This is a genomic window from Shewanella cutis, from assembly GCF_022410515.1.
GTDB lineage: Bacteria > Pseudomonadota > Gammaproteobacteria > Enterobacterales > Shewanellaceae > Shewanella > Shewanella cutis.
Map to the genome: position 1 here is coordinate 1 of NZ_JACSDI010000013.1, position 103,250 is coordinate 103,250.

74 protein-coding genes and 2 pseudogenes are annotated in these 103,250 nt (G+C 45.4%); 34 read left to right on the forward strand and 42 right to left on the reverse strand.

The features are described 5' to 3' along the window. Window positions 1–354: 354 nt before the first annotated feature. Window positions 355–918, reverse strand: a complete 564-nt coding sequence (gene gmhB / locus H9J30_RS15510) for a D-glycero-beta-D-manno-heptose 1,7-bisphosphate 7-phosphatase (RefSeq protein ID WP_240131808.1) — start codon at window positions 916–918, stop codon at window positions 355–357. A 532-nt stretch (window positions 919–1,450) separates the two neighbouring features. Between gmhB and H9J30_RS15515 the strand changes: the two genes are divergently transcribed. Then, window positions 1,451–2,122: a GntR family transcriptional regulator gene (locus H9J30_RS15515; RefSeq protein WP_240131809.1), complete on the forward strand. Its 672-nt coding sequence runs from the start codon at window positions 1,451–1,453 to the stop codon at window positions 2,120–2,122. 92 nt (window positions 2,123–2,214) lie between these two features. Then, the gene (locus H9J30_RS15520; RefSeq protein WP_240131810.1) at window positions 2,215–3,279 is read left to right on the forward strand and encodes a ketoacyl-ACP synthase III; all 1,065 of its coding nucleotides are present in this window, start codon (window positions 2,215–2,217) and stop codon (window positions 3,277–3,279) included. A 35-nt stretch (window positions 3,280–3,314) separates the two neighbouring features. On the opposite strand, the pseudogene H9J30_RS15525 reads toward H9J30_RS15520, so the two are convergent. The 10 genes and pseudogenes from H9J30_RS15525 to H9J30_RS15570 all read right to left on the reverse strand — a co-directional run bounded on the left by H9J30_RS15525 (window position 3,315) and on the right by H9J30_RS15570 (window position 14,151). Continuing rightward, window positions 3,315–3,910, reverse strand: a pseudogene (locus H9J30_RS15525) (lecithin retinol acyltransferase family protein). Between the two features lie 208 nt (window positions 3,911–4,118). After that, entirely contained in the window at window positions 4,119–4,796 is a 678-nt protein-coding gene (locus H9J30_RS15530) for an exonuclease domain-containing protein (protein WP_240131811.1), read from the reverse strand. Then, window positions 4,796–6,643 carry a DUF294 nucleotidyltransferase-like domain-containing protein gene (locus H9J30_RS15535; RefSeq protein ID WP_240131812.1) on the reverse strand — a complete coding sequence of 616 codons (1,848 nt, stop codon included), beginning with the start codon at window positions 6,641–6,643 and terminating at the stop codon, window positions 4,796–4,798. The genes H9J30_RS15530 and H9J30_RS15535 overlap by 1 nt, the downstream gene beginning before the upstream one ends. A 134-nt stretch (window positions 6,644–6,777) precedes the next feature. After that, on the reverse strand, window positions 6,778–8,514 hold the full coding sequence (locus H9J30_RS15540; protein WP_240131813.1) for a sodium:solute symporter family protein: 1,737 nt from the start codon (window positions 8,512–8,514) through the stop codon (window positions 6,778–6,780). A gap of 11 nt (window positions 8,515–8,525) precedes the next feature. Continuing rightward, a complete protein-coding gene (locus tag H9J30_RS15545) occupies window positions 8,526–8,792 on the reverse strand; it encodes a DUF4212 domain-containing protein (RefSeq protein ID WP_011622295.1) in 267 nt (88 codons plus the stop codon). Window positions 8,793–9,725: 933 nt separating this feature from the next. Beyond that, the gene (locus H9J30_RS15550) at window positions 9,726–10,349 is read right to left on the reverse strand and encodes a thiol:disulfide interchange protein DsbA/DsbL (protein WP_240131814.1); all 624 of its coding nucleotides are present in this window, start codon (window positions 10,347–10,349) and stop codon (window positions 9,726–9,728) included. Window positions 10,350–10,472: 123 nt separating this feature from the next. Further along, window positions 10,473–11,324, reverse strand: coding sequence for an SDR family oxidoreductase (locus H9J30_RS15555; protein ID WP_240131815.1), 852 nt, complete (start codon window positions 11,322–11,324; stop codon window positions 10,473–10,475). A 67-nt stretch (window positions 11,325–11,391) separates the two neighbouring features. Beyond that, the gene (locus H9J30_RS15560) at window positions 11,392–12,597 is read right to left on the reverse strand and encodes an HD-GYP domain-containing protein (protein WP_240131816.1); all 1,206 of its coding nucleotides are present in this window, start codon (window positions 12,595–12,597) and stop codon (window positions 11,392–11,394) included. Between the two features lie 214 nt (window positions 12,598–12,811). Beyond that, window positions 12,812–13,294, reverse strand: a complete 483-nt coding sequence (locus H9J30_RS15565; RefSeq protein WP_240131817.1) for a DUF2919 domain-containing protein — start codon at window positions 13,292–13,294, stop codon at window positions 12,812–12,814. Window positions 13,295–13,530: 236 nt separating this feature from the next. After that, window positions 13,531–14,151 (reverse strand): LysE/ArgO family amino acid transporter, encoded by a 621-nt coding sequence (locus H9J30_RS15570; protein WP_240131818.1) that lies wholly within the window; start codon window positions 14,149–14,151, stop codon window positions 13,531–13,533. A 111-nt stretch (window positions 14,152–14,262) separates the two neighbouring features. Between H9J30_RS15570 and H9J30_RS15575 the strand changes: the two genes are divergently transcribed. Further along, window positions 14,263–15,183 carry a LysR family transcriptional regulator ArgP gene (locus H9J30_RS15575; RefSeq protein ID WP_240131819.1) on the forward strand — a complete coding sequence of 307 codons (921 nt, stop codon included), beginning with the start codon at window positions 14,263–14,265 and terminating at the stop codon, window positions 15,181–15,183. A gap of 70 nt (window positions 15,184–15,253) precedes the next feature. Here H9J30_RS15575 and H9J30_RS15580 read toward each other — a convergent pair whose 3' ends face one another. Together H9J30_RS15580 and H9J30_RS15585 are read right to left on the reverse strand one after the other, a co-directional pair. After that, the gene (locus tag H9J30_RS15580) at window positions 15,254–16,339 is read right to left on the reverse strand and encodes an AI-2E family transporter (protein ID WP_240131820.1); all 1,086 of its coding nucleotides are present in this window, start codon (window positions 16,337–16,339) and stop codon (window positions 15,254–15,256) included. A gap of 199 nt (window positions 16,340–16,538) precedes the next feature. Continuing rightward, window positions 16,539–16,772, reverse strand: coding sequence for a sulfurtransferase TusA family protein (locus tag H9J30_RS15585; protein WP_240131821.1), 234 nt, complete (start codon window positions 16,770–16,772; stop codon window positions 16,539–16,541). A gap of 112 nt (window positions 16,773–16,884) precedes the next feature. Between H9J30_RS15585 and bepA the strand changes: the two genes are divergently transcribed. The 4 genes from bepA (at window position 16,885) to H9J30_RS15605 (ending at window position 21,529) form a co-directional block, all read left to right on the forward strand. After that, window positions 16,885–18,354 (forward strand): beta-barrel assembly-enhancing protease, encoded by a 1,470-nt coding sequence (gene bepA / locus H9J30_RS15590; RefSeq protein WP_240131822.1) that lies wholly within the window; start codon window positions 16,885–16,887, stop codon window positions 18,352–18,354. A gap of 132 nt (window positions 18,355–18,486) precedes the next feature. Continuing rightward, on the forward strand, window positions 18,487–18,837 hold the full coding sequence (gene arsC / locus H9J30_RS15595; protein ID WP_240131872.1) for an arsenate reductase (glutaredoxin): 351 nt from the start codon (window positions 18,487–18,489) through the stop codon (window positions 18,835–18,837). Between the two features lie 52 nt (window positions 18,838–18,889). Continuing rightward, window positions 18,890–19,270, forward strand: a complete 381-nt coding sequence (locus tag H9J30_RS15600) for a DUF2069 domain-containing protein (protein ID WP_240131823.1) — start codon at window positions 18,890–18,892, stop codon at window positions 19,268–19,270. A 309-nt stretch (window positions 19,271–19,579) separates the two neighbouring features. Next, complete coding sequence (locus H9J30_RS15605) at window positions 19,580–21,529, forward strand: hypothetical protein (protein WP_240131873.1); 1,950 nt, start codon at window positions 19,580–19,582, stop codon at window positions 21,527–21,529. Between the two features lie 116 nt (window positions 21,530–21,645). Here H9J30_RS15605 and hda read toward each other — a convergent pair whose 3' ends face one another. Further along, window positions 21,646–22,356, reverse strand: coding sequence for a DnaA inactivator Hda (gene hda / locus H9J30_RS15610; RefSeq protein ID WP_011072789.1), 711 nt, complete (start codon window positions 22,354–22,356; stop codon window positions 21,646–21,648). A gap of 75 nt (window positions 22,357–22,431) precedes the next feature. Continuing rightward, entirely contained in the window at window positions 22,432–23,514 is a 1,083-nt protein-coding gene (locus H9J30_RS15615; protein WP_240131824.1) for a DUF2066 domain-containing protein, read from the reverse strand. Window positions 23,515–23,729: 215 nt separating this feature from the next. On the opposite strand from H9J30_RS15615, the gene H9J30_RS15620 reads away from it, so the two are divergent. After that, window positions 23,730–24,968: a uracil-xanthine permease family protein gene (locus H9J30_RS15620; protein WP_240131825.1), complete on the forward strand. Its 1,239-nt coding sequence runs from the start codon at window positions 23,730–23,732 to the stop codon at window positions 24,966–24,968. A gap of 132 nt (window positions 24,969–25,100) precedes the next feature. Here H9J30_RS15620 and H9J30_RS15625 read toward each other — a convergent pair whose 3' ends face one another. Continuing rightward, entirely contained in the window at window positions 25,101–25,433 is a 333-nt protein-coding gene (locus H9J30_RS15625; RefSeq protein WP_007649079.1) for a Grx4 family monothiol glutaredoxin, read from the reverse strand. A 226-nt stretch (window positions 25,434–25,659) separates the two neighbouring features. Between H9J30_RS15625 and sodB the strand changes: the two genes are divergently transcribed. The 4 genes from sodB (at window position 25,660) to H9J30_RS15645 (ending at window position 31,299) form a co-directional block, all read left to right on the forward strand. Then, on the forward strand, window positions 25,660–26,244 hold the full coding sequence (sodB, locus tag H9J30_RS15630; protein ID WP_011622352.1) for a superoxide dismutase [Fe]: 585 nt from the start codon (window positions 25,660–25,662) through the stop codon (window positions 26,242–26,244). Between the two features lie 250 nt (window positions 26,245–26,494). Continuing rightward, on the forward strand, window positions 26,495–28,429 hold the full coding sequence (locus H9J30_RS15635; protein WP_240131826.1) for a PrkA family serine protein kinase: 1,935 nt from the start codon (window positions 26,495–26,497) through the stop codon (window positions 28,427–28,429). A gap of 65 nt (window positions 28,430–28,494) precedes the next feature. Further along, on the forward strand, window positions 28,495–29,763 hold the full coding sequence (locus tag H9J30_RS15640) for a YeaH/YhbH family protein (RefSeq protein ID WP_240131827.1): 1,269 nt from the start codon (window positions 28,495–28,497) through the stop codon (window positions 29,761–29,763). A gap of 9 nt (window positions 29,764–29,772) precedes the next feature. Beyond that, window positions 29,773–31,299, forward strand: coding sequence for a SpoVR family protein (locus H9J30_RS15645; RefSeq protein WP_240131828.1), 1,527 nt, complete (start codon window positions 29,773–29,775; stop codon window positions 31,297–31,299). 616 nt (window positions 31,300–31,915) lie between these two features. Here the strand turns inward: H9J30_RS15645 and fadR are convergent. Continuing rightward, the gene (gene fadR, locus H9J30_RS15650) at window positions 31,916–32,638 is read right to left on the reverse strand and encodes a fatty acid metabolism transcriptional regulator FadR (protein ID WP_240131829.1); all 723 of its coding nucleotides are present in this window, start codon (window positions 32,636–32,638) and stop codon (window positions 31,916–31,918) included. Window positions 32,639–32,941: 303 nt separating this feature from the next. Here fadR and nhaB point away from each other — a divergent pair, with 303 nt between their 5' ends. From nhaB to H9J30_RS15665, 3 genes are all read left to right on the forward strand, one after another. Continuing rightward, entirely contained in the window at window positions 32,942–34,543 is a 1,602-nt protein-coding gene (gene nhaB, locus H9J30_RS15655; protein ID WP_240131830.1) for a sodium/proton antiporter NhaB, read from the forward strand. Between the two features lie 97 nt (window positions 34,544–34,640). Next, on the forward strand, window positions 34,641–35,168 hold the full coding sequence (dsbB, locus tag H9J30_RS15660; protein ID WP_240131831.1) for a disulfide bond formation protein DsbB: 528 nt from the start codon (window positions 34,641–34,643) through the stop codon (window positions 35,166–35,168). A 615-nt stretch (window positions 35,169–35,783) separates the two neighbouring features. Beyond that, on the forward strand, window positions 35,784–38,393 hold the full coding sequence (locus H9J30_RS15665; RefSeq protein WP_240131832.1) for a cache domain-containing protein: 2,610 nt from the start codon (window positions 35,784–35,786) through the stop codon (window positions 38,391–38,393). Window positions 38,394–38,711: 318 nt separating this feature from the next. Here the strand turns inward: H9J30_RS15665 and H9J30_RS15670 are convergent, their stop codons facing one another. From H9J30_RS15670 to smc, 8 genes are all read right to left on the reverse strand, one after another. After that, window positions 38,712–39,101, reverse strand: coding sequence for a SpoIIAA family protein (locus H9J30_RS15670; protein ID WP_240131874.1), 390 nt, complete (start codon window positions 39,099–39,101; stop codon window positions 38,712–38,714). Window positions 39,102–39,584: 483 nt separating this feature from the next. After that, entirely contained in the window at window positions 39,585–39,941 is a 357-nt protein-coding gene (locus tag H9J30_RS15675; protein WP_240131833.1) for a DUF3802 family protein, read from the reverse strand. Between the two features lie 168 nt (window positions 39,942–40,109). Then, window positions 40,110–40,685 carry a YceI family protein gene (locus tag H9J30_RS15680; protein WP_240131834.1) on the reverse strand — a complete coding sequence of 192 codons (576 nt, stop codon included), beginning with the start codon at window positions 40,683–40,685 and terminating at the stop codon, window positions 40,110–40,112. 148 nt (window positions 40,686–40,833) lie between these two features. Then, window positions 40,834–41,289 carry a YaiI/YqxD family protein gene (locus H9J30_RS15685; protein ID WP_240131835.1) on the reverse strand — a complete coding sequence of 152 codons (456 nt, stop codon included), beginning with the start codon at window positions 41,287–41,289 and terminating at the stop codon, window positions 40,834–40,836. Window positions 41,290–41,315: 26 nt separating this feature from the next. Next, window positions 41,316–41,954, reverse strand: a complete 639-nt coding sequence (gene pdxH / locus H9J30_RS15690; protein ID WP_240131836.1) for a pyridoxamine 5'-phosphate oxidase — start codon at window positions 41,952–41,954, stop codon at window positions 41,316–41,318. Window positions 41,955–42,135: 181 nt separating this feature from the next. Beyond that, window positions 42,136–44,205: an NAD-dependent DNA ligase LigA gene (ligA, locus tag H9J30_RS15695; protein WP_240131875.1), complete on the reverse strand. Its 2,070-nt coding sequence runs from the start codon at window positions 44,203–44,205 to the stop codon at window positions 42,136–42,138. 97 nt (window positions 44,206–44,302) lie between these two features. Further along, the gene (gene zipA / locus H9J30_RS15700; RefSeq protein ID WP_240131837.1) at window positions 44,303–45,331 is read right to left on the reverse strand and encodes a cell division protein ZipA; all 1,029 of its coding nucleotides are present in this window, start codon (window positions 45,329–45,331) and stop codon (window positions 44,303–44,305) included. Window positions 45,332–45,357: 26 nt separating this feature from the next. Beyond that, window positions 45,358–48,795, reverse strand: coding sequence for a chromosome segregation protein SMC (smc, locus tag H9J30_RS15705; RefSeq protein ID WP_240131838.1), 3,438 nt, complete (start codon window positions 48,793–48,795; stop codon window positions 45,358–45,360). A 240-nt stretch (window positions 48,796–49,035) separates the two neighbouring features. Between smc and cysZ the strand changes: the two genes are divergently transcribed. Continuing rightward, window positions 49,036–49,815 (forward strand): sulfate transporter CysZ, encoded by a 780-nt coding sequence (gene cysZ / locus H9J30_RS15710; protein WP_240131839.1) that lies wholly within the window; start codon window positions 49,036–49,038, stop codon window positions 49,813–49,815. 129 nt (window positions 49,816–49,944) lie between these two features. Then, window positions 49,945–52,359 carry a DUF5916 domain-containing protein gene (locus H9J30_RS15715; RefSeq protein WP_240131876.1) on the forward strand — a complete coding sequence of 805 codons (2,415 nt, stop codon included), beginning with the start codon at window positions 49,945–49,947 and terminating at the stop codon, window positions 52,357–52,359. Window positions 52,360–52,525: 166 nt separating this feature from the next. Here the strand turns inward: H9J30_RS15715 and H9J30_RS15720 are convergent, their stop codons facing one another. Next, window positions 52,526–53,647 carry a beta-ketoacyl-ACP synthase III gene (locus tag H9J30_RS15720; RefSeq protein WP_240131840.1) on the reverse strand — a complete coding sequence of 374 codons (1,122 nt, stop codon included), beginning with the start codon at window positions 53,645–53,647 and terminating at the stop codon, window positions 52,526–52,528. After that, window positions 53,644–53,955: pseudogene (locus H9J30_RS15725) on the reverse strand (RDD family protein); the annotation flags it as partial. The pseudogene H9J30_RS15725 and the gene H9J30_RS15720, both read right to left, overlap by 4 nt. Window positions 53,956–54,499: 544 nt before the next feature. Between H9J30_RS15725 and cysK the strand changes: the two are divergent. The 4 genes from cysK to H9J30_RS15750 all read left to right on the forward strand — a co-directional run bounded on the left by cysK (window position 54,500) and on the right by H9J30_RS15750 (window position 61,205). Continuing rightward, window positions 54,500–55,468 (forward strand): cysteine synthase A, encoded by a 969-nt coding sequence (gene cysK, locus H9J30_RS15735; RefSeq protein ID WP_240131841.1) that lies wholly within the window; start codon window positions 54,500–54,502, stop codon window positions 55,466–55,468. A 221-nt stretch (window positions 55,469–55,689) separates the two neighbouring features. Continuing rightward, a complete protein-coding gene (locus tag H9J30_RS15740) occupies window positions 55,690–56,763 on the forward strand; it encodes a methyltransferase (protein WP_240131842.1) in 1,074 nt (357 codons plus the stop codon). A 122-nt stretch (window positions 56,764–56,885) separates the two neighbouring features. Next, window positions 56,886–57,884 carry a TDT family transporter gene (locus H9J30_RS15745; RefSeq protein ID WP_240131843.1) on the forward strand — a complete coding sequence of 333 codons (999 nt, stop codon included), beginning with the start codon at window positions 56,886–56,888 and terminating at the stop codon, window positions 57,882–57,884. A gap of 666 nt (window positions 57,885–58,550) precedes the next feature. Continuing rightward, window positions 58,551–61,205 carry a TonB-dependent receptor plug domain-containing protein gene (locus H9J30_RS15750; RefSeq protein WP_240131844.1) on the forward strand — a complete coding sequence of 885 codons (2,655 nt, stop codon included), beginning with the start codon at window positions 58,551–58,553 and terminating at the stop codon, window positions 61,203–61,205. 94 nt (window positions 61,206–61,299) lie between these two features. Here the strand turns inward: H9J30_RS15750 and yfcC are convergent, their stop codons facing one another. Both yfcC and focA read right to left on the reverse strand, forming a co-directional pair. Beyond that, a complete protein-coding gene (gene yfcC / locus H9J30_RS15755) occupies window positions 61,300–62,871 on the reverse strand; it encodes a putative basic amino acid antiporter YfcC (RefSeq protein ID WP_240131845.1) in 1,572 nt (523 codons plus the stop codon). Window positions 62,872–63,057: 186 nt separating this feature from the next. Continuing rightward, complete coding sequence (focA, locus tag H9J30_RS15760; protein WP_240131846.1) at window positions 63,058–64,032, reverse strand: formate transporter FocA; 975 nt, start codon at window positions 64,030–64,032, stop codon at window positions 63,058–63,060. A 1,042-nt stretch (window positions 64,033–65,074) separates the two neighbouring features. On the opposite strand from focA, the gene pflB reads away from it, so the two are divergent. Beyond that, on the forward strand, window positions 65,075–67,357 hold the full coding sequence (gene pflB / locus H9J30_RS15765) for a formate C-acetyltransferase (RefSeq protein WP_240131847.1): 2,283 nt from the start codon (window positions 65,075–65,077) through the stop codon (window positions 67,355–67,357). Between the two features lie 63 nt (window positions 67,358–67,420). Next, on the forward strand, window positions 67,421–68,161 hold the full coding sequence (pflA, locus tag H9J30_RS15770) for a pyruvate formate lyase 1-activating protein (protein WP_240131848.1): 741 nt from the start codon (window positions 67,421–67,423) through the stop codon (window positions 68,159–68,161). Between the two features lie 16 nt (window positions 68,162–68,177). Here pflA and yfbV read toward each other — a convergent pair whose 3' ends face one another. Next, window positions 68,178–68,621 carry a terminus macrodomain insulation protein YfbV gene (yfbV, locus tag H9J30_RS15775; protein WP_240131849.1) on the reverse strand — a complete coding sequence of 148 codons (444 nt, stop codon included), beginning with the start codon at window positions 68,619–68,621 and terminating at the stop codon, window positions 68,178–68,180. Window positions 68,622–68,761: 140 nt separating this feature from the next. Between yfbV and ackA the strand changes: the two genes are divergently transcribed. The 3 genes from ackA to H9J30_RS15790 all read left to right on the forward strand — a co-directional run bounded on the left by ackA (window position 68,762) and on the right by H9J30_RS15790 (window position 73,132). Then, a complete protein-coding gene (ackA, locus tag H9J30_RS15780; protein ID WP_240131850.1) occupies window positions 68,762–69,961 on the forward strand; it encodes an acetate kinase in 1,200 nt (399 codons plus the stop codon). 121 nt (window positions 69,962–70,082) lie between these two features. Further along, window positions 70,083–72,236 (forward strand): phosphate acetyltransferase, encoded by a 2,154-nt coding sequence (pta, locus tag H9J30_RS15785; protein ID WP_240131851.1) that lies wholly within the window; start codon window positions 70,083–70,085, stop codon window positions 72,234–72,236. A 461-nt stretch (window positions 72,237–72,697) separates the two neighbouring features. Beyond that, a complete protein-coding gene (locus tag H9J30_RS15790; protein WP_240131852.1) occupies window positions 72,698–73,132 on the forward strand; it encodes a hypothetical protein in 435 nt (144 codons plus the stop codon). Window positions 73,133–73,728: 596 nt separating this feature from the next. On the opposite strand, the gene H9J30_RS15795 is transcribed toward H9J30_RS15790, so the two are convergent. Both H9J30_RS15795 and H9J30_RS15800 read right to left on the reverse strand, forming a co-directional pair. Continuing rightward, the gene (locus H9J30_RS15795; protein ID WP_240131853.1) at window positions 73,729–74,640 is read right to left on the reverse strand and encodes a class I SAM-dependent methyltransferase; all 912 of its coding nucleotides are present in this window, start codon (window positions 74,638–74,640) and stop codon (window positions 73,729–73,731) included. A gap of 6 nt (window positions 74,641–74,646) precedes the next feature. Next, on the reverse strand, window positions 74,647–75,753 hold the full coding sequence (locus tag H9J30_RS15800; RefSeq protein WP_240131854.1) for an AI-2E family transporter: 1,107 nt from the start codon (window positions 75,751–75,753) through the stop codon (window positions 74,647–74,649). A gap of 98 nt (window positions 75,754–75,851) precedes the next feature. Between H9J30_RS15800 and folX the strand changes: the two genes are divergently transcribed. From folX to gltS, 3 genes are all read left to right on the forward strand, one after another. Next, window positions 75,852–76,220, forward strand: coding sequence for a dihydroneopterin triphosphate 2'-epimerase (gene folX / locus H9J30_RS15805; RefSeq protein ID WP_240131855.1), 369 nt, complete (start codon window positions 75,852–75,854; stop codon window positions 76,218–76,220). 81 nt (window positions 76,221–76,301) lie between these two features. Next, window positions 76,302–77,192 carry a TIGR01777 family oxidoreductase gene (locus H9J30_RS15810; RefSeq protein ID WP_240131856.1) on the forward strand — a complete coding sequence of 297 codons (891 nt, stop codon included), beginning with the start codon at window positions 76,302–76,304 and terminating at the stop codon, window positions 77,190–77,192. Window positions 77,193–77,738: 546 nt separating this feature from the next. Next, window positions 77,739–78,962 carry a sodium/glutamate symporter gene (gene gltS / locus H9J30_RS15815; RefSeq protein WP_240131857.1) on the forward strand — a complete coding sequence of 408 codons (1,224 nt, stop codon included), beginning with the start codon at window positions 77,739–77,741 and terminating at the stop codon, window positions 78,960–78,962. Between the two features lie 55 nt (window positions 78,963–79,017). On the opposite strand, the gene lepB is transcribed toward gltS, so the two are convergent. From lepB to H9J30_RS15830, 3 genes are all read right to left on the reverse strand, one after another. Continuing rightward, window positions 79,018–79,680, reverse strand: a complete 663-nt coding sequence (gene lepB, locus H9J30_RS15820) for a signal peptidase I (RefSeq protein ID WP_240131858.1) — start codon at window positions 79,678–79,680, stop codon at window positions 79,018–79,020. Window positions 79,681–79,935: 255 nt separating this feature from the next. Next, the gene (locus H9J30_RS15825) at window positions 79,936–82,455 is read right to left on the reverse strand and encodes an ABC transporter permease (RefSeq protein ID WP_240131859.1); all 2,520 of its coding nucleotides are present in this window, start codon (window positions 82,453–82,455) and stop codon (window positions 79,936–79,938) included. A 3-nt stretch (window positions 82,456–82,458) separates the two neighbouring features. Then, complete coding sequence (locus H9J30_RS15830) at window positions 82,459–83,208, reverse strand: ABC transporter ATP-binding protein (RefSeq protein ID WP_240131860.1); 750 nt, start codon at window positions 83,206–83,208, stop codon at window positions 82,459–82,461. A 52-nt stretch (window positions 83,209–83,260) separates the two neighbouring features. Between H9J30_RS15830 and H9J30_RS15835 the strand changes: the two genes are divergently transcribed. From H9J30_RS15835 to H9J30_RS15850, 4 genes are all read left to right on the forward strand, one after another. Next, the gene (locus H9J30_RS15835; RefSeq protein WP_240131861.1) at window positions 83,261–83,860 is read left to right on the forward strand and encodes an arylesterase; all 600 of its coding nucleotides are present in this window, start codon (window positions 83,261–83,263) and stop codon (window positions 83,858–83,860) included. 144 nt (window positions 83,861–84,004) lie between these two features. Continuing rightward, window positions 84,005–85,072, forward strand: a complete 1,068-nt coding sequence (locus tag H9J30_RS15840) for a DUF3083 family protein (RefSeq protein WP_240131862.1) — start codon at window positions 84,005–84,007, stop codon at window positions 85,070–85,072. 350 nt (window positions 85,073–85,422) lie between these two features. Then, complete coding sequence (locus H9J30_RS15845) at window positions 85,423–88,146, forward strand: SO2930 family diheme c-type cytochrome (protein ID WP_240131863.1); 2,724 nt, start codon at window positions 85,423–85,425, stop codon at window positions 88,144–88,146. Between the two features lie 117 nt (window positions 88,147–88,263). Next, a complete protein-coding gene (locus H9J30_RS15850; protein ID WP_240131864.1) occupies window positions 88,264–89,445 on the forward strand; it encodes an SO2930 family diheme c-type cytochrome in 1,182 nt (393 codons plus the stop codon). A gap of 252 nt (window positions 89,446–89,697) precedes the next feature. On the opposite strand, the gene H9J30_RS15855 is transcribed toward H9J30_RS15850, so the two are convergent. The 3 genes from H9J30_RS15855 to H9J30_RS15865 all read right to left on the reverse strand — a co-directional run bounded on the left by H9J30_RS15855 (window position 89,698) and on the right by H9J30_RS15865 (window position 94,527). Further along, entirely contained in the window at window positions 89,698–90,717 is a 1,020-nt protein-coding gene (locus tag H9J30_RS15855) for an AraC family transcriptional regulator (protein WP_240131865.1), read from the reverse strand. A 194-nt stretch (window positions 90,718–90,911) separates the two neighbouring features. Further along, on the reverse strand, window positions 90,912–91,928 hold the full coding sequence (gene sohB / locus H9J30_RS15860; protein ID WP_240131866.1) for a protease SohB: 1,017 nt from the start codon (window positions 91,926–91,928) through the stop codon (window positions 90,912–90,914). A gap of 112 nt (window positions 91,929–92,040) precedes the next feature. Beyond that, window positions 92,041–94,527 carry a VolA/Pla-1 family phospholipase gene (locus H9J30_RS15865; RefSeq protein WP_240131867.1) on the reverse strand — a complete coding sequence of 829 codons (2,487 nt, stop codon included), beginning with the start codon at window positions 94,525–94,527 and terminating at the stop codon, window positions 92,041–92,043. A 260-nt stretch (window positions 94,528–94,787) separates the two neighbouring features. Between H9J30_RS15865 and H9J30_RS15870 the strand changes: the two genes are divergently transcribed. After that, window positions 94,788–95,525 (forward strand): YciK family oxidoreductase, encoded by a 738-nt coding sequence (locus H9J30_RS15870; RefSeq protein ID WP_240131868.1) that lies wholly within the window; start codon window positions 94,788–94,790, stop codon window positions 95,523–95,525. A gap of 90 nt (window positions 95,526–95,615) precedes the next feature. Here the strand turns inward: H9J30_RS15870 and H9J30_RS15875 are convergent, their stop codons facing one another. From H9J30_RS15875 to H9J30_RS15890, 4 genes are all read right to left on the reverse strand, one after another. Then, complete coding sequence (locus H9J30_RS15875) at window positions 95,616–96,587, reverse strand: exo-alpha-sialidase (RefSeq protein WP_240131869.1); 972 nt, start codon at window positions 96,585–96,587, stop codon at window positions 95,616–95,618. 102 nt (window positions 96,588–96,689) lie between these two features. After that, complete coding sequence (gene rluB / locus H9J30_RS15880) at window positions 96,690–97,565, reverse strand: 23S rRNA pseudouridine(2605) synthase RluB (RefSeq protein WP_011072841.1); 876 nt, start codon at window positions 97,563–97,565, stop codon at window positions 96,690–96,692. Between the two features lie 216 nt (window positions 97,566–97,781). Continuing rightward, window positions 97,782–102,350 carry a TipJ family phage tail tip protein gene (gene gpJ, locus H9J30_RS15885; protein ID WP_240131870.1) on the reverse strand — a complete coding sequence of 1,523 codons (4,569 nt, stop codon included), beginning with the start codon at window positions 102,348–102,350 and terminating at the stop codon, window positions 97,782–97,784. Window positions 102,351–102,354: 4 nt separating this feature from the next. Next, entirely contained in the window at window positions 102,355–102,981 is a 627-nt protein-coding gene (locus tag H9J30_RS15890; protein WP_240131871.1) for a tail assembly protein, read from the reverse strand. Window positions 102,982–103,250: the final 269 nt, after the last annotated feature.

The window sequence follows — 103,250 nt, forward strand, 5'->3', positions numbered from 1 at the left end:
CCAAACGGCAGAGTAATTTCGATTAACTCAACACCTGTGAGTGTCCACACAGATTTGCTTGATAAATTGTTAAAGAGCGTGGTTATCAGCTATTTAGCTTTAACCGTTGACCACGTTGGGTCAGTGGATGCGCATTATAGGGATGTCAGATTTTACTGCAAGCCCTTTCCGTAAAATAATACCTAAAAACGAATCAAATGCGCATTTTTTAAACCGAACTCACCTTTTTAGTGTTGTTTCGCGGTATTTTTCACCTGTTTGACTATATCAAGAGCCAGAGGCTGGTACAAAGGAATTAATTAGGATTAAGTTCGCGCGCACAACCTTTGGCAATTCTTCATCCAATTAGACGAATTAACTGGCCTTATGGTTCTTTAAAAACGCAGGCACGTCGGCGATGCTGTCTAAAACAACGGATGCGTCACTCTCATCCGCAATTGCTTTGCCCGTGCGGACCAGAATACGCGTTGGTACACCCGCCGCTTTTGCGGCAAGCATATCGTCAGCTTTATCTCCGACCATCACAGATTGGGACAAATCGATTTTCAAAAATTTTGCCGCGTCGAGCAACATTCCCGGTTTTGGCTTACGACAGTCGCAATCAACTTTATATTCACCAATTCCTTTTTCATTATGGTGTGGGCAATAGTAGATACCATCGAGCTCGACACCTTTATCCGCAAAGTTCCAATCCATCCATTCGGTAAGGCTGTGGAATTGATCTTCGGTATACATGCCGCGGGCAATTCCCGATTGATTGGTAACCACCACCAACTTATATCCCTGTTGCTTCAATGCAAGGCATGCCTCAAATACACCTTCGATATATTCAAAGTCATCCACCTGATGTACATAACCATGATCTTTGTTGATCACACCATCACGGTCTAAAAAAACGGCTCGATTGACTGTACCCACAGTACTACTCCACTCACGAAAAACAGTGCTTAATGCGTAATTTTACTATTATTCCATCCATTTCGAGAAATTGCACCGCGAAGTTGGCGATACCACTTAGCAATTTGAGCTGGATTCATATTCTGGGGCGTGTTGACGTTTCGAGATTAAATGATGTTGACACTGGCAAGCTCCTACTTGCGACACAAGGAATGACCTATGGTTATTGGCTCAAATGACGAGCGGCTCTTATGAACAGACGTTATCGTCCTTTTATGTAGAATCACTATACCGCACGAACTTTGCCTTGTATCAACACCAACCAAATTGCTGCAATAATTTCCTAAATAGTAAACTGCCCTCGTTATTCATTGGATGTAATGGTTCGAATAAACAATCTATTAACGCGTATTTTAAGATGAATGAATCTACCGATAACGGTTTTTCCAATCTAATCGATGCGCTGTTCAATCGAGCTTTCCCTTTATTTGTGCTGTTTTTAACGGTAATCTTGCACGGATAACAATAATACACCCATAAACAGACGGTCATAATGAGTCGAACTACGCCTATAGTCCATAAAACCCGCACCCAATTAGTTGTAGAGGTGCTCAGAGAGAAAATTCTTTCGGGTGAGATAGCCGCAGGAGAACCACTCAGACAAAGCGCATTAGCCGAAGCCTTGAATGTTAGCCGCATTCCAGTAAGGGAGGCCTTGCTTCAACTTGAAGCTGAAGGGCTGGTAAAATTCGAACCTCACAAAGGGGCTACAGCAACTGAATTATCCGTTGCACAAGTCACCGAACTGTTTGAATTACGTGCAATGATCGAAACCGATCTACTCGCTAAAGCCATACCACAACTTCAAGCAGAAGATTTGATAAAAGCTGAACGCGTATTGGAACAATTGGAATCGGCCTTTAAACACGAAGATGCAGTTGCCAGTTGGAGCGAGCTAAATACACAGTTTCATACCTGTTTGTACCAAGCGGCTAATCGCCCACATACGCTCGAGGTTGTTCATGGCCTCAATACCAACTGCGATAGATATATTCGTTTGCAATTGCTGCTCGCAGGAGGGATCCCCGCAGCAGAACACGAGCACCGCGAACTGCTCAACTATTGTAAGCAAAGAGAAACTGAGAAAGCCACGGCGTTGCTGCGACATCATATTTTGCATGCCGCAACGACAATTCGGGATCTTGTCGCCAAACAGGTGGTGTAGATCACGGACTGTCATTCGTTATACCGATAAGCTTTGTTGTCGATTTGAGGCAGCACTTAAGGTTCTGCCTTTTTTATTTGAGAGAAAACACCATGCAGTACGCCACCATCACGGGCTGGGGAAAATGTGTTCCACCCGCCACTTTGACTAACGATGACCTTGCTACTTTTATTGAAACGTCCGATGAATGGATTAAATCACGCACAGGGATCAGTCAACGTCATATCAGCCATGTGAACACCTCGGAATTAGCCTCAGTTGCCGCCAAACGAGCTCTAGCAGCCGCTGGGATTGAAGGCAGCGAAATTGATATGATCATTTTAGCAAGTGCCAGCCCTGACACCTTAATTCCCAATATCGCCTCGACCGTTCAAGCCAATATTGGCGCAAACTGCGCAGCCTTTGATATCAACGCCGCATGTAGTGGCTTTCTCTATGGTTTAGGGCTGGCCAGCTCACAAATCAAAAGTGGTCAATGCAAGAAAGTATTAGTGGTGGGCGCCGAACGCTTATCATTTTATCTAGATTGGTCGCGCCGTGAAACTGCCGTATTGTTTGGTGACGGTGCTGGTGCCGTTGTGGTTGAAGCGACGGATATCCCTAGTGGCGTATTAGGCTATGAGCTTAATAACGACCCTGACGGTCGCGATATCCTAAAAGCGGGGTTTGGCACCGCAATGGATCGATTCTCCACCGACTCCTTAGACTTTTATATTCAATTTGATGGCCAAGAAATCTTTAAACGTGCCATTAATGGTATGAACAAGTTAAGCACGCAAGTGCTCGAAAAATGTGGTGTGGACAAAGATGAAGTCGATTTAGTGATCCCACACCAGGCGAATGAACGCATCATTGATACCCTCGTCAGCCGCATGAAAATTCCAAAAGAAAAAGCATTCGTGAATATTGCTAACTATGGCAATACATCGGCGGCAACCATCCCGATTGCGATTTGTGATGCACTCGAAAAAGGGCTAATTAAACCTAACCAAACCATTCTTTCTTGCGCCTTTGGTGCGGGATTAACCTCTGCTGCATTGCTATTGCAATGGGGTGAGCGTGTCACGCCAGTGCAAATCAGTGACGCCCAATTACCGCCTTGCGATCAAACTGGCATTGAGTTAGTCAAACGCGCCGTGGATTATTTCTGTAAGTAACTTTATGTATATGAAGGCCATCCTCGGATGGCCTTTTATTTATCTGTAAGCTCTGGCGCGAGACACATTTCATCCCAGTAAATCCCCTGCTTAAAATAAGCTGCGAGTTTTTGATTTAACTCATTAAAGCTTTTAATCGCTCTTCACCGCAAAGACATGACCACACAAACCGATGGCAATTATTATCAAACAGGTCATATTCACGGTACTGATAAATCGCCCGCTCGGCTCGATTAACAATCGTATTTGCGATAAGGGGTTGATGTAGATGATTACAGGCAATAAAAATTTGGCTGCCTGTACGGCCAGTTAAGAATCGCTTTACCGATACAGCTCGAACAAGCCCAGAGCCATGCAGCTCAACTAAACAATCATCGGCTAACCAAATTCCTGTATGCTCAATCACCCCAAACACATAGCAACAGACTATGCTCCCTGGTTGTGGCGTGACTTGCTTAAAGCCCTTTTGCCATTGACTCGGTGCGGCAACCATAGCTTGATTTGCGTTTACTTGGCGAGGAGCTCTGCCTAAAAGTCGGTTGCGTTCAAGCTGTTGCCGCTTTTCACGCTCGTCGGCCAACATCAATGCGCCCATCGCTGCGCCGCCAATCCACAGTAACGGTAATGGCATGATCTTCTCCTATTTACTTAACGCTCAACACTACGCTGGTAACACACTCAGGCAAAAATTAGCTAATCAGATGCGAAACTACGGTAAACCGTTAAGGTTATGCAACCGCAAATGCCTCGCTAGCAGTGAGTGTAGTCAATGGGTCATTAATCAAATATGAAAAGCACTCTCTTCGATAAAATACTTGTTGTGAAGTCACTCAATGTGCTTAGGTAAGTAAATCCCCGACGGAAATATCTGCGCCACCGCCCATGGCAGCAACTTGCGCTAATAATAGCTCAGCGCAGGCTAATGCATCGGTTAATGCACTATGGGCACCGTAAATCGGTAAGCCATAACGTTCACGACAAGCACCAAGCCGTAAACACCCATCTTTAAGTACTGAATGCTCGCGTAATAACCGTTGCTTCTCAAGCACTAAGGTATCTATGGCGGGGAGCAAAACCGCTTGATGGTAAATGGCCAATATATCTTGTTGTAAAAACCGACAATCGAGTGGGGAGTGATGTGCCACCAACACACGGCCTCTGGTTTGCTCCATAAACCATGCCATAGCCTCCTCAATACTGACAGCCTGGGTTAAATGGTTGTCGAGGATCCCATGAATGATGGCACTTTGACCAACACTGCCCCGAATTTGCACTAATTTTTGCTGAGCATGACTTAATGGAATAACGCCATTTTCAATAGGAACTAAGCCTATGCTTAAGATTTGATCCTTAAAAGGATCTAACCCAGTCATCTCCAAATCAATCGCTATCAAAGGAGCCTGACTGATAGGTTGATCAATCAGCGGAATCAAAGACTGGTAGTAATCTTTAAATAATTGATGCTGACAACGCAGCGTTCGCCATTGAAGCTTAGCGTGAATCAACCAAGCCGCCATTAAAAGCTCCGCATAAATTTCATTTTCATGCCCGATTGTGCATCATGGACAACCTTAAAGGCGTCCCTAAGTTGATGACGCACTAAAGAGGATAAATGGTCTGGCATTAGATAGTTAGTGATCTTAAGCCCCTGTGTATGCTGATAACCTTGATTTGATAACCGCATATGGGCAATAAATTCATGGGCATCGGCTAAATTAAGTGCATCCTTACGATTGAGAATATTGGCGTCCATTAGCGCACGAATACGTTTGGCCGTATTCACTTCCTTAATGCCTGCCGACAAGGCGTATACTCGGGCGATATCGTTAATCAAAGCATTACCTTTATGTTTTAAATCTATACCTTTAACCTCACTACCATCTCGTTCTAATACAAATTTTCTAAAAAAACCCAGTGGAGGCGATTCTATCAATGAGTTACCCGCCATACCCGCAAGGAAAATATCATTGTCTTTGGTTTGTGCTAGCACCTTATCCTGCAATGCATCAAATAACGATTGCGGACCATAAACTGAGCGCATATCGAAAAAAATACTGGCGTGCATCAATGCTTTCGGCTCAGGAGTGATGACCCATTTTTCAAATACTTTTTGCCATTGGTTGAGTGACATTCGCCACTTAGGATTCTGCGCCATGATATTGCCGGGACAAAACATATAACCACATTGGTCAAGGCCTGCACATACCGCATGGGTTAACGCATCAAAGTAGCCCTTTGCAAAATCATCCATTTCTTCGGCTACCAGCAAACCATTATCTTGATCCGAACACGCGGCTTGGTCTTGCCGCCCCTGCGAGCCAAAGGCTAACCAACAAAAGGCCATCGGTGCCTCACCGAGAATTTGCTGATTAAGTACGATTAATCTGCGGGTTAATGCATCAGTCACCGAGGTTAACACTCGGCCGATCTCCTCTGCCCTCGCATCGGCGCTGATTAAATTTTGCAGTAGTAATGGAATTTGTTTGCTGACACTAATGAGGCTAGCGAGATCACGTTGGCGCTCGATTTCACCAATGAGGAGCAATGGTTGTGAGCCTTGTCCACGCAAAATATCGGTACTGGTCACCATACCAATGGCTTTATCTTCATCAATAATGGGCAAGTGATGAATATTGTGCTCACTCATCAATAGCATGGCTTCGAAGATCAGTGCATTAGAAGAGATTGAAATCGGCGATGTTGTCATCGCTTGATGCACGGCTATTTTGCCATCTAGTCCGGAGGCAAGCACTCGATTGCGTAAATCCTTGTCGGTTAATATGCCAACAAGTTTATGATTATCAGTCACTAATAAAGAAGATACCCGCGAGTTGCGCATCAAGAGCGCCGCTTGCGTGACGGTGGCATGGGCATCGATCGTAATCGGCGAAGATGACATCAAGGTGCTGATACGGCTGGTTGTCGTAAGATCTTTCGCCTTAAAACGTGCTTCATGACGTAAACGCTTAGCAAAAGCACGGGTAAAAAACTTATCAAAATGCCGGCTTTCACTCCGCAGTTGGTCAAATAACGCCTGCGGAAAGTGATATACCAAACTGTCTTCAAGAATAGCGACTCGGTTAACGACTTTTTCCCCAGAGAGTAAAGTCGAAAAGCCAAAAAACTCCCCTTCTGCGACTCTATCGAGTAACACTCCCTCAGGATCACGCACCTCAAAGGCACCGCTACGCACCAAATACAATTTTGGGGCATCGGCATCAAATTGTACAAAACCTGAGGCTTTACTGTAGTAACCGATAATAACGGCCCTTGCACAACGTCGAATAAGCTCTTCAGAAAAAGTATCGAAGGGGGCTGTGGATGTTAAAAACTGCACAACAGGCTGTAATTCGCTGGCATTCATAACAACACCTTATTTTCAGGTGAATTTTTAACTCACTATAACGTGAGCGATTTATTGGCAATATTCGACTAAAGTCAGCCCTAAAAAATAAAAAGGACGCTGGCGCGTCCTTTTATCTCAATAGCATGTCTTTGTTAGTGGTCGCTGGCCTCACCCGCACCTTTCGGGAAACGGATAGACTCGACCATTTCTTGAACGTGTGCAGGTGTTGCAGCCGTCACTTTACTCACAATTGCAGCAACCACAAAGTTAACGACCATCCCAACCATACCAATGCCTTCAGGCGAAATACCGAGGAACCAGTTTGCAGGTACGTTTGCCGTCGGATCGATAAACTTGAAGTAGACGATATAACCTGAGGTGAAGAATAATCCAAGGATCATACCGGCAATAGCCCCTTCTTTATTCATGGTCTTAGAGAAGATACCCATGATAATCGCAGGGAACAGAGATGATGCAGCCAGACCGAAAGCAAATGCCACTACCGCTGCAACGAATCCTGGAGGGTTAACGCCAAAATAACCCGCAATCACGATACCAATACCCGCTGCAAGTCTGGCGTACATCAGCTCTTTCTTGTCAGAAATATTTGGCATCAGGTTCTTTTTCAGTAAGTCATGGGAGACAGATGTTGAGATAACCAACAACAGGCCCGCAGAAGTCGATAATGCCGCCGCTAGACCCCCCGCAGCCACTAAAGCGATAACCCAAGCTGGCAGATTTGCAATTTCTGGCGTAGCTAACACGATAATATCGTTGTCAATCTTCATTTCGTTTGTGCTAGCAGCATCTTCCATTTTGCCTGTGGAATAGTAAATTTTGCCGTCACCATTTTTGTCATCCCATTTGATCAGACCCGTTTTTTCCCAGTTTTTGATCCAATTAGGTGCAGTTTCATAGGCAACCCCTTTTTGATCTGAACCGTTGATGGTTTCAATCATATTCACACGGGAGAATGCCGCTAGTGCAGGTACAGTTGTATACATAATGGCGATAAATACCAGTGCCCAACCTGCTGATACACGAGCATCTTTCACTTTAGGTACAGTGAAAAAACGCACGATAACGTGAGGTAAGCCAGCAGTACCAACCATTAAAGCGCCAGTAATACAGAACACATCGAGCATGCTTTTAGAACCATCAGTGTATGGTGCAAAGCCTAAATCAACAGACAGGTTATTAAGTTTATCTAACAGATAAACGCCAGAGTTATTCCCCGCAGCATCGAGTAATTGAGCACCGAAACCGATTTGAGGAATGATATGGCCAGTCATCATCACAGAGAGGAAAATTGCAGGCACCATAAAGGCGAAGATCAGCACGCAGTATTGGGCAACCTGAGTGTAGGTAATGCCCTTCATACCACCGAGTACCGAATAAAAGAACACCACGGCCATACCGATGTACACGCCAGTATCGACCTCAACTTCGAGGAAGCGTGAAAACACCACGCCCACGCCACGCATTTGCCCCGCGATATAGGTAAAGCAGATGAAGATCGCACAGATAACCGCTACCGTTCGCGCCGCTTGGGAGTAATAACGCTCCCCCAAGAAGTCTGGCACGGTAAATTTACCAAATTTACGTAAATATGGCGCCATACACAGGGCCAACAACACATAGCCACCTGTCCAGCCCATCAGGTAAACACTGCCGTCATACCCCACGAAAGAGACAATACCCGCCAACGAAATAAAAGATGCCGCTGACATCCAGTCTGCGGCAGTAGCCATACCATTAACGACTGGGTGGACGCCACCACCAGCCACATAAAACTCTTTAGTTGAACCTGCGCGAGACCAGATCGCAATCCCAATGTAGAGGGCAAACGACAGCCCCACAATCAGATAAGTTAATCCTTGTACACCCATTTCTGTGCTCCTTAGTCTTCTTGTACGTTATATTTTTTATCTAAGGCGTTGGCTTTTGCCGCATAGACAAAAATAAGCGCAACAAAGACATACATAGATCCCTGTTGAGCAAACCAGAAACCTAATTTAAATCCCATAAAATGGATTTCATTAAGTACATCAACCAATAGAATGCCGCATCCAAACGAAACTGCGGCCCAAATAGCTAATAGGCCTAAAACAAGACGTAAATTCTCGTTCCAGTAACCTTTTGCTTTATCATTATTTTCAAACGCCATAGCGACTCCCCTGTGCTGTTTTATTATTAAGTCTTGCTAAATCTAGCAATCGCTGGGGTGACCACAATCAAGACCTTAGTCTAATTTGCGAACTTACTCACAACAAAAACTAACGTATACAAATAAAAATCAATAACTTAACATTGTATCTACATTGTAATAAAAAAGTGAATTTTTAAGCGGATTAGACCAATGTCGAAGAGCTACAGGCTAGAAACAGGCAAAATCTCATGGTAGATAGAGCAGAATTGAGAGCAGTAACTGGCTGTCGTACAAACTAAATATTGGATTGCGGCTGATTTAAGCCATTATAATGAGTTCAATCAGGACATTTTTAAGAGACATATTAAACCAAGCAATGACACTCTGGTTAGCGACCTCTGCTCGGTAATAAATTACAATCTTACAATATGTTATATCATCCAATGTGTTAACTACATTAGGGCGTGTTGACGTTTAGAGATTAAATTTTGTTCGTTCTGGCAAGCACGTGCTCGCGAAACGAGGAATGATGTGTCGTTATTCTACTCAAATGACGAGCGGCTCTTATTACAGAAAGTAAGAGCAAGGGCTTGCCAGACGAACCCTTCGGGCTGCATTTGGCTGGCTTTTCTGCCGCGTTATCGTTCGTTTATGTAGAATAACTACACCGTACGGACTTTGCCTTGCATAACGGTGAGCCAAATTGCGGCAAAAATAACCCTGAAACGTCAACACGCCCTAGCAACAGCCCCACTATTGACACATCAATGCGTCTAGAGATCAGCGCAAAGCGCAAGTTTCAGGGGCACTCGTTGTATTTTTGCGATGTAGGTTAGATTTATACATCCTAAACCTGAGTTGAAGTTTTGTAAAAAATAACCCAGCAATGCTGGGTTATGTAAGATTGGTGACGCTGGTTTTGCGCGAACATTTACCTCACAAATAACATCACTATTTTGCCGCCAAGTATTTCACCAGCTCGGCCAACTCCTCTGGCGTATGAACCTGAGAGGTCACTAAGTAACGGCCATTAACCAATAACGAAGGCACCCCTTTAATCCCCGCTAGCTCAGCTTGAGAATCGTAATTCATCATTGAAAATTTAGCGTCAACAGAATTCATCGCCACATCGACATCATCAGCTTTAGCACCTTGAGCCACAAAAAAGGCCTTCACCTGCTCAGGGCGAGTAAATTGTTCACCCTTTTCATGAATTTGTTTAAAAATTGCCTCATGAACTTGTTTGGTCATATTCAGCTTTTGCGCCACATAATAGGCCAGCTGGCTTAACTCCCACGCAGGACGCCCCACTCCGACAGGCGTGCGATCAAAGGCAACATTTTTACCTAGTAGTTTCACCGTTGAGGCAACAAAGGGCTCTTGCTTATAACAATGTGGGCAGTTATAGGAAAAAAACTCTCGTAAAATCGGTTTTTGTGCTTCACTGATCCCTGCAACGGTTACATAGTCTTTACCTTCCTCAAAACTTGCCGCTTGCAGCGTGAAACTGGCGCTCAACACCAATCCACAGGCCATAGCCACCCAAGGTCGAACAACATTAATTAGGCTTTTCATTTTTACTCTTCTTATTAGAACATTGAATATTAAATTATTTATAACAAATACAGACCATTAAGATAGCTTAAAATACGCTTGTAGATTCTTAATATTTATTAACGATAACGGCTAAAACACACTTTAACAGGCAGCCAGCATGGCAAAGGGTGAGCTAAACCGGTAGTGAAATCCAAGCTCTCTTACTATCGCATCCCCTAGAATGACTTTACTCGGTTGCGTTTGCGCATTAAATTGCGGCGCAGTTAATCCGAGTGACTCGGCAGCAGCGGTGTAAAAATCTCTTCTGTTTGGGTGCTCGCTCGCGCAGAGGTTATAGATAGGCGCAAGCTTCTCTCCTCTAACTTTAGCTTCGATAATTCCCCTCACAGCATCGACGCAGTCCTGTAAATGAACCAAGTTGACAGCAACATTTCCCCCCGCCACATCGGTTTTACCCGCAAAAAAACGTCCAGGATGCCGCTTTGGCCCCACGAGTCCTGCAAAGCGCACGATACAAGTATTCGATTGGTGAGCAAACAAAGCTTCAGCATCCAACAACACCTGTGCTGAAGGCGAATCTGCCAATGCGTCGGCTTCCGTCATGGATTTATCAAGGGAAGGATAAACGCCTGTCGAACTAATAAACACTATGCCTTGATATTGCCAACCTTGAGTTAACTCGATGAGTTGCTTCAATTCTTTGAGATAAGCGGTATTGCCATGCTTTAGGCGAGGAGGAATATTGACGACAAGAAAGTCAGTCTGAAATAACGCTTGCAAGAGCTGCGCATCTGGAACGATTTGGGCCTCAACACCGAGCTGCAGTTGGAATGCCCCTATACCCGATTGCGTTAATACAGGAAGATCCTCACACTGCCTTTTAGTACCTGTGACGCGATAACCTGCTTGAACAAGTTGTTTGGCAAGCGCAAAACCGAACCAACCACAGCCTACAACTGCAACACTCTTTTTATTTGCCTCAGTGCGTTCCATTCTCTTTGACCTATTTGCCACTAAAAAATATTTCGGCCAATAGCATACGGAACTCAGGCAAAGGGATTCAAGCTTGTAACGAACTAAAATAAAAACTAATCCCCTTATCGACCTGCAATGTACGCTTTGCGCCCTCAGTTAAATCTTCGACTCGCAGGGACTTTTGCACTGTCACGCCCTCGTCGTTCAAAAAGCGGAGTGACGCTTCGCTACCATCTTCTTTGCAGGCCCATACCTGTGGCTGGCTTACCTCTTTGGTCGTCATAATCACTTTAGCGACATTATCATCCGAGAGTTTGACTAAGGTTCCAGGGGGATAAATACCTAATATTTTGACTAAAACAGAAATTAACGATTCCGAATGTTTACTGGCTCTATTCTTAAATAAGTAGCCAAGGGCGACTTGGGGAGAAGAAGCTTGCTGACCACTCAGGTGTTGATCGTAATCATTTGCTAGACTGACAATTTGAGTCACGATGGGAATTTTATGACCGGTGAGTCCATCAGGAAACCCCGAGCCATCAACAAACTCATGGTGATGTAGCACGATATTCAGCACTTCTTTAGGGAAAAGTCCCGAGCGATTAAGCATGTCATAGCCAAAATTAGGGTGCATCTGTAGATAATTGGCCTCATGGGGAGTTAAGGCACCGCGTTTGCGACGGATCACGTCAGGCACTTTAAGTTTACCAATATCATGGAACAAACTGCCAAGGGCAATATCACGTAAATCTCGCGCGGGTAAATCAAGAGCGTGGCCAATCATCATGGCTAATACCGCCACAGAGACGCCATGCTGAGTCACACTCACATTCTTTTCGTCCATCCCTACTAGGGTTAAGAAAGGCTTTTGCACCTCTTGTAAATGACTAAGTAAATCTTCAACTAAAGCCGATGACAGACGATATGCCCCCTCAGGATCACTCACTACCTTGCCAAAAACATTGCGGCATTGATTAACACTCTCTAAAAATCGTTTTTGACTTAGTCGCATCGATTTGCGGGTATCGGCTTTGAGATCCCGCTCAGGTGGCACTTCATCAATCTCTTCAATTTCCTCCTCTTCATCTACCGCTTCGGCATCATCACTACTACCAGAAATAAGATAAACAAAGGGCACACCGAGTCCGCGGATCATCTCAATTTGTGCAGCACTATTGATATCCACTCGATTGAACAGAAAAGGGTGATTCGTCCATGACAAAGGCAACTTAACCCGCATACCGGGCTGAAGTTCAGAGAGTAATAGTTTTTTATGAGCTACTTTTGCCACGCAATACGACTCCTTTCATGCACGCAAAAAGCCAAACAATGACTTCCCTTTGCCGCACATTTAAGCTAAGTACATATAACTATAGATGATTCAATAAAATCAGTAAGCTGCCAGCGAAAAAATGCTTATCAAACTGAGGGATAGAACACACAAACGCACCCAACATCGTCGAATATCACATAAAAAAACCGAAATAACAAAGAGATAAATTCAGCTATTTTATCTCTGTTTTTGCTTCCTTTGGCCAATCTGCGAGGTAATAACGAAGTCTTTTTGACTTACACACATACAAACAAGACCAAAACAACACCAGCGCATCTAGAGCCAAACTCCAATGAAATAGAAATTGCCCATGGATTAAGCGTTGAGTCAGTAAACTCGCATCCAACAAAAGTAACAACCATAATCCCCATTTTAACCGCACAAACACAGGGCGAAGCCACTGAGGAGAACGACGTCTTTCTGCAAGTACCACAAAATAAAGTACAACAGCACCAAGACCTGCCGCGAGTGACAGCAAAAAGTCTGACTTTTCGGGATAAAAGATCCTCACTAATTCAGCTCTATCACTGGCCTGAGTCAGAGAGGCAATAAAAATACACCAGCCGCGGGCAAGGAATGCCAAAATCACATATAAAAAAATCGGCGGTTTAATATGGCCTTTATCATCAAGCCAAGTGATGTGACTGAAATTCAACGGCAATCCATTTAGTAAAAACCTAACCTTTATACCCTAGATGGTGTCTCATAGCGTAATTTCAATGGTAACGAGAAATTATTCCAGCCACAAAACCACCATGAGCCGCTTAAACAGACGCATTAATTGCTTGTCTTATCAAACTATCTAGGGCATGAACGGAAACAAACTCAGGTCGAATACTCCAACGTTTTCAACCTGATTTCAGTAAAAATCCCAAACTCCCCAAAGGCTGATTAAATTGCGACAAGGTATGGCCAGATAATGGCTGCTGCGATACTCCACATAGTCAACCAAATAAAGCGGTCTAAATAACGCCATGCCGCTGGACGACTAAAAATAGGTGCCAACAAACGTGCACCAAAACTTAGGCTGAAGAACCAAATAAAAGAAGCCAATACTGCACCGGCGCCAAACCAAGGACGGTGAGCATCTTCAAACTGAGTACTGATGCTCCCCAGCAGCACCACAGTATCTAAATAAAGGTGTGGATTGAGTAAGCTTATACCTAGGGTGGTCAAGATGGCTTTACGCAGAGAATCGGCATTTTGCGCGTGATCCATCTCCATCCCCTTAGTAACAAAAGAAGCCTTAAGCGCATTGGCACCGTACCAAATCAAAAAAGCCGCACCACCAAAACTTGCCACATGCTTAATGGTCGGAAAGGCTTCAATAATATGCCCAAGCCCTGCCACACCTGCGGTAATCATCAAGGCATCGATAATCGAACAAAGCAGCGCAATCGGCAAAGAGTAAGCTCGCTTAATCCCTTGCTTTAGCACGAAAGCATTTTGTGCCCCTACGGCAATAATCAAACTACCACCAATGCCCATACCTTGAATAAACGCCGTTTGCATAACTACCTCTCATATCTTAAGAAGGCGCTAGCATAGACAAAACAACAGAATTAATATAACTAATGTTTTTTATACATCATAAGTAAAATTAATAATCATAAGGATGGTATTATGCTGGAATACGCCAATCTCAAAGCGTTGGCCGTAGTGGTCTCAGAAGGGGGGTTTGAGCGCGCAGCTAAAGTACTACATATCACCCAATCGGCGGTGTCACAACGGGTACGGCAATTAGAGGAAAGAGTCGGACAATCCTTATTAATCCGCTCAACACCAGTGGTTGCCACGCCTACTGGCAAACGTTTATTGCGTCACTATTCGCAGGTGCAATTACTTGAAAGTGAGCTCAGGAGCGAATTAGATGCCGATGACCCAAACCATCCCACCACAGTAAGGATTGCTGTCAATGCCGACAGTTTAGCGACATGGTTTTTACCCGCCTTAGCCGATATGTTTAGCCGCCATGCTTGGCTACTGGAATTGATCGTCGATGATGAATCCTACACCCATCATCTGCTTAAAAATGGTGAAGCAGTGGGCTGCGTCACAACCACAGCGAATCCGATGGCAGGCTGTAGCAGTGAGTTTTTAGGGACAATGGAATATTTGTGCGTCGCTACCCCACAATTTGCGGCGCGCTATTTTGAATGGTCAGATGCCAGCAAGGATTCAGGCTCTCAACTCACGCAAGCTCAATTAACAAAAGCTCCCGCAGTGGTGTTTTCAACCAAAGATAAACTCCATGAAAAGTATCTGGCACAGTACTTTCAGATGACACCTGGCCAATGGTGGCAGCACACCATTCCTTCATCCGAGAGTTTTTTAGAGGCCATTAACCTAAGTCTGGGTTATGGCTTAGTCGGACACTTACAAGCAAAGCCCTTAATTGATCAAGGTGTGCTCATTGAGCTCACCCCTGAAAAACGCATGCGAGTTCCACTTTATTGGCAACATTGGAATATCAAAGCCAAACAAACTACCTTGGTTTATCGCGCACTTGCCGCCACCGCACAACATCATTTATTGCAGCAGTGAGTTTGTCGAAAAACAAAAACTGAGCGTCATGCTCAGTTTTTAATCGCTAATTATTCATGTTACAACAAAATTATTTTTGTGGGGGAGCAGAAGTACTAGGCTCAATCTCGGTTTTCGGCCAAGCATTGATTACGGCTTTAACTAGAGACGCTAATGGGATCGCAAAAAAGACCCCCAAAACTCCCCATAAACCACCAAAGACCAACACTGCAGCAATAATGATCACCGGATGCAAATCCACCGCATCGGAAAACAGGATAGGCACAAGCACGTTACCGTCCAAGGCCTGAATAATGCCGTAACCTAGCATTAAATAACCAAACTCAGAGCTAAAACCCCATTGGAAAAACGCCACCAGCATAATGGGCAAAGTCACTAACGTCGCGCCCACATAAGGAATTAACACCGACAGTCCCGTTAACACCCCTAACAAAGCCGAATATCTCAGTCCCATAAATGCAAACAAGATATAGCTCGCAACACCAACTATGACAATTTCGATCACCTTGCCACGAATATAGTTAAAGATTTGCTGGTGCATTTCAAACCACACTTTGCGCGCTAACTGTCGATTCGTGGGGAAAAAACGTTTACTGCCACTGATAAGTTGATCTTTATCCTTAAGAAAGAAGAATACTAATAAAGGCACTAAAATCGCGTATACCATCAGCACCAGTAACGACGCAGAGTATCCAATCAGTTGTTTCGCAATATCGAGCACATGTTGGGTGTCGAGCAGTTTTTTGAGTTCGGCGACCATTAAATTGAGCTGCTCGACACTGATAAACTGCGGATATTGGGTCGCTAATCCCTGCACAGTTTGCAATCCTTTATCGATCATACTCGGCAAATCTGTCATCAGGCTCACACCTTGACGCCACACACTGGGAATAAGCCCAAAGGTGAGCAGCACGACTATCCCTAAAAAAATAATTAGCACTAAGGAAGCCGCAGTTGTGCGGTTAATTCCTAATTTCAACATTTGCGCTACTGGCCATTCGAGTAAAAAAGCCAACACGAGGGCGACGAGCAGTGGCGCTAATAAGCCGCCGGCAAAATAAAGCACTAGCGCTAACCCCACCAAAATAGCCAATAAGGTCACGGCCTGAGGATCACTAAACCGCTCTTGATACCAACGAGAAAAAAAACTAAACATGAATTTATTCCAAAGGGATGGTTGGCTTTCCAAAACACAGGAAAGAAACTTATAAGTTAACCTTATCGCACCAGATTAACAGTGTATATGCTTTAAAATCAGCGAACTGCTTTCTATGACCACCATTGATTTTTATCGTTGCAGTCATTTATTGCTAACTTGTATTTTGAGCTATGCATTGAACCATGCTTACGCATAATTAGCGCTGTGATAAATCAACTTTTGTGATTAACAGGCCTAACTGGTGAGCATCATCTTGTAAGACCATGACCTGATGCCCCTGATTTTTGAAAAAAGCGGGAACATCTCGTCGAGAGCCAGGGTCTGAGAGTAAGATATGCAAGCTGTCACCCACAGATATGGACTTTAATGCAAGTTTGGCCTTAACCAAGGGGATTGGGCAGCGAAATGATGTTAAATCAATAAAAATCATAATGAACTTGCTATGAACAAACTTGGGCTATTATCCTAAGTTGCAACCCAAACTACAAGCTAAGCGCCCTCTGGGCCTTAATTGAAACAACTAAAATAAATAAAGGATCCACTTGCGTAACTTGACGTTTTTGACCCGATGTAAACCCCTTGCGGCGAGTGTACTTGCATTAATGTTACTCGGTGGAGCCGCAAAGAGTTTTGCCAACAACGACTTGCCCGATTTGGGCACCGCCGCCGTCAATACCTTCAGCCTAGAAAAAGAAATGATCTATGGTGATGCCTATATGCGCGTCATTCGATCATCGGCGCCGATGTTGAACGATCCCGTATTGAGTCAGTATCTTACTGAACTAGGAAATAAATTAGTTGCCCATGCAACAGGAGTAAAAACGCCCTTTTATTTCTTCTTGCTGCAAAATGATGAAATCAACGCCTTCGCCTTCTTCGGCGGCCACGTTGCCGTGCACACAGGGCTATTTCTTAATGCCGATAACGAAAGTGAACTGGCCTCCGTATTAGGCCATGAAATCACCCACGTGACCCAACGTCACTTAGCGCGCTCCCTCGAAGCACAGCAAAAAACCGGGCCAGCGACAGTAGCAGGTTTACTCGGCGCCATTTTATTAACCATCGCCGTTCCGCAGGCGGGTATGGCCGCACTGGCAACGACCCAAGCCATGGCGACACAATCGAAAATCAACTACACCCGCCTGCATGAAAAAGAAGCTGACCGTATCGGCATGCAGATCTTAGTCGATGCGGGCTTTGATCCTAATGCCTCCGCCGAATTCTTTGGCAAACTCGCTAGTCGCTACCGTTTTACTACCACGCCACCACAAATGCTGTTGACTCACCCCTTGCCGGAATCACGGATCTCCGAGGCGCGGGATCGCGCCCACCAGTATCCCCACCGTTATGTGCCGGATAATCTGAACTTCCAGCTCGCCAAAGCCCGTATTCAGGTGCGTTTTTCTAGCTTCAGTGACGATGCAGTGTTGAGCATGTTTGAAAAACAACTTAACAAGCAAACCTATGGCTTTAAAGAGGCTGCACTCTACGGCAAAGCTTTGGCACTATTTAGATTGAAGAAATTTGACGAATCCGAAAAGATTGTCGATGAACTATTAAAAATCGATGATAACAACTTGTTTTATATCGATACCAAGACAGATCTTCTCAATGAGCGCAAGGATTATGCCCAAGCGATTAAGTTACTTGAAGCCCAGCGAAACTTGAAACCCACGTCTCAGGTGATCAACGCTAACTTAGCCAATATTTATATTGAAGCGGGTGAACCCGCCAAAGCCATTCCGCTGCTCGAAGATATGATTTTCCTCGATAAGCAAAATCAATTGCCCTATCAGTTGCTTAACCTGGCCTATAAAAAATTGGGTAACCAAGGAATGGAATATTTCTCCAATGCTGAGTTGATGGCTTTAGGTGCCAACTACAAAGGCGCCATCGATCAACTGAACTTTGCCTATCGCGCCTCGGAGGGTAATCAGTTACAACTAGCGCGAATTGAAGCGCGGATCCGTCAATTTAAACAAGCGGATAAAGAAATGGATGCGCTGAAGTAAGGTTGGCTCACGCGGCTGCTAACCGATAATAATTGCGCCCGAAACACTCTGACGGGGCGCAATTTTTTCTGTTATCATCCGCGCCATTGTTTTAGCTGATTGAGCATGAGCACGATGACCCACACGAGCACTATGACCAAAGTCACCATTTACCATAACCCACGTTGTTCAAAAAGCCGTGAAACCTTAGCCCTACTCGAGCAACAAGGTTGTGATATTACAGTAGTGGAATACCTCAAAAATCCACCTAGCGCAGCTGAGATCCACGAGATATTAGCCAGACTGCAACTCAGTGCCCGTGAGCTCATGCGTACGAAAGAAGACGAATATCAAGCTTTAGGTCTTAGCGATCCTACGCTCAGTGAAGAGACGCTCATTGAAGCAATGGTCAACACGCCCAAATTAATTGAACGCCCAATCGTACTGGCAAATCAACAGGCTGCCATTGGTCGCCCACCAGAAAATGTACTGAACATTCTCTAATGTTGTTCAGGCAATTTCGCCATCATTCAAAGATGTTAAGATTAGGAATATCATGACCTCAAACACTCTATTGACCCTCAGCCGCTTAGGCTACCTTGCCCTTGTTCTGCTGCTGGGCGGCTGGTTTATTGGTCAAGGCATTAATGGGGAATATACTCTATTATTCAGTCTATTATGGGTAATACCTTTGTTGCTGCCCATAAGCGGTATTTTAAAAGGCAATCCTTACACCTACGCATGGGCCAGCTTTATTTTATGCTTGTACATGCTGCACGCACTCACCTTACTTTATGTCACGACCGATGCATTGGTGTTTGCCGTTATTGAAGTCCTGCTGATTGGCGTACTCTTGATTGCCTTTCCATTTTACGCCCGTATTCGTGGCCGTGAACTAGGACTTGGCCTGAAGAAAAAATCCGATAAACAAGACTGATATTCGCAATGCAATATATTAAAGCGCAGTTCAATGACACCGCGCTTTTTATTAACAGGCTGACCACTCATATTCACTAGCGCACAATTTTTTAGCCAACACACTGAATTATCTCCTATCCCCTGTAATCACTTGTGAATAACTCACAACATTTAACCTACCTTTGATCGCTTTTTGTAACCAAAAGAGCGTGCTATAGTCATTTTTTGCCAGTACATGACGGTGAATTTTGCCAGTACATGACGGTGAATTTTGCCAGTCAATCGACAAAAACAAACAATAACAGCGAGTTAATTGGAGTGTGACATGATGGAAATATGGGGTCCAATTCGTCGATTAGGTATCATCGCTGCAGCAGCAACACTGGGTGCCTGTGGCGGCGGAGGTGATAGCAACAGCGATGGCGGTATAGTTACGCCACCCACCACCAATGTGCCACGCTGCACGTCGGTCACACCATTAGTCACCACAGATGCTGGTGCAATACGATTCAAAACGGAATCTCAATACAGTGTGGGACAATCCAGTGCCATTATTGCCAGCCTAAGCAATCGCGATTCGCAGGATCTCACTTTCCGTTGGCAACAACTCGAAGGCCCCAGCATTGAACTCGTTAGCCAAAATAGTCCAGTATTAACCTTAGAGCCCCCAGCAGCAGGTAACTATCGTTTTCGCTTACAAATCACTGGAACCAATACCAATGTTACCGGTGATATCAGCATTAATGCAGATAGTAGCATCGGCGGATTGCTGAATATTCGTCAAGATCATCAAGCCGTTGAAGGCAACGATGTGAGCTTGCGAATTGGCCAGCAAGCTGGCCTCAGTGCCAGCAATATCAATTGGTGTATTGCCGAAGGCCCAGAGGTGACTTTAGATATTAGTGACCCGTTCAGGCCATTGTTTACAGCCCCTAGTGTTGCGCAAGATACCCTCATACGCTTAAGAGCTAGCGCCAGCATTAACGGCACCTCGATCACGGATGAAGCCTTTGTATTAACCACCGCGGCACCAGCAATAAGCTCCAGTTACTTTGATACGCCACTTGCGCGTACTCACGCTTATAATCCAGCCTCACCTTATGCCAGAGCCTTAACGAGCTGTGTGTATTCCAATCAGCTCAAAGAGTCTTGTACGATCAATCAATTGCCACTCATAGGCCAAGTTTCAGATAACCTTGATGTAGATACAATTCTCGATCGGGTGTTAGTGTCCCACGATTGGATGGGTGATAATTTTGCTGCGTTTTTACAACAAATGGATCCCAATAGTGACTTTGCTCGACTGCTACAATCGGTCACTGCAGTAGTGATTAGTTATGATGTGCGCCCATCTTTCTATTGGGTTGTTACAGGGGCAATTTATCTCGACCCCAATGATCTCTGGCTCACACCGATGCAGCGCGATACCATCAATGAAGCGCCGGATTATCGCAGCAGCTTTGGTAATGAACTCAATTTCATCATGCCGTGGCGCTATGTTAAAAATAACCAATATGCCTCCCAAGGATTCCCCATTACCACAAGGGCAAAACGGACTCTGGCCCAAATAAACCCAGACTTAGCCTCACTCTTGTACCACGAACTCGCCCACGCTAATGACTTCTTCCCAAGAAGCGTGCATGCATCGCTCACAGGCCCAAGACTATTGGATGACTATAGTCGCCGAAATGCCAATAAAAGTTTGATTTCAGACCAAGTGAGTCGAAGCTACCCATTGACTAGCACTGAAATGACGGGGCTTGCGGGGGTTAGCTTTTTGGGTGCGAAAGCCACTGCTACCCAAAAAGCCTATCAACCATCCGATGTCAGTACGTTTTTCTCCAGCGATATCGCCAACGACTTCTATTCCTATTCCAGCACCCGCGAAGATACGGCAATGCTATTTGAAGAAGCCATGATGAGTTATCGCTATCAAATCCTGCGGGATGTGGCAGTAACAAATGCACCCGAGGTAATTACCGCTGACACAATTATCGTAAACTGGGGGCAAAGAAGCCGCATTGGTGCGGATGATTTAGTAAACCGTGCAGCCTTAGTGATCGATGGCATGTTACCGGAGTTAGATGGTATTACCTTGCTGACAAGCTTGCCCGAACCGATTCAGATGACCCAAGGCCAAAGCTGGCGTCAAACCTTAGGCATGTCAGCCAATACTGCCATTGCGAAAGGACAACAAAGTACCGCGGGCAGCGGTGATAGCGTAACCGAGCCAGAGCTGCGTTTCAGCGGCGATCGTCACCGCCATCCGCAGCAATAGTCACTCGAATCTAAGCGATCTGACGGACAAGATTTCAGTATTTCAGATCGTTTTGAAGACAGAAAAAAGCCCGTCGAAATCATTCGACGGGCTTTTTTATGGATCCGCTAATGAGCTCAGAGGTGCAGCATTTCTTTTGCAAAAGGAATAGTGAGTTTACGCTGATGTACTAAAGATGCCTTATCAAGTTTATCTAATACATCAAACAAGGTACGTAAGTCCCTTGCCATACGATTGAGTAAAAAGCGCCCAACGTCTTCAGGTAATTGCAGCCCACGCATGGCAGCACGGCGTTGCAATGCCGCGAGTTTTTCATCATCTGCCATCGGCTGCAGTTGATAATTAAGTCCCCACTGCATTCTTGAGACTAAATCGGGTAACAAAAAGCCTGCATCCGCTGGTGCAGACCGACCGCTAACCACCAGCGCGCAGCGTTTATTTTCGGCAACGCGATTGTACAGATCAAAAATAGCTTCTTCCCAAACGGGATGGCCTGCGATGTCGTCCACATCATCAATACAGATCAAATCCAGTTGTTCCAAGCCTTCCAATAAAGCCGTTGAAATACTCGCATGGATCCCAAGTGGCAGATAAAAACTGCGACGGTCGAGTTCATTAGCATGGGCACAGGCGGCATGCATTAGGTGAGTTCGACCCGATTTAACCGGCCCCCAAACATAGATGGCCGCCTCACCATGCCCCTCGGCATTGGCGCGCAGTTTTTGAATAAGTTCATCATTACCCGCTGCCGGATAATAACTATTAAAGGTTTCATCATCTGGTAGATACACCGGTAATGAAAGTTGTAGCGGTGAGTTTAATGGCACTCGTACGTCTCAATATCAATAAATTATCAACCCCACGCGACTGAGCTACAATCACCCAGTCTCAACGAGGGAAGTTTAAGGTAAACGCCATTGATAGACAGTTTTACCTGCTGGACTCGCGCTGGCGGAAAACTCTCCAGGCGCCACCACCGAAATTCTCGGCTCTAAACTTAATAAGCGCTCAAAGTCAGTCTGTGAGCCAAATAGATCTAACGTAAAGGTCACTGTGTTGCCTTGGATACGTGACAACGTGGCATTCTTAACCGCACTCAGTTGTTTTAAATACTTTTCCACCTCGACAACTTGAGCCATTTTATCAATGTTAACAAAGGTTACACTGGCCCCAACCTGCTCACCAGAGTCTGCAATAGCATACTTAGTAAAATAGTAATCCCCTAAGGCGGCCATCATTGCTGTGATCGCCTGCGCACTATTTTCGGCACTGCCATTAAAAGTAAATAAAGGTGGCGTTAATGAATCTATCGTGGTTTTAGAATAGAGGTTTAAACGATAACGCACTCGGCTCCCTTCTGGATCAATGGCCATAAGGGCTAAGAAATCAGCTTGATAACGACCTGATACACTGGCAACGATATCTGCAAACATCCCTTTGACATCATTTGGATTAATCCCCATTAATTCATCAAGATCGAGGATAGGTAGTAGCACAGGGATCCCACGCTCATCGGAGAAAGTACTAAACGCCTTACGCTCGGCTAAGGTTGAAGAATCACTCAATAAAATGGTGTCTCCCTCACTCGGCATCGCCACCCAAAACAGGGTCAATGGACGTTGGGTGCCCCATACAGGGAGTTGGGCTTGACGCAGTAAAGACACAATCCGTCTATGCTCAAAATTTGCTTTCAGCAACAGCTGGCCATTTTGTTCAACATAACCAAATTGACTTAGCAAAGCTTCAGGGTTGGCCAATTGCGATTGGATCACGCTATTATCCAAAGAACGGGCTGTCCCCGTATTCTTTATGATCACTTTTTCTAATGCAGTTTTAAGTGCGCTATTACGCTCTAGAACCGCACGGGATGTGACTGGTACGTCAGCCTCATCTAATTTACTCACTTCAACAGCTTGCAGGCTATTAACGGTAAACAGGCAGTATAAAAACGCGACTAAGCTTGGCTTTAATAGAAATTTCAGCATCTTTGGGTAGTTGAAGTTACGTCAGATAGTGCAAATTGTACCATAGTTAGCGCCTTTAGCGAGCCTTAGCCTTATTCGGCACACGGATTGAGGCTCTCCAGTCTGGTCGGCTATAAAACAGTGATCGCCGCCTGCAAATACGCCATTTAATAAAGAACATATTGCAACAAACTGTTATCATCTCGCGGTTTACCCTAAATTCACGAGAATAATAAATGAGACGACTTGCTATTCCTCTGCAGGGCGCACAAATGCTGTTTGTGGCATTTGGTGCCCTCGTGCTGATGCCACTGTTAACAGGGCTCGATACTAGTGTTGCGTTGTTTACCGCAGGTATTGGTACCTTACTCTTTCAATTAATTACTAAACGCCAAGTGCCCATATTTCTGGCTTCCTCTTTTGCTTTTATCGCCCCCATTCTTTACGGAGTACAAACGTGGGGGATCCCATCGACCATGGGAGGCATTATGGCCGCAGGCGTAGTGTATGTTTGCCTAGGCGCGTTAGTGAAAGTTCGCGGTACCGATTTTATTCACAAACTACTGCCTCCTGTGGTGGTTGGTCCGGTGATCATTATCATTGGACTGGGCTTAGCGCCCGTCGCTGTGAATATGGCACTGGGTAAAAGTGGCGACGGCAGTTTAACCTTAGTCCCAACCAACACGGCATTAATCATTTCGCTTGTATCCCTGTGTACTACTATCGCCGTAGCCATTTTTGCCAAGGGGCTACTCAAGGTAATGCCCATTCTTGCGGGGATTATCGTTGGTTATGGCCTGAGTCTCGCCTTTGGAATTGTTGATTTTTCAGTGGTGACAGCGGCAAGTTGGATTGCTATTCCTAAATTTGTTGCGCCCGAATTTAACTGGCATGCCATTGCGTTTATGATCCCTGTAGCCATTGCTCCTGCGGTTGAACATATCGGTGACATCTTGGCTATTTCCAATGTCACAGGTAAGGATTTTATGAAAAAACCGGGCCTGCATCGCACGTTAACGGGTGACGGTGTAGCAACCATTGCGGCAGCGGCCTTTGGTGGACCACCAAATACGACTTATTCAGAAGTCACTGGTGCGGTCACGTTAACCCGTAACTTCGATCCAAGGATCATGACGTGGACCGCTATCACCGCCATTACGTTGGCCTTTGTGGGTAAATTAGGCGCATTGATGCAAACCATTCCAGTACCAGTGATGGGCGGTATTATGTGTTTATTATTTGGTTCGATCGCAGCTGTGGGGCTAAATACCTTAATCCGCAATCACGTGGATTTATCCGAGCCGCGTAATTTAAGCATTGTCGGTGTCACCTTAGTCTTTGGCATTGGCGGTATGGCCTTTGGTATTGGCTCCTTCAGCCTGACAGGTATCAGCCTTTGCGGTATTGTGGCCATTACCATGAATCTGCTATTACCTGCGAGCAAACACCACAAACAAGATGTGGCATCACACTAAGTTTTGACCTTGAATCGGCCATACAAAAACTGAACACCAAATTTTTACTCAGTAGGCATTTGGCAATAAAAAAGCCGCTAAGTTATTCACTTAGCGGCTTTTTGTTATTCTTTCATCAATCTCTTACAGTAATTACTCTGCAGTTTTATATTTTTCAGCAGTGGCTTTGATTAATGGCTGTAATTCACCTTTTTGGTACATATCAACCACGATATCACAACCGCCAATCAGCTCACCTTCAATCCACAGTTGGGGGAAGGTCGGCCAGTTTGCATACTTAGGTAATTCAGCACGAATATCTGGGTGCTGGAGAATATCCACAAATGCAAACTGCTCACCGCAGTTAATCATGATTTGGGCTACCTGAGATGAAAAACCACAGCTAGGTAATTTAGGAGAACCCTTCATGTATACAATGATTGGGTTTTCAGCGATCTGCTGTTTAATTTTCTCTACTGTTTCCATTTTAATTCCTAAGTATTATGACATTGACTCAATGCCGCTATTGTACGACAGCTAAGAGCAGAACAAAATCCCACAGTTTGTAAGGTTATGGCCTGCAATTATTTTTTCGATGACGCCTATCTAATCAATTAGCCAAACAATGATTCACATCACAAATTTTATCGGTACAATAGGGTCCAGTGAGCACGTTTAAAAAACGATAACCTAAGACCATGGAGAGATACTAATGGCTTTCGAATTACCCGCATTACCATATGCAAAGAACGCACTTGAACCACACATTTCTCAAGAAACCATTGAATACCACTACGGCAAGCATCACAACACCTACGTTGTTAAGCTAAACGGTTTAATCGAAGGAACCGATTTCGCAGGCAAATCTTTAGAAGAAATCATCAAAACTTCTACTGGTGGCGTATTTAACAACGCAGCTCAAGTTTGGAACCACACTTTCTACTGGAACTGCTTAGCACCAAATGCTGGCGGTGAACCAACAGGCCCTGTGGCTGATGCCATCAACGCGGCTTTCGGCTCATTTGATGCATTCAAAGCCCAATTTACCGATTCAGCGGTCAACAACTTCGGTAGCGCTTGGACTTGGTTAGTGAAAAAAGCTGACGGCACTGTTGCTATCGTTAACACTAGCAATGCTGCAACACCTCTGACTGACAGCACTGTGACGCCAATTCTGACAGTTGACGTGTGGGAACACGCTTACTACATCGATTACCGCAACGTACGTCCTGACTACTTAGCCCACTTCTGGCAATTAGTTAACTGGGACTTCGTGAACCAAAACTTCGCGGGTTAATCGCTGCTAAATCATTCTGAAAAAGAGCCCAAGAGGCTCTTTTTTATACCCTCAAAAATCATTCACCTTGCCCTCTTTGACGAACGCTGCCCAATAGCTACAAGTGCAACAATTGCAATTGCAATCATTTGTTATTGTTTTTATTTGATATTTTTTGACACCGCAGACAAGTTTGTGTCTAAGATTAGTGTAGGAAGCTGAGAAATCAGTTATCCCTTCCATGATATCACTGGCGTTTCAGGGGGTTTATATGGGCATTTTCGAGCATTACCAAAAGCGCTACGAACAAAAACTCGATGAAGAATACACTTTGCAGGAATTTCTGGATATCTGTAAAGAAGATCGCAGTGCTTATATGTCAGCATCCGAGCGATTACTGCTCGCCATCGGCGAAGCCGAAATTATCGATACGGCTAAAAATCCAACCCTAAGCCGTATCTTTTCGAATCGTCTCATCTCTCGCTATCCCGCATTTAAAGACTTTTTTGGTATGGAAGATGCGATTGAGCAAATCGTTGCCTACCTTAAACATTCAGCTCAAGGTTTAGAAGAATCGAAGCAAATTTTATACTTGCTCGGCCCAGTGGGTGGCGGTAAGTCATCACTGGCAGAAAAACTCAAATCATTGATGCAAAAAATACCGATTTATATTCTGAGCGCCAATGGGGTAAGGAGCCCTGTAAATGATCATCCCTTCTGTCTCTTCGATGTGGATGAAGATGGTCAACTATTGCGGGATGAGTTCAACATTCCCAGCCGTTATCTCAAAACCATCATGTCACCTTGGGCTGTAAAACGCCTACATGAGTTTGGTGGTGATATTTCCAAATTCCGCGTAGTCAAAGTTTATCCCTCTATTCTCGATCAATTGGCGATTGCCAAAACCGAACCAGGGGATGAGAACAACCAAGATATTTCCTCCTTAGTGGGTAAAGTCGATATTCGTCAACTGGAACATTACTCCCAAGATGATGCAGATGCCTATGCATACTCCGGCGCATTATGCCGTGCAAACCAAGGGATAATGGAGTTTGTGGAAATGTTTAAGGCCCCGATTAAGGTGCTGCACCCACTGCTCACAGCCACTCAAGAGGGTAACTATAACGGCACAGAAGGTTTATCTGCCCTGCCCTATAGCGGGATTATTTTGGCGCACTCAAACGAGTCAGAATGGTCAACCTTCAAAAACAACAAAAACAACGAAGCTTTCCTCGATAGGGTTTATATTGTCAAAGTACCATATTGCTTGCGGGTGTCGGAAGAATTGCAGATTTATAAAAAACTTATACAAAATTCCGAGCTATCTCAAGCCCCTTGTGCTCCGGGCACCATAGAAACCCTAGCACAATTTAGCGTACTATCTAGGATCAAAGCTCCTGAAAACTCTTCCATCTACTCTAAAATGCGGGTTTACGATGGTGAGAGCTTAAAAGATACCGATCCTAAAGCAAAATCCTACCAAGAGTACCGTGACTATGCCGGCGTCGATGAAGGGATGAACGGCCTTTCCACCCGTTTTGCCTTTAAGATCCTGTCACGGGTATTTAACTTTGATCACTCTGAAATTTCCGCCAACCCAGTGCATTTGTTCTATGTTCTAGAGCGTCAAATTGAGCAGGAACAATTCCCTGGCGATACCGCTGAACGTTACCTGGAGTTTTTAAAAGGCTATTTAATTCCAAAGTATGTTGAGTTTATCGGTAAAGAAATCCAAACCGCTTATTTAGAGTCCTACTCTGAATACGGTCAAAATATCTTTGACCGCTATGTCACCTATGCCGATTTTTGGATCCAGGATCAGGAATATCGCGACCCAGAAACAGGCCAATTGTTTGACCGCGCAGCACTTAATGCTGAGCTTGAAAAAATCGAGAAACCTGCGGGGATCAGTAATCCAAAAGATTTCCGTAATGAAATCGTTAACTTTGTCCTGCGCGCCCGAGCCAGCCATGAGGGTAACAACCCACTGTGGACCAGCTACGAAAAACTACGCACCGTGATAGAGAAGAAAATGTTCTCTAATACCGAGGATTTGCTTCCGGTCATTTCCTTTAACGCCAAAACCTCGAATGATGATCAACGTAAACACGATGATTTTGTCAATCGAATGATGGAGAAAGGCTACACCAAAAAACAAGTCAGACTCCTGTCTGAGTGGTATTTACGGGTGCGTAAATCCTCTTAACTTGCGCTTACTAAGAACGAGGCTTTGGTATTGCCAAAGCCTTCGCTGGGGTTTGGGAGGTGCGTATGGCGAACTTTATCGATAGACGGTTGAATGCGAAAGGAAAAAGCACAGTCAACCGCCAGCGCTTTATCAACCGATACAAGCAACAAATCAAAAAAGCCGTCAGCGATGCCGTCACGCGTCGCAGTGTAACGGATGTAGATAAAGGCGAAAAAATCAGTATCCCCACACGGGATATTAGTGAACCTATGTTCCATCAAGGCAAAGGAGGCGTGAGAGACAGAGTTCACCCTGGAAATGATCAGTTCACCCGCGGCGATAAAATCGATAGGCCTCAGGGAGGATCTGGCGGCGGTGCGGGTAAAGGTGATGCCTCCAATTCGGGTGAGGGTAATGATGACTTTGCGTTTGAAATCTCCAAAGATGAATACCTTGAATTGTTATTTGAGGATTTAGAGCTACCTAATCTGCAAAAAAATCGCCTCAACAAGCTCGTTGAGTATCAAATCTACCGCGCTGGATTCACCAATGATGGGGTGCCAGCCAATATCAACATTGTGCGATCCTTGCGCTCCTCATTGGCGCGCCGCATTGCCATGTCGGCGAGTAAAAAGAAATTACTCAAAGAGTTAGAGCAAGAACTGACTGAGCTTGAAAATATTCCAGGGACAAAAGCTGAGCTTATCTTGGATCTAAAAGCGCAAATTGAAGAGTTAAAGCGAAAAATAGCCAAGGTACCGTTTATCGATACCTTTGACTTACGCTTCAATAACTTTTCAAGGCGTGAAATACCTTCAAGCCAAGCGGTAATGTTCTGCTTAATGGACGTATCAGGCTCGATGGATCAAGCCACAAAAGATATGGCAAAACGTTTTTATATCCTGTTGTACTTGTTCCTCACCCGCACCTACAAAAACCTTGAAGTGGTGTATATCCGTCACCATACCCAAGCAAAGGAAGTGGATGAACATGAGTTCTTTTACTCCCAAGAAACAGGCGGCACTATCGTTTCGAGCGCATTGAAATTAATGCACGAAATTCAGCAGGCACGCTACCCTGCCGATGAGTGGAATATCTATGCAGCACAAGCCTCTGACGGCGATAACTGGGCCGATGACTCACCCACCTGCAGACAATTATTAGAGCAAAAAATCCTGCCGTTAGTGCGTTACTTTAGCTATATCGAAATCACCAACCGCGCCCATCAAACCCTGTGGCGTGAATACGAATCCCTACAACAACACTACGACAACATAGCAGTGCAACACATTCGTCAAGCCGAAGATATCTACCCTGTCTTTAGAGAATTATTCAAAAAACAGGCAGTTTAAGGGGGCTCTATGGGGATGAAAGAATCAAAAACACGCATAGCCTTAAGCGACGGTCCCGACTGGAGCTTTGAGCTGTTACAAAGTTATCTGAAAGAAATTGAACGGGTGGCGGCAATTTACAAACTGAACGCCTACCCCAATCAAATCGAAATTATCACCGCAGAACAGATGATGGATGCCTATGCCGGTATTGGGATGCCCATAGGTTACACCCATTGGTCCTTTGGCAAACGCTTTATTGAAACCGAGCAAGGCTACAAGCGTGGCCAGATGGGACTCGCTTACGAAATCGTGATCAACTCCAATCCCTGTATCGCTTATTTAATGGAAGAAAATACCATTACTATGCAGGCATTGGTCATGGCTCACGCCTGTTTTGGCCATAATAGCTTCTTTAAAAATAATTACTTATTTAAAACATGGACGGATGCGAGCTCGATTATTGACTACCTCGTTTTCGCCAAAAACTATATCAGTGATTGCGAGCAAAAATACGGTGTTGAACAAGTTGAAAGCGTGATTGACTCCTGCCATGCCTTAATGAACTATGGCGTTGACAGGTATAAACGACCTGCAGAAATCTCGTTTAGGGAAGAACAGGCAAGGCAAAAAGATCGCGAAGCCTATCTACAGAGTCAAGTGAACGACCTGTGGCGAACGATTCCTACCCATCAACAACAGCAACCCTCAACGACTAAACGGCGCTTTCCTGCTGAGCCGCAGGAAAACATTCTGTACTTTATCGAAAAAAATGCCCCACTACTCGAGCCCTGGCAGCGGGAAATTATTCGAATAGTACGTAAAATGGCGCAGTATTTTTATCCGCAAAAACAAACACAAGTGATGAATGAAGGCTGGGCTACCTTCTGGCATTACACTATTTTAAATCATTTATACGATGATGGCGTAGTCAGCGACCGCTTTATGATGGAGTTTTTGCAAAGTCATACGGGCGTCGTGGCGCAGCCTGAATATAACAGCCGATACTACAGTGGCATCAATCCCTATGCCCTCGGATTTGCGATGTTCACTGATATTAGACGTATTTGTGAAGCGCCTACCGATGAAGACCGAACTTGGTTTCCTGATATTGCAGGCAGTAACTGGTTAGACACCTTACACTTTGCGATGCAAAATTTTAAGGATGAGAGTTTTATTAGCCAATATCTGTCGCCGAGGGTGATCCGTCAATTTAAGCTGTTTGGCATCCATGATGATGAAAAGCGCAACTATTTATCCGTGTCTGCAATTCACGATGAACAGGGCTATCAAGATATTCGTAATCTATTATCGCAGCAGTACAACTTGTCTAATATTGAACCCAATATCCAAGTGCATAATGTAGAGATAAACGGTGACCGATCCTTAACCCTAAGGTACGTCCCCAACAAAGATATCCCTCTTGCTGGCAGCTACAATGAGGTGCTCAAGCATCTGCACCGTCTCTGGGGTTTTAGCGTCAGCCTAGAGCAAGTCAATGCAGATAACAGTGTCACGTTGTTAAGTAAATGCCCTGAGCAGCCTAAAGCTGACTGATAATAACCTGAGAGAGGGATAAACAGAGCCACTGAATAGGCATCTTTTCGGGCCACTCTGCGTTGCTCTGTCTAACCATAGCTCGCTATGGTTAGACAGAGCGCATTGATATGCGTAAAAATCTGCGCACTCAGTCAAATAACATATTTTCATTTAAAACAACAGTTTATGCGGTTTATTTGGTTTGTTAAATTGAGGTTTTCCGACACTCATCCCCCCGAGTTCAGGTTAAATAACAAGAGCGTATTGACGCTTAGAGATTAGATTTTGTTCGTTCAGGCAAGCTCGTGCTCGCGAAACGAGGAATGATGTGTCGTTATTCTACTCAAATGACGAGCGGCTCTTATGACAGAAAGTAAGCACAAGGGCTTGCAAGACAGACCCTTCGGGCAACATTTGGCTGACGTTTCTGCTGCGTTATCGTCCGTTTATGTAGAATAACAACGCAGCACGGACTTCTTGCATAAACACCAGCCAAATTGCTGCAAAAATAACCCTGAAACGTCAACACGCCCAAATTAAGCTACAAAAAAACCGTTTCATCAAGAAACGGCTTTAATATTTTATTCGCCTGATTTCAAAATTATCTCAGATAACGAATGCTAAAAGTTAACCACTAATGGGAGTCCTGCTGTGCAATTGAAGACGGCATATCGTCGCGCAATTGCAGCCACATTTTGCCACTATTGATACCGTAGGTACGCATCAATGCGGGTACATCGAGATAGTTTTTCGCTTTTGCTAGCAATTCTAACTCTTTATAAAAGTTGAGTGCTAACTGGCGCGCCTCTGAGCTACTAAAATAGTAGCGGCCGACTCGACTGTATAGTCCTTTAAAACCATTCAAAATCAATACATAAAGCGGATTACCAGATGAGAAAGCTAAGGTATGGTGTAAGAGATAGTCATACTCAGCAAAAGATTCGGCGGTATCCTCTAATTGGTGGATTTGCGCTAAAACTTCCATCGCGGTATCAGGGCTGTTACGCAGTGCGCCACGGAAATAAATCGCACTGACATTGGTACGCGCGGAGAGTAATTGATCCACGAGTACAGGGAATCCCTCTGGATTGAGATCGGCGATTGTCTCGAGAATATTGAGGCCAGACGTCTCCCAAAAATTATTCACCCGAGTTGGCTTGCCATGTTGAATTTTCAACCAACCATCACGGGCTAAGCGCTGTAACACCTCACGCAAGGTAGTCCGAGTCACGCCAATCAATTCAGAAAGCTCACGTTCAGCCGGTAAAATGGACCCTGGAGGAAACTTATTTTCCCAAATCGATCTTACAATATACTTCTCTGCAAAACTTGCAGGTCCTTTGGCATTGATAATCATCAGCCCACTTATCCAGTTGTTGTGCTTTTAGTCATAGTCACTGATCATACCAGAGCGGTAAAAAATGGAAACCATTGACTGAAATTCACCGTACCATCAGCGTACAATTGTCACAAAAATGTTCAATAAACCAACACAAATCAATAGCAATTGTACCAATTTTGCCGATTAGCTCCGCTTTTTGAAATCTGGGTTTCAGTAACTCGTTACATTAGCATTATCTTTAGGCTAGACTGAATTCTAAAGCACGTGTGACTAACAATAACCCGCGAAATTTTAAACATAATTAGAAGAGAGGATGCCATGCCGATGACAATGAGTCAGGCGTTTATTGGAAACTTCTTAGGGAATTCTCCTAAGTGGTACAAAATCGCAATACTGTCGTTTTTAATAATCAATCCAATACTCTTTTTCTATGTCAGCCCCTTTGTGGCTGGTTGGGTATTAGTGCTTGAGTTTATTTTTACTTTGGCAATGGCATTAAAATGTTATCCATTACAACCCGGCGGATTGTTAGCCATTGAAGCGGTTGCGATTGGTATGACTTCTGCCAGTCAGGTGCTACATGAAATTGAAGCCAACCTTGAAGTGTTATTATTGTTAGTATTTATGGTTGCAGGCATTTACTTCATGAAGCAACTGCTGCTATTCGCGTTCACTAAGATGATCACCAAAGTCCGTTCAAAAATCTTAGTGTCATTGTTATTTTGCTTAGCTTCTGCATTCTTATCCGCTTTTTTAGATGCCTTAACCGTTATTGCGGTGATTATTACTGTAGCCGTTGGTTTTTACTCTATTTATCACAAAGTGGCATCGGGTAAAGATTTCTCTGCGGATCATGACCATACCTCAGAGAATAAAAACGAGGAAGGTGAAGACCAACTCAATGAAGCAGAACTTGAATCCTTCCGTGGCTTCTTACGTAACTTACTAATGCACGCCGGTGTTGGTACTGCTTTAGGTGGCGTGTGTACCATGGTGGGTGAACCACAAAACTTAATTATTGCGGCACAAGCTAACTGGCAGTTTGGTGAGTTTGCGATTCGTATGTCACCAGTCACTGTGCCTGTCTTTATTGCGGGCATCTTAACCTGCTATATAGTGGAGAAATTCCGTATCTTTGGATATGGAGCTCAACTTCCTGATGCTGTTCATAAAATTCTGTGTGATTACGATGCGCATGAAGATGCTCGTCGCACCAATAAAGATAAAATGAAGCTTATTGTTCAAGCCTTTATTGGAGTTTGGTTAATTGCTGGTCTTGCTCTGCACTTAGCTTCTGTCGGCTTAATTGGTCTGTCAGTCATCATTTTAGCCACCGCATTTAACGGCATAACCGATGAACATGCACTGGGTAAAGCCTTCGAAGAAGCTTTGCCCTTTACGGCACTGTTAGCCGTTTTCTTTTCCGTTGTTGCTGTAATTATCGACCAACAATTGTTTGCTCCGGTGATCCAATGGGCACTAAACCATGAAGGTAATACCCAATTAGTGATTTTCTATATTGCTAACGGTTTACTCTCCATGGTCAGTGATAATGTGTTTGTAGGCACTGTCTACATTAACGAAGTGAAAGCGGCCTTGCTCAATGGTCAAATCACTCGCGATCAATTCGACCTGCTGGCCGTTGCAATTAACACAGGAACTAATTTACCTTCTGTTGCAACACCCAATGGTCAAGCCGCCTTTCTATTCTTATTGACATCGGCACTTGCACCATTGATCCGCTTGTCCTACGGCAGAATGGTATGGATGGCATTGCCCTACACTATCGTCCTGTCGGTTGTGGGTGTCATGGCAATTCAAATGGGATTCTTAGAACAAATGACACAGTATTTCTATGACTCCCATGCAATTTTGCACCACAGTGTTAAAGAAGCCTTAGCACCAGCGACTGGCCACTAAAACATAAATATCAGAGTTGACTGAACTTTATGAGTTCAGTACAGTCAAATAAACGCCCTATCTGCAAGGGCGTTTTTTGTTGATATGGAGTTCACTTTTGACAGCATTCACTCGCTTTGCCCATTCCCGTGCATCTTGGTTTTTTCTGACAGGCTCTGCGATTGCCCTTGAAGCAGCCGCATTGTATTTCCAATATGTGATGAAGCTAGATCCCTGCGTTATGTGTATTTACCAAAGACTCGCCGTCTTCGGTATTTTAGCTGCAGGGCTTGTCGGTATGACGGCACCTAAATACCGTATTATTCGCATCTTAGGAGTGCTTGGCTGGGCGATAAGTGCCACTTGGGGACTTAAACTGGCGTTAGCCTTAGTGGATATGCAAAACAATCCTTCGCCATTTTCAACTTGCCCGTTTTTACCTGAGTTTCCAGCATGGATGCCACTACATGAATGGTTCCCTGCCATCATGTTACCAACAGGTATGTGTACCGATGTGCCCTGGCAGTTTATGGGAGTAACGATGGCTGAATGGATGGTCGTAGCCTTTAGTGGTTACCTCGTGGTGTTATTACTCTTTATTGTTCCAATCCTGAGCGGTTCAAATAAACCATCACTTTATAAATAACCAAACCGAGGAATAGTAATGCTAATTTTGCAACACGTTGCAGCAACGAGGCATTGTATTCACTTGCAATAAACACGCTGTTGACGCCTAACGTTGCCTTGCTATCAATGTAAAGCGCAAGAGTGAGAGTAACGCTGTGAATTTTTTGCGGTGTAATACCCATTGCATTAAATATCTACTCATTCAGCGGGGCAACTCATTTGAGGCAAGGCGAAGGCTTAAAGGAAGAGTGATGCACTATAGAAAGCTTTAAACCCAGTAAAAGTGCACTGCTGTGTAGATAAATATCAGCTACCCTTCGGGAACCTCACAACATCCCACACCTGTGTTGTATTGACGTAAAACGGAGTCACCATTTCTGCGTAACGAGCCTTGGATTGAAATGCCTGTGAGGCTATGAACTGATTGGATTGGTATAAGTGTTTATTCATCGGTTAATCCGAGTTGAAGCTAAATACTCTCCAATAAGAAGACCTAACATGTACCTAATTTTTTATTCTCTCTGCCGATATTTTTTTGCGCAAATTATAACTTAACTTTGGTTTAAGCCTATGGCAAATAGGCAAAAAAACGTTAAACTGGTTCAATTATGGCGGCACTTGGAACCTGTATAACATGGATAAACGGCCTAACATTGAGGCACAAGCCCCGTTAACACAATGGCAAAAAAGCCTGCCGTTTAAAGTCACGTTGATCCAACTGCTCATCGCCAGCATCCTCATTTTCAGCACAGCTTGGGTCATTCTTAATATTCAGACACAACAAATCAATGAGCAACAGACTTTACTGAATCAAAATCACGGTCAAATTATTATTGCAAAACTGCAGGAAATGACCTCTCAAGTCGAAAATCAAGTCAATGCGATAAGCCAAATCGCCATGCTCTACCGCCACGAACCTGAACAGCTCAGCAAAAGTATTCCCGAATTACTCTCGATTGAAAGTCAAAAAGACATCATTTCAGGTGGTGGCATTTGGCCTGAGCCTGGGGCATTTAATCGGCAAAAATTCCGTGATAGTCTGTTTTGGTCACACAATATTCACGGTGAGTTAGTGGCTATCGACAGCTACAACGATGACAACTTCCCTAGTTACCACTCTGAGGAATGGTATCGACCAACTCGATTCTTTCCCGCAGGTAAAGTATTTTGGTCTAAATCCTATGTTGACATTACAACCCATGAACCAATGGTCACAGCATCTAGCGCCATGTGGATGGAACATCAATTCATTGGTGCAGCGACGACAGATATCAGCCTAGAAAAACTCAATCAGCTCCTGCGTAATGCTATGTTGAATGTGAGTGGCTATGTGATGGCACTCGATCATCAAAATCAAATCCTGGCTTTTCCAAATCGCGATAATACACTTCAATCTCACTCGGACACGACTCATAACCTAATAAGCTTTGATGCATTTGCTCAAACCGAGCAAGCATTAACCCCTATCGCCTCGGCGATACACTTAGCCGATCGCACCTTTATCGAACAAGCAATTGCAGAGCGCGTATTTACTCAAGAGCAAATGGATAATCTCACTCGTTTAAGCAAAGATAGCGAGCGGGATATGCTCTCAGCCATAGTAAACGATAATGCCAAAAATCATTTTTCGACCCCAAAGCGTATCGCGTCAGTATCACTAGCTATGGATCCTATTCTAAAGGGACCTTCGCTTGTCTCCGTCTTTCTTATGCCCCATACCTATTGGAAAATCTTAGTCGTCACACCAGTAGCACCTTTAGAGGATACTGCGAAAAAACTGATTGAAAAGGTGGGGCTTTCTTTAGTTCTCATTCAAATGTGTGGCCTCATATTACTGTTTATAATGCAACACAAGCTCATCATGGCGCCCATAATGGAAATGGTCAAAGCACTCAAACGTAATGACTCAGCCTCCATCGAACTCAACGCCAAAGAACGTCACGATGAAGTCGGATTACTGGCAAAAACGTTTTTATCACGAACTCAGCAGCTCGAAATCGCTATGTCGAGTTTGGATGCCAGCAATCTCGCACTGGAGCAACAGTTACTCAGCCAGCAGCACTTTCAACAGGAGTTAAATAGACATAAAGAACAATTAAGATCCTTATTAGACTATTCATCTACTATCATTTATATCAAAGACTTAAATGGTAGATACACCTTAGTAAACAACAAATATTGTGAGGTGCTTGGTATCGAGCGACGCAAAATTATTGGTGTAATGGATTTTGAACTCTTTCAACCTCCTCTCGCCGAGCTGTACCAACAGAACGATCAGAGGGCAAATAACAGTCACGATGCTCTGCATTTTGAAGAACCCATTCCCACTCCCCGTGGCGAAATTATCTACCATATGACTAAGTTTGATATCAGAGATGACGAGGATAACTCTATCGGTGTTGGCGCGATTGGATTTAATGTGGATCTGAAAAAACGCCAAGAGAAAGAACAAGAAAAACTTCTGCAATACCAATTGAATCAACTAAAAGATCAACAGCATAAAACCCAGTTAGCCCAGCAAGAAATCGCCCAATTAAGGGCGCAGTTAACGGATGCCAATGATGAAATTAACCTGCAAACTCAGCTAAACCGCAATAAGCAACAAAATCAAAAGCTGATGCAACACTTCTTGTCTGACGTAATGAACCAAATGATGCAAGAACAGGATCGCCTGCTTGCTCAAGTTTGCCAAAACAAAGATGCCGATCAGCATACCCACGTAGTGCAACTCATGAGTCAACAAGCGGCCAGACTAAGGCAAATATCGCAACTCTTTACTGTTCAGCAGAGTGAGATAAGACCGCTTCATTTAGCACAATTTTTTCAACATTTACTGAGCCTGTTGCAGCCACAATTTCTCAAAGCACAGGTCAAAGTAAGCCTTAGTTGCGATGAACAATTAGTGATCGATGGCGATGCTTGGCAATATCTCCAATTTTTCTATCGATTACTCAATAACACCCTTCAGCATGCATTTAAAGATCACCATCAACACCGAGAATTACTGCTACAACTCAAAAAACAAGGTCAAGAGCTACAGCTATTAGTAAAGGATAATGGTGTTGGACTATCGGCGTCAAAACTTGAACAATTAAGACATGAAATGCAGCAAAAACAATGTACAGGCACGCTATCAAGCTTAAACCTATGGATAAAGGATGAGTTAAAAGGCGAACTCAATGTAAAGAGCGAACTCAATCAAGGCACACGTATCGAATGCCATTGGCCGCTATCTAAGGCTTAGAGGACTGGATTTAGACTAAATTGTACTAGCGCAGTATCCGATTGCGACCAATTGACCGTTATTGGTCATTTGAATAGCGCGTCTTGGCGTTTAAGGGTTATTTTGCAGTAATTTGGCTTACCGTTTCTGCAAGGTAAGGTCCGTAATGTGCCGTTATTCTGCATAAACGGACGACAACACAGCATAAACCGTGCCCAAAGGATTCTTAAGATTTCGATTGATGGACTCTTGCCCTCTAAACATCCCTAGCACCGGTTCGAGTGTAAAACACACTTCCCCCACACATTAGGAATCAACAAAGTACAATATTCGTGCTTTTCACTGCCATTGCGCCTCTGCAACCTTGGCCTCATCTAACCATACCTTGGCCAGATGGCGCTCATTCTCGCCGAAAACTTTGACTGGACAAGGCAACATAAATGCTAATGTATTGACCATAGCACCGAGGATTTGTGTGTCTGCAATCATGACCACCCGTGAAAAATCACTAAAATGATACACACTAAGTAAAGCATCATCCCAAAGTGCTCCAACGGTAATGCCAATAAAATCAGCGCTAAACTCGTACCATAAGCGAATACTGGCATGATCTTGTAACTTTGCTTCAATGGCGGGAAACAATAAAGTTTCGATATCCTCATGGGTTACCTGACCAGACACAACAATAGTCAACAAATCATCGGCATAACTAGGACGGATAGTTAACATCATGCTTCTCCTTTATTACAACATCAGAAAATGCGGCTATAGAGTAAAGATACACTCTGTTAATGAATATGCTTGAAAAACATTAAATTATTTTACTCACCGTGAGATTTGCCTGACACAGAATGATAAACAGCCTCAAGCAGGAAGGTGATGTAAGTCAGGCATTCCCCGAAAAATGGTAAGCAATGAATTAAATCGAGAAGGAAGCACCTTCTAAGAAACTCCCAGACTTATCTGCGATGCAGAATGGTTATATTAAAAGTGTTTTTAAAAACAAAAACATATCATCAACAGTAAGATAAAAGGCTATGAGGCACTCAACGCTGAGAATAAGTAAAACGGCAGCCCCTTGAACATGATGTGTATATGGCCATAAATACACAAAGTGGAGACATTCTGATGATGTCTAAACCAATGGCAAAACAACTTATGCACGTATGGACGGTGTACTCAATTTACTCAAACACAGATTTCGCGGTCACATTAAGCATGGGCTTGAGATTTAGCGATTTCTTGATCGAATAAATTTTTGATTAATCCTGAAAACTCAAAGATGAACAGGGTTTGCTCTGGTGTTGCCCTATGATTGGCTACTGAAGCGAGGATTTCCTCGAGATCATACACAATCGCATCGACCTCGCGGATAATGGTATTACGCTCTGCAAAAGAAAGTGAGGGATTTTGGCCGCAAACCATAATAATTTGAGCGGATAATTGTTCCTCAAACAATTCCATTACAGTATCGTCGGACACATTTTGAATATCTGGCGTTTCGAACAAGCCAAGATGCTCAGTCAAATACTGGATCAAATGCATGTAACCGTCTTTATCTGTGACCATTTTTAACCCTTAAAACAACTAAATCGAGCGCCATCAAGGACACTGTCAAATCTAAAAATCCTCAACACCACCCATCAAGTGGTAAACATGAGTATTAAACGTCAGCCACCCGATAACCTATCTCAAATAGAGCAGCCGACGTATTGATCTAAACCAATCTTATCGTTGTTACTTTGTTAAGGTTAGTACAAACGACACCGGAACGGCTTGGCTAATACTAGATAAACCTGCAATATCACGCAACTTATCGACCCCCGCGACCAAGTCAAATTCATTGGCATTGACTATTATGGGCTGAAAACTACTAACCATCAGTTTATTATCAGATACTTTGGTCACAATTACCGAAAAAGTTTTTGTTTGCTGTTTTCCATGTAGGGCAATTTTGCCATCAATGTCAGCAAGCTTTGACTCACCAACAGCAAGTTCTTTGAGCATTTTGCTATCCACTTGGGAGCTCAATTTCAGTTCAGGATACAATGACACTTCAAACAACAGGTTTTGCATGCGCTCATCACGCACATCAATACCCGTAGCCACGCTCATTAAAGGAACGGTGAGTTCAAATTGACCATTGTCATTAAGCACACCTTTTAGTTGCTTAAAATGATGGACCTCGGCGATATCGCCCTTTTTAACCGAAACGAAACTAACCCTAGAGCCCTGCTCAGTGACTTGCCACTGGGCAAAGCTGCTAAAACTGATCAGTACTGATAATGCCGCGATTCCTATCAATTTATTCATTGTATCCATCCTCAATTTTGATTTTAAAGATCCGGCCATTAACCCAAACCATTGAGTTAACAGCTGTTCTTAGCATGGGAAACTGTGACAAAGATCACCTAGCCCTCGCTAAAGATACTCTTTTAATTGATCAGCGACCAGTGAACAATCATTTAACTCGCGCCAGCCATTTGTCTAAACTATTGGCAAAATTCTGTTTATCGGCAGCAGACAAAGCATCAGGCCCGCCTGTATGCACACCCGATGAACGTAAATCTTCCATAAAATCACGCATCGTGAGTTTTTGGCGAATATTGTCTGTCGTATAGAGTTCACCGCGAGGATTAAGGGCTAATGCCCCCTTCTCAATGACGAGGGCCGCAAGCGGAATATCAGCGGTGATCACTAAATGTGTGGCCTCAACATGGTCAACAATATATTGATCTGCCACATCAAAGCCTGAGCCGACACGCACTTGACTGATATAAGGCGATGGTGGCACTCGTAACATTTGGTTCGCCACCAACACTAACGGCAGTGATTTACGCTCAGCCGCGCGAAATAAAATCTCTTTAATCGGATTTGGGCAGGCATCGGCATCGACCCAAATTTTATAATTCGCCACTTCTTTTGTTCCTTACATCTCGCGCCTTAAGGTGCGAGACGATCAATCTGCCATGCTTGTGCTTCACGAGTATAGAGAAAACGATCATGCAAGCGGTGTTCTCCGCCCTGCCAGAATTCAATACTCGAAGGTTTAACCAAATACCCTCCCCAAAAGCTAGGTAGAGGCACGTCCCCTTTGGCAAACTTGGCTTTCATTTCAAAAAATTTACCTTCGAGCACTTGCCTGGCACTCAGTTTGCTCGATTGCTGCGATACCCAAGCCGCAATTTGGCTGTCCTTTGGCCGCGTCATAAAGTATTTCAGCACTTCGGCGGTAGAAAGCGGCTGCGCTTCACCCAGAATCGACACTTGGCGCTCTATGGGATGCCAAGGAAAATGCAAACTCACCTTATTATTGGCCGCAATCTGCAGTGCTTTGCGGCTACCTAAGTTAGTAAAAAACACAAAACCGCTATCATCGAAGCGTTTTAATAACACAATTCGTTGAAAAGGTTGGCCATGCTCATCCACTGTTGCCACACACATAGCAGTAGGATCGCTCAGCTGTGCATCTCTGGCTTGTGTCATCCACAATTCAAATAGCTGCATCGGGTTTTGGGGTAAATCGGCGCGTCTTAGGCCACCTTGGGTATATTCACGGCGAATATCACTGAGATCTGTCATAGGATTTCCTTTTGCAAGCGCACAATGATTGCTATCGGTGCAATCCGCTAATAAGCAAAGTTTACCATGCCTGACACAGAAAACCGCGTGCCAATCACAGAAAACCGGGTCTAATAAACTGAAGTACCAACAAAAACGCCTTGCTAAGCAAGGCGTTTAATCAGTGAGATTAAATGAACAGTTAACGATTAGCCGCAAGTAAAGCGAGTAGCTCGTCTTCGCCAATCACCTTCACGCCTAGCTCCTGCGCTTTTGCGAGCTTCGATCCCGCGGCTTCACCCGCCACCAAGCAGTCGGTGTTTTTCGACACACTGCCCGCGACTTTTGCGCCTAAGACTTGTAATTGCGCCTTAGCATCGTTACGGTTGAGTTGATTTAAGGTGCCCGTTAACACCCAAGTCTGTCCTTTTAACGGTTGCTTGTCGGCGCTTGGCGCTTCAATCGCAGGCCAGTTTACCCCCGCCGCAATTAAAGCATCGATTACCTCAAGGTTATGCGGCTGGGCAAAAAAATGTGCTACATGTTGGGCAACCACTTCGCCGATATCTTCAACCTCGATTAATTGTTCAATGGTGGCGATGCGCAGTGCATCGAGGCTATCAAAGTGAGCTGCAAGGTTCGCCGCAGTGGCCTCACCCACCTCACGAATGCCTAAAGCATACAAAAAGCGTGGCAAGGTAGTGGTTTTAGCCGCTTCAATCGCGAGCGCTAAATTGGTGGCGGACTTCATTCCCATACGGTCGAGCATGGTCATCATAGAGGCAGTGAGTTTAAACAGATCTGCGGGGCTTTGAACCAGCTCTTTATCAATGAGCTGCTCAACAATTTTGTCGCCCATGCCATCGATATCTAATGCCTTGCGGGAAGCAAAATGTTTAATCGCTTCTTTGCGCTGCGCCTCGCAGAATAAGCCGCCACTGCAACGGGCGACCGCCTCACCTTCTAAACGCTCGACCAAGCTGCCACACACAGGGCAATGTTGCGGAAAAGCAATTGCCTTAGCATCCTCTGGACGGCGCTCGGGCACTATGGCCACAATTTGCGGGATCACATCGCCGGCGCGGCGGATAATCACAGTATCACCCACCATCACACCTAAACGTTCGATTTCATCGGCATTGTGCAAGGTGGCATTAGACACAGTTACCCCCCCGACGAACACAGGTCTTAAGCGCGCCACAGGCGTGACTGCGCCGGTGCGGCCCACTTGAAAATCCACACCCTCGAGCAGGGTCATTTCCTCTTGGGCTGGGAATTTATAGGCAATGGCCCAACGGGGAGATTTGGCCACAAACCCTAAGGTTTGCTGCTGGGCAATATCGTTAACCTTCATCACCACGCCGTCGATTTCAAAGGGTAAATCGCTGCGGCGGGTCAATATATCTTGATAGTAGGCAAACACTTGGCTGAGTTCGTCGCAGACTTTAATCTCGCTGCTAACTGGCAGCCCCCAAGATTTAAGTTGCTGCAATTGCTCATAATGCGTCTTAGCTAGCTCATGGGAAGTCGGCTCCACCACACCTAATGCGTAGGCATAAAAAGACAGCGCCCGCGAGGCGGTAATTTTACTATCGAGCTGACGTAAACTGCCCGCCGCCGCATTACGCGGATTTACAAACTGTTTTTCATCCTTTAAGCGTGCACGCTCATTTAGCGCCTCAAACGCCACTTTGGGCATAAAGGCTTCGCCGCGCACTTCAACCAATTCGGGATAGTTGTCACCGCGCAGTTTAAGCGGAATCGACTTAATGGTTTTGACATTTTCGGTAATATCCTCACCCACCGTGCCATCACCACGGGTCGCGGCGCGCTCAAGCACACCGTTGCGATATAAAATACTCACCGCGAGACCGTCCAACTTAGGCTCACAGCAAAAGCTGACTTGACCCACTTTATCACTCACGCGCTTATGAAACGCAGTAAAGTCCGCTTCATCAAAGGCATTATCGAGACTTAACATAGGTTTAAGATGAGTGATTTGCTCAAACTTGGCCAGTGCCAGGCCGCCTACTCTTTGGGTTGGCGAATCGGCTAAGACAAACTGTGGATACTCGGCCTCGAGCTTTTTAAGCTGTTGCATTAATCTGTCGTATTCGGAATCAGTAATGCTTGGCGCATCATCCACATAGTAACGAATATTGTGCTCATTGAGAGATTGGCTGAGCGCCTGCATCAATGGCTGCGCGGTTTGTGGCGTAACAGCTTGAGAAAGCAGTTCAGATAGGCGTTTATCGAGTTGAATGTCTTGCATATTCATTATCCAGAATTCTTAAGCATCAAAAAATTGCAAAAAATGAGGCCGCATTTAGCGGCCCCATCTGTCTATCACCGCGGAGTCGCGGCTTGCATTAGGCGTTGGCGCGAATACGGTGTAAATAATCTTGCTTGGTAAATTCGCCCCAAGGTTGGCGCTGACCATCAAGCACTACCGCATCAATATCGTCCGCCAGTTGCCGCGCCGAGTTCAGCATAATAGAGAAATTCATTAAGGCATCGCCATAACAAGGTAGCGTCATAAAAAACACCACACCTTGAGTGCTGAATTGCTCCATATTGTCTGGGTCAAATACACCAGGTTTTACCATATTAGCAATCGAGAACAACACCTTACCATTACCAGCATTATCCACATGACGATGGAAAATATTCATATCGCCATATTTAAAGTTAAGTGTTAAGAAGCAAGGTAACAATTCGGCGCCATTAAGTTGCTGACCTTCTTTAGCCACTACGTGCAGCACTAATACATCGCGTGGCTCGCCTAAGCTCTCTTCAGTTTCCGGAGCTTCTTCAACCGCTTGAGGCTGCTGTTCTTGATACACTTCGTCATCAAACAAGGCCGTTTGTGTCGGCTTTTGTACTTGAGCACGTTGCTCTTCAGCCACCTTTTGCGCCACTATCGCCGCATGGGATTGACCGGCGTGTACTTGATTTAAGTGCGCTGCATTACTTTGCAATACCGGCTCTTGGCGAGACGCCTTCGTGCCTCGATGTGGCTCTTTCACACTCGGGGATTGCAAACTAAAGTCGGGCTGTACCATGCTGGGTTCTTGCTTAAACTGTGGCTTAGACTCAATTTGCGGTTCAACTTTAGCCTCTTGCTTTAAATAAGGATTAACCGCTGGAGCCTCAGGAGTTTGAGGTTCACTCGCCTTACGAACTCTTACGGCGCCAATCCCATCGGCGTCGAAACCATCAGCATCGACACGCTTAGGCGCGCCCTCGCCACGCTCTGCCTGCTTTTTGTAGAAATTGCCCATCGGACTATCTTTCAATGACTTAGGCTGTTGTCTTCTGATAGACCAAAATCCATGCACCAGCACAGCAACTATGGCTATGGCGCCTAAAACGAACAATACTAGTTGCAAATCTTCCATTGGTTACCCTGTCTTTCTTCTAGTTATCACGCGTCGGCCATCGCCACCGCTTGCTCTAAATCTACTGCGACTATACGGGATACACCCGGCTCATGCATAGTCACACCGATAAGTTGATCAGCCATCTCCATCGTAATTTTGTTATGGCTGATATAGATAAACTGTACACTCTGCGACATTTCCTTCAATAATCGACAGAAACGTTCTACGTTGGCATCGTCTAAGGGCGCATCCACTTCGTCTAACATACAGAAGGGAGCTGGATTCAACCTGAAAATCGCGAATACCAATGATAAAGCCGTTAGGGCTTTTTCACCACCGGAAAGAAGATGGATTGTACTGTTCTTCTTACCTGGGGGCTGGGCCATGATGGTCACGCCCGTTTCTAATAAATCGTCTTCCGTCAACGCTAAGTACGCCCGTCCACCACCGAACACCTTGGGGAATAAACGTCCCAAATCCTCGTTGACCGCATCAAATGTGGCTTTAAAGCGGGTGCGAGTCTCCTTATCGATTTTACGAATGGCTTCTTCGAGTGTTGCAAGTCCTTTATTGAGATCTTCATCTTGATGATCCAAATAGGATTTTCGCTCACTTTGCTGCTCAAATTCTTCGATCGCCGCGAGGTTTATTGCACCTAAGCGGATAATTTTTTGGCGGATCTGATCCAAATCACGCTGCCACTTATCTGGCTGACCGTCGTTAGGCAGAGAATCAATAATCTGAGCGAGCACAATTTGCTGCTCCGATAGGGCTGCCAACTGGCTATCAGCCTGCCCTTTTAATCCCTCACGACGTAACTTTAACGTGCTCAGGCTTTGAGTCAAGCCCTCAAGCTTACCAAGCTCTTGTTTTTGCTTTAATCCTATACTGTTTAACGTTTCAGTAAGTGAACATTGTTGTGACCTGAGGCTTTTAAGTGTCTGTTGCTGACTCTGCTGCTGATTAAGTAGCTGTGCCAATTGTTCACTCAGCTTTGCGGTTTGCTGATCGCCATGCAGCTGCGCGACACTGGCAAGCTGGGCAGACAGCGTTTCCCGAGACTGGACTAATTCATTGACACGGACCCGCTGTAATTCGATTTGCTCGGTGCTGACCGCCATGCGAGTCGTCACGGATTGCAAACTCGCATTGAGGGTTGATAAGCGGCGCTGGGTATCGCTAATTTGAGCCTTAAGCGCTTGATGGCGCGCTAAATCCCCTTGGGCATCTTGGCTTTGTTGCTGCTGTTTATCAATACTTTGTGCTAGGGCGTCAGCAAGTTCATCCTCTTGCTCCGAAAGCAGCATTAACTGCTCAGCAAGCTCTGCTAACTCAGCATGCGTTCGAGCGACAGTGTCTTCTAGCTGCGCCCGTTTAGCTTCGCGCTGTTTGGCCTGAGCCTCTGCGTTACTAAGCTGGGTAGATTTGGTGGCTTTATTGAGCTGTAACTGATGCAAGCGTTGCGTGCCTTGGTTTACGCTGTCACGCACCTGTATTAGTTGCTGCGAAAGCTCATCGAGCCTTGTCTGTTGTACATCTCGCGACTGCACACACTCGGCTATCGCCTCGCTTAACTGCGTTTGTTCTTTACTCAGTTGCACAAGGGAATGGCTATTGTCTTGTTTAGCAATCAAAAACCCTTTGCCGAATAGATAACCATCGGCAGTGACAATCCGCTCATCGGCCGCCAAGCTAGCAAGCTGCGCTTGGGCGCTGTCAAGATTATCAGCCCATTTTAGCCCATTAAGCCAAGGTGCAAGATTCACATCCGCTTGCAACTTGATGGGTGAGCCTTCGATATGATCATCAATCTTTTCTAAGCACCTTGCATCTGTATAAAACCCTAGCTCATTTGCACTAACGCCAACGGGTAATGTCATTAAGCCCTGCAGCGCCAGTTCGGCGGCGGCTTCCCAGCCATTTTCCACTTGAATGCTTTGCCACAGCTGCGGCTTATCACTTAACTCTTCTTGTTTTGCCAGCCATTGTTCAACCAGCTCAAAGCGTGCTCGCATTGAGGTTAACCGCTGTGATAGCTGCTCAAATTCGCCACGCGCAAGATCTAACGCTTGAGTATTTTCAACAAGCGCTAACTCAAGCTCTTGATTTACTTCAACTTGCTGAGTTATTACTTGTTCTAAGAGTTCAATTTCTTGACTAAGTGATGCGCTGTTATCCTCCAAAGCATGCTCAGTGAGCGAGGACAACTCTTGCTGCTGTTCTTCATGTAACTGGGTTTTATGGGCGCATAATTGTTGCTGATGAACAAGTTTGCTGCGGTGTAATTCGAGTTGCAGCTTATGTTGGGCAACGGCCGACGCTTGAGTTCTAGCCACTTCCGTCTGAGTTTCACTACGTGAAACACTCATTTCCCACTGGGCTTGCAGCTCATCCATCATCTCTTGCTGCAACGCATGCTGCGGCAAAAGCTGGGCTTGTTCCCCCTCAAGCGCATAAAAACTAGCCTGATATGTGTCTAATTTGGCTTTGTTTTGCGTTATCTGCTCGTTCAACTGTTCGAGCTGAGTATGTAGCTGGGCATCGCGCTGCTTTTGACTTTGTAATTGTTGCTCTAACTTGGCGATCTCTGTGCCCGTCAGATAATAGGCCTCCACCGCGTGCTGTTCTTGCTCGGCTAACTGCGAAAGTTTAACTTGCAGCTCAGTGCTTTCTAATTCGCTAGTTTGCGCTAGGGATTGCGCCGCCGCTTGTTGCAGCTCAAGTGAGTTAATCTGCTCCGACAAACTCGCCATCTGGCTCTGCAACTCTTGGTAACGCATCACCAGCAACTCGGCGTGGGTTTTGCGCTCCGCCTGTTTCAACTCACGATATTGTATTGCCGCTTTGGCCTGCTGGCTGAGTTTGTCTAATTGTTTACCTAATTCGCTGCGAATATCACCTAAACGCTCTAGGTTTTCGCGGGTGTGGCGAATACGATTTTCAGTTTCACGCCGACGCTCTTTATAGCGAGAAATTCCCGCCGCTTCTTCAATAAAGGTGCGTAAATCTTGGGGTTTTGATTCAATCAGTCGCGAGATGGTGCCCTGCTCGATAATGGCATAACTGCGCGGACCAAGCCCTGTGCCCATAAACAGATCGGTAATATCCTTACGGCGACATTTTTGCCCATTGAGGAAATACCAAGATTCACCATCGCGGCTCACCTGCCGCTTGACCGAGATCTCTTCATAACTGGCATATTGGCCGGCGAGACGGCCTTCTTTATTTTCAAACACCAGTTCAACGCCCGCCACCGACACAGGTTTGCGGGCGCTGGAACCGTTAAAAATCACGTCACTCATGGAGTCACCGCGCAGGTGTTTAGCCGAGCTTTCGCCCAGCACCCAACGCACGGCATCAATCACGTTTGACTTTCCACAGCCATTAGGGCCGATAATAGCGCTTAATGCCTGTAAAAACGGAATTTTGGTGGGGTCGACAAACGACTTAAAGCCGGCAAGTTTTATTTGTTTTAATCTCATAGTGCCAGTTAGCGCGTCTCAGTTTAAAAATCATCGGGAAGTTGACGGATATCAGTGCAGGCCTATATCGGCCCTATTGGTGTAACAGAATTGCTTGGCCAACTTTAGCAAAGCAGGCAGCATTTTGTAACGCTTTTTATTGAATTCATATGGCTTTTAGCTTGTCATCTTGCGATGAGTTGATCACAATCGCAGTTATCTGTCCCTCACGCTGTATCTCAACTTTTTTGGAATGACGATATGACACAGAAATTGTCCCAACCCTCACAGGGTAAAAGTGGTGTGAATTATTTTCTCGATGGCTTTGGTTTAATCAAACGTAAAGGCCTGCGCACCTTTGTTTTTATTCCCTTAATGATTAACCTGTTATTGTTTGCTGCGGTAATTTACGTGGCGGTAGGTCAGCTCGATGTGTTGTTTAATTGGATGAATGCTCAGTTACCGGAGTATTTAAGCTGGCTTAATTTCCTACTCTGGCCACTGGCGGTCACAACGATGCTGGTGATGTTAGCCTTTGTTTTTAGTTCGGTGATGAACTGGCTGGCCGCACCTTTTAATGGCCTACTGGCCGAAAAGGTCGAACAGCTATTAACAGGTAAGCCAATGAATACCGGCTCAGGCATGGATGTAGTTAAAGACCTCCCCCGTATTCTTGGCCGTGAATGGATCAAACTTAAATATTATCTGCCCCGAGCGTTGGTGTTTTTACTGCTGTTTTTAGTGCCGATGGTTGGGCAAACCTTAGCGCCTATTTTGTGGTTTTTATTTAGCGCTTGGATGATGGCGATTCAGTATTGTGACTATCCGTTTGATAATCATAAAGTCAGTTTTAAGGATATGCGCTTTGCCCTAAACCAAACCCGAGGCAGCAGTTTTAGCTTTGGCGCAACAGTGACCCTGTTTTCGATGATCCCTGTGGTTAACTTTATCGTGATGCCAGTGGCAATTTGTGGCGCCACCGCCATGTGGGTCGATAAGTACCGTGAAGCTTACCGTAATCCTCTCGTGTCTCCCGAATAGTCATCTTTTGCACTGGATGCAAGCCATCCAGTGCTACCTTGCCTTTGCGCTCGATTTAATACAATTCTTGTAACAATTACCCACTCTTGTTAACCAAAAATTTCTGGCACACTGCGAACCATTTTCGCAATTTTTTGGGCTTTGTCGTTGAAGACATTTCTTCCTTTATTGTTATCAAGCATGGTGTTTATCAGTGCGCCATGTATGGCAGGCTTTGCTAGCCAATTTCAGTTAACTATCCCAACCCTTGATAGCGCCGCGAATATCGATGGTGAGTTTGATGAGGCGGTTTGGCAGCACGCTGCGCTCACCGAGTTACGCTATGAGACACAACCAGGTGAAAACACTACAGCTCCCGTTTATACCCAAGCCAAGATCTTCGCAACCCAAACCAGCCTGTTTATCGCTTTTATCGCCAAAGATAGCCAGCCCAAGCAAATACGCGCCACACTGAAGGACAGAGATAATCTTTGGGGTGACGATTTGGTGGGAATTAAACTCGATACCTTTAATAACGCACGTTTAGCCTACCAGTTTTTTATCAACCCTCTGGGCGTGCAATTAGATTCAATTGAAAATGAACTCACAGGCGAAGAGAGCGAAGCGTGGGATGGTATTTGGAAAACCGCCGGTAAAATCACCGCCGAAGGCTATCAAGTGGAAGTCGAACTGCCGCTAAGGCTATTTAATTTTGATGATAAGCAGTCCATTCAAACCTGGGGGTTTGAACTGATCCGCTATTATCCACGCAATGAAAACCACCGCATCTCCACCCATAAAATTGACCGCAATGTCAGTTGCCAATTGTGTCAGTTAGGGGTGGCCTCTGGTTTAGCGTCCGCCAAGCAGGGGCAAGATCTGCAAATCACTCCCACTTTTGTCGCTAATCGCAATGAACAGAACACTGAAAACGGCTGGCAAGCAGAAACGGATTATGAACCTGGGCTGGATTTACGTTGGGGTATTAATGCCCGAACCTTACTTAATGCAACCATTAATCCTGATTTTTCTCAAGTGGAATCCGATGAGGGCCAGCTCGATATCAACACGACGTTCGCGTTGTTTTACGACGAAAAACGGCCATTTTTCCTCGATAATAAAGACTACTTCGATACTCAAGTGGATCTGCTACACACCCGCAATATTGTTTCCCCTGATTACGGACTCAAACTCACCAGCCAAACCGAGCAACATACCCTAGCACTGCTGGCAACCAATGACAGCCAAACCACATTTTTGATGCCGGGTAATTTAAGTTCTGAAGTGGCTTCATTGAATCAAGAAAGCCTCAATCTGGCAGCGCGTTACCGCTTCGACATGGATAAAACCTTCTCTTTGGGCACCCTTTTAACGGCCAAAGCCAGTGCCAACAATCAACTGACTGAGGTTGCCGCGCAAAATGATGATTATAATAGTGATTACTATAATTATGTCATGAGTTTAGATGCCAAATATCAACCCACAGAGCAAGATATCCTTACGGCTCAGGTCGCCCTCTCGCAAACCCTCTATCCCACAGCAATGTATCGACAGTTTTGTGGGAATGTGCAAGGGGAAATCACTGAAAACCGTCCCTGTGGCCAGACGCCATTACTCTGTGAACTTGGTCAATGCCAAGTCAATGAGCAAGTATTACGTAGCCAATCGGATGAGCATTTTAGCGGCAACTTATATCAACTCACCTATGAGCATAACACCCGCGATTGGTTCGCCTATAGTGAGTATCACGACATATCCCCTGATTTTCGTGCTGATTTAGGCTTTGTGGAGAAAATTGACTATCGCAGTTTTATGGCTGGCGGTGGCTTAATTTGGTATCCAGAGGTGTGGTTTAACAAGATAAAGTTTGGCGGAGACTGGGATATCACCCACAATCAGGCGGGAGAACAACTCGAGCAAGAATTTGAAATCTTTTGGGAAATGTATGGTGCGCAGCAGAGTGAGCTTTCATTTGGGGTCGAAACCCGTGAGCGAGTTGGCCCTCGCCATAATGCAGCACAACTCGCTGTGATAGGTAATAGCAATCAATATAAAGAAACCCAAGGCTGGCTTTACGGTGCCATCACACCGCTTTCGGCCCTCAGCCTAGAGCTTGAAATCCACTATGGCGATGAAATTGATTTTCTCAATGACAGATTAGGCACAAACACCTTAATCAATCCAATATTGAACTGGAAAATTGCCAACGGTCTGTCGGTGGAGATTTCTCACCAGTATCAACATATGGATGTGGAACAAGACACGCTATTTACCGCTAACCTCACGGATATGCGCCTCCACTGGCAGTTGAGCTTGCATAGCTTTATCCGCTTATCAAGCATTTACACCCAGATTGACCGCAATCTTGCGCAGTATCTGTACTCCACCCCCGATAGCCAAGAAGCGCACCTAGGCAATGAAATCCTTTACGGTTATAAACTCAATCCCCAGAGTGTGTTCTATTTAGGGTATTCCGACAGTTTAACCTCGGATGATGAGCTGACGCGCCTGACTCGGGATGAGAAGACCTATTTTATGAAGTTAAGCTATGCTTGGTTGCTCTAGGTGCTAGATTTTAGGCAGCAAACAATACCTGAAAGACTTTAGTACTTAAGCCCGCAACAAGAATTGCGGGCTTAAGATAGAGTTACTGATTAACACGTATCTGCAATCTAATAAACTAGAGCAAGGAAGCTCGACCGCACGACAAGCAATCGAGCTTTGATACGATTTAACGTTTTTTCAAAATCACACTACCGATGGAGTAACCGGCGCCAAAGGAGCTTAATAGGCCCAAATCGCCTGGGTTAAAGTCAGCGGAATATTTATGAAAGGCAATCACAGAGCCTGCGGATGCGGTGTTGGCATATTCATCGAGCACTACGGGCGCCTGTTCGGGCGTTACCTCATCCCCCAGCAGTTTTTTCACCACAAATAGGTTCATATTAATGTTGGCTTGATGCAACCATAACCGCTTAAAGGACTGCGGCGTCAAGGATTGCTCGGCGAAATGCTCATCCAAATGCTGATAAATCATCGGCAACAGCTCTTTAAATACTTTACGTCCCTGTTGATGGAACAACTTATCCGCCTGATGCGCCGAGCTCGGATCGCAGCGATTTAAAAAGCCAAAATTACTGCGGATATTATTCGAATAATCGGTAAAACAGCGGCTTGAGAGAATCGTAAAGCCCTTATTAGGCGCCACTAAACTTTGCTCTTCAAGTACCACTGCGGTAGCCACATCACCAAAGATAAAATGACTATCACGGTCACGATAATTTACCTGCGCTGAACAAATTTCGGGGTTAATGACCAGTACCCGTGAGGCAGAACCTGTAGCAATCGCATTCGCAGCAGCCACAATCGCAAAGGTCGCCGAAGAGCACGCCACTTGCATATCGTAACCGTAGCCACGGGTGCCCAACGCACGCTGGATTTCAATCGCCATCGCAGGGTAAGCGCGCTGAGTATAAGCACAGGCGACGATCACCAAATCGATTTGCTCAGCTTTAAGCTCGGCTTGTTTAAGTGCCATCAATGCCGCCTCAACCCCAATTTCGGCTTGCATAGATAACTCGTCACTACTGCGCTCTGGAATAAGCGGCATCATAACTTCAGGATCGAGAATGCCCTCTTTCACCATCACATATCTGTGCTTGATGCCTGAGGCCTTTTCAATAAATTCGCAGGAGGAATAGGACAAAGCCTCGACATGCCCCTGCTCGATCAATCCTGCGTTTTCAAGGTTAAACATATCCACATAGGCATTGAAGCTCTCCACCAAAGCTTCATTAGAAATACCATGGGGCGGCGTAAATAAACCGCTGCCAGAAATCACGACCTGTTTCATAGGTGCTCCAAACGGGTACTTGTTGTAAGGTGAGCAGACGTCGCATTATTCAGTGTCGACACCGCGGCAAATGCTTATTCTGCCTGCGCTTGTTGCTGCTCTAATTGTTGCTTTTTATGCATTTGCGCTAAGTCTATCACGACTGTGGAAGATATTTTATCTTGGATCCACTGCCGATTGGCATCCCAAAATATCTGCATAAAGCCAAGTAAGCCAGTCTTAAAGCCCGCTGCATAGCCGCCATAACGGCCAAAAACTGCCCAAAGGCTGATTTTAGCGCCATCGAGTTGGATAACGCGGATGCCTAGGGCGTATTGACATTTCAGGGTTATTTTTTGCAGCAATTTGGCTCACCGTTTATGCAAGGCAAAGTCCGTGCTGTGTAGTTATTCTACATAAACGGACATAACGCAGCAGAAACGTCAGCCAAATGCTGCCCGAAGGGGGCGTCTGGCAAGCCCTTGCGCTTACTTTCTGCCATAAAAGCCGCTCGTCATTTGAGTAGAATAACGACACATCATTCCTCGTTTCGCGAGCACGAGCTTGCCAGAACGAAATTTCATCTCTAAACGTCAACATACCCTAAGAGTTTTTTACCTAAGGTCTGACCATCAAATTTGGCAGTAAACACCGAAAAGTAAAATGCTACCCCAACCAAAACCTAAGCCCATATCGCCCATAAAGCCTTTAATCCATGCGGGCAAACTACAACCAACGCTGATACGAATTAGGTTTTGCGAATAACTACACACCCTTTAATAACTAAATTGAATAAAGAAGAACAAACAATCACTTCAAAAAGCGCCACAGACGATTATGATTCAGTAGTGCAAACATAGGAGCAAGCAATCCATGAGCAAAATTTTCGAAGACAATTCATATACTATTGGCAACACCCCGTTAGTGCGTTTAAACCGAGTAAGCCAAGGTAAAGTGCTGGCGAAAGTCGAATCACGCAATCCCAGTTTTAGTGTCAAATGCCGTATCGGTGCCAATTTGATTTGGGATGCTGAGAAAAAAGGCCTGCTCACCAAAGATCACGAGCTGATAGAGCCAACATCCGGTAACACGGGTATCGCTTTAGCCTATGTAGCAGCAGCTCGTGGTTACAAGCTGACCCTGACCATGCCAAATACCATGAGCTTAGAGCGTCGTAAGTTGCTTAAAGCCTTAGGTGCAAATCTGGTGCTGACCGAAGGCGCCAAAGGCATGAAAGGCGCGATTGATAAAGCGGAAGAGATCCGTCAATCCGCTCCTGAAAAATATATTTTGTTGCAGCAGTTTAATAACCCTGCCAACCCCGAGATCCACGAAAAAACCACAGGTCCAGAAATTTGGAACGACACTGATGGCGCTGTAGATGTGTTTGTTGCAGGTGTGGGTACTGGTGGTACTATCACGGGTGTAAGTCGCTACCTGAAAAAGGTCGCAGGCAAAGCCATTACCTCTGTGGCTGTTGAACCTGCTGATTCACCTGTGATTACCCAAACCTTGGCAGGATTACCTGTACAACCTGGCCCACATAAAATCCAAGGAATTGGTGCAGGTTTTATCCCAGGTAACCTCGATCTCGAACTTATCGATCGCGTTGAAACTGTCACCAACGACGAAGCGATTGAAATGGCGCGTCGCTTGATGCAGGAGGAAGGTATTTTAGTGGGGATTTCTTCAGGAGCTGCTGTGGTTGCCGCTAACCGTATCGCTGCCCTGCCGGAATTTGCAGATAAAACCATTGTCGTTGTACTGCCTTCTGCTGCAGAACGTTACTTATCTTCAGTATTGTTCCAAGGCCAATTTGGCGACGAAGAAAATATCCAGTAATCTAATAAGTTATCGATAAAAAATACCCAGCGCTGTCTGGGTATTTTTATGCCTGATCGTCAATGGCTGGCAATCCAACCTCTTCCCAACGGATAACTCATCAACCAAGATGCTGATTTATTAATTAACTTGGACACAGTTCATAGTTTTCTCGCGCAATACTAGCTTTAGCAATTCAGTTCGCTATAAATAGCCTCCTCCAAGATTAACGTCCGTCTTTTATGTCCTTCTACCAAAATCCGAAAGAGTTAAGCGCCTTTGACGCTAAGTTTGAGGCACAGAAAATTGCCTTTGGACCCGTGAGTTTTCAAGTCGCTCATTGTCTACTCAAATTTGAAGTATTAGCCACCATTGATAAGGCTGGTGACCAAGGGGTGACCTTAGCGCAGTTAGCCCAAACGAACATGTTGGATGAATACGCCCTTGGTGTGTTGCTGGATATGGGACTTAGCATGGGGCTTGTCTGGCTCAACGAAGATGCCTACGTCCTCGACAAGACAGGTTATTTTTTACTGCACGATGATATGGCGGCAATCAATCTCAATTTTATGCAGGACGTCTGTTATCAGGGACTATTTAAACTAGATAAGGCGTTGCTCGATGGTCGCCCCGCGGGGCTGAGTGTATTTGGCGACTGGCAAACTATTTATCCTGCACTCAAAGATCTGCCCCAAGATGCGAAGGAGAGTTGGTTTGCATTCGACCATTATTATTCTGATCATGCTTTCCCACAGATCTTGCCCTTAGTCTTTACCCATAGCCCCAAGCACTTAGTCGATATTGGTGGTAACACTGGTAAGTGGGCACTGAGCTGCTGCGAATTTGATCCAAAGGTTGAAGTCACGCTGATGGATTTCCCAGGGCAATTAGCCGTTGCTAAAGAAAATGCTGCAAAGCGGGGCTTTAGCGATAGAGTCCATACCTTTGCTACCGATCTACTCGATGAGTCGCGCCCCTTTGTCGAAGGTGCAGATACCTATTGGATGAGCCAGTTTCTTGACTGCTTCTCTAAGGCGCAAATTTTAAGCATTTTGCAACGTACAGCAAAAGCCATGACAGCAAATAGCCAATTGTTCATTGTTGAAACCTTCTGGGATAGACAACCTTCAGCCGCCTCTGCTTATTGCGTAAACGCCACGAGCTTATACTTTACCGCTATGGCCAATGGCAATAGCCGAATGTATCACTCTAAGGACTTAATGGCCTTGCTGCATCAAGCGGGTTTATACGTCGATGAGGACACAGACAACCTTGGGCTCGGGCATACGTTACTGCGTTGTAGACGCAAACCTTGATTAATATTTTTTGAATTTTCAAATAAATTTAATCAATTTTATTTACTTCAGCCTTAATCATACACTGAGATTATCAAATAGGCTCTCTATCAAACGAATATCAGTATTGAGAGGTAAGTAAAATGACTTCAAAACGTAAACGTTGGACCGCACAGGCCGCAAAATTACCAAGCCCCATGGGAGGGCTTGCCCTTGCTATCGCAAGCTTGGGTTGGACCTGGGAAAGTGTGATGCCTTCATTGAACGGCTGGGGTCAATTAACCGGTGCAATGATTGCCTCAGCCCTGCTACTGATGCTTACAGGTAAGTTTTTACTGCATCCCACAGTGCTCAAAAACGAACTTAGCCATCCCGTCGTCGGCAGCGTAATACCGACCTTTGCCATGGCATTAATGGTGGTATCTAACCTGCTTGGCCACTATTTCCCCCATGCAGGATTAGCTCTTTGGTTAGGTGCAATTGCAATTCATGCCGTATTTTTAGGCGCTTTTATCTACTACCGTGCTATCGACTTTAAACTCGAACATATGGTGCCTAGCTGGTTCGTGCCACCGATTGGCATTATAGTCGCAGCCGTTTCTTTCCCTAGTAATGGTGAGCCTTGGTTAGTTAACACGATTTTAGCCTTCGGCATGCTCGCCTATTTAGTCATGCTGCCACTGATGCTCTATCGCTTGATCTTCTGTCAGGCAATTCCTGATGCGGCTAAACCTACTATTGCAATCCTAGCGGCCCCCGCAAGTTTATCCCTTGCTGGCTATCTCACCGTATGTGAGCAACCATCCATAGCCTTAGTGGCGGTATTAGCAAGCATCGCGATTCTGATGACCAGCGTCATCTATCTCGCCTTTTTCAATCTACTTAAATTACCCTTTAGCCCAGGTTATGCGGCTTTTACCTTCCCAATGGTGATTGGCGCAACAGCGCTCTTTAAAACCGCCCACTGGCTTGAGCAATTTAGTCAAATGGCTGAACTAACTGAATGGGTAAGATTGTTGGCAGATTTTGAACTCGGTGTAGCCACTATCGTAGTTGCCTATGTAGCACTTCGTTATCTAACACACTATGTACCAAGCCCAGTTGAAAATATTGGAAGCACTACCAGTGTTCAGCTTAAATAATGAGTATAAAATTCTGTAAAACTCATTAAATTGCTTAATGTTAAAATTAAACAACACATCATCCAGAAGAAGGAGTGAATTTATATTCACTCCTTCTTTTATTCAAATTAAACACCAAAAAGCTTTCTGAGTAACTTTTAACCTTAACCTAGTAACATCAAGAAAAACTTATATTTCAATCGAGCTTGTTATGCATAAAAAATAGCCGATACGTTAATTTACGAAACAGCAAAAAAATCATTTTACATCAATCACCTGACTAAAACCCTTCTGCCATATACAGCATAAAAGGCTGTAAGATAAAACTGCTCAAATTAAATTTAGATATACTAAAATTTTGATTATATTTTTTTACAAACTGTTTCAATTTTACAAAATTAAAACATTTAAATAACTTTTAATTAAAGAGTGAGCTATTTTTATTGGCAATCTCGATTCAATACCACCTCAACCACCTCGTTAGTACATAAATAAAACCCACAACTAACAATCCATTAACAAATTAACATTACATCTCGCAACCATTATAATTTTTAACTGTTGCACTTGTTATTTTCTTGTGGTTATATCTGTCCACAATTAAATATGATCATTATTTCTTACAATGTTCTGTATTTAATTAGAATAACAACTAAACAAATAACAAGTGTGTTAAGGGAGAAAGATATGCGTACTAATTCAACATTAGCCAAAGCAGTTCGCTTTGCGTTAATTAGTGGTGCTGCAACAGCGGCTCTGTCTACAATGTCAGTTTTTGCTGCTGAAGAAGATAACGCTAAGGTTGAACGTATTGAAGTGACTGGTTCTCGTATTCAGAGAACGGATATGGAATCAGCACTACCAGTGACAGTATTGTCAGCGGAAGATATTGCTAAGACTGGTTTAAGCGATGTATCAGCAGTTTTAGCGCAAATGCCATTTAACACGGCGGGTAGTTTCATTAGTGACGCTGGTAGCTCTGCGAGTAACCATGCAAGTTCAGGTATGCGTGGCTTAGGTTCAAACCGCACCTTAACGCTCATTAACGGACGTCGAATTGCACCATCAGCAACTTTTGGTGGCGATGCAACCAACCTCAATTTAATTCCAATGGATGCTATTGAGCGTATCGAAATATTACGTGACGGAGCATCTGCAGTTTACGGTTCAGATGCTATCGGTGGTGTGATTAACATTATTCTCAAGAAAACCTTCGATGGTTTAGCATTTGACGCAAAATTTGGTAATCCAACTCAAGGTGGTAGAGACGAAAAATCAGCCTCTGTCACTTTTGGTAATACCAGCGATAAAAGCAGCAGCTTAGTGATCATCGAACACAAGCAATTTGATCCACTCGAAGGTGGTCAGCGTCCTCATTTAACGGCTAATTGGGACGAAAAATACGGTCGCAGTGCTTTATATGCACCTGAAGGCACATATCGTCCAGTTGCATCTCGCCCTGTAAAAAACGCAGATGGTACTTTCGGCACGCCAGTTTACACAGGATTACAGGTTCCAGGTAAAGATTGTCCTGCGGATCGCATCGTCACCAGCAAAGCAGGTTCGGCTTGTGGCTTTAATCAGTTTGATGGAACTGATTATTTACCCGATCAAACTAAAGACTCTGTCTTCTCAAATATGACTTATCGTATTACTGATGAATTAGAGTGGTTTGGTCAAGCGATTGTTATGCGTGATAAGTCCATCACGTCTTCTACCGCGCTATGGACACCTAACCTGTACATAGCCGCAAATAACCCATTAAACCCAACGTTTGGCACAGCTAATGCGTCAGAAGTTCAAGCTTACCATCGATTGAAAGGCGTAGCAGACCGTTCAACCGAATTCGACTCAAATGTAGTTGACGTTGTAACGGGTCTAAACCTTGAGTTAGATGCAGGCTCTCTGAGCTGGTATGTACAATACTCAGATCAAATCGTGAATATTGAAACTGACTCTTATGTATTCGAAGATAAGCTGCAAGAAGCGGTTGATAAAGGTTTGTATAACCCATTCGTTGAAGGTGGTAATGCGACCCAAGCCACTTTAGACACGTTCTTACACACAGCAACTCGTAAAGCAACCTCGAATACAACTGGGACAGGTTTGTCATGGGCAGCGCTTGCACCTATTTCCTTACCCGGTGGTGATTTAGGTTATGCTGTTGGTATGGAATACCAAAAAATTGAATACAAAGATACCCGTGATGCGCAACAAGCAGCAGGTAACGTATTAGGTACTTACGGTGGTGATTCTGCAGGCGATAGAAGCTACAAAGCCGCGTTTGTTGAAATAGAACTACCAGTATTAGACAATCTAAATGTGAAACTAGCAAGCCGTTACGACCAGTATAGCTTGCCAGATGTAGGACAGCTTTCTAACTCTGTTAACGTTCGCTACGAAGCCTTAGATAACCTTGTATTACGTGCATCTTATGGTCAAGGTTTTAGAGCACCTTCACTGGATGATTTATTGGGCAAACCTGCTACCAGTTATGACAGAATTATTGATACTACCCTGTGCCAAAGTCTGCCAGCTGATCAGCAAAAAGGTAACCCTGCTTGTGAAGATAACCAATATCTACGTAAGAGTTCAGGTAATAAAGACCTAGAACCAGAAAAATCAGCTCAATACGCTTTCGGCGCAGTGTGGAATATTACTGAGAATATCGATTTCGTTGTTGATTACTACAACATTGAAATCACTGATCAAGTAAGCTACATCGGTGCACAAACTATCGTTGACTTAGAAGCAATTGGTGGCTTAGGTGCCTATGACCCTAAATACATCTATGTTAAACGTAAAGCTGATGGCACTATCGATGAGATTGGTGCAGGCAACATCAACATGGATGGCGTACAAACATCAGGTCTTGACGTATCTTTCACATCAAACTTCGATTTAGGGGAAATTGGTACATTTAAGTTTGCAGTTGAAGGCACTTATGCTCTGGAATACACCGAGCAGGCAAGCCCAATTGCTAAACGTTATGATGTGTTAGGCACTAAAGGGTACCCGCCACTACGTTTCAACACTACATTTAGCTATGCAATTGATGACTTCTCGACATCTTTGATTGCTAAGTACATTGATTCTTACGATGGTGAAACACCTCAACAACAAGAAGTTGGCACTAATAGACAAGACTTCTCATCTTTCACTACGTGGGATCTAACACTGAACTACGACTTTGACAGTTATGGAAAAGTGACTGTAGGTGCTCGTAACCTGTTTGATGCAATGCCAGCTGTTAACTACAGCTTAGGTTACCCAGGATACGATACCGATACCCACAATATCTTGGGTCGCGTAGTATTCGCAGGATACAAAGTTAAATTCTAATTTCCATCAAAACTCAAAAAACGGCATCCTCGGATGCCGTTTTTTTATGTCCAATTAAATCTCAACAGTGTCATTCCCAGATTTTAGCTGCGCTCTAGTTAAACCCTAAATAATGTGCCCCTACCACTAAAACACTTGATACCAACATCAGCAGCAACATAAAACGCCAAACAAATTTCAACCAGTTGCCCCAGTCAACACGGCATACCCCGAGAGTTGCCATCAAAGAGGCTGAAGTAGGCACAATAATATTGGTCAGCCCGTCACCTAATTGAAAAGCGAGTACAGCCACTTGCCGTGACACACCAACGATGTCCGACAATGGTGCCATCAGCGGCATAGTCAGTGCTGCCTGCCCAGAACCTGAGGTCACAAAAAAATTAAACACTGATTGAAATAACAACATAAACCAGGCGGATAAGGCATCAGGCAAATGGCCAATTAGACCACCTGCACGATCAAGAATTGTATTCAATACACTTGGCTCTGTGGGCGAACCACCACCAAGTAAAAGTAAAATCCCCGAGGCACACCCTACTAACAGCGCGGGTTCCAACATAGTTTTAGCGCCTTCTTTAAAGCTAATGGCCACCTTGTTAAGGGTCAATCCATTGAGTTTAAATACGCAGCCAATTAAGCCCGCCACTATACCCATGGTAAAAAACTGACTGGCGATTTCAGGAATAAACCACGCATTGACTACTACCCCCCAAATTACCCACACCATAGTCAGCACTAGTAACACTAAAACCAGTAAATCGCCAAGATTAAAGCGACTTTCTAGTCTCGTATTGGCGTGATGCTCTCGAAAATAAGCATCGGACTGATAACTATGGGACAACCTGGGTTGCTGCTGAATACGATGGGCGTAACGCATGGTAAAGACTATCCCCAGCAAGGTGAATCCAAGCCACATAGGAAAGCGAAACTCACTACCAGAAAGTACTGGAATCCCTGCAATGCCCTGTGCTATCGCCACACTGAAGGGGTTCATCCAGGAACTGGCAAAACCAATTTGGGTCGCTACATAGGTCACCATCACAGTGGTAATGCCGTCATAACCCAAACGGATCATTAATGGGCAAATTATGATGGCAAAAGCAATTGCCTCTTCCCCCATACCAAACACCGCGCCGCCTAAGGAAAACAGCGTGAAGATCACCGGAATGAATAACTTTTCATTGCCGCGGGTTTTATCGATTAACTTTAAAATGCCGTTATCGATAGTCCCTGTGGCCATTACCACGCCAAAAGAGCCACCAATCACCAGCATAAACATGATCACGCCGATCGCACTGCCCCATTTAGAGCCTGAGCTTAAACCTTCAAATGCAAAGTTAAAAAAACCAACACCGCCCTCACCTTTGAATAGAGCAACAGGTTGTAGTTTCGGCTCACCCGATTCATCGAGTTGATAACTAAAGGAATTGGGATCAACTACAGTGCGCACTTTATCGACACCGTCAGCAAGATAATGAACTTCTTGTGTTTGAAACGAACCAATAGGAATAACGTAAGTCATTAATCCCGCAAGCAATGCCACAAAAAAGATGATCACTAAAGTATCAGGCATTTGAAATTGTGAAGAAGCAATGGGAGGTATTGAAGGTGCGTTAGCAGCCTGAGCGGCCTCTGTTGGCTGAGAGGTTGAAGGTAGAGTTGTCATAGATGCGCCATTTTTTATCCAACATAAAATGGCCGCACTATAAACTAAAGCACTGTAAACCAGTACATAATAACTTCATTTTCTTGCTTAAATACGCAAAATGCTTCCCGCAAAAATAAAACAACAATGCCCAGTGAAACTGGGCATTGAAGAAACACGAGGCTGTTAACGTGAGATGAGCAGTCGCTATTTACTCTCTTGGCTTTTTTTCACCTTTTCAGTATGCAATGGTGACGCAAAAAAATGGGGGTGATGGGATTTTTGCGGATCGGGTAAAGCAATTTGCCCCTGCTCAATCCACCAATAACCAAGCCCGACGATCACCCCGCCGCCGACAATATTCCCTAAAGTCACCGGAATTAAGTTATTGAATACAAAGTTTTTTACCGTTAAATCGGCAAATTGTTCTTGGGTAACACCCAAGGAGGCAAAAAATTCCGGACTAGCAACCGACTGAATGGTGATCCCAAACGGCACCATAAACAGGTTTGCAATACTGTGTTCAAAGCCACTACTGACAAACATGGCCACAGGTAGGATCAATAAAATCGCTTTGGTTAGCGATTCTCGACTAGCAAAGGTCATCCAAATACCAAGGCAAACCAGCATGTTACATAAAATACCTAAGCTAAATGCCTGTATCCAAGTATGGTGCAGTTTATGCTGAGCCACTTTCAATGCATTTAAGCCCCAATTACCACCATCGAGTTCGTATAACCCCGCAGCCATAATTAAGCCCACCATCAACATAGCGCCAACAAAGTTACCCAGATAAACTCGCGTCCAGCATTTGAGCAACTCACTGGTGGTCACTTGTTTTTGCGCCCAAGCTACGCTGCTTAAGACTGAGCTGGTAAACAACTCTCCGCCGCAAATCACCACTAAAATTAACCCTAAGCTAAAGGCTATCCCGCCCACAAGACGTACTAAACCCCATGCGCTATCACCCGCGCCGGTCGTTACCGTCAGGTAAAACACAAAAGCTAAGGCAATAAAGGCGCCTGCAAACACCGCTAGACCAAAGGATTGCCAAGGTGCTTTAACGACTTTACTTTTGCCATAAATTTCAGCTTGATGATAACAGCTAAAGTGTGAAGAAACCTGCACTGACTCATGGCCATTCGCCGACGCCTGTGAGGCGTTAGAGTGTGAGTCTTTCATAACTAAACTCCTAAACCAGATAAACGAACGCGAATTTGCAACATAGGTCTCTCCTGCTACAGCGCCAAAGCGCAAATCAAACCAACCAAAACATCCATTATGACGCACTAACTAATGTACATACATTATGATTTGCTTAAATGATGACTCACTAAAGTCACGCTTTGTAACATATAAAGCTTACTAGCCGTGATGCAGAGTTAACTAAAGCGTGATGCTATTCACAGGGAAAATGTAAAACTTTTGAAGCTGCAAACACAACAGGTTAATTGGTCATACCAATTTTTAGCAAGGTAAAGCCTGTTAAAATATCGTCGTTCCATGCCAGTTTTACCAAAAGATGAAACAGATTTAACTTAGTTTTACCTCGGTATACCGCTAAATATCAGCTTTTTTATATGAAAGTTTTTTGACTACAGCTAAAGCGTTTATTGCCTAACTCCTTCCTAAAACTATTTAACGCATAAGGAAAACATACTCCCTCATGGATCGACTGTTACCACTTGCTACACTGTAAATAACGCCTCTGTAATAAAGACAAGCGTTGCATGTTGAGCTGAAACAAAAGGAACGATGAAAATCATTCGATACGATGATAGCTTTCCTGAGTTAAAAGCGCGAAAGTCTAGTTAATAGCGCATCATGTTGCTGCCCGAATATCAGCAACAAAAGCGTGCTTTAATCCTTATTGTGCTAAAAAAATGCTACCTCGCTAGCAAATTTAAGATCAACTGGGCACAAACTCGCCCGTTTAAGATGCGAGACAGTAAGAGCTATGTTAATATGCTCATGGATAATTGGTCTTACCAATTTATAAAAGAGTTATCGATAACCGATAATCCACGTTAAACGAATAGTTGTCATCTTATCGGGTATCAATAGACAGACACTTGGCGTGATGTATATCCCCAAGTTCCAGTTCCCATCATAGGGCGTCATATTGAAGGGAGCTTTAATCAGGAATTAGCGATTGGCCTATACTCAACATGGTTTGCCCCATGAGCGCCAATGACCTTTATCTCAACCAAAAGGTATTAGTACGATGACCGACAAAACTGAACTGTTTGCCAACGCATGGGAAGGTTTTACCCCTGGTGATTGGAAATCTGAAGTCAATGTACGTGACTTTATTCAACAAAACTACGCTCCCTATGAAGGTGACGAGTCATTCCTAGCCGGTGCCACCGACGCCACAACCCAGTTGTGGGATAAAGTGATGGAAGGCATCAAGCAAGAAAACCGTACCCACGCGCCAGTTGATTTCGATACTAAGATGGTTTCAACCATCACTTCCCACGACGCGGGTTATATCAATAAAGATTTAGAAACTATCGTTGGTTTACAAACTGATGCGCCGCTCAAACGCGCTATGTTGCCTAACGGTGGTATTCGTATGGTGGAAAGCTCATGCGCCGCCTATGATCGCGTGCTGGATGAAGATGTTAAATACATTTATTCAGAACTGCGTAAAACCCACAACCAAGGCGTATTCGACGTCTATACCCCAGAAATCATGGCCTGCCGTAAATCCGGTGTATTAACCGGTTTACCCGATGCCTATGGCCGTGGCCGTATCATTGGTGACTATCGCCGTGTTGCACTTTACGGTATCGACTTCTTAATGAAGGATAAATTCGCTCAATTCAGCTCACTGCAAGCGCAGTTCGAAGCGGGTGAAGATTTGTCTAACGTTATCCAACTACGTGAAGAAATTGCTGAGCAGCACCGTGCATTGGGCCAAATGAAGAAAATGGCCGCTAAATACGGTTTCGATATTTCTCGCCCAGCAACCAATGCTAAAGAAGCAATCCAGTGGACTTACTTCGGCTACTTAGCCGCAGTGAAGAGCCAAAACGGCGCCGCAATGTCTTTAGGCCGTACTTCTTCATTCCTTGATATCTATATCGAACGCGATCTGAAAAACGGCGTCATCACTGAGCAACAAGCTCAAGAAATGATTGACCATTTCGTGATGAAACTGCGTATGGTGCGTTTCCTACGTACTCCAGAATACGATGAGTTATTCTCAGGCGATCCAATTTGGGCAACGGAGTCTATCGGCGGTATGGGCTTAGATGGCCGTACACTGGTGACCAAATCAAGCTTCCGTTTCTTGAACACGCTATACACCATGGGCCCTAGCCCTGAGCCAAACATCACGGTACTTTGGTCTGAAAAATTGCCAGTAGGCTTTAAAAAGTACTGCGCAAAAGTGTCTATCGACACCAGCTCAATCCAGTACGAAAACGACGACTTAATGCGTCCAGATTTTCAATCCGACGATTATGCGATCGCTTGCTGCGTGAGCCCAATGGTTGTGGGCAAGCATATGCAATTTTTTGGTGCCCGTGCCAACCTTGCCAAAACCATGTTGTACGCGATTAACGGCGGTGTGGACGAAAAACTGAAGATCCAAATCGCACCCAAAGCGGACCCAATCACTGACGAAGTACTGAACTTTGATGATGTGATGAATCGCTTAGACGGTTTAATGGATTGGTTAGCGACTCAATACGTCACAGCCCTAAACGCCATTCACTACATGCACGACAAGTACTCCTATGAAGCTTCGCTAATGGCGCTGCACGACAGAGACGTTCGTCGTACTATGGCTTGCGGTATTGCTGGACTTTCAATCGCAGCCGACTCACTGTCTGCTATCAAGTATGCTCAAGTTAAACCTGTACGTGACGAAAACGGCATCGCTGTTGACTTTGAGATCACTGGTGACTATCCAAAATTTGGTAACAACGACCCACGCGTTGACGATATCGCCTGTGACTTAGTTGAACGTTTTATGGCGAAAATTCGCGACCGTAAAATGTACCGCAACGCGATTCCAACTCAGTCAATTCTCACCATCACTTCAAACGTGGTTTATGGTAAGAAAACCGGTAACACGCCTGATGGTCGCCGTTCAGGTGCACCATTTGCACCGGGTGCAAACCCAATGCATGGCCGTGATGAAAAAGGTGCAATCGCCTCGTTAACCTCAGTGGCTAAACTGCCTTTCGCCCACGCACAGGACGGTATCTCTTACACCTTCTCCATCGTGCCAAATGCATTAGGTAAAGATGAAGATGGTCGTCGCACTAACTTAGCGGCACTGATGGACGGATATTTTGCCCATAACGAAGGACACGAAGGCGGTCAACACTTGAACGTCAACGTGATGAACCGTGAAATGCTTGAGGATGCGGTAGTCAATCCAGACAAGTATCCACAACTGACCATCCGTGTTTCTGGTTATGCAGTGCGCTTCAACTCACTGACTCCAGAACAGCAGCAAGATGTGATCACGCGTACATTCACAAAAGGTCTGTAAGCTAAATTAGGTAAGGCTGTAGTACAATGTGCTACAGCCTCACTTATTTCAACAGGAGTCACAATGGCAGTTACCGGTCGGATCCACTCAGTGGAATCCTTTGGCACAGTGGATGGTCCAGGCATACGGTTTATCACCTTTATGCAGGGCTGTTTAATGCGCTGTCAGTATTGCCACAACCGTGATACCTGGGATCTCGATGGCGGTAAGGAAGTGCAAGTTGATGAGTTAATGAGCCAAATTATTAGCTATCGCCCCTTCCTTGATGCCAGCAATGGCGGTGTTACTGCCAGCGGTGGTGAAGCCATTTTACAAGCTGAGTTTGTCGCCGAACTGTTTAAGGCCTGTAAAAAAGAAGGCATTCATACCTGTTTAGATACCAATGGCTTTGTGCGTAAGTATACGCCTGTGATTGATGAGCTACTTGATCATACTGATCTCGTTCTGCTCGATATTAAACAGATGAATGACGATAAACACATTGAACTGACCAAGGTTAGCAACCACAGAACGCTGCAATTTGCCGAGTACCTCGCCAAACGCAATCAGCCAACTTGGATACGTTATGTGGTCGTGGGTGGATTTACCGATGATGAAGCCTCGGCATTACAACTGGCCGAATTTATCAAACCCATGAAGAATATTGAAAAAGTAGAACTCCTGCCCTACCACGAGCTTGGTAAACACAAGTGGGAAGCGATGGGAGAAAGCTATCAACTCGACGGTGTCGCGCCTCCCAGCCGCGAAACCATGGAAAAAATTAAAGCCGTATTTAGCTCTCAAGGCATTAATGCGGTGTACTAAGAGGCCAAGGGAGATCTTAAAGCTCCTCCCAATAACTGGCATCTAAGCGCTCAAAGGCTATTTTTAAGATCTGCGCCATATCAAGGTAACATGCCTTAGCGCCCAAGGATTGGCAATGAACGCCCATGGCAGTCAATTTCGCACTCAACTGATTACTCCAGTCGAAGAGCGATAACGGTAATGGATGGCGAGCACGCCAACCTAACCATAACAAGCCCTGCAACGGCAGGCTAATAAAAAACAATGCAATCGTGAGTGCTTGAGGTAAAAAGTCCCAGCCATAGGTATAGAGCTGGCTCACACTCGCCAATACCGCCAGTACTGGCATCACCAGAATGGCAAGCTGAGTGGCGCGTACCACCCGATACTCAGGAAAATACAAACCCAGTTGTCTAACCATAGGCCACGTCTTCATATAACGACGACCATCACCTAAGGTTTTGAGAATATTGATGCTCAATTTTAGACACCTACAACAGAGGAACACTGCTTTTACCATAGCACAATCTGGCACAGCGCCCCAAGACTGTGATGGCAAATACTCCAGTGTTTCCATGAATTCGAATCATTAACTTAAACACAATGGCAAAAGGTTTAAACATGTCTAATAAACTGGTTTTAGTACTCAATTGCGGTAGTTCTTCACTCAAATTTGCCGTCATTGACGCGCAAACAGGTGACGATCAGATCTCTGGCCTAGCCGAGTGTTTTGGCTTAGAAGACTCACGCATCAAATGGAAAATCAACGGCGAAAAGCATGAGTCCTCTTTAGGTGCGTTCACCGCTCACCGTGAAGCCGTTGAATTTATCGTCAATAAAATACTCGCAGGTCAACCTGAATTAGCGGCGCAAATTCAGGCCGTTGGACACCGTATCGTACACGGTGGTGAAAAATTCACTCGTTCAGTGATTATCGACGAGCACGTGATTAAAGGCATTGAAGAGTGCTCATCCCTGGCGCCACTGCATAATCCTGCACACCTTATCGGTATTCGCGCGGCAATGGCTTCTTTCCCTAAACTGCCACAAGTCGCCGTGTTTGATACCGCATTCCACCAAAGTATGCCGGAAAGATCCTTTATCTATGCCCTGCCTTACAAACTATACCGCGAACATGGTATCCGCCGTTATGGTATGCACGGTACTAGCCACCTGTTTGTCAGCCGCGAAGCTGCAAAAGTGCTGAACAAACCCTTGGCTGAAACCAATGTGATCTGTGCGCATTTAGGCAACGGTGCCTCTGTGACTGCGGTTAAAGGCGGTAAGAGTGTTGACACTTCAATGGGGCTAACCCCGCTAGAAGGCTTAGTCATGGGCACACGCTGTGGTGATATCGACCCATCGATCATCTACCACTTAGTACACCAACTCGGTTACACGCTTGAAGAAGTCAACAACCTGATGAACAAACAAAGTGGTCTACTGGGGATTTCTGAACTGACTAACGATTGTCGCGGCATCGAAGAAGGTTATGCCGATGGCCACAAGGGCGCGACCTTAGCACTGGAGATTTTCTGCTACCGTCTGGCGAAATACATTGCTTCTTATACTGTGCCACTCGGTCGTTTAGATGCGGTGGTCTTTACTGGCGGTATTGGCGAAAACTCCGATATCATCCGTGAAAAAGTGCTCAACATGCTGCAAATCTTCAATTTCCATGTTGATAGCGAGCGCAACAAAGCGGCCCGCTTCGGTAAAAAAGGCATTATTACCGCAGACAACAGCACTGTCGCGATGGTCATCCCAACGAATGAAGAATGGGTTATCGCTGAAGATTCGATTAAACTCATTAGTAAATAATAAGACTCATTAAGCCGTTTGCGTCGTCAAACGGCTTTATTATTAGTGACCTACAACTAAACAAACACAAGCAAATCCGCAGAGACTACTCTGCCAAAAACCATCGAACTTAGAGGTTTTTATGTCTCGAAATATTATGTTAATCCCCATAGGTACAGGAGTCGGCCTGACCTCCTTAAGCCTTGGTATGGTGCGCGCCTTAGAGCGCCACGGAGTGAAAGTCCAATTCTTCAAGCCTATTTCACAACTTCGTCCGAATGACAACGGCCCTGAACGCTCAACCACGATTTTAAGCAAATCGCCAACGGTTAATCCGTTAGAGCCCTTCGATATGGCCCATGCCGAAGCATTGATCCGCGCCGATCAAACCGATGTGCTGATGGAGCAAATCATTGCGCGCGCCGCAGAATGCGCCAGTAACACCGAAACTCTTATCGTTGAAGGTTTAGTGCCAACACGTAACCATCCCTTCGCCGATGACGTTAACTACGCTATCGCTAAAGCCATGGATGCCGATGTCATTTTTATTGCCACGCCAGGCAGCGATACCCCAACAGGGCTAATGAACCGCCTCGAAATCGCCTACAACTCTTGGGGTGGCAAGAATAATAAACGTTTGATTGGTGCCGTGATCAACAAGATTGGTGCGCCGGTTGATGATGAGGGCCGCGCCCGCCCAGACTTATCAGAAGTGTTTGATCATCAAGGTGTACAACGTTCTGATGCCTCTATCATGTTCCAACTGCCGGGTAAGAGCCCGCTGCGTATTCTAGGTAGCGTACCTTACAACCTAGACTTAGTCGCTCCACGCGCCTCTGATTTAGCTAAACACTTACGCGCGCGGATTCTTAACGCCGGAGAGATGAATATTCGCCGTTTGCGTAAAGTGACCTTCTGTGCTCGCAGCTTACCTAATATGGTCAACCATATTAAGACAGACTCTTTACTGGTGACTTCTGGCGATCGATCCGATGTGATTGTGTCAGCGTGTCTTGCCGCGATGAATGGCGTGAAGATTGGTGCCCTGCTGCTTACTGGCAGTTACGAGCCTGAGCCTGAAATTCTTAAACTGTGTGAGCAAGCTTTTGAGACGGGTTTACCGGTTTTCCTGATTGATACCAACACTTGGCAGACCTCCTTAAATATCCAACGCTTCGACCATGAAGTGCCAGTCGATGATGCGGTACGTATCGATTTAGTACAGGAATATGTCGCCAGCCATATTGACCAAACCTGGGTTGAGAGCGTCACAAAAAATTCACCACGTGAACATCGCCTGTCTCCACCAGCATTCCGTTACAAGCTGACCGAACTTGCGCGGGCTGCCCACAAAACCGTGGTACTGCCAGAGGGTGATGAGCCACGTACCATCAAAGCCGCAGCCATTTGTGCAGAACGAGGTATCGCGCGTTGCGTGCTCTTAGGTAAAAAAGATGAAATTCTGCGTATAGCGGCTCAGCAAGACGTCGTACTGGGTGAAGGCGTCGTCATTATCGATCCAGATGAAGTACGCGATCGCTATGTAGAGCCAATGCTGGATCTACGCCGCAGCAAGGGCTTAACCGAAGTCGTTGCCAAAGAGCAGTTAGAAGACAACATGGTGCTAGGCACTATGATGCTGGCACAAGACGAAGTCGATGGCATTGTTTCTGGCGCGGTTAACACCACAGCCAACACCATCCGTCCACCGCTACAACTGATCAAAACCGCCCCAGGTTCGAGCCTTGTTTCTTCCATCTTCTTTATGTTGATGCCGGATCAAGTACTGGTGTACGGTGACTGTGCCATTAATCCAGACCCCAATGCCGAACAACTTGCCGATATCGCCATTCAATCAGCGGAATCAGCGAAAGCCTTTGGTATCGAACCAAGAGTGGCAATGATCAGTTACTCAACAGGTAATTCAGGTACAGGCTCTGATGTCGATAAAGTGCGTGAAGCCACCCGTATCGCCAAAGAAAAACGTCCCGATCTTGTTATCGACGGCCCACTGCAATACGACGCCGCAGTGATGCCTAACGTGGCACGTTCTAAAGCGCCTAACAGCCCTGTAGCGGGTCAAGCCACAGTGTTTGTTTTCCCTGATCTCAACACGGGTAACACGACTTACAAGGCTGTTCAACGTAGTGCTGATTTGATTAGTATTGGCCCTATGTTGCAAGGCATGCGTAAACCTGTGAACGACTTATCCCGTGGCGCGTTAGTGGATGACATTGTCTACACTATCGCCCTCACGGCAATCCAAGCGTCACAAAACGATGCTAAGAAATCGTAGATTAAACTAACAACACGCAAGCCCAGCCGAAAAGCACTGACATGTTCAGTGCTTTTTTATTCCCTGGGGAAAATGGTCACAAAACGGACAGCATTAAACGCTTAAATTAATGCCTTAACCTAATAAAATGCTGTTTATGGAAATTAAATGCTGTGAATAGACTGGGTAATTTTAGTAAAATATCCACAAGTAAATGCGAGAATTAGTGCTTCACAGAAAGGTGTCACTTTTTAACCAGAAAATAAAGAAGCTAAATATCAAACACTTAAAAAGTATCCATCTAGTCTTCAACATACTTTTCCACAGATTCTGTGGATAACCTTAACGGTTAATCCTTTAAGATATGCCACAGTAACTAGATTTAAGTCAAGCCATTTTCGCCAGTCCTTACCACTATTACAAAACTTGAACATGGCCGCTAAAATCGAGATACTCATGTCAAATTCCGATAACTAAAAGCCATGAGAACCTTATTTTTTATTTCATTACTGTTTTTGTTTGGTTGTGGCGAACCTGCTAACACTGAACAACCCGTGTTGACTCCCGAAGAAGTCAGCCTGGGCTTTTTTAGCGCCATTTATGTTGACCGCAATGTCGAAAAAGCCAAGCAGTTTGTCAATGAGCCGCTCCAAGAAGTCTTAAGCCACTATCATATCGCCGCCGCAGTGCAGCGTAATATGCTCAGTCTTTCAATGACGAATGTCGAAATGGAAATTGATGATATTGATATCGACTTTTTCCGCAAGTTCACCAAGGACGTTATCGTTGTGGTCAAGATGAAGGGCTTAAAGGGTGGACAACCTTGGATTGATGACAGAACCATTCGCCTTCATAAAATAGCGAACAAATGGATTATTGTTGAGATCTTGCCTGAAAAACGTAAGGTCAATGGTTAACGGATTAATTCAATTTAATCAGTTTGATATTCGAGAGCAAATAAAAAAATAGCAACCCAAAGGTTGCTATTTTTCTGCTTGTATTTGTTACTTCCGACTCAGAATGAGTCTGTCAGCAATACGCTGACAGCACTTAGATCGCTTCTTCTTCGCTCTGCTCAGGTAAAGACGTCATCACGTCATCTTTTACTTGGTAGTAAGCGTTTTCGTATTCATGAACTTCCATAACAACTCCTGCTCGATTTTGTAAGGTCGCAAAGGCATGTCGTTCTATGCAGACATTTTGCCCATGAGGAAAGGGAATTTCCGTGGCGGCGAGTATACCAAAGCAAAACCAATAATTACAGAAAACTTTCAGTTTTGTTTATATTTAAGAGGTAAAGATTGACACTTACCCCTTAGGTAAGCCAAATACTGTACAGGCAAGTGAAAGACTTTCAGTTTGTATAGCAAAATCGGCTAATGAATTGTGCTTGATAAATAAAGCGTCTAGGAAGACGAGTGCAAACTGGTAGCCATTAACGGGGCGAAAAGGAAGTCGGTATGAAGATCATAAAGCTCATCAGGCCAGGAATTTGGCCTGATGACAACAGGGCTTATGCTTTTAAACGATAGCGCAGTACCTTTAATGATTTCTCCTGCGAGACATCTGCAAAGGCTGCAGGGTTAGGTAAACGTTCGAGGTATTCAAGCGCAGGAGCCGCCTCCTCAACCTGCTGACGCAAAAATTGAGTATCGAGTTCAGGCGCATTTAAACAGAGCAATACTTCGGCATTCTCGGCCAGCAACTCGGGTAAATGCCTGATCAGACGAACGTAATCCTTAGTTGCCACAAAACTGCCCTTTTGATTACTCGGTGGATCGGCAACTACGATGTCATAGGGGCCTAATTTACGTAATTTGCCCCACGATTTAAAAATATCGTGCCCTAAAAACCTCGCGCCAGCCGTAAAATCATTAAGCAGATGATTCTGCTTACCTATCGCTAACGCTCCTTTACTCATATCCATATTCACCACTTCATCAGCGCCGCCCTGTAGTGCGGCAACCGAAAAACCACAGGTATAAGCAAATAGATTTAGTATTTTCTTATGCCGTGCATTTCCTCTGACCCATTCACGACCATTGGCCATATCGAGAAACAAACCATGGTTTTGACCACGCAATAAATGCACCTGAAACTTGGCACTGTTTTCTGTCACGATATGCGGCTCAGGCACTTCGCCCGTCAGTAATTGGCTAAAGGTTTCACCACCACTGCGGTATTGATAGACCAAATTTAGCGGTCGATTTGGCTGTAAGGCTTGCCAACGCGCCGTAATTGCTTGTTGGCAATCGGCCAACTCGGTCTCAACAAGCGGAATGAAGCTAGTCAATAACAATACTGGCCCGAACCAATCTAGACAAAGATGTTCGCAACCAGCGTAATGTCCACCGCGGCCATGGAATAATCGAACCGCATCTTCACCGACCTCTATCGTCGCCAGTGCATCAATAAAACCCTGCATTATCTACTACTTATTATCAGTTGAATGTGTATCGACCTTATTCGTCGAGTCAAGTGTACTTGAAGATTGAACGACCAGTTTATCATCCACATCATCGGATAATAATATCGCTAACCAACTACCACTTTTACTAGATTCGAGGGCGATTTTGACCACCATAGTTAAGGGAACAGACAGTAACATACCGACGGAACCCAGTAACCATCCCCAAAAGATTAACGATAAAAAGACCACTAAGGTAGAAAGACCTAATCCTCGACCCATAAATTTAGGCTCAACCACATTACCCATTACCATGTTAGCGGCTATGTATAGCGCCGTCGTCCCACCAGCGGCCGCAGGGCCTAACTGAATAAAGGCTAACAATACGGCGGGAATAGCGGCAATAATCGACCCGATATTAGGAATGTAGTTGAATAAAAAAGCAATCACCGCCCAAAGTAGCGCATAATCCACGCCGATAAAGGCCAGTCCTACACCAACAATTAAACCCGTCGCTAAACTGACTAGGGTTTTGATCACCATATATTGATTCACAGATTGCAAGAAACGGTCAATCTGTTGCAGGCGCATATCAGGATCATCCAATGCCAAGTGCAATTTTTTCGGTATAGACGGCGCCTCAAATAACATAAAGACAATGGTCAAAATGATCAGGAATAAGTTCGCCATCACATTGCCTACACCCGACAGCATATTGGTGGTCATGGACAGCGCCATGCCGGGATCAAAATAGGCTAATACTTGCTCCTTGGAGATTTGAATATTGAGCGCCTGTAGCTTATGTAGTATCCAAGAAAATTGTTCGACTAGCTGATCTCGGTATTGGGGTAACTGCTTAGAAAACTCGTTAATTGAACTGCCCACCAAGGAAGCAAGCCATAATCCCATCAACACGATAAAACACATCAATAGGATCACCGCGAGCCATTTAGGCACACGATATTTAGTCATCAAGTCAATGGCCGGATTACATATCACCGCAATAAAACAGGATAAGACAAAGGGAACAACAATCGGGCTTGCGGCCTTTATTCCTGCCAAAATAATCACCACAAATGCCATGACTGCAAAACCTTTGTAGGCGGCAGTCGGCGTATTTGATCGTGTCATGGAGTAAAAATCCTTCTTGATCTTAGATAAAGTTGATAGGCTAGCCCAAGAAAAGTCTCAAACTCAATTACCTAAGTATTAGATAATAGATTTTCATTATGAAACCAGAAACCGCGATTATACGCATTAAAAATTTAAGGCTGCGCACTTTTATTGGCATAAAAGACGATGAGATCCAAAATCGGCAGGACGTGATAATCAATATCGTCATCCATTACTGCGCCGCCAAGGCCCGCAACAGCGATAATGTTGATGATGCGCTTAATTACCGTACTATCACAAAAAAAATCATCGAGCTAATTGAAAACAATCGCTTCTCACTGCTTGAAAATCTCACTAGCCAAACCTTAGCTATTGCCAGCGAGCATCCTTGGGTAGAATTTGCCAGTGTCGAAATCGACAAACCCCACGCCCTGCGCTTTGCCGATTCAGTCTCAATGGAACTGTGTTACCAAAAAAACCAATAAAGTGATCCCTACTTGCCCGTTATCGTATTTTGCTTATAAGGTTTGAAATCAAAGAAAACCACCTCAGCTAAGGAGTTGACGATGAAGATATTAATAACAGGAGCAAGTGGATTTATCGGTCAACAGTTAGTGGCCCATTTAGCCAACCAGCATGAACTGTTATTGTTAACTCGCCACCCAGGCAGCAGTCGGCAGTTATTAGGCCCGCAGCACCAATATTTGAGCTCCTTAGATGAGATTGATGATTTAAATCATATCGATGCTGTGATCAATCTTGCTGGTGAACCGATAGTCGCAAAACGTTGGAGTGCACAGCAAAAACAGCGCATATGCGATAGTCGCTGGAATATCACTGCAAGACTTAGCCAACTTATTTTGCAAAGCAACAATCCACCGCAAGTGATGATAAGTGGCTCTGCCATCGGCTTTTATGGCCGTCAAGGCGCCATTCCCATTGATGAGCACGCCGTTCCCCACTCTGAATTCAGCCATGACATTTGTAAAGAATGGGAACGACTAGCCCTTAAAGCGACGAGCAAAACCCGCGTCTGTATTCTACGTACAGGTATTGTGCTTGGGCATGGCGGTGCACTGGCAAAAATGCTCCCGCCCTTTAAACTCGGTCTTGGCGGGCCAATAGGTCATGGCCGTCAAGGGATGAGTTGGATACACATCCACGATATGGTGGCCCTGATCGAGTTTCTGCTTTGTCATCAAGAATGCCATGGGATATTTAATGCCACAGCCCCCTATCCTGTCAGTAATGCCGAGTTTTCTAAGACCCTTGGTAAGGTATTAAATCGTCCGGCCTTTATGACAGCACCAGCACCAGTCTTACGACTTGCAATGGGGGAAATGGCGGATCTGCTGACTGAAGGCCAATTTGTGCTCCCCAAACATGCACTCGATGCAGGATTTACCTTCCGTTTCGAGCAACTCGAACCCGCACTTAAAGACCTACTAGCAAGTTAACTTGATGTTGAGCCAGCTATAGCCCGTAACTGGCTTGGCAAAAAATGTTATCAAGCCAACGGACAGGCGATGTAGGCATACTCAAGAATGACTTAAAAATCAGCGACAAATACTTACTGATACGGGATATTTGCCAGCTTATTGCAACCGGATTTTTCAGCCCCATTTGACAACAGCCTAAAAACATAAACACAACACTATGGTTATAAAGACAATTTAACGACATTAACGCATTTTTCTGTTACACTCCCTTCCACTTGCTCGTCAATATTGTCGTCTCAGCGCCCGCATTAAAGCACAGCTAACGACCTTGGCAAGATCATTATCTTCAGTATTCGTGCCTTAGCGGCAATGCTGATCAACTTAACCAATACGGTTCATATTCGCGCTTAATACTTCTTCTCCACTCTTGGAGATTGACTAAGATTGTCCTTAGATCGCGCGTTTAACACTCAGAATTAGCGAGTGCTAAATAACGAGATGGGATGCCCTAACTCACTTTGAGTCTAGCGGTGTACCCACACAAACCATTTGTAAGGAACTATCATGCACACCACTTACACAATTGGCGAACTCGAGTCGTTCTTAATTGCTATCTTCGTGCTGTTTATTGGCCATTCCATTAATCGCCATGTGCGTGTTTTTAAACAATACAATATTCCAGAGCCTATTGTTGGTGGGCTTGTCGTTGCCGCTGTCATCGCCTTTTTGCATTTTCAAGACATCACCCTCGCCTTTAGCCTGCCCATGCAAAACACCTTAATGCTGATGTTTTTCAGCACCATAGGTTTATCGGCGAACTATAAGCTACTACTGAGTGGCGGTAAGAAAGTGTTTATTTTTCTTGGCGTGGCTTCGGTTTATATCATTATTCAAAATGCCGTTGGTGTGAGTCTCGCGAGCCTGTTAGGGTTAGATCCTATTCTTGGCCTTATTGCAGGTTCCATTACCCTTTCAGGCGGACACGGTACTGGCGTCGCTTGGTCGCAAACCTTTGCCGAAAATTATGGCATTAACACCTTAGAACTCGCGATGGCGGCGGCAACCTTTGGACTCGTTATGGGCGGGATCATCGGCGGCCCCGTCGCACAGCGATTAATTAGCAAGCACAACCTTGTTTCAAGCTATGGCGTTGGTCGAAAGCACCACGCCACTCATCCGCAATTGGTCACCTATGATCAGCTCGAAGAAGACCAAGTTACCGCCAAAACGATTATAGAAACCCTGTTTGTACTGCTGTTTTGTGTCGCTGGAGCGAAATGGTTTTCTATGCTGGTCAGCGAATACGGACTTAATTGGCTCAAAATGCCGGACTTTGTCTATGCATTATTTCTCGGCGTTGTGATAGCCAACATCACCGAAGTCACTCGCGGTTACAAACCCCATACTGAGAGTATCGATGTGATTGGCACGGTGGCACTGTCATTATTCCTCTCTATGGCCTTGATGAACCTTAAATTGTGGGAAATTTTAGATCTCGCCATCCCGTTACTCATCATCCTAGTCGTACAAACCGTTGTGCTCGCTGTGTTTGCCTATTTTGTGACCTTTAAAATAATGGGTAGCAACTATGATGCGGCGGTGATCACCGGAGGCCACTGCGGCTTTGGTATGGGTGCTACCCCCACGGCAGTAATGAATATGGGAGCGCTGGTGTCGCGCACTGGCCCTTCGCCCCAAGCTTTTATGGTGGTGCCAATTGTGGGCGCGTTCTTTATCGATATCGTCAATTTAATCGTCCTGCAGGGCTACCTCAGCTTTATCATGTAGCCAAACAATAATAAAAATGGCGCCTAGAAAGGCGCCATTTTATCTATGCAAAAACTTAAAAATCTTGCATTAAACGTTCTGGCCGCGGTAAGTAATAATTATCATAATCCAGTGAGAAAACCAGCGAACTTGAACGGCCCACAATTTCATCTCGGGGCACAAAGCCTATTACCCGAGAATCGGCACTGTTATCTCGATTATCCCCTAGTACCAAATAATGGTTATCAGGCACCGTAACAGGGCCAAAATTAGCCAGCTGTGAGGGCTGCGGATTGAGGCGAATACTGTGCACTATGCCGAGGAGTTCCTCCTGCCACTCGGTGACATTCGCTGGCGAAGAGGCACTTAATGCTTGCGATGTATAAACGAGTGGTTTGCCATTTAAATACAAGCGATTATCTTGCATCATCACAGTATCACCGGGTACGGCAATCACCCGCTTAATCAGCTTTTTATCGGCCTTTTTAGAGTCGAATACGACAATATCCCCACGCACAGGATCTGCCAGTTTGACTAACGCGATATGCGTAAATGGCACTCTGATATCGTAAGCCATCTTATTCACTAGAATGCGGTCGCCCTCGACAATCGTAGGCAACATAGAACCTGTCGGCACCGTATTCCAATCAGCCACCGCACTTCTAAACACCAGCATTAAACTGATAAACAACAAAAAAGAGCCGTAATCCTTGAGCAAAGTTCTTATTCCTTTAAACATCCTATTCCTCACTATGCGGTCATTAGCAGATTAACATCTGTAAGCAAATTAAATTAAGCGAGTCACTTAAGATAGACTCATTAAAACGCACTAAGTTCGCATCAGATAACACTTCACGACCCTCCATTGGTCAGTCGATGAAAAATACGCAAACAGATAATCTCACTCCTAACAAAAAAGCACTGAGCTTATGCGGCATCAGTGCTTTCTATTGTTAACTTAGCATCATGTCGTTTTGTCATGGGCCAATAGCGACTAATTCCCCGCCTTTAACAATTCTCCACAGGATTGATTAAGTAATTGGCGGCAGCGCCATACCCCAAGTAATGCGACTAACAGTGCGCCAGACACAGGGGCAATGGCCCACCAAGGCCAGTGCATATACACATTGAGTTCAAATACTTGGGTCTTTAACAGATACAAGGCAAATTCGGCAACGATCACCGCCAATACCCCTGCAATCCCACCAAGCAAAGCAAACTCAAATCCGGTTGCACTGCGTAATAACCAACCAGAAGCACCAAAGGTACGCAGCACTGCGAGCTCGCGCTGGCGCGTTGCCATCCCCGCTTCAGTTTGAGCGATAAGCACCAATGCACTTGCCAGCAATACAAGAACTAAGACGAGGGTCAACGACAGGGAAACCTGCTCGATAATTTGCCGAAGTTGTCCCACCATGGCGCCCACATCAATAATCGATACCGTTGGAAATTGCTGGATCAACTCGAGGATCAGCGTATTTTTCGGTGCCCCCTCGCCGCTCACCGTATTGTTAGGTCCTTTTTCATCCAAATAGAAACTTGCCATGGAGGTATAGGCAAACGGTGCTAACGCTTCTTGAGTAAAAATCATAAAAAAGTTTGGTTGTAATGTTTCCCAGTGCACGGCGCGAATACTGGCGATCTTAACCGTGAGCTCTTGGTTATCAATCACATAGGTCAGTTTATCACCCAATTTCACCCCTAAACGCTCGGCGACACCCGATTCCACCGACACCTCATCGGCAGCTTGATTAAATTGCCCTTCGAGTAACTCGTTATTGGCTGGCAAGGTATTACGCCAGGTGAGATTGAGCTCGCGGGAAATCCCCACTCGGCCTTTTTCCCCCGCCTCCGCCTGCTCGTTGGAGATCAAGGTTTCGCCATTTATTTGCGTCAGTCTGCCACGAATAACCGGGTAGATATCTGTTGCTGCAATGCCCTTTTGCGCCATAAAGTCGTTTAATGGCTTAGCATCGTCGGGAGCAATATTCACTAAAAAATAGTTAGGGGCATTCTCGGGCAGTTGCTTTTGCCACTCATTCAGTAAATCCTGCCTAAGGGCCAAAATTGTCAGTAGCAATACCAGCGCCGCACTAAAGCCCACTAATTGCACCGCATTTTGCCTAGCTCGGCGCCTTAAGCCCGCCAGCGCAAGTTGCAAGGGATTGGTGGTTTTCATGCCTACACTGTGACCGAGGCGGATCATCACAAATCCCAAAAGGCTGAGCAGCACCCCAAGTAACAATACCGCCGCCACAACGGTTAAGGTCAATGCCCAACTTTGAGAATAAAGGTATCCCAAGAGCGCCATCGCCCCCAAGCTTAAGAGTAAATGCAGCCACATACCCAGCTGTAACCCTTCGAGTTGCCGTTGTAATACCCGCAGCGGCGGAATGGCGAGCAATCGCATCAAAGGATAAGCGGAAAACATAAAGGCACTGATAAGCCCTGTGCTGATGCCAAGGAGTATCGGACGCGTCAATGGTGGCGAATAGGCCGCAATTTCAGGGGGTAACAGTTGGTTAATGCCTAAATCGAGCAGTGCGCCCCCCATCAGCCCAAGTCCAATGCCAAACAGGGTTACCAGCAATAGATGTATCCCAAACAAACACCGAATTTGTGACGATGAAGCGCCAAAGGTTTTTAGCATCGCCACCACATCATAATGACGCTGACAGTAACGCTGGGCGGCAATGCCTATCGCGGCGCAAGCAAGGGCAATACCGAGTAAGCTGGCAAGCAGTAAAAATCGCTCCGCCCGCTTTACCGCGCCAGCAATCGGTGAGTCACCTGACTGCACATCGACCCAACGCTGAGAATTATTTAAGAGTGGTTTAACGCTGTTTTCAAAGGCAGTTAGCGCAGCTTCCTCTCCGGCAAATTGATACAGATACGTCACTCGGCTACCTGGCTGGATCACCCCTGTTTTAGCAACATCTTCTATCCGCATTAACACTACAGGCGAAGACGCAAAGGGATTAAATCCCGCATCGGGTAAGCGGCTGATTTCTTGGCTTAAGTTAAACTCGCTGTTGCCTAGCTCGAGCATTTTGGGGTATCCCAAGAGCCCACCTAAGCGGCTTTCAAACCAAATTTCATTGGCTTTGGGCAAGCCATCAGCCTTGATATCAGTCCCTTTATCTATCGCATTATCGCCTTTAAGCTCAATATGGCCTTTAAGGGGGTATCCTTGCTCAACAGCACGCACTGTCACTAACTGAAATTGATCGCCCGCATACACCATGGAGTTAAATTGCATATTGGTGACATGCTTAAGGCCAAGCTCATCGGCCTTGGCCAGAATAGTGCTATCAATTTGCACGGGGGAGTCGATAATACGATCCGCAGCAATAAATTGCGTCGCCTGGCCGTTGATAGCGACTTGCAATCGCTCACTCACCCGCGCAAGGCCACTCACAGAGAGCACCGCCAAGGTAATAGCGAGGATAATTAATAACAATTGCCCCTGTTGCAGCTCCCGCTTAAACAGGCGCCATGCCAAACTTAGCTCCATGGGTTAAGCCTCCTTGGCGCTTAATTCAAGGTTGTCATTCACATTGTGTGGTTGAGGCGCGCCCAACTCTTCTTGTAAGTGGCCGTTATCCATAACTAATTGCCGTTGGCAGCGCTTTGCCAATTGCAAGTCGTGGGTAACTAAAATGAGCGTGGTGTGGCTTTCTTGGTTAAGTTCAAACAGCATATCGGCAATTTTATGGCCATTAACACTGTCTAAATTGCCCGTGGGTTCATCGGCAAAAAGCACTTTAGGTTCACAAATAAAGGCCCGCGCAATCGCAACCCTTTGCTGTTCACCGCCGGATAATTGTTTAGGTAAATGGGTCAAACGGTGGGATAACCCCACCCGCCCAAGCATAGCTTCAGCCTTTTCCTTGGCATTGTTAACCCCAGCAAGCTCGGCTGGCAGCATCACATTTTCAAGGGCTGTTAAAGTGTCGACCAACATAAAGGATTGAAAAATAAAGCTCACTTTCTGCTTACGCAACGCCGCTTTTTGTTCTTCATTGAGCGGTGATAACGCCTCGCCATCAAGCCAGATCTCCCCCGCTGTTGGGGTGTCGAGCGCGGCGAGTAAGCCAAGTAACGTCGATTTACCCGAGCCGGATGGCCCTAATATCGCCACACTTTCCCCCTGCTTGACATCTAAGTTAATGCCCTTGAGGATAGTGAGCGAACCTTCCTGAGTAGTCACCGATTTTTCGAGGTTAACAACATTGATGGCACTATTTTTTGAAACGACGTTAGACATAGGATCCTTCTTATACAAATCGTTTTTGCGTCAATCGCATAGATGCAAGCCAATGGCGAAAGCCTTGGTGACCTGCATCCTGTTAAGTCTGTGTGTTACCACGCCAGTTCAGGCGGCGAAAGTGTTGATCCTCGGCGATAGCTTAGGTGCAAGCTATGGCATGTCGGAACAACTCGGCTGGGTGGCGCTGCTGCAAAAAAACTTACCCGAGCATGAATTTACCAATGGTTCAGTGAGCGGTGAAACCACAGCGGGCGGTTTGCGTCGCTTGCCTGCCCTACTTGATTCCGTTGCACCCAATTTAGTGGTAGTCGAACTCGGCGGTAACGATGGTTTACGTGGATTCCCCCCGACGCAACTTAAAAATAACCTAACCCAAATCATTACCCTAGCCAAAAATAGCGGTGCCAAAGTGCTACTGACCGAAATCATGGTACCGCCTAACTATGGCCCTCGCTACACCCAAAAGTTCACCGAAGTGTATCAAGAGATTGCCAAAGATGAGGATATTCCACTGGTCCCCTTCTTTATGAAGGAAATTGCCCCCAATCCCGAACTGATGCAAAGAGATGGCATTCATCCCAATGAAAAGGCCCAAGAGAAAATTGCCACTTGGATGCAACCTTGGATTGAAAAAGCGTTAACGCAATAAAATCGCTGTAATTTTAAGCTAATAAACAGTTTGCTGATGTAAACTCATATTTAAACGATAAAAACATGCTCCAACTCAACATTAGTGCCTGAGATAAACAGTAAAATTCGTGTTAGCAAATGGTTAACCCAACAAGGAGTCAATATGTCCCTTAGCCATCAGCAAAAAGTGTACATACCCAAGGAAGCTCGTACCAATCAGTACATCACCGCCGAAATCAAAGTCACGGATGAATTACTGAACCAATACCCCGATTACCATAGCTGTTATCAGACTTTAAGCCGGATTATTTTTAACTTGGCAGAACAACACGATCTGCGTAATGTTCATGTGATCACTAACGATAAACTGCCAGTCGTGCGTTACCACACCGAGGCCTATTGTTTCCAAACAGCTGAACAGATTCTGTTTTTCTACAATCCCGCCTATCACGAGGCACAAAATCTGTTCACTGCGGACAACTACCGCGCCCGCAAACTGCGTATCGTATTTTTGGCCACAGGCGATGAAATCCGCAGTAACTCAGCTAATTTCCATACGCGAGTGCAAGAATTCTTAAACCAGTTAATGCCAAAGCTGCCGATCAAAGATCTTAAAGTGAAGATCCGTGATCACCAACATTTATCCTATGATTTATTCGCAAAATCAAAAGGAAACAAAGAAACCTACGGCTATAAACTCAGAGCCATCGCACCAAGATACAAGGCCAGAAAATGTGAGCTGCCGGAAAACGTCAGCTCTCTCACTTATGTCACCGTCAGCCTGCCGCTGAGTCGCAAACTCAAACAAGGTTTACTACCAGAGTCAGCAACTGACTTTAGCCCATTATATCAACACCTTGAGGATAACTTCCTGAAAGCGGCAGCTAATAAGCAATTGACGCGGTTGGCTATGATCGCCAATGGATTAACCCCCTTAGTGCGTAACAGCAAGTTTGAAAAACTCGACAGCAAAGCCGAAGTTCAAATGATCGGTTTTGACCCTAACGCAACCGAGCAGCAAGTGATCCGCCGCTGGGATGCCGATAACTTAGTCGAAGCCGCGCATTTTACAATTGTCGCTGGTGCGAAAGATTGCGATGATGCAGGCTATGGCCGCTTTATGAATAATGTTGAAGCCGCACTGAAAAGCTTTGCGGCGGAGATAGGACTTGATCCCGAGCGCGAAGATCTGGTCATACGCTTCCACCAGCATATTAGCTACCTACTCTAAGTTGTGTCATTGAAAGTATAAGGGCGCTCTAGCTTGTCTCTTGATCACAAGTCCTCCTGGTTAAGAGACATAGCCAACTCAAAACCCTCAAGGATGGTTTATTACTTGAACCATCCTTCCTACACTAATGCCCTTTTTATTACACTTAATACTCACCACACAAATCTCACTAAAATAAGCATCTTAAGTGGCCATTTTTATACCTTAAACCAATCCAAGCACCACGAACGTAGCAGGCCACATCCCTGTTATTCACTATGCATTGCACCATTTTGGCCATATTTCACATTGCCTTTTTCTGCTCGGAGCGCATCCTGTTAACGAAATTATAACAAAAAGCAGGAGCACTTATGTTCAACAAGACAGTAAATCCACTCACGTGCAAGGGATTGATGGCTAAACAGGGCCATCCCCCACAACAAAATCACAAGACTCATCGTAGAGCACATTGGCTGATGCCAACGGGAGTAGCCCTATTGATGGCTTTTAATCTAACCGGTTGTTTTTCAGACGATGATCCCGCACCGGTTGTCACGCCACCCGTAGTACAACCACCAGAACCAGGCCCCACCTTCCCCGAAGGCGCTATAAAAATCCCAGCGGGCGATAACCTCACTACTCGCATTCAAGAAGCCTTAATTAATGCGCAAAGTGGCGCCGTGATAGTGCTCCCTAAAGGGACCTTTAATATTGACTCGACCTTGCTGTTTGATGGTGACGTGGATGGGGATGGCAGCTATGCCAAAAACGTTACTATCATGGGTTATGGGATGAAGGATACTGTGCTTAATTTCTCTCAAGCTAACTCGGGAGATGGAATTTTCGTTCAAAACGCACTCAACATTACCATTCAAGATCTGTCGGTCAATGAGGCGAAAAACAACGGTATCAAGCTTAAAAATACTAACGGCATTATCCTGCGCCGCGTTGGCGCAGTATGGGAAGGCGAACTCGATAAAGATAATGGCGCATACGGTCTGTACCCCGTTGAATGTGAAAACATTCTAATTGAAGACAGTTATGTGCGCGGCAGTGCCGATGCGGGGATTTATGTCGGCCAATCCCAGTATATTGTCGTACGTCGCAATATCGCCAAAGAAAACGTGGCAGGGATTGAAATCGAAAACTCTAAATATGCCGACGTTTATAACAACGAAGCGATGGGCAATACCGGTGGGATTTTAGTGTTCGACTTACCCATCAACAACCATAGATACGGCTCTAGTGTGCGGATTTTCAACAATAAAGTGTATGATAACAACACACCCAACTTCGCCAATGCTTCGGCTAACCCCGCGGGCGTGCATATCGTACCGCCAGGCACTGGAGTTATTATTTTATCCACCGCAGATGTGGAAATCTTCAATAACGAAATTACCCGCCACGACACCCTAGGTGTAACAATCAGCAGCTTCTTTATTGCTGAACCTGATATGACCTCCTTTGTGGGCAACTACGGTCAACCAGGCCAAGCGATTGACGATGGTTGGAGACCGGTACCGCGTAATATTTATTTACACGACAACAAAATTACCGACTATGGCACTAAGCCAAAAGGTTATTTAATTCAAGATATTATTCGTGCCTATGTGATAAGCCATGGCACCTTGCCCGGCGTACTCTATGACGGTTTAGGGGAAATGCTCGCCAATAATGGCACAGCCGCGTACCTCGGCTTAAAAGAAACGCCCTTTGCCACTGATGGTAGCGATAACGTCTGCGCCAGTGATAACGGTGATGTGTCCTACGGCAGACTCTATGCCAACAGCAACACCGACATCAGCATCGCCGATGTGCAATATGAAAAGACCCAAAATGCCCTGCTGAAATGTACTCAAGTCAGTCTGCCAGTGCATACCGTCACCTTTGCTGGCCAAGTATTTGGCTGTGGTGTTGACGATAATACCGCAGGTTGTGATGGTGGTGTTTTGGTCGGCGGTGGCGGCACAATCGGTGAGGGTGAAGGCGGTTTAATCGGCGATGGCGATCAAAGTCTGTGCAAAGCCACTGGCTCAAATGTCAGTTGGGATGCACTACTGAAAGCAAACTGCCCGAAACTATCGGATTACAATCTGTTTAGCGATGCTAAAAATCCAACCGCTGGAGCTAATTCGGGTGGTGTCCCTTATGATCTCAACACGCCGTTATTTACCGACTACGCCAGTAAATATCGCTTTGTGTATTTGCCTTCTGGACAAAAAGCCAGTTACTCAGAAAATGAGACTTTTGACTTCCCTGTGGGAAGCGTCATTGTAAAAACCTTTGCCCTACCCAGTGACACCAGTAAGCGCGGTATTAGCAACGAAAGTTTGATAGAAACGCGTTTGCTGATCCATCGTCCAACGGGATGGAGTGCCCTCCCCTATGTTTGGAATGCCGATAGAACCGATGCTACCTTGGCAAAAGCTGGAGCCATTAGCAGCCAAACACTGACACATAAGGGGCAAAATCTCACCTTCAACTACGTGGTTCCCAACATGAACCAATGTAAACAGTGTCACCAGTTTAAAGCCGATGACAAAAGCAATGCCGTGTTCGTACCAATTGGTCCCAAAGCACGCCACTTGAACCGCAATTACAGCTACCAAGATGGCACGATGAACCAACTGCTAAAATGGGAAAATCTTGGTATTTTGCAAGGATTACCAAACCTTAGCCAAGTGTCGCAAGTACCCGCCTATCAGGATGGGGATGAAACGACCGTCGCGAGTTTAAGTGACTCAGCCTTAATGCAAACAGCAAAGGGTTACTTAGATATCAACTGTGCCCACTGCCATAGACCCGAGGGCAATGCCTCTAATACCGGCTTAAAACTCGAATACTGGCGTGGTTATAACGATGATGCGGGTTTCTCCCACGGCACTTGTAAATCGCCTGTTGCCTACGGTGGTGGAAACCTCGGTTTTGATGTGGTCCCCGGCAATGCCGCTAAGTCCATCATGCACTTTAGAATGCAAAGCACATCCCCAGGCGATCGTATGCCTGAGATTGGCCGTAGCTTAGCCCATGATGAAGGTGTAGCACTGATCAGCGAATGGATTAAACGTCTACCCGCGGCAAGCTGCTCACAATAGTGGTTTATCGAGTCACTCGACGTAAAAACTCGTTTAAATAAATAGCAACTAAAAACAGAGAAGGCCGACACAAGGCCTTCTCATGCTTCATTCAATTAACTAACGAGCGGATAACTCATGAAAAACGGCCAAACTCTTTCGTTTATATTGCTGCTAACGACGCTGCTCACGGCCTGCGGCGGTAGTGACAGCCAAAGCAGTGATAATAACCAAACACCGCCGCCCACAACACCAACAGATCCAACCCCACCAGCCAGCCTTTGTGTTAACACATCTGGACAAGTCAATTGGCAGGCATTAATGGCGGAAGACTGCCCACAGTTAAGCCAGTACGGACTATTTGTTGATCCAGCTAACCCAACCTCACAACCTCAAACACCGGGCTTTAGTTATCAGTTAGCCACCCAGCTATTTTCTAACTACGCCAATAAATACCGTTTTATCTACTTGCCCGCAGGTACCAGCATGCAATATCAAGCCCAAGAGGCATTTGAAATTCCGACCGGGACAGTGCTAGTAAAAACTTTTGCCCTACCACAGGATACCGCGATCACAGGCATAGCCAACGAAACACTCATCGAAACTCGGTTATTGATAAAACGTGCTCAGGGCTGGACAAGTCTGGTTTACCAATGGCAGCAAGGTCAGGCAAAACTAATCACTGCTGGCGCAACTGTGTCCCATAGCCTTATCAACCAAGGCCAAAGCCAACACTTTGATTACAACATTCCTAGCCGCGCCGAGTGCAAAGTTTGCCATCAGATAAACCAAGATAACACCAGCCAAATCATTCCGATTGGCCTTAAAGCTCATCTATTAAACCACGAGATAAACCACCAAGGCCAAACCGTTAACCAACTGAGCCTTTGGGCAGAACAGGGCAAACTTTCACAATTGCCTGATATAAAGCTAGTGGCAAAAACCTATGCTATCGACAACAGCCAAGCCGATTTAACCGCCCGCGCTAAGGGCTATTTAGACGTTAATTGCGCCCACTGCCATAGCGCCAAAGGCTTTGCCAGTATCTCAGGTTTGCGGCTCGGTTTTTATATTGATCACACCAGTTATCAATATGGGATCTGCAAGCAGCCTCCAGGATGGGATGGCGGCCCCAAGGGACTCGATTACGATATTGTCCCCGGCAATGCAGAGCACTCTATTTTACTCTATCGCCAAACGCTCTCTGAGCCTAAAGACCGAATGCCACCCATTGGTCGTAATCTTGAACATCAAGAAGGTGTTGAATTAATCAGGCAATGGATAGATTCGCTCGCCCCAAGCTTAGGAACTTGTGTTTAAGAAATGGGTTGTTGATGCTACTAGGGTGTGTGACGTTAGGAGGTTCAATCCTGTTTGTTCTCGCAGCTCGTAGACGTACATGATGGTTGATATGAATGATTCGGATCAGATGGCGAACAACGTTTGAAAAAGAAAGCATAAGCAAGGGCTTGATGTGATAAATCAGATAGGCAGTAGAAAGCAAGTCAACTGCCTTTTTTCATTAAAGTACAAAGTGGTTATGGCGAGTTAATGTTTGTTTACGTCTCCCTTTTAACCGCTGTTAAGCCGGCTAAAATATCCAGGTGGATGACCAATCCAATGCTTAAAGGATTGACGAAAATGACTCACATCGCTGTAACCTAGGCTTTCAGCAATCGCTTCAATATCTAGCTCATTGGCTAAAATCAACTCAACCGCCCGTTGGCAGCGCACCTGATCGACTAAACGCTGATAACTCGATCCCAATTGCGCGAGCCTTCGTCGAAAACTGCGATCGCTCATATGCAGTTGAGCCGCCATATCATCTAAATGTGGCACATAGGGAAACTGAGCACGGATCGCCTTCAGCACAGTTTCAATAAAGGAAGTGCTAGAGACAGAAGATGTCATCTCTGCAAATTTAGGGAAAGAATAGTTTATCCCAAGCACCAGATAATTAAGGGAAATACTCCACTCGTAATATTCACAATTAAATTGTACTTTAGCGCCCGTTGCCACAGATAAAAAACTGCCGTCCCGTACGGGCTCGGCTAAATTAATTTGAGTCAGACGTATTTCCGCCCCAGTTAACTCCCTCGCCAATCCCAACAACGAACCAATACTGTGGAGGAACTGAAAACCATATTGTTCTTTATCAATACGACCCGTATTGAGCCAACGAATGCAAACACTGTCATCTTCTAGACGTATCAGAGAATCAGTAAAGCTGCCAACCAAACTCGGGTGATTAATAACAAACTGTAAGCAGGCTTGCAATGAGGTAAGCTCGGCAAGATGGGGCAATAAGACATCTAAACTATTCACCCGGTAACTCAGCCCTAATTTTGTACCAATATCGGGATCGCCACCCTGTAAACGTAAAAACTCCATTGCATATTCCACCTGCCATACATACACAAACTGGCAATGAGTAAGCTCTGCTCGTCCAATACCTATATGTGCACACACTTGCTCAAGAGCCTTATCACCTAAATGCGAGGCAATAAAATCGAGAATATTACGTAGCTCGAATGCAGGGTAGGTTTGGTCACCCACCATCAGGTTCGTCTTGTAGTCGACGCGCTGTAACATAAAAAGTCCTTAGCCCTATTTGTCCAGCCTTTAAATTCCCTAAGTGATTAGTTGTATAAGATCTCGCTTATTTTTAATAGTCTTAAACCAAACTTAATATTAAAAAAATGTATTATTTTATTTCATACCCAATCTAATAAAAAACGCCTGCTCAAAGGCAGGCGTTTTTATGCGGTATTAAGCTATATCATCGCCTACACAGGACGATTTTTCTCAACCAATCGATTAAAAATAGTATTAACAGAAAGCGAAGCACCATGGGCGATTTTATCGGCTAGCTTCTTGCGCACCTGGTAACGCAGCTTATAAACAGTTCGCTCGCCCGCTAACTGCATTAACACATCATCACTGGTTGAAATCGCATCGATAAGGCCCAGTTCTATCGCCTGCTGACCATACCAGTGCTCACCCGTGGCAACCGTTGCTAAATCGAGCTGAGGACGATATTTACTGACAAAGGCTTTGAATAGCTCATGGGTTTCTTCCAGTTCCTGTTGAAACTTCTGTCTGCCCTCGTCGGTATTTTCACCAAACACAGTCAAAGTGCGTTTAAAGTCGCCCGCCGTATGTTGCTCATAATCGATTTCGTGTTTTTTCAGTAAACGGTTGAAGTTAGGTAACTGGGCAACCACACCGATAGAACCAACTATCGCAAATGGCGCGGCATACACTTTATTGGCTACACAGGCCATCATATAACCACCGCTGGCGGCAACTTTATCCACGCAAACCGTTAAAGGAATATCAGCCTGACGTAAACGGTCAAGCTGGCTCGACGCAAGACCATAGCCATGCACCATTCCGCCACCACTTTCAACATTAACGACAACTTCGTCACCCTTTTCAGCAATGGTTAAAATTGCGCTAATTTCCTCACGCAGTGAGGCAACCTCAGCGGCATCAATACTACCCTTAAAATCAATAACAAATACCTTTCCTTTGGTATCGTCCTCGTCGGCTTTGTCCTTTGCCTTCTCTTCTGCTTTGAGTTGCTTTTCATAGGTTTTAAACTGCTTTTTCGTCAGCAATTCTTCCTTCAAGCTATGCTTTAGCTCTTCCAATTCTTCAGAAAAATTGGTGATCCTTAGTTCACCCTTATCCGATTTGTGTTTTACTGTGGACGCCAAGACCACAATAATCACTGCAACAATCGCCACAACGATCGTCACAGCTTTCGCTAAAAACATGCCATATTCGTATAGAAATTCCAAAGTACTCTCCATTGGGGCCTAAGCTTATCCGGTTAATTGCGCGCTATTCTAACAGCCTAAAGCGCCATAAAAAAACCCAGCACAGGCTGGGTTTTTAGGATTTAGCGCAGGATTAGTTCGGACAAGTTGCTATCACGCTTGGATCTGTGACGAAAATAGTCGCTTCACCTTTACCCGCAGTCGATGCATAGGTCGCTACTTGGGTTTGCATTTCAACAGTCGCGGCGCCTGCCATACCATCTGTAGAGTCTTTCTCGCTTGGGTCAACAATCGAGCTGTGGTGACCCTTAGCAAAACGCACCGCACCAGAGCCTTTAGTCGTAGCATCGACACAAGGTAAGCCCAATGCAGAGATCAGCGGCTCAGTGCCCGATAGAGGGAAGTTATCCACCCGATTCGGTAGCACTTGGTCTGGCAGGTTACCGTTACCATCACCTGCCACTTCAATTAAATGCACTGGTAATTTGGTCGCTTTTAACATCGCGGCATGGTTAATTGGGTCAGCCGAGTCCACCGCGGTTTGCACCGCAAAGGCAAAGGAAGGAATAAACTGCGCGTACACCGCTTGTACTAATGCCGCATATTCTGGGCTGCCAGGGGCGTATCCCGCGGTATTGGCTTTATCCACTAATGCTTGGAACGTTGATGAGGCAGTAACATTGCTGAACAGCACTGGCCCAAAAGTGGCTGAACCCGCGAAAGACCCTGCTAAACCACCCGCAGGGGCTACCAAAGAGGCCGCATTAATCGCATATGGATTAGGTAACGCTTCGCCCGTACTTGGATTTTTCATACCTGTGCTCGCGTAAGTCGCAAAGTCAGTTCCCACAATGCCACCTAAGCTTAAGCCCTGCGCGCTAATCTTAGTTACATCAAAAATTTGTGGTTTACTAGCCTGTGCAAGCCCCTGTGCTAATCCGGTTAGGGCTAAACGTACGCCAAGGTGGTCCATCGTGGCTTGACGGAAGTTATCGCGCACCGACAGCGTACTTGAAATATTCACAAAGACTAACGGATTACCATTTTTAAAGGCATCGGGTGTACCAATAACCTCGCCGAAGGAAGGATCGGTTGCCGAAACCTCATAAATACCATCACCATTGGCATCAAATGAACGTGCACCATGTAAAGGCATATCGATAGCCACTGTAGCAACACCCATAGCGGCATAGGACCCCGCATAGGCTAAAGACATTTCCTTACCGCCACCTAATCCATGCAGTGCAATCGTCGTTGGCCAGCCTGAAGTCGGAGGCGTAAAGGATAAACCTTGCTGTTGATAAAAGGCCGCAAGTTTAGTGGCATTAGGCATAGAAATCAGCACAGAGACCGTTTCATAGCCTTTAATCGCTGGAATAGGATTGAACTTAGTCAGATGTTTGGTTTTATCAACCGCGGTGCCATCGTCTAGCAACCAAGTTTTACCCGCCATTAGCGACGGATTAGCTAACGCATCAGCTGGGTTAGCAATACCATTGGCAACAGCTTGCATACCAAAATTGGTTTGACTCAAGGTACCCGCTTGCAGTGCTAATAACACTGACACAGGGCTATCGCCTTGGGCCTTCCAGCGACCATTGATTAATGGTTTACCTTCAGCAGATAAACAACTCACTGAAGAACACTCGCCGTAAATCGGCAGTTTAATCTTCGCGGTATAAACGTCAGCTAAACTTGAAACCACATAGACGGGATCACTTGGATTAGGTGTTAACTGTAACATTTGTGCCACAGTTAACCCAGTAGAAGTCGGCATTTGCGCAAAACTCGGCGCATAGGGTGCGCCCTGCGCCATCAACAGCTTTGTGGTTTCATAGACGTTTGCTACCGATTGAGTGGTAAACAAGCCTGAATAGGTAATGGTTGATGTATCGACATTATGTGCCGCAGCGATACCCTTTTCATAACTGTTGATCAAGGTTTGCAACATCAGCTGATCTGGCGTTTCTAGGGGTAACGTATTGATATCCATCTTCAACGTACCATAGGTTGTCGAAGAGGCAATGCCGCGTCCCTCAGAGTCTTGGATCAAATTGGTTGTCGCATAAATATAAGATTGGCCAGCCTTAAGGGGTTTTAGGGGAAGAATAACGACTTTTGAACCCGATGCAGTTGACACAAAATCGACACCAAACTTAAGCTCTGCGCCGACCTTACAAGCCGATACTGACGGTTTGGCTTTACACTCAGGATCAGAGGACAAGGCGCCCCCCACGGTAGCCTCAAACATTCTCACCGCACCTGGTTGTGCTACAGATGCTGCAAGCAAGCTAAGTTGGGTACCATCGTGATTTTTTGCTAAATCGATATCGATTGAAATAGGTGATGTCGTTGACCAACCATCTAATGCACCCAATGCAATTTGCGGATCGATATAATTGCCTGAGCTTTCACCAGGAATAGACAAAGTACCATCCTTAGTGCCACTAAACAGTAGATCATTAGGTAAAGGCACTTTAGACGTCGCTGGGTCGAACACCATACGGGATTCAGGGATGAGCGGCTCTGTCTTATCCTTGAGTTCGTTATAACTGTCCTCGCCACATCCTGTGAGGCCCAGTGCTGATGCAATCGCAACACACAAAATGAGTCTTTTCATTTTTTTTCCCCAAATCTTGTTGTAATAGTTTTGTTTTCCCCAAGAAATTAGTCACAATAGTGCAAAGCTATGACTAATAGGGCTTATGTTAGCCCCTAACTCATTTCAAGTTAACGTAAAAATATTGAGTTAGCCACAAGTTTGTCACAAACATTTTTGCTATCCATAACAAAGTTTCATTCATTTGTTTGAAACATGCGTTTAGCAGTTCGGCGACTCTAGAAGTGGCGGGCATTTTCGCCAAGAGGAATAAAAGGCTCATGTTGGAATATCAAGCAGCAAAAGATTTACTCAAAGGTAAAACCATTCTGGTGACAGGTGCGGGTGCTGGTATCGGTCGCGCGGCAGCTATCGAATTTGCCAAACACGGCGCCACCGTGATTTTACTCGGTAAAACGGTCAAAAAACTCGAAGCCGTTTACGATGTTATCGAACAGGCGGGTTACCCAACGCCAGCGATCGTGCCGCTGGATTTAAAGGGCGCGACCGAGCAAAACTACCGCGATATGGCCGAAACCATAAGCGAGCAGTTTGGTCACTTAGATGGTTTACTCCACAACGCCAGTTTACTTGGTGCCCTAGGTCCGTTTGAACACATCGATATTCCATCACTCGAAGATGTACTTAAAGTCAATGTCACCGCACAAGTGATGCTAACCAAGGCATTGCTGCCAGTGTTACGCCAAGCCCCAAGCGCCTCGATTATCTTTACTTCAAGTAGTGTTGGCCGTCAGGGCCGCGCCTACTGGGGCCCCTATGCCTTCTCTAAATTTGCCACCGAAGGCATGATGCAGGTACTTGCCCACGAGTGCGATGGCACTTCAGTACGGGTTAATAGCATTAATCCTGGAGCCACTCGCACCGAAATGCGCGCCAAAGCCTATCCTGCTGAAAACCCATTCGATTTGAAAACGCCCGAAGAGATTATGCCAACCTATCTGTATTTGATGGGACAGGATTCTAGCGAGATCAATGGCCAGCAATTTAACGCCCAATAACGGATGCTTGTTTAACATATCGCGTTTTCAGTGCGTAAGTTTTTAGATAGAACGAGTGTAGAAAGAAGGGAGCTTATCGCTCCCTTATTTTTAACTCTGACCAAGTTTGATTTTGGCGAAGTAAATCATGGTTTTAAACTTATCTTGCGCTTTATCGCCCCGAGTATCACTACTCTCCAAATCAGAAACCATTGCCTGCTCATGGCTGGAGTAATAACTGACTAAAAGGTCGTCACCGTCAAGCACAATGCCGGCATAACTGGTATCTCCCTGCGAAGGTAACGTGAGCCACTCATGAATAGCGCCCGTCTCTTTATTTATCTCAATAAGTGCTGTGCGAATGTTCCCTTCATAAAGACGCACAACCGCCATTAAGCGGGATTGGTAGACAAACATCACTGGCCCACCAATGCGTTTATCGAGTGTCTGCCATTGCCACTGATTAAAGGGCGGTAAGCTTTGCCCTAACAAGCCTAAAAACTCATCGCTCCAAACAGGATCGCGCCTTAACAAACAAAAACAGCACTGTTGGTGAAATACCAGAGAACTTTCATTCACGTAGCCCTGATTGTTAAAAACAGGCATCCAAGGCGTAAATTCAACACTGTCATCACTTTTATATAAGCGTGTATCGCCGTCTGGGCCAGCCCGATATCCAACACCATAGAGAGAGTCTTGATAGGCACTTAAACGCCATAACCAGTAGCCTTTATCAGCCACCGCCTGTGGTGCTGACCAATGCACGCCATCTTTCGAACGCCATAAGTACGATTGCAAACCCGACTTATCATGGTATGTACCGCCCCCCAACAACAATAATTCCCCTCTAAATTCGATTAATTTGCCATCCCGTAAATCGGCTTGAGCCGAAGTCAGCAGCGCCACACTTTGCCAAGTTTCCCCTGCATCATGGGATCGAAGAATACGCAATGCGCCATCGGGAGACACGTGTGCTGAGCCTTCTCGAAACACACAAAATAATGTCCCTTGGTATAACACCAGATCGGTAAAGGCATTATGCTCACCTTGCTCCCAAATTCGCTTGACTGATACTAGCTCCATCGCTTATCTCCTCGTCACCAATAGGCTTGTTATAGCATAACCACCAGATACAGAAAGCAAAAAAGGCCGCTAGCGGCCTTTTAACTGGGTAACATCAACCTATTAACTGCGCTGACGTGTCGGCTTAGCTTTAGGCGTTGCTGTCACTTTATGCTTACGCACCGCGCGGCGGATTTTGGCACTCTTCACCTGTGCACGGGCCACGCTGTGTTTATCGGCAGCCAGCATAGTGCGAGTTTCAGGCTCAAGGCCCGCCAGTTGACGCAGATAGTTAACTTGTTCTATCGGCAATTCAATCCAACCACCACGGGGTAAAGATTTAGGTAATTCCACCATACCGTAGCGCACACGGATAAGACGGCTAACCTGCACCTCTTGTGATTCCCATAAACGGCGTACTTCGCGGTTACGGCCTTCACGTAGACACACGTGCCACCATTGGTTCATGCCCTCACCACCCGCAGCTTTAATGGCATCAAACTGCGCCATACCATCTTCTAACATCACGCCGGTACGCAGACGTTGTACCGCAGCCTCTGGAACTTCACCAAAGGTACGCACCGCGTATTCGCGTTCAACTTCGTTAGACGGGTGCATCAAGCGGTTTGCCAATTCACCATCAGAGGTAAACAGCAATAGGCCTGAAGTGTTGATATCCAGACGGCCTACCGCAACCCAGCGCGAATCACGCACTTTAGGCAAGCGGTCAAACACAGTTGGACGACCTTCAGGGTCCTTACGGCTACAAATCTCACCTTCGGGTTTGTGATAAGCCAGCACGCGGCAAATCACATCATCGGCGGACTTAAGCGATATGGCTCGACCATCGATACGTACTTTTGCATCGGCTTCGATCCGATCGCCAAGATTGGCAATCACGCCATCAATACTAACTCGGCCTGCAGCAATCCATGCCTCCATCTCACGACGGGAGCCATGGCCTGCACGGGCCAAGACTTTCTGCAATTTTTCACTCATTAGTTATATCTTCAATAAAATTCTTTTTGAAAACAAGGGTTTTGTCACCTCGCATTCTGTATATTTTGTTTGCATGTACACAGCCATGTACACAGTTCCAAAAGTGGTGTAATTATACGTTAATTGCAGTTAGTCGTACAGTGAGCCCTATTTTAATGAATGTGAAATACAAACTAACATTAAAAGCCTCATAAAATTAATGAGGCTTTTAAACATCTATTGCTCTGTTGACACTAGAGTTAGCGTTTGATTATTTACGATACCATTGTGAAATGGTCTCGTGTGACTTGATACATATACTCTATATGTTACATCACTTGTTGAATTACTTAAGTTGTCGCTGATAGTTACACTCCCTGAGCAACTATAAAAGACTTTATAAGTTGGGGGGATGTTTTCATCATTTGTAGTTTTTTCCACATTGCCAGTTAGTGTAATGGCCGAGCCAGGGACATCAACCCAGCTACTACCGACAAACCGCTGAACTTTCATAGTAATGACTTCTGCATTTGTCAAATTGCCGGGATCGACAGCTTCCTCATAACTAGCAGTGCAGTTGTATGAAAAAACCAAGTTTTTTGTTTTTCCATTCGTTCCAAATGGCCCAATTGTTAGCGGGCTAGTTGCAGAGGTATAGATTGTTTTTGTTGTGTATGATGCTCCATTTTTTAACACCCCAGCGCTTAGCGTACCCCCAAAGTATGCATCGCCACCGTTAGTTCTGTAGGTTATAGCATTCGATTTTGAGCAGTTTGAGATATCACCTACATCTGGACCATACCAGTCAATAAACTCTTTATTAACGCCAAATCCAGCGCCATAAACAGATAGATATCCTCCTTGTCTTTGTATTAGCACTTTATTTTGCAACTCCCCGATGAAAGCAGAGTTCATGAAAACCTGTCCATTCTCTACAACGAAAGGCGTGGTAATGGTTGATGTGCCAGTAATTTGATTCACAATGGCAAAACGATCTGCAGTAAATAGCACCTGCCCCTGCATGCCTTCTGGCGTGTTCTCAACGCCTATCGCCATGCCTGCGCCGTAGTATTTACCGTCAGCCGTTACCCCAACCTTAATCGAGTACATGGCTTGCAGCTTGCCATCTAGCTCAGCTAATGCCGTTGATGTTTGCTGTACAGCGGCAGTGTTAGCGCCTGCTGTGGCCTGCACAGTATCAATGCGTTGCCCAAGGGCGCTGTCGGCATTAGCACGGGCTGTTTGTTCTTGCTGGATTGCTGCCGTGTTAGCCCCAGTTGTGGCTTGTACAGTATCAATGCGTTGGCCTAAAGCGCTGTCGGCATTAGCACGGGCTGTTTGTTCTTGCTGAATTGCTGCAGTGTTAGCACCAGTTGTGGCTTGTACAGTATCAATGCGTTGGCCTAAAGCGATGTCGGCATTAGCACGGGCTGTTTGTTCTTGCTGAATTGCTGCAGTGTTAGCACCAGTTGTGGCTTGTACAGTATCAATGCGTTGGCCTAAAGCGCTGTCGGCATTAGCACGGGCTGTTTGTTCTTGCTGGATTGCTGCAGTGTTAGCACCAGTTGTGGCTTGAACGGTATCAATGCGTTGGCCTAAGGCGCTATCGGCATCTGCACGGGCGGTTTGCTCTTGCTTAATTAAAGCCGCATTGCCATTGACTGTGGCTGAAATGCTGATTATTTGGTTTGACAATGATTCATCAGCAGTAGCTCTAGCAATTTGCTCTGTGATGATGGCGGCAGTGTTTTTATCAATACTGGCTGAGACTGCATCAATACTTTTTGCTAAGGCTTCATCGGCAGCGGCTCTTGCATATTGCTCAGACCAAACGCCAGCAAAAACAATCGTCGATCCTGCATTCCACCCAATATCTCCAGCTAATGGCGGATTTACTTGAGCAAATATTCCATCAATCCGTGATGACTCCGCAGTAAGTTTGCCGTCAATGATTTCAATTGAAGTTTCAACGGTATCCACTCGCACAGTTAATGCGGCAAGCGCCTCGCCGATGGTTGAATACTCGCCTATTTTTGTCCAATAAGTCGCGTTTGTTGGTAGTGTTCCTGCTGGAACATCTTGCTTAGCCGAATACAATTTGCCCTGATATTTGACCAATTGCCCACTGAGATAAGCTGTATTGCTGTCCCAGTCTGGCGCCCCTGCAATGTCGGCGATATCAGCTTGCATTTGCTCAATTTTGCTCTGTGCAGTTGCAATATCATTCTCAATTTCGGGAATTTTATCTGTTTCGACTTTAATGACTGGGATTAGCTCAATCTCTGATAGCAGCTCCTGCCCGAGTGCTGATGATGTGATGCGCTCGCTAAAGTACTCGTCATATTTGGTTTGGTCGGTGGAGCTTTGGCCGTTTACAAAGTTAGACCATGGGCCCACGTTGCCTGTGCGATCCACTAACCGCGCTCTAAACCAAAAGCTAGCGCCGGCACTAAGCCCTGTCATGGTGTGGCTGTTTAGCGGATAGGAAAAATCACCCAGCTTGATCATACCACTGTCGTTATTGTTGGGGCCGTACTCAATTTCGGTGCGCAAGGTATCCTCTGCACCAGCAGGGAATAACCAATTTAACGCAATGCCAAACACTAACGGCGTGGTGGTGAACGAGGCCACCGCTGGCGGTAATCCGGTTTTGCCCGTGATATTGGTTAGGTCGGATAATTTAGGCACTGACGACACATCGACTGAGTTGATTGCGCGAACTCGAGCAAGATATTGCCCGGTGTAAACGCCGCGAATATCAACCGAGGTACCGCTGGTTTTTGGCAACTTAACCCACTCGCCTGAGTCCTTGCGCCACTCCACTTCGTAAGCCACTGCATTTTTAGCCGTGGCCCACTGAATCGTCATAGTCGTGACTGACAGCGTTTGCTCAGTGAATGTTGATTGGGTAATGGTCACGCTAGCCGGCGCTTGTTGCGCCCCCACTGGCAATTTACTAATTGGCCGATCTTCTAACCTTGCGCCTGTATCAATGTATGGATATTTGCTGGGGTTATGTTCAACCGCAGTGATTTCGTACTCAATGCTATCGCTATTGGCCTTGGCTACGCGCAGCACTCTAAATTGCTGCAGCTTTAGCTCGTCTGACTCAACCGACCATAACAGCTGTGGCAATGGCGTTTCGCTGTATTCGGTGGTTACCGTTACCACACGGCCATTAACGGCCTCAATGGTGCGAGCCTGCGCTTTGCCGCTGGGCAAGTTGATGATGAGGCGATCATTAACCGCGATAGTGGCCGCACGGTCCAAGGTGATCTGTTTGCCGTTAACCGCTGAGATGCGCCCACCAATACGGCTACCAGCAATCAGTTGATCCGCTACGCCAATCACATAACCAGGTAGTGGGATGCTGCCATCCATACCCACTTTAAAATTAACCGCGCGGTCATTGTTATTGGTATAGATTGCCCACTTTCCGCGTCGCTGGGCTTCTGATTCGCGAGTGCAACCTAATGCCGCTAGCTCCACCACATTGTCACCATAGCGGCGCTGTAAGGCTTGATCAGATACCGAGGTAACATCGGACTCATAAGCGTTATCTGGATTATCCCAACTGACCAAGGCGCGAGTGTATTTAACCTTTTCGCTGCTGGACGAATAGCTAAATTTACCGTCGATCACGTTGGCATTGGTGTATATAAAATCCATATCACGTGGCATATCGGCCACTGAATAGATTTGGCCGTTTGACCAATAGGTCATGCCACGATAGATAGACGCCAAATCGCGCAGCACTTGCCACGCCTCTGTTGCCTGCTGAATATAAATATTGCAGATATAGCGAGGCTCCGTGCCGCCTTTGCCGTTTGGCACCAGCTGATCGCAATATTGGGCAATTTGGTAAAGCTCCCACTTGTCCACCAGCGACGCATTGATCCGCTTGCCTGTGCCAAAGCGGTCATCGAGGATAATGTCGTAACTAACCCATGCTGGATTATCTGTCCATGCGATTTTAAAACTACCGTCCCAAACGCCCGTATATTCGCGGGTAAGCGGATTATAGTTTGTTGGTACCCTTACCTTGCGCATAAAGGGTTCGCACGACACCACTGGGATATTCTGAAATTGGCTGGCGTCAAACTCAACATACAACAATGCCGTGTTTGGGTACTTTAGCTTGCGGTCAATCACATCGGTGATTGCCGAAATTTGCATCAAGTCGGCCACACGGTTGTTGTTTTGGTTTGGCGTTAAGCGGCGAATACGGATCTGCCAACTGTTACCCGCAGGCAAGTCAATACGATGGCTGCGCTCATAGGGCTGAGTGGTTTTGCCGTCAACCGCTGTGCTTAATACGGTTTGATAGCTACCGCCATCGGTAGAGAGATCAATAGCGTACTCAATGCGATAGCCGTTAACATCACCGTTATCAAGTTGCTGTTGCAGCGCTGGCCAGCGAAAGCGCACACGAACAGCAGAGAGCACGCTATTAGTAATCGCTCTGGTGTAGGGCTGTTCTGACTTTAACTCAATCCCTAATGCCACTTCGTTTTCAACCGAGGGCAAGCCAGGTATATAGGTTTGATGTACAGAACCCGGACGAAAATCCCAAATTACACCGGGGAAGTTTTCAGCGCCATTGGCATCGAGCAGAGGTGTGCCATCTAAAAACACATTTTGGCCTGATAATTGGCCCTCAAACTCGCCCTCCCCAATCGCCAGCAGGATTTTAGCTTTGGCAATGGAGCGCAGATCATCTGGAGACTCAACCGGAGTACGCTGCTCGCTTTCGCCTGCTTTAGCCCCATGGATAACGATTTGTTGTTTTAATGCGGGAATACCCATTTAGTTAAGGCTCCTGTTGATTGCCGCCGTTGCTGCCGCCTGATTGAATTGCTCGCTTAGTAGTTGCAATGTCTTCTGCGTAAATCCCTGCGCTAATAATCGCGCCACCCACTCGGCGCTTACCGTAGCCAATGCCAACAGGGTTACCTGCTGCAGTAGTGTTAACCGCGCCACCAAAGGCATAGCTTGGCGCGTTCTCGGCGGCTTCCCTGCCCTTTAGTCCTTTGGCTTGGGGAGAAAGCATTTGCACCACGCCACCCGCGACTAAACCCACACCAGCCTGCACTAACCAGCCTTGGCCAAAGTACACACCGACAACAATCATTACAGCGCCTAAAATCGTCTGCAAAATACCGCCTCGCTTGCTCCCTGCGATTACAGGCACAATGCGGATTTCATTGGTGCCGGCTAAATCAAATTCATCCTGTCCAGTGTTGCGGCCATTGCGGAAAATCGCATAACGCAGGCCGAGCTTTGCCTGTTCTTTGATGAATAACTCAAAGCCGTCGAGTGTGTTTTTAAGGGCGCTAAAGGCTTCATTTGTTGTGCCAGTTTCTAGCAAGCGCTGATGAACGCGGCCAAACTTAGCCGCCAGTGAGCCTGATAGCTTGATCGTGGTGAGTGTACTCATGATTTTCCAGCGTGATTAATGGGATTTACTGAGGATTTAAAACAAGGTTAAGCATTAGATGTAAAACATGAATTTTGACAGCAGCAGCCGATTTTATTTGCTACCAAACATCGATTTTAACCCATGTCGCAGTACTTAATGGATTGGTTATCATAATCCTGAAATTGACATATGAAGTACTATCCCCGTCTGCATAGATTACACCCTCGAACCACGAGTTGCTGTTGATTGTAGAACCCATAGTGGCGACAGTCCCGCCATTGACAATT

Excerpts from the sequence above, each read along its gene's own strand:
- H9J30_RS15515 (WP_240131809.1), top strand. The coding sequence starts at position 1,451 with ATGAGTCGAACTACGCCTATAGTCCATAAAACCCGCACCCAATTAGTT.
- H9J30_RS15520 (WP_240131810.1), top strand. The coding sequence starts at position 2,215 with ATGCAGTACGCCACCATCACGGGCTGGGGAAAATGTGTTCCACCCGCC.
- H9J30_RS15530 (WP_240131811.1), bottom strand. The coding sequence starts at position 4,796 with ATGGCGGCTTGGTTGATTCACGCTAAGCTTCAATGGCGAACGCTGCGT.
- H9J30_RS15535 (WP_240131812.1), bottom strand. The coding sequence starts at position 6,643 with ATGAATGCCAGCGAATTACAGCCTGTTGTGCAGTTTTTAACATCCACA.
- H9J30_RS15540 (WP_240131813.1), bottom strand. The coding sequence starts at position 8,514 with ATGGGTGTACAAGGATTAACTTATCTGATTGTGGGGCTGTCGTTTGCC.
- H9J30_RS15545 (WP_011622295.1), bottom strand. The coding sequence starts at position 8,792 with ATGGCGTTTGAAAATAATGATAAAGCAAAAGGTTACTGGAACGAGAAT.
- H9J30_RS15550 (WP_240131814.1), bottom strand. The coding sequence starts at position 10,349 with ATGAAAAGCCTAATTAATGTTGTTCGACCTTGGGTGGCTATGGCCTGT.
- H9J30_RS15555 (WP_240131815.1), bottom strand. The coding sequence starts at position 11,324 with ATGGAACGCACTGAGGCAAATAAAAAGAGTGTTGCAGTTGTAGGCTGT.
- H9J30_RS15570 (WP_240131818.1), bottom strand. The coding sequence starts at position 14,151 with ATGCAAACGGCGTTTATTCAAGGTATGGGCATTGGTGGTAGTTTGATT.
- H9J30_RS15575 (WP_240131819.1), top strand. The coding sequence starts at position 14,263 with ATGCTGGAATACGCCAATCTCAAAGCGTTGGCCGTAGTGGTCTCAGAA.
- H9J30_RS15580 (WP_240131820.1), bottom strand. The coding sequence starts at position 16,339 with ATGTTTAGTTTTTTTTCTCGTTGGTATCAAGAGCGGTTTAGTGATCCT.
- H9J30_RS15585 (WP_240131821.1), bottom strand. The coding sequence starts at position 16,772 with ATGATTTTTATTGATTTAACATCATTTCGCTGCCCAATCCCCTTGGTT.
- arsC (WP_240131872.1), top strand. The coding sequence starts at position 18,487 with ATGACCAAAGTCACCATTTACCATAACCCACGTTGTTCAAAAAGCCGT.
- H9J30_RS15600 (WP_240131823.1), top strand. The coding sequence starts at position 18,890 with ATGACCTCAAACACTCTATTGACCCTCAGCCGCTTAGGCTACCTTGCC.
- H9J30_RS15605 (WP_240131873.1), top strand. The coding sequence starts at position 19,580 with ATGGAAATATGGGGTCCAATTCGTCGATTAGGTATCATCGCTGCAGCA.
- H9J30_RS15615 (WP_240131824.1), bottom strand. The coding sequence starts at position 23,514 with ATGCTGAAATTTCTATTAAAGCCAAGCTTAGTCGCGTTTTTATACTGC.
- H9J30_RS15620 (WP_240131825.1), top strand. The coding sequence starts at position 23,730 with ATGAGACGACTTGCTATTCCTCTGCAGGGCGCACAAATGCTGTTTGTG.
- H9J30_RS15625 (WP_007649079.1), bottom strand. The coding sequence starts at position 25,433 with ATGGAAACAGTAGAGAAAATTAAACAGCAGATCGCTGAAAACCCAATC.
- sodB (WP_011622352.1), top strand. The coding sequence starts at position 25,660 with ATGGCTTTCGAATTACCCGCATTACCATATGCAAAGAACGCACTTGAA.
- H9J30_RS15635 (WP_240131826.1), top strand. The coding sequence starts at position 26,495 with ATGGGCATTTTCGAGCATTACCAAAAGCGCTACGAACAAAAACTCGAT.
- H9J30_RS15640 (WP_240131827.1), top strand. The coding sequence starts at position 28,495 with ATGGCGAACTTTATCGATAGACGGTTGAATGCGAAAGGAAAAAGCACA.
- H9J30_RS15645 (WP_240131828.1), top strand. The coding sequence starts at position 29,773 with ATGGGGATGAAAGAATCAAAAACACGCATAGCCTTAAGCGACGGTCCC.
- fadR (WP_240131829.1), bottom strand. The coding sequence starts at position 32,638 with ATGATTATCAATGCCAAAGGACCTGCAAGTTTTGCAGAGAAGTATATT.
- nhaB (WP_240131830.1), top strand. The coding sequence starts at position 32,942 with ATGCCGATGACAATGAGTCAGGCGTTTATTGGAAACTTCTTAGGGAAT.
- H9J30_RS15665 (WP_240131832.1), top strand. The coding sequence starts at position 35,784 with ATGGATAAACGGCCTAACATTGAGGCACAAGCCCCGTTAACACAATGG.
- H9J30_RS15670 (WP_240131874.1), bottom strand. The coding sequence starts at position 39,101 with ATGTTAACTATCCGTCCTAGTTATGCCGATGATTTGTTGACTATTGTT.
- H9J30_RS15675 (WP_240131833.1), bottom strand. The coding sequence starts at position 39,941 with ATGGTCACAGATAAAGACGGTTACATGCATTTGATCCAGTATTTGACT.
- H9J30_RS15680 (WP_240131834.1), bottom strand. The coding sequence starts at position 40,685 with ATGAATAAATTGATAGGAATCGCGGCATTATCAGTACTGATCAGTTTT.
- pdxH (WP_240131836.1), bottom strand. The coding sequence starts at position 41,954 with ATGACAGATCTCAGTGATATTCGCCGTGAATATACCCAAGGTGGCCTA.
- ligA (WP_240131875.1), bottom strand. The coding sequence starts at position 44,205 with ATGCAAGACATTCAACTCGATAAACGCCTATCTGAACTGCTTTCTCAA.
- zipA (WP_240131837.1), bottom strand. The coding sequence starts at position 45,331 with ATGGAAGATTTGCAACTAGTATTGTTCGTTTTAGGCGCCATAGCCATA.
- smc (WP_240131838.1), bottom strand. The coding sequence starts at position 48,795 with ATGAGATTAAAACAAATAAAACTTGCCGGCTTTAAGTCGTTTGTCGAC.
- cysZ (WP_240131839.1), top strand. The coding sequence starts at position 49,036 with ATGACACAGAAATTGTCCCAACCCTCACAGGGTAAAAGTGGTGTGAAT.
- H9J30_RS15720 (WP_240131840.1), bottom strand. The coding sequence starts at position 53,647 with ATGAAACAGGTCGTGATTTCTGGCAGCGGTTTATTTACGCCGCCCCAT.
- cysK (WP_240131841.1), top strand. The coding sequence starts at position 54,500 with ATGAGCAAAATTTTCGAAGACAATTCATATACTATTGGCAACACCCCG.
- H9J30_RS15740 (WP_240131842.1), top strand. The coding sequence starts at position 55,690 with ATGTCCTTCTACCAAAATCCGAAAGAGTTAAGCGCCTTTGACGCTAAG.
- H9J30_RS15745 (WP_240131843.1), top strand. The coding sequence starts at position 56,886 with ATGACTTCAAAACGTAAACGTTGGACCGCACAGGCCGCAAAATTACCA.
- H9J30_RS15750 (WP_240131844.1), top strand. The coding sequence starts at position 58,551 with ATGCGTACTAATTCAACATTAGCCAAAGCAGTTCGCTTTGCGTTAATT.
- yfcC (WP_240131845.1), bottom strand. The coding sequence starts at position 62,871 with ATGACAACTCTACCTTCAACCTCTCAGCCAACAGAGGCCGCTCAGGCT.
- focA (WP_240131846.1), bottom strand. The coding sequence starts at position 64,032 with ATGAAAGACTCACACTCTAACGCCTCACAGGCGTCGGCGAATGGCCAT.
- pflB (WP_240131847.1), top strand. The coding sequence starts at position 65,075 with ATGACCGACAAAACTGAACTGTTTGCCAACGCATGGGAAGGTTTTACC.
- pflA (WP_240131848.1), top strand. The coding sequence starts at position 67,421 with ATGGCAGTTACCGGTCGGATCCACTCAGTGGAATCCTTTGGCACAGTG.
- ackA (WP_240131850.1), top strand. The coding sequence starts at position 68,762 with ATGTCTAATAAACTGGTTTTAGTACTCAATTGCGGTAGTTCTTCACTC.
- pta (WP_240131851.1), top strand. The coding sequence starts at position 70,083 with ATGTCTCGAAATATTATGTTAATCCCCATAGGTACAGGAGTCGGCCTG.
- H9J30_RS15790 (WP_240131852.1), top strand. The coding sequence starts at position 72,698 with ATGAGAACCTTATTTTTTATTTCATTACTGTTTTTGTTTGGTTGTGGC.
- H9J30_RS15795 (WP_240131853.1), bottom strand. The coding sequence starts at position 74,640 with ATGCAGGGTTTTATTGATGCACTGGCGACGATAGAGGTCGGTGAAGAT.
- H9J30_RS15800 (WP_240131854.1), bottom strand. The coding sequence starts at position 75,753 with ATGACACGATCAAATACGCCGACTGCCGCCTACAAAGGTTTTGCAGTC.
- folX (WP_240131855.1), top strand. The coding sequence starts at position 75,852 with ATGAAACCAGAAACCGCGATTATACGCATTAAAAATTTAAGGCTGCGC.
- H9J30_RS15810 (WP_240131856.1), top strand. The coding sequence starts at position 76,302 with ATGAAGATATTAATAACAGGAGCAAGTGGATTTATCGGTCAACAGTTA.
- gltS (WP_240131857.1), top strand. The coding sequence starts at position 77,739 with ATGCACACCACTTACACAATTGGCGAACTCGAGTCGTTCTTAATTGCT.
- lepB (WP_240131858.1), bottom strand. The coding sequence starts at position 79,680 with ATGTTTAAAGGAATAAGAACTTTGCTCAAGGATTACGGCTCTTTTTTG.
- H9J30_RS15825 (WP_240131859.1), bottom strand. The coding sequence starts at position 82,455 with ATGGAGCTAAGTTTGGCATGGCGCCTGTTTAAGCGGGAGCTGCAACAG.
- H9J30_RS15830 (WP_240131860.1), bottom strand. The coding sequence starts at position 83,208 with ATGTCTAACGTCGTTTCAAAAAATAGTGCCATCAATGTTGTTAACCTC.
- H9J30_RS15835 (WP_240131861.1), top strand. The coding sequence starts at position 83,261 with ATGGCGAAAGCCTTGGTGACCTGCATCCTGTTAAGTCTGTGTGTTACC.
- H9J30_RS15840 (WP_240131862.1), top strand. The coding sequence starts at position 84,005 with ATGTCCCTTAGCCATCAGCAAAAAGTGTACATACCCAAGGAAGCTCGT.
- H9J30_RS15845 (WP_240131863.1), top strand. The coding sequence starts at position 85,423 with ATGTTCAACAAGACAGTAAATCCACTCACGTGCAAGGGATTGATGGCT.
- H9J30_RS15850 (WP_240131864.1), top strand. The coding sequence starts at position 88,264 with ATGAAAAACGGCCAAACTCTTTCGTTTATATTGCTGCTAACGACGCTG.
- H9J30_RS15855 (WP_240131865.1), bottom strand. The coding sequence starts at position 90,717 with ATGTTACAGCGCGTCGACTACAAGACGAACCTGATGGTGGGTGACCAA.
- H9J30_RS15865 (WP_240131867.1), bottom strand. The coding sequence starts at position 94,527 with ATGAAAAGACTCATTTTGTGTGTTGCGATTGCATCAGCACTGGGCCTC.
- H9J30_RS15870 (WP_240131868.1), top strand. The coding sequence starts at position 94,788 with ATGTTGGAATATCAAGCAGCAAAAGATTTACTCAAAGGTAAAACCATT.
- H9J30_RS15875 (WP_240131869.1), bottom strand. The coding sequence starts at position 96,587 with ATGGAGCTAGTATCAGTCAAGCGAATTTGGGAGCAAGGTGAGCATAAT.
- rluB (WP_011072841.1), bottom strand. The coding sequence starts at position 97,565 with ATGAGTGAAAAATTGCAGAAAGTCTTGGCCCGTGCAGGCCATGGCTCC.
- gpJ (WP_240131870.1), bottom strand. The coding sequence starts at position 102,350 with ATGGGTATTCCCGCATTAAAACAACAAATCGTTATCCATGGGGCTAAA.
- H9J30_RS15890 (WP_240131871.1), bottom strand. The coding sequence starts at position 102,981 with ATGAGTACACTCACCACGATCAAGCTATCAGGCTCACTGGCGGCTAAG.